The sequence below is a fragment of the Klebsiella sp. MISC125 genome, from assembly GCF_051131775.1.
Lineage (GTDB): Bacteria > Pseudomonadota > Gammaproteobacteria > Enterobacterales > Enterobacteriaceae > Klebsiella.
This window is the reverse complement of record NZ_CP180448.1, coordinates 569,208-684,550: the sequence shown is the minus strand read 5'-3', so window position 1 is coordinate 684,550 and position 115,343 is coordinate 569,208. Positions and strand designations below refer to the sequence as shown.

The 115,343-nt window shown below is 51.2% G+C and carries 111 protein-coding genes, 4 tRNA genes, 4 rRNA genes and 1 pseudogene (2 of these 120 cut by a window edge); 49 read left to right on the top strand and 71 right to left on the bottom strand.

From position 1 onward, the window contains the following. Positions 1–717 carry the 3' portion of an argininosuccinate synthase gene (argG, locus tag ACMYSL_RS03275; RefSeq protein WP_434661349.1) on the top strand. It extends 627 nt beyond the left edge of the window, so only the last 717 of its 1,344 coding nucleotides appear in the window; its start codon lies beyond the left edge, outside the window; it ends in the stop codon at positions 715–717. A 164-nt stretch (positions 718–881) separates the two neighbouring features. Here argG and ACMYSL_RS03270 read toward each other — a convergent pair. The 6 genes from ACMYSL_RS03270 to rlmE all read right to left on the bottom strand — a co-directional run bounded on the left by ACMYSL_RS03270 (position 882) and on the right by rlmE (position 6,480). Then, positions 882–968: transfer RNA gene (locus tag ACMYSL_RS03270), tRNA-Leu, on the bottom strand. Between the two features lie 14 nt (positions 969–982). Continuing rightward, entirely contained in the window at positions 983–1,312 is a 330-nt protein-coding gene (gene secG, locus ACMYSL_RS03265) for a preprotein translocase subunit SecG (RefSeq protein WP_112213566.1), read from the bottom strand. A gap of 228 nt (positions 1,313–1,540) precedes the next feature. Further along, positions 1,541–2,878 carry a phosphoglucosamine mutase gene (glmM, locus tag ACMYSL_RS03260; RefSeq protein ID WP_110272865.1) on the bottom strand — a complete coding sequence of 446 codons (1,338 nt, stop codon included), beginning with the start codon at positions 2,876–2,878 and terminating at the stop codon, positions 1,541–1,543. Further along, on the bottom strand, positions 2,871–3,719 hold the full coding sequence (folP, locus tag ACMYSL_RS03255; protein WP_182235054.1) for a dihydropteroate synthase: 849 nt from the start codon (positions 3,717–3,719) through the stop codon (positions 2,871–2,873). Before folP ends, glmM begins: the two co-directional genes overlap by 8 nt. A gap of 97 nt (positions 3,720–3,816) precedes the next feature. Next, complete coding sequence (ftsH, locus tag ACMYSL_RS03250; RefSeq protein ID WP_110272863.1) at positions 3,817–5,751, bottom strand: ATP-dependent zinc metalloprotease FtsH; 1,935 nt, start codon at positions 5,749–5,751, stop codon at positions 3,817–3,819. Positions 5,752–5,850: 99 nt separating this feature from the next. Continuing rightward, on the bottom strand, positions 5,851–6,480 hold the full coding sequence (gene rlmE, locus ACMYSL_RS03245) for a 23S rRNA (uridine(2552)-2'-O)-methyltransferase RlmE (RefSeq protein WP_004106110.1): 630 nt from the start codon (positions 6,478–6,480) through the stop codon (positions 5,851–5,853). Between the two features lie 124 nt (positions 6,481–6,604). On the opposite strand from rlmE, the gene yhbY reads away from it, so the two are divergent. Next, the gene (gene yhbY / locus ACMYSL_RS03240; RefSeq protein WP_003025016.1) at positions 6,605–6,898 is read left to right on the top strand and encodes a ribosome assembly RNA-binding protein YhbY; all 294 of its coding nucleotides are present in this window, start codon (positions 6,605–6,607) and stop codon (positions 6,896–6,898) included. Between the two features lie 152 nt (positions 6,899–7,050). Here the strand turns inward: yhbY and greA are convergent, their stop codons facing one another. Then, a complete protein-coding gene (gene greA, locus ACMYSL_RS03235; RefSeq protein ID WP_110272862.1) occupies positions 7,051–7,527 on the bottom strand; it encodes a transcription elongation factor GreA in 477 nt (158 codons plus the stop codon). A gap of 235 nt (positions 7,528–7,762) precedes the next feature. On the opposite strand from greA, the gene dacB reads away from it, so the two are divergent. After that, positions 7,763–9,196, top strand: coding sequence for a serine-type D-Ala-D-Ala carboxypeptidase (dacB, locus tag ACMYSL_RS03230; RefSeq protein WP_182235055.1), 1,434 nt, complete (start codon positions 7,763–7,765; stop codon positions 9,194–9,196). A 44-nt stretch (positions 9,197–9,240) separates the two neighbouring features. Here the strand turns inward: dacB and cgtA are convergent, their stop codons facing one another. The 4 genes from cgtA to rplU all read right to left on the bottom strand — a co-directional run bounded on the left by cgtA (position 9,241) and on the right by rplU (position 12,084). Then, complete coding sequence (gene cgtA, locus ACMYSL_RS03225; RefSeq protein ID WP_181484725.1) at positions 9,241–10,419, bottom strand: Obg family GTPase CgtA; 1,179 nt, start codon at positions 10,417–10,419, stop codon at positions 9,241–9,243. Between the two features lie 15 nt (positions 10,420–10,434). Then, the gene (locus tag ACMYSL_RS03220; protein ID WP_304253752.1) at positions 10,435–11,400 is read right to left on the bottom strand and encodes a DMT family transporter; all 966 of its coding nucleotides are present in this window, start codon (positions 11,398–11,400) and stop codon (positions 10,435–10,437) included. 95 nt (positions 11,401–11,495) lie between these two features. Continuing rightward, positions 11,496–11,753 carry a 50S ribosomal protein L27 gene (gene rpmA / locus ACMYSL_RS03215; RefSeq protein WP_003861831.1) on the bottom strand — a complete coding sequence of 86 codons (258 nt, stop codon included), beginning with the start codon at positions 11,751–11,753 and terminating at the stop codon, positions 11,496–11,498. A gap of 19 nt (positions 11,754–11,772) precedes the next feature. After that, positions 11,773–12,084, bottom strand: coding sequence for a 50S ribosomal protein L21 (rplU, locus tag ACMYSL_RS03210; RefSeq protein ID WP_004106123.1), 312 nt, complete (start codon positions 12,082–12,084; stop codon positions 11,773–11,775). A gap of 260 nt (positions 12,085–12,344) precedes the next feature. Here rplU and ispB point away from each other — a divergent pair, with 260 nt between their 5' ends. Beyond that, positions 12,345–13,316, top strand: coding sequence for an octaprenyl diphosphate synthase (ispB, locus tag ACMYSL_RS03205; protein ID WP_110272858.1), 972 nt, complete (start codon positions 12,345–12,347; stop codon positions 13,314–13,316). A gap of 188 nt (positions 13,317–13,504) precedes the next feature. Then, entirely contained in the window at positions 13,505–13,777 is a 273-nt protein-coding gene (gene sfsB / locus ACMYSL_RS03200) for a DNA-binding transcriptional regulator SfsB (RefSeq protein ID WP_110272857.1), read from the top strand. Positions 13,778–13,838: 61 nt separating this feature from the next. On the opposite strand, the gene murA is transcribed toward sfsB, so the two are convergent. The 7 genes from murA to mlaF all read right to left on the bottom strand — a co-directional run bounded on the left by murA (position 13,839) and on the right by mlaF (position 18,642). Then, positions 13,839–15,098 carry a UDP-N-acetylglucosamine 1-carboxyvinyltransferase gene (murA, locus tag ACMYSL_RS03195; RefSeq protein WP_112213559.1) on the bottom strand — a complete coding sequence of 420 codons (1,260 nt, stop codon included), beginning with the start codon at positions 15,096–15,098 and terminating at the stop codon, positions 13,839–13,841. A gap of 54 nt (positions 15,099–15,152) precedes the next feature. Next, the gene (ibaG, locus tag ACMYSL_RS03190) at positions 15,153–15,407 is read right to left on the bottom strand and encodes a BolA family iron metabolism protein IbaG (RefSeq protein WP_110272855.1); all 255 of its coding nucleotides are present in this window, start codon (positions 15,405–15,407) and stop codon (positions 15,153–15,155) included. Positions 15,408–15,541: 134 nt separating this feature from the next. Continuing rightward, entirely contained in the window at positions 15,542–15,832 is a 291-nt protein-coding gene (gene mlaB / locus ACMYSL_RS03185) for a lipid asymmetry maintenance protein MlaB (RefSeq protein ID WP_112213558.1), read from the bottom strand. Further along, positions 15,832–16,467 carry a phospholipid-binding protein MlaC gene (gene mlaC, locus ACMYSL_RS03180; protein WP_110272853.1) on the bottom strand — a complete coding sequence of 212 codons (636 nt, stop codon included), beginning with the start codon at positions 16,465–16,467 and terminating at the stop codon, positions 15,832–15,834. Before mlaC ends, mlaB begins: the two co-directional genes overlap by 1 nt. Before the next feature lie 16 nt (positions 16,468–16,483). After that, positions 16,484–17,035 carry an outer membrane lipid asymmetry maintenance protein MlaD gene (mlaD, locus tag ACMYSL_RS03175; RefSeq protein WP_434661345.1) on the bottom strand — a complete coding sequence of 184 codons (552 nt, stop codon included), beginning with the start codon at positions 17,033–17,035 and terminating at the stop codon, positions 16,484–16,486. 4 nt (positions 17,036–17,039) lie between these two features. Continuing rightward, positions 17,040–17,822: a lipid asymmetry maintenance ABC transporter permease subunit MlaE gene (mlaE, locus tag ACMYSL_RS03170; protein WP_110272851.1), complete on the bottom strand. Its 783-nt coding sequence runs from the start codon at positions 17,820–17,822 to the stop codon at positions 17,040–17,042. 7 nt (positions 17,823–17,829) lie between these two features. Beyond that, positions 17,830–18,642: a phospholipid ABC transporter ATP-binding protein MlaF gene (gene mlaF, locus ACMYSL_RS03165; RefSeq protein WP_110272850.1), complete on the bottom strand. Its 813-nt coding sequence runs from the start codon at positions 18,640–18,642 to the stop codon at positions 17,830–17,832. Positions 18,643–18,851: 209 nt separating this feature from the next. Here mlaF and ACMYSL_RS03160 point away from each other — a divergent pair, with 209 nt between their 5' ends. From ACMYSL_RS03160 to npr, 11 genes are all read left to right on the top strand, one after another. After that, complete coding sequence (locus ACMYSL_RS03160; protein ID WP_434661344.1) at positions 18,852–19,829, top strand: calcium/sodium antiporter; 978 nt, start codon at positions 18,852–18,854, stop codon at positions 19,827–19,829. Further along, positions 19,826–20,830, top strand: coding sequence for an arabinose-5-phosphate isomerase KdsD (kdsD, locus tag ACMYSL_RS03155; protein WP_434661343.1), 1,005 nt, complete (start codon positions 19,826–19,828; stop codon positions 20,828–20,830). The genes ACMYSL_RS03160 and kdsD overlap by 4 nt, the downstream gene beginning before the upstream one ends. Positions 20,831–20,844: 14 nt before the next feature. Then, on the top strand, positions 20,845–21,411 hold the full coding sequence (gene kdsC / locus ACMYSL_RS03150; protein WP_110272848.1) for a 3-deoxy-manno-octulosonate-8-phosphatase KdsC: 567 nt from the start codon (positions 20,845–20,847) through the stop codon (positions 21,409–21,411). Then, a complete protein-coding gene (gene lptC, locus ACMYSL_RS03145; protein ID WP_182235060.1) occupies positions 21,408–21,983 on the top strand; it encodes an LPS export ABC transporter periplasmic protein LptC in 576 nt (191 codons plus the stop codon). The genes kdsC and lptC overlap by 4 nt, the downstream gene beginning before the upstream one ends. Then, on the top strand, positions 21,952–22,497 hold the full coding sequence (gene lptA / locus ACMYSL_RS03140; RefSeq protein ID WP_110272846.1) for a lipopolysaccharide ABC transporter substrate-binding protein LptA: 546 nt from the start codon (positions 21,952–21,954) through the stop codon (positions 22,495–22,497). Before lptC ends, lptA begins: the two co-directional genes overlap by 32 nt. A 6-nt stretch (positions 22,498–22,503) precedes the next feature. Then, entirely contained in the window at positions 22,504–23,229 is a 726-nt protein-coding gene (gene lptB / locus ACMYSL_RS03135; RefSeq protein WP_110272845.1) for an LPS export ABC transporter ATP-binding protein, read from the top strand. A gap of 47 nt (positions 23,230–23,276) precedes the next feature. Beyond that, positions 23,277–24,710: an RNA polymerase factor sigma-54 gene (rpoN, locus tag ACMYSL_RS03130; RefSeq protein WP_112213552.1), complete on the top strand. Its 1,434-nt coding sequence runs from the start codon at positions 23,277–23,279 to the stop codon at positions 24,708–24,710. A 22-nt stretch (positions 24,711–24,732) separates the two neighbouring features. Beyond that, entirely contained in the window at positions 24,733–25,020 is a 288-nt protein-coding gene (gene hpf / locus ACMYSL_RS03125; RefSeq protein WP_112213551.1) for a ribosome hibernation promoting factor, read from the top strand. 65 nt (positions 25,021–25,085) lie between these two features. Then, positions 25,086–25,574 (top strand): PTS IIA-like nitrogen regulatory protein PtsN, encoded by a 489-nt coding sequence (gene ptsN, locus ACMYSL_RS03120; RefSeq protein ID WP_182235062.1) that lies wholly within the window; start codon positions 25,086–25,088, stop codon positions 25,572–25,574. A gap of 45 nt (positions 25,575–25,619) precedes the next feature. Then, positions 25,620–26,474 carry an RNase adapter RapZ gene (gene rapZ, locus ACMYSL_RS03115; RefSeq protein WP_004106169.1) on the top strand — a complete coding sequence of 285 codons (855 nt, stop codon included), beginning with the start codon at positions 25,620–25,622 and terminating at the stop codon, positions 26,472–26,474. Beyond that, positions 26,471–26,743, top strand: a complete 273-nt coding sequence (npr, locus tag ACMYSL_RS03110; RefSeq protein WP_004106170.1) for a PTS phosphocarrier protein NPr — start codon at positions 26,471–26,473, stop codon at positions 26,741–26,743. Before rapZ ends, npr begins: the two co-directional genes overlap by 4 nt. 61 nt (positions 26,744–26,804) lie before the next feature. Here the strand turns inward: npr and mtgA are convergent, their stop codons facing one another. The 5 genes from mtgA to ACMYSL_RS03085 form a co-directional block, all read right to left on the bottom strand. Then, entirely contained in the window at positions 26,805–27,530 is a 726-nt protein-coding gene (gene mtgA, locus ACMYSL_RS03105) for a monofunctional biosynthetic peptidoglycan transglycosylase (protein WP_434661342.1), read from the bottom strand. Further along, positions 27,527–28,180, bottom strand: a complete 654-nt coding sequence (gene elbB / locus ACMYSL_RS03100) for an isoprenoid biosynthesis glyoxalase ElbB (protein WP_434663924.1) — start codon at positions 28,178–28,180, stop codon at positions 27,527–27,529. The genes mtgA and elbB overlap by 4 nt, the downstream gene beginning before the upstream one ends. Positions 28,181–28,414: 234 nt before the next feature. Continuing rightward, positions 28,415–30,754 carry an aerobic respiration two-component sensor histidine kinase ArcB gene (arcB, locus tag ACMYSL_RS03095; protein WP_434661341.1) on the bottom strand — a complete coding sequence of 780 codons (2,340 nt, stop codon included), beginning with the start codon at positions 30,752–30,754 and terminating at the stop codon, positions 28,415–28,417. A 149-nt stretch (positions 30,755–30,903) separates the two neighbouring features. After that, positions 30,904–31,968 carry a mannonate dehydratase gene (gene uxuA, locus ACMYSL_RS03090; RefSeq protein WP_434661340.1) on the bottom strand — a complete coding sequence of 355 codons (1,065 nt, stop codon included), beginning with the start codon at positions 31,966–31,968 and terminating at the stop codon, positions 30,904–30,906. Between the two features lie 143 nt (positions 31,969–32,111). Further along, positions 32,112–33,047, bottom strand: coding sequence for a TIGR01212 family radical SAM protein (locus tag ACMYSL_RS03085; protein WP_304253762.1), 936 nt, complete (start codon positions 33,045–33,047; stop codon positions 32,112–32,114). Between the two features lie 672 nt (positions 33,048–33,719). Here ACMYSL_RS03085 and gltB point away from each other — a divergent pair. The 4 genes and pseudogenes from gltB to ACMYSL_RS03065 form a co-directional block, all read left to right on the top strand. After that, a complete protein-coding gene (gltB, locus tag ACMYSL_RS03080) occupies positions 33,720–38,180 on the top strand; it encodes a glutamate synthase large subunit (RefSeq protein WP_181484713.1) in 4,461 nt (1,486 codons plus the stop codon). 9 nt (positions 38,181–38,189) lie between these two features. Beyond that, complete coding sequence (gene gltD / locus ACMYSL_RS03075) at positions 38,190–39,608, top strand: glutamate synthase subunit GltD (protein WP_182235069.1); 1,419 nt, start codon at positions 38,190–38,192, stop codon at positions 39,606–39,608. Between the two features lie 213 nt (positions 39,609–39,821). Further along, complete coding sequence (locus ACMYSL_RS03070) at positions 39,822–40,892, top strand: PDDEXK nuclease domain-containing protein (RefSeq protein WP_434661339.1); 1,071 nt, start codon at positions 39,822–39,824, stop codon at positions 40,890–40,892. Positions 40,893–40,954: 62 nt separating this feature from the next. Continuing rightward, positions 40,955–41,068, top strand: a pseudogene (locus ACMYSL_RS03065) (hypothetical protein); the annotation flags it as partial. Positions 41,069–41,229: 161 nt separating this feature from the next. On the opposite strand, the gene nanQ reads toward ACMYSL_RS03065, so the two are convergent. The 11 genes from nanQ to zapE form a co-directional block, all read right to left on the bottom strand. Beyond that, on the bottom strand, positions 41,230–41,697 hold the full coding sequence (gene nanQ, locus ACMYSL_RS03060; RefSeq protein ID WP_434661338.1) for an N-acetylneuraminate anomerase: 468 nt from the start codon (positions 41,695–41,697) through the stop codon (positions 41,230–41,232). Beyond that, the gene (nanK, locus tag ACMYSL_RS03055; protein WP_434661337.1) at positions 41,684–42,568 is read right to left on the bottom strand and encodes an N-acetylmannosamine kinase; all 885 of its coding nucleotides are present in this window, start codon (positions 42,566–42,568) and stop codon (positions 41,684–41,686) included. The genes nanQ and nanK overlap by 14 nt, the downstream gene beginning before the upstream one ends. Next, complete coding sequence (locus tag ACMYSL_RS03050; protein ID WP_434661336.1) at positions 42,565–43,254, bottom strand: N-acetylmannosamine-6-phosphate 2-epimerase; 690 nt, start codon at positions 43,252–43,254, stop codon at positions 42,565–42,567. The genes nanK and ACMYSL_RS03050 overlap by 4 nt, the downstream gene beginning before the upstream one ends. A 49-nt stretch (positions 43,255–43,303) precedes the next feature. Next, a complete protein-coding gene (locus ACMYSL_RS03045; protein WP_434661335.1) occupies positions 43,304–44,791 on the bottom strand; it encodes an MFS transporter in 1,488 nt (495 codons plus the stop codon). 109 nt (positions 44,792–44,900) lie between these two features. After that, positions 44,901–45,794 carry an N-acetylneuraminate lyase gene (nanA, locus tag ACMYSL_RS03040; RefSeq protein WP_434661334.1) on the bottom strand — a complete coding sequence of 298 codons (894 nt, stop codon included), beginning with the start codon at positions 45,792–45,794 and terminating at the stop codon, positions 44,901–44,903. A gap of 136 nt (positions 45,795–45,930) precedes the next feature. After that, the gene (gene nanR, locus ACMYSL_RS03035; protein ID WP_304253770.1) at positions 45,931–46,722 is read right to left on the bottom strand and encodes a transcriptional regulator NanR; all 792 of its coding nucleotides are present in this window, start codon (positions 46,720–46,722) and stop codon (positions 45,931–45,933) included. A gap of 111 nt (positions 46,723–46,833) precedes the next feature. Further along, positions 46,834–47,331 (bottom strand): ClpXP protease specificity-enhancing factor, encoded by a 498-nt coding sequence (gene sspB / locus ACMYSL_RS03030; RefSeq protein WP_110272828.1) that lies wholly within the window; start codon positions 47,329–47,331, stop codon positions 46,834–46,836. Positions 47,332–47,334: 3 nt separating this feature from the next. Next, the gene (gene sspA / locus ACMYSL_RS03025) at positions 47,335–47,973 is read right to left on the bottom strand and encodes a stringent starvation protein SspA (RefSeq protein WP_110272827.1); all 639 of its coding nucleotides are present in this window, start codon (positions 47,971–47,973) and stop codon (positions 47,335–47,337) included. Between the two features lie 312 nt (positions 47,974–48,285). After that, positions 48,286–48,678 (bottom strand): 30S ribosomal protein S9, encoded by a 393-nt coding sequence (rpsI, locus tag ACMYSL_RS03020; RefSeq protein WP_110272826.1) that lies wholly within the window; start codon positions 48,676–48,678, stop codon positions 48,286–48,288. Between the two features lie 15 nt (positions 48,679–48,693). Continuing rightward, positions 48,694–49,122 carry a 50S ribosomal protein L13 gene (rplM, locus tag ACMYSL_RS03015; RefSeq protein ID WP_004106200.1) on the bottom strand — a complete coding sequence of 143 codons (429 nt, stop codon included), beginning with the start codon at positions 49,120–49,122 and terminating at the stop codon, positions 48,694–48,696. A 218-nt stretch (positions 49,123–49,340) separates the two neighbouring features. Next, entirely contained in the window at positions 49,341–50,474 is a 1,134-nt protein-coding gene (gene zapE / locus ACMYSL_RS03010) for a cell division protein ZapE (protein WP_434661333.1), read from the bottom strand. Between the two features lie 190 nt (positions 50,475–50,664). Here zapE and zapG point away from each other — a divergent pair, with 190 nt between their 5' ends. The 3 genes from zapG to degS all read left to right on the top strand — a co-directional run bounded on the left by zapG (position 50,665) and on the right by degS (position 53,751). After that, positions 50,665–51,063, top strand: a complete 399-nt coding sequence (gene zapG, locus ACMYSL_RS03005; RefSeq protein WP_110272824.1) for a Z-ring associated protein ZapG — start codon at positions 50,665–50,667, stop codon at positions 51,061–51,063. 172 nt (positions 51,064–51,235) lie between these two features. Further along, complete coding sequence (gene degQ, locus ACMYSL_RS03000; RefSeq protein ID WP_112213529.1) at positions 51,236–52,603, top strand: serine endoprotease DegQ; 1,368 nt, start codon at positions 51,236–51,238, stop codon at positions 52,601–52,603. 86 nt (positions 52,604–52,689) lie between these two features. Then, on the top strand, positions 52,690–53,751 hold the full coding sequence (degS, locus tag ACMYSL_RS02995; RefSeq protein WP_142512728.1) for an outer membrane-stress sensor serine endopeptidase DegS: 1,062 nt from the start codon (positions 52,690–52,692) through the stop codon (positions 53,749–53,751). A gap of 81 nt (positions 53,752–53,832) precedes the next feature. Here degS and mdh read toward each other — a convergent pair whose 3' ends face one another. Next, complete coding sequence (gene mdh, locus ACMYSL_RS02990) at positions 53,833–54,771, bottom strand: malate dehydrogenase (protein WP_304253772.1); 939 nt, start codon at positions 54,769–54,771, stop codon at positions 53,833–53,835. Positions 54,772–55,184: 413 nt separating this feature from the next. Between mdh and argR the strand changes: the two genes are divergently transcribed. From argR to yhcN-B, 3 genes are all read left to right on the top strand, one after another. Then, positions 55,185–55,655 (top strand): transcriptional regulator ArgR, encoded by a 471-nt coding sequence (gene argR / locus ACMYSL_RS02985; RefSeq protein WP_110272821.1) that lies wholly within the window; start codon positions 55,185–55,187, stop codon positions 55,653–55,655. A gap of 354 nt (positions 55,656–56,009) precedes the next feature. Then, complete coding sequence (yhcN, locus tag ACMYSL_RS02980; protein WP_110272820.1) at positions 56,010–56,273, top strand: peroxide/acid stress response protein YhcN; 264 nt, start codon at positions 56,010–56,012, stop codon at positions 56,271–56,273. 105 nt (positions 56,274–56,378) lie between these two features. After that, positions 56,379–56,645, top strand: a complete 267-nt coding sequence (gene yhcN-B, locus ACMYSL_RS02975; protein WP_049114908.1) for a DUF1471 family stress response protein YhcN-B — start codon at positions 56,379–56,381, stop codon at positions 56,643–56,645. Between the two features lie 148 nt (positions 56,646–56,793). On the opposite strand, the gene aaeB is transcribed toward yhcN-B, so the two are convergent. From aaeB to aaeX, 3 genes are read right to left on the bottom strand one after another with little or no spacing between them, the layout of a single operon-like run. Continuing rightward, positions 56,794–58,761, bottom strand: a complete 1,968-nt coding sequence (aaeB, locus tag ACMYSL_RS02970) for a p-hydroxybenzoic acid efflux pump subunit AaeB (protein ID WP_304253775.1) — start codon at positions 58,759–58,761, stop codon at positions 56,794–56,796. Positions 58,762–58,766: 5 nt separating this feature from the next. After that, positions 58,767–59,699, bottom strand: a complete 933-nt coding sequence (gene aaeA / locus ACMYSL_RS02965) for a p-hydroxybenzoic acid efflux pump subunit AaeA (protein ID WP_110272818.1) — start codon at positions 59,697–59,699, stop codon at positions 58,767–58,769. 7 nt (positions 59,700–59,706) lie between these two features. Further along, complete coding sequence (gene aaeX / locus ACMYSL_RS02960; protein ID WP_002918640.1) at positions 59,707–59,910, bottom strand: p-hydroxybenzoic acid efflux pump operon protein AaeX; 204 nt, start codon at positions 59,908–59,910, stop codon at positions 59,707–59,709. A gap of 132 nt (positions 59,911–60,042) precedes the next feature. Here aaeX and aaeR point away from each other — a divergent pair, with 132 nt between their 5' ends. After that, the gene (gene aaeR / locus ACMYSL_RS02955) at positions 60,043–60,972 is read left to right on the top strand and encodes an HTH-type transcriptional activator AaeR (protein WP_182235085.1); all 930 of its coding nucleotides are present in this window, start codon (positions 60,043–60,045) and stop codon (positions 60,970–60,972) included. A gap of 45 nt (positions 60,973–61,017) precedes the next feature. Here the strand turns inward: aaeR and tldD are convergent, their stop codons facing one another. From tldD to csrD, 8 genes are all read right to left on the bottom strand, one after another. Then, on the bottom strand, positions 61,018–62,463 hold the full coding sequence (gene tldD / locus ACMYSL_RS02950) for a metalloprotease TldD (RefSeq protein WP_182235086.1): 1,446 nt from the start codon (positions 62,461–62,463) through the stop codon (positions 61,018–61,020). 213 nt (positions 62,464–62,676) lie between these two features. Continuing rightward, positions 62,677–66,474, bottom strand: coding sequence for an AsmA2 domain-containing protein YhdP (gene yhdP / locus ACMYSL_RS02945; protein ID WP_434661332.1), 3,798 nt, complete (start codon positions 66,472–66,474; stop codon positions 62,677–62,679). Positions 66,475–66,542: 68 nt separating this feature from the next. Beyond that, the gene (rng, locus tag ACMYSL_RS02940) at positions 66,543–68,012 is read right to left on the bottom strand and encodes a ribonuclease G (protein WP_110272814.1); all 1,470 of its coding nucleotides are present in this window, start codon (positions 68,010–68,012) and stop codon (positions 66,543–66,545) included. A gap of 2 nt (positions 68,013–68,014) precedes the next feature. Continuing rightward, complete coding sequence (locus ACMYSL_RS02935; RefSeq protein WP_110272813.1) at positions 68,015–68,596, bottom strand: Maf family protein; 582 nt, start codon at positions 68,594–68,596, stop codon at positions 68,015–68,017. Between the two features lie 7 nt (positions 68,597–68,603). Further along, on the bottom strand, positions 68,604–69,092 hold the full coding sequence (mreD, locus tag ACMYSL_RS02930; protein ID WP_004139709.1) for a rod shape-determining protein MreD: 489 nt from the start codon (positions 69,090–69,092) through the stop codon (positions 68,604–68,606). Further along, complete coding sequence (gene mreC, locus ACMYSL_RS02925) at positions 69,092–70,090, bottom strand: rod shape-determining protein MreC (RefSeq protein WP_181484698.1); 999 nt, start codon at positions 70,088–70,090, stop codon at positions 69,092–69,094. Before mreC ends, mreD begins: the two co-directional genes overlap by 1 nt. 70 nt (positions 70,091–70,160) lie before the next feature. After that, positions 70,161–71,204: a rod shape-determining protein MreB gene (gene mreB / locus ACMYSL_RS02920; protein ID WP_002918653.1), complete on the bottom strand. Its 1,044-nt coding sequence runs from the start codon at positions 71,202–71,204 to the stop codon at positions 70,161–70,163. Positions 71,205–71,509: 305 nt separating this feature from the next. Then, on the bottom strand, positions 71,510–73,450 hold the full coding sequence (gene csrD / locus ACMYSL_RS02915; RefSeq protein ID WP_434661331.1) for an RNase E specificity factor CsrD: 1,941 nt from the start codon (positions 73,448–73,450) through the stop codon (positions 71,510–71,512). A 219-nt stretch (positions 73,451–73,669) separates the two neighbouring features. Between csrD and acuI the strand changes: the two genes are divergently transcribed. From acuI to accC, 5 genes are all read left to right on the top strand, one after another. Then, positions 73,670–74,644 (top strand): acrylyl-CoA reductase (NADPH), encoded by a 975-nt coding sequence (acuI, locus tag ACMYSL_RS02910; protein WP_434661330.1) that lies wholly within the window; start codon positions 73,670–73,672, stop codon positions 74,642–74,644. A 77-nt stretch (positions 74,645–74,721) separates the two neighbouring features. After that, on the top strand, positions 74,722–75,723 hold the full coding sequence (msrP, locus tag ACMYSL_RS02905) for a protein-methionine-sulfoxide reductase catalytic subunit MsrP (protein ID WP_434661329.1): 1,002 nt from the start codon (positions 74,722–74,724) through the stop codon (positions 75,721–75,723). Continuing rightward, positions 75,723–76,322 carry a protein-methionine-sulfoxide reductase heme-binding subunit MsrQ gene (gene msrQ, locus ACMYSL_RS02900; protein WP_181484694.1) on the top strand — a complete coding sequence of 200 codons (600 nt, stop codon included), beginning with the start codon at positions 75,723–75,725 and terminating at the stop codon, positions 76,320–76,322. Before msrP ends, msrQ begins: the two co-directional genes overlap by 1 nt. Positions 76,323–76,716: 394 nt before the next feature. Further along, a complete protein-coding gene (gene accB / locus ACMYSL_RS02895) occupies positions 76,717–77,187 on the top strand; it encodes an acetyl-CoA carboxylase biotin carboxyl carrier protein (RefSeq protein ID WP_110272807.1) in 471 nt (156 codons plus the stop codon). A 10-nt stretch (positions 77,188–77,197) separates the two neighbouring features. After that, positions 77,198–78,547 (top strand): acetyl-CoA carboxylase biotin carboxylase subunit, encoded by a 1,350-nt coding sequence (gene accC / locus ACMYSL_RS02890; RefSeq protein ID WP_110272806.1) that lies wholly within the window; start codon positions 77,198–77,200, stop codon positions 78,545–78,547. Between the two features lie 96 nt (positions 78,548–78,643). Here accC and ACMYSL_RS02885 read toward each other — a convergent pair whose 3' ends face one another. The 6 genes from ACMYSL_RS02885 to ACMYSL_RS02860 all read right to left on the bottom strand — a co-directional run bounded on the left by ACMYSL_RS02885 (position 78,644) and on the right by ACMYSL_RS02860 (position 85,168). Then, positions 78,644–79,696, bottom strand: coding sequence for an aldose 1-epimerase family protein (locus tag ACMYSL_RS02885; protein WP_434661328.1), 1,053 nt, complete (start codon positions 79,694–79,696; stop codon positions 78,644–78,646). Beyond that, positions 79,696–80,655, bottom strand: coding sequence for a sugar kinase (locus ACMYSL_RS02880; RefSeq protein ID WP_304253783.1), 960 nt, complete (start codon positions 80,653–80,655; stop codon positions 79,696–79,698). Before ACMYSL_RS02880 ends, ACMYSL_RS02885 begins: the two co-directional genes overlap by 1 nt. A 21-nt stretch (positions 80,656–80,676) precedes the next feature. Further along, positions 80,677–81,666, bottom strand: coding sequence for an ABC transporter permease (locus ACMYSL_RS02875; RefSeq protein ID WP_434661327.1), 990 nt, complete (start codon positions 81,664–81,666; stop codon positions 80,677–80,679). After that, positions 81,667–83,166: a sugar ABC transporter ATP-binding protein gene (locus ACMYSL_RS02870; RefSeq protein WP_304253785.1), complete on the bottom strand. Its 1,500-nt coding sequence runs from the start codon at positions 83,164–83,166 to the stop codon at positions 81,667–81,669. 219 nt (positions 83,167–83,385) lie between these two features. Then, positions 83,386–84,276, bottom strand: coding sequence for a substrate-binding domain-containing protein (locus ACMYSL_RS02865; protein WP_304253786.1), 891 nt, complete (start codon positions 84,274–84,276; stop codon positions 83,386–83,388). Positions 84,277–84,313: 37 nt separating this feature from the next. Continuing rightward, positions 84,314–85,168, bottom strand: a complete 855-nt coding sequence (locus tag ACMYSL_RS02860) for a tagatose bisphosphate family class II aldolase (protein ID WP_434661326.1) — start codon at positions 85,166–85,168, stop codon at positions 84,314–84,316. 360 nt (positions 85,169–85,528) lie between these two features. Between ACMYSL_RS02860 and ACMYSL_RS02855 the strand changes: the two genes are divergently transcribed. The 8 genes from ACMYSL_RS02855 (at position 85,529) to fis (ending at position 92,484) form a co-directional block, all read left to right on the top strand. Then, complete coding sequence (locus tag ACMYSL_RS02855) at positions 85,529–86,344, top strand: DeoR/GlpR family DNA-binding transcription regulator (RefSeq protein WP_304253788.1); 816 nt, start codon at positions 85,529–85,531, stop codon at positions 86,342–86,344. A 13-nt stretch (positions 86,345–86,357) separates the two neighbouring features. Further along, positions 86,358–87,317, top strand: a complete 960-nt coding sequence (locus tag ACMYSL_RS02850) for a sugar kinase (protein WP_434661325.1) — start codon at positions 86,358–86,360, stop codon at positions 87,315–87,317. Between the two features lie 95 nt (positions 87,318–87,412). Then, positions 87,413–87,655, top strand: coding sequence for a YhdT family protein (locus ACMYSL_RS02845; protein WP_112213515.1), 243 nt, complete (start codon positions 87,413–87,415; stop codon positions 87,653–87,655). Further along, positions 87,645–89,096, top strand: coding sequence for a sodium/pantothenate symporter (gene panF, locus ACMYSL_RS02840; protein WP_434661324.1), 1,452 nt, complete (start codon positions 87,645–87,647; stop codon positions 89,094–89,096). The genes ACMYSL_RS02845 and panF overlap by 11 nt, the downstream gene beginning before the upstream one ends. An 11-nt stretch (positions 89,097–89,107) precedes the next feature. After that, positions 89,108–89,989, top strand: coding sequence for a 50S ribosomal protein L11 methyltransferase (gene prmA, locus ACMYSL_RS02835; RefSeq protein WP_181484690.1), 882 nt, complete (start codon positions 89,108–89,110; stop codon positions 89,987–89,989). Between the two features lie 139 nt (positions 89,990–90,128). Continuing rightward, complete coding sequence (locus tag ACMYSL_RS02830; RefSeq protein ID WP_434661323.1) at positions 90,129–90,869, top strand: carbonic anhydrase; 741 nt, start codon at positions 90,129–90,131, stop codon at positions 90,867–90,869. Between the two features lie 328 nt (positions 90,870–91,197). After that, positions 91,198–92,163, top strand: coding sequence for a tRNA dihydrouridine synthase DusB (dusB, locus tag ACMYSL_RS02825; protein ID WP_112213512.1), 966 nt, complete (start codon positions 91,198–91,200; stop codon positions 92,161–92,163). A gap of 24 nt (positions 92,164–92,187) precedes the next feature. Then, positions 92,188–92,484, top strand: coding sequence for a DNA-binding transcriptional regulator Fis (gene fis / locus ACMYSL_RS02820; protein ID WP_003855228.1), 297 nt, complete (start codon positions 92,188–92,190; stop codon positions 92,482–92,484). Positions 92,485–92,560: 76 nt separating this feature from the next. On the opposite strand, the gene envR is transcribed toward fis, so the two are convergent. After that, a complete protein-coding gene (envR, locus tag ACMYSL_RS02815) occupies positions 92,561–93,208 on the bottom strand; it encodes an acrEF/envCD operon transcriptional regulator (RefSeq protein WP_434661322.1) in 648 nt (215 codons plus the stop codon). A gap of 377 nt (positions 93,209–93,585) precedes the next feature. Between envR and ACMYSL_RS02810 the strand changes: the two genes are divergently transcribed. The 3 genes from ACMYSL_RS02810 (at position 93,586) to ACMYSL_RS02800 (ending at position 98,354) form a co-directional block, all read left to right on the top strand. Beyond that, complete coding sequence (locus ACMYSL_RS02810) at positions 93,586–94,725, top strand: efflux RND transporter periplasmic adaptor subunit (protein WP_434661321.1); 1,140 nt, start codon at positions 93,586–93,588, stop codon at positions 94,723–94,725. Positions 94,726–94,738: 13 nt separating this feature from the next. Further along, positions 94,739–97,849, top strand: coding sequence for an efflux RND transporter permease subunit (locus tag ACMYSL_RS02805; RefSeq protein WP_434661320.1), 3,111 nt, complete (start codon positions 94,739–94,741; stop codon positions 97,847–97,849). Between the two features lie 283 nt (positions 97,850–98,132). Further along, positions 98,133–98,354 (top strand): hypothetical protein, encoded by a 222-nt coding sequence (locus ACMYSL_RS02800; RefSeq protein WP_110272798.1) that lies wholly within the window; start codon positions 98,133–98,135, stop codon positions 98,352–98,354. 238 nt (positions 98,355–98,592) lie between these two features. Here ACMYSL_RS02800 and rrf (ACMYSL_RS02795) read toward each other — a convergent pair. The 7 genes from rrf (ACMYSL_RS02795) to ACMYSL_RS02765 form a co-directional block, all read right to left on the bottom strand. Further along, a 5S ribosomal RNA gene (gene rrf / locus ACMYSL_RS02795) occupies positions 98,593–98,708 on the bottom strand. Positions 98,709–98,746: 38 nt separating this feature from the next. Further along, positions 98,747–98,822: transfer RNA gene (locus ACMYSL_RS02790), tRNA-Thr, on the bottom strand. Between the two features lie 14 nt (positions 98,823–98,836). Continuing rightward, positions 98,837–98,952, bottom strand: a 5S ribosomal RNA gene (rrf, locus tag ACMYSL_RS02785). Between the two features lie 66 nt (positions 98,953–99,018). Continuing rightward, positions 99,019–101,923, bottom strand: a 23S ribosomal RNA gene (locus ACMYSL_RS02780). A gap of 207 nt (positions 101,924–102,130) precedes the next feature. After that, positions 102,131–102,206, bottom strand: a tRNA-Ala gene (locus ACMYSL_RS02775). 109 nt (positions 102,207–102,315) lie between these two features. Further along, positions 102,316–102,392, bottom strand: a tRNA-Ile gene (locus ACMYSL_RS02770). Between the two features lie 70 nt (positions 102,393–102,462). After that, a 16S ribosomal RNA gene (locus ACMYSL_RS02765) occupies positions 102,463–104,002 on the bottom strand. The 16S, 23S and 5S rRNA genes sit together here with 3 tRNA genes alongside, the layout of an rRNA operon. A 471-nt stretch (positions 104,003–104,473) precedes the next feature. Here ACMYSL_RS02765 and ACMYSL_RS02760 point away from each other — a divergent pair. Next, on the top strand, positions 104,474–105,028 hold the full coding sequence (locus ACMYSL_RS02760) for a gamma carbonic anhydrase family protein (RefSeq protein ID WP_182235098.1): 555 nt from the start codon (positions 104,474–104,476) through the stop codon (positions 105,026–105,028). On the opposite strand, the gene ACMYSL_RS02755 is transcribed toward ACMYSL_RS02760, so the two are convergent. Genes ACMYSL_RS02755 through dprA form a run of 6 tightly spaced genes read right to left on the bottom strand, consistent with a single transcriptional unit; the run spans position 105,004 to position 108,795 of the window. Then, positions 105,004–105,261 (bottom strand): DUF1488 domain-containing protein, encoded by a 258-nt coding sequence (locus tag ACMYSL_RS02755; RefSeq protein ID WP_112217281.1) that lies wholly within the window; start codon positions 105,259–105,261, stop codon positions 105,004–105,006. The genes ACMYSL_RS02760 and ACMYSL_RS02755 overlap by 25 nt on opposite strands. Beyond that, the gene (gene aroE, locus ACMYSL_RS02750) at positions 105,258–106,076 is read right to left on the bottom strand and encodes a shikimate dehydrogenase (RefSeq protein ID WP_434661319.1); all 819 of its coding nucleotides are present in this window, start codon (positions 106,074–106,076) and stop codon (positions 105,258–105,260) included. The genes ACMYSL_RS02755 and aroE overlap by 4 nt, the downstream gene beginning before the upstream one ends. A gap of 3 nt (positions 106,077–106,079) precedes the next feature. Then, entirely contained in the window at positions 106,080–106,652 is a 573-nt protein-coding gene (gene tsaC / locus ACMYSL_RS02745) for an L-threonylcarbamoyladenylate synthase type 1 TsaC (protein ID WP_434661318.1), read from the bottom strand. Between the two features lie 3 nt (positions 106,653–106,655). Beyond that, positions 106,656–107,198, bottom strand: coding sequence for a DNA topoisomerase family protein (locus ACMYSL_RS02740; protein ID WP_142513300.1), 543 nt, complete (start codon positions 107,196–107,198; stop codon positions 106,656–106,658). A gap of 27 nt (positions 107,199–107,225) precedes the next feature. Next, complete coding sequence (gene smg / locus ACMYSL_RS02735) at positions 107,226–107,699, bottom strand: DUF494 family protein Smg (protein WP_004125874.1); 474 nt, start codon at positions 107,697–107,699, stop codon at positions 107,226–107,228. After that, positions 107,671–108,795, bottom strand: coding sequence for a DNA-protecting protein DprA (gene dprA, locus ACMYSL_RS02730; protein WP_434661317.1), 1,125 nt, complete (start codon positions 108,793–108,795; stop codon positions 107,671–107,673). The genes smg and dprA overlap by 29 nt, the downstream gene beginning before the upstream one ends. A gap of 131 nt (positions 108,796–108,926) precedes the next feature. Here dprA and def point away from each other — a divergent pair, with 131 nt between their 5' ends. From def to mscL, 5 genes are all read left to right on the top strand, one after another. Beyond that, on the top strand, positions 108,927–109,436 hold the full coding sequence (gene def / locus ACMYSL_RS02725; RefSeq protein WP_112217276.1) for a peptide deformylase: 510 nt from the start codon (positions 108,927–108,929) through the stop codon (positions 109,434–109,436). A 14-nt stretch (positions 109,437–109,450) separates the two neighbouring features. After that, complete coding sequence (gene fmt / locus ACMYSL_RS02720) at positions 109,451–110,398, top strand: methionyl-tRNA formyltransferase (RefSeq protein WP_434661316.1); 948 nt, start codon at positions 109,451–109,453, stop codon at positions 110,396–110,398. Between the two features lie 52 nt (positions 110,399–110,450). Further along, the gene (gene rsmB / locus ACMYSL_RS02715) at positions 110,451–111,746 is read left to right on the top strand and encodes a 16S rRNA (cytosine(967)-C(5))-methyltransferase RsmB (RefSeq protein WP_434661315.1); all 1,296 of its coding nucleotides are present in this window, start codon (positions 110,451–110,453) and stop codon (positions 111,744–111,746) included. 13 nt (positions 111,747–111,759) lie between these two features. Continuing rightward, positions 111,760–113,136: a Trk system potassium transporter TrkA gene (gene trkA / locus ACMYSL_RS02710; protein WP_110275039.1), complete on the top strand. Its 1,377-nt coding sequence runs from the start codon at positions 111,760–111,762 to the stop codon at positions 113,134–113,136. Positions 113,137–113,276: 140 nt separating this feature from the next. Continuing rightward, complete coding sequence (gene mscL / locus ACMYSL_RS02705; RefSeq protein WP_182235105.1) at positions 113,277–113,690, top strand: large-conductance mechanosensitive channel protein MscL; 414 nt, start codon at positions 113,277–113,279, stop codon at positions 113,688–113,690. Here mscL and ACMYSL_RS02700 read toward each other — a convergent pair whose 3' ends face one another. From ACMYSL_RS02700 to ACMYSL_RS02680, 5 genes are all read right to left on the bottom strand, one after another. After that, positions 113,691–113,906 (bottom strand): alternative ribosome-rescue factor A, encoded by a 216-nt coding sequence (locus ACMYSL_RS02700; protein ID WP_110275035.1) that lies wholly within the window; start codon positions 113,904–113,906, stop codon positions 113,691–113,693. A gap of 56 nt (positions 113,907–113,962) precedes the next feature. Next, a complete protein-coding gene (zntR, locus tag ACMYSL_RS02695) occupies positions 113,963–114,388 on the bottom strand; it encodes a Zn(2+)-responsive transcriptional regulator (RefSeq protein WP_112217271.1) in 426 nt (141 codons plus the stop codon). Next, the gene (locus ACMYSL_RS02690) at positions 114,388–114,759 is read right to left on the bottom strand and encodes a DUF1992 domain-containing protein (RefSeq protein WP_434661314.1); all 372 of its coding nucleotides are present in this window, start codon (positions 114,757–114,759) and stop codon (positions 114,388–114,390) included. Before ACMYSL_RS02690 ends, zntR begins: the two co-directional genes overlap by 1 nt. A 107-nt stretch (positions 114,760–114,866) precedes the next feature. Beyond that, positions 114,867–115,253: a 50S ribosomal protein L17 gene (gene rplQ, locus ACMYSL_RS02685; protein ID WP_001216372.1), complete on the bottom strand. Its 387-nt coding sequence runs from the start codon at positions 115,251–115,253 to the stop codon at positions 114,867–114,869. Between the two features lie 40 nt (positions 115,254–115,293). Continuing rightward, a protein-coding gene (locus tag ACMYSL_RS02680) for a DNA-directed RNA polymerase subunit alpha (RefSeq protein ID WP_002919219.1) crosses the window boundary here: on the bottom strand, positions 115,294–115,343 show its end. 940 nt of this gene lie beyond the right edge of the window; the window shows 50 of its 990 coding nt (coding positions 941–990); its start codon lies off the right edge, out of view — the gene reads right to left on this strand; its stop codon occupies positions 115,294–115,296.

Sequence of the window (115,343 nt, the reverse complement as noted above, 5' to 3'; positions counted from 1 at the left end):
CTGAACTCCAGCGTCAAAATTGTCAATCCAATCATGGGTGTTAAGTTCTGGGATGAGAGCGTGAAGATCCCAGCAGAAGAAGTCATCATTCGTTTTGAACAGGGTCATCCAGTGGCGCTGAACGGACAGACCTTCAGTGATGACGTTGAGCTGATGATGGAAGCTAACCGTATCGGCGGTCGTCACGGTTTGGGTATGAGCGACCAGATTGAAAACCGTATTATCGAAGCGAAGAGCCGCGGAATTTATGAAGCACCCGGAATGGCGCTGCTGCATATTGCGTACGAGCGTCTGCTGACCGGTATCCATAACGAAGATACTATTGAGCAATATCACGCACACGGTCGCCAGTTGGGCCGTCTGTTGTATCAAGGTCGCTGGTTCGATTCCCAGGCATTGATGCTGCGTGATGCGTTGCAGCGCTGGGTAGCAAGCCAAATTACTGGCGAAGTTACTCTTGAGCTACGTCGCGGTAACGACTATTCCATCCTTAACACCGTCTCTGACAACCTGACCTACAAAGCAGAGCGACTGACCATGGAAAAAGGTGATTCGATGTTCTCTGCCGAAGACCGTATCGGTCAGTTGACGATGCGTAATCTGGATATTACCGATACCCGTGAGAAGCTGTTTGGTTATGCGCAGTCTGGTTTGCTGACCGCATCTTCCGCCACTGGTTTACCGCAGGTGGAAAATCTGGAAAACAAGAGCAAGTAATCAAACTGATAAAGTACAGAAGGCCGCACCTGCGGCCTTTTTTATGCACGAAATCTAAACATACGGCTAATGATACTTGAGCGGAGAGTATGACCTGGCATGCATCCATTACTCTTTTTCAGGCGAAAAAAAAGACGCTTTTCAGCGTCTTTTCTTCGAAATATTGGTACCGAGGATGGGACTCGAACCCACAAGCCCGTTAGGGCACTACCACCTCAAGGTAGCGTGTCTACCAATTCCACCACCTCGGTACGGATACTATTTATTAGCGCGGGATATCACTGCTCGGCTGGGCCGGAGCTGTCGGCTGAGTTTGCTCAGTTTTTGGAGCACTCAGATTATCCCACTCACTTCCTTTATTGGTCTTGTTGCTGTTGATGTTACCCAGCGCCAGACTGATGATGAAGAACAGCGCAGCAAGAATGCCTGTCATGCGGGTCATGAAGTTACCTGAACCACTAGAACCAAACAACGTGCCGGAAGCGCCTGCTCCGAAGGAGGCTCCCATATCAGCGCCTTTACCTTGCTGCAGCATAATCAGACCAACCAGGCCAATCGCCACAATAAGGAAAACAACTAAAAGAGCTTCGTACATAATCAACCTGTTCCTTGCGGATTCGCCGCATACCAAGTGCTTCGACCAATAAAGCGGGACGTTTTTATGTTTCCCACTGAAGCGGGTGTGAATACTAACCAAAGCGAATGACCTTCGCAAGGGCAATTTCAGCGCATTGTATCAAGTGCGGAAAAAAACAGCAAAAAACGTTTATTTGTCGATTATAAGGCGACAAGCGCCGCCTTTTTAATCACTTAGCCAGATATATCAAACGCTCTTAACTGCATCAGCGATACGATGAGCAAACTCATGTACCTGCTCTTGATGTTCACCTTCTACCATCACACGAATCAGCGGCTCAGTTCCTGATTTACGCAGTAACACACGCCCCCGGTTACCCAGCGCGGTTTCCACTTCTGCAGTTACCGCTTTCACATGTTCATGTTCCAGTGGATTACCGCTGCCTTCAGTAAAGCGGACATTGACCAGAATTTGCGGGAACATTTTCATACCACTGCATAAGTCATGCAGGCTCATGTGGTTACGCGCCATTGCCGCAACCACCTGCAGGCTGGCGACGATACCATCCCCCGTCGTGGTCTTATCCAACAGAATCACGTGACCAGAGTTCTCCGCACCGATACGCCAGCCTTTCTCCTGAAGTTTCTCCAGTACATAGCGGTCCCCTACTTTTGCACGAACAAAAGGAATACCTAGCTGTTTGAGCGCCAGCTCCAGACCCATGTTGCTCATGAGTGTCCCAACGGCACCGCCTCGTAGCTGCCCCTGACGTAACCCTTCACGGGCAATGATGTAGAGAATCTGGTCACCATCAACTTTGTTGCCTTCATGGTCAACCATAATGACGCGGTCGCCATCACCATCATAAGCAATACCCAAGTCAGCTTTTTCTGCCAATACGCGGGCCTGTAGAGCACGAACATCTGTCGCCCCAACTTCTTCATTGATATTGAGGCCATCAGGCTCACAGCCCATTGTAATAACCTGAGCACCCAGCTCACGGAAAACGCTTGGGGCAATATGGTAAGTTGCCCCATGGGCACAATCGACCACAACTTTCAGAGCATTCAGGCTCAGCTCGTTCGGGAAGGTTCCCTTACAAAATTCAATATAGCGACCTGCGGCATCAACAATACGGCTGGCTTTACCCAGTTCTGCAGAATCTACGCAGGTGAGCTCCTTTTCCATCTCGGCTTCAATGGCTTCTTCAACTTCATCCGGTAACTTAGTGCCCTCGATGGAGAAAAATTTAATACCATTGTCATAGAACGGATTATGCGAGGCGGAAATCACAATCCCGGCTTCGGCACGGAACGTACGCGTCAGATAGGCGATTGCCGGAGTTGGCATCGGCCCGGTAAAGGAAGCAGATAGCCCCGCGGCAGCCAAACCGGCCTCCAGCGCAGACTCCAGCATATAGCCAGAAATACGAGTATCTTTACCTATAATAATTTTACGCGATCCATGGCGTGCCAGCACTTTTCCTGCCGCCCAGCCTAGCTTCAATACAAATTCCGGCGTAATCGGCGCGTCGCCTACGCGGCCACGAATACCATCAGTCCCAAAATATTTACGGTTACTCATAACGTTTATTTTCCTTAGCGGCCAGGGTAGCTTCCACCACGCGCAGCGCTTCTACCGTTTCTTTGACATCATGGACGCGGATAATCTGCGCGCCCTGCATTGCTGCAATGACTGCGCAAGCCAGGCTACCATTCAGGCGCTCTGTCGGCCCAACATTAAGTAACTGACCTACCATTGACTTACGCGACATACCTACCAGTAGCGGGAGACCGAAATGATGGAATTCCCCAAGCCGGGCAAGCAGCTCATAATTATGAGAAAGATTTTTACCGAAACCGAATCCCGGGTCGAGCAGCAATTTCTCTTTTGAGATACCAGCCTGCTCGCAACGCACAATATGTTCGACAAAAAAGCGCTCAACATCAGCAAAGACATCGGCATACTTTGGCGCTTCCTGCATTGTTTTCGGCTGTCCCTGCATGTGCATGAGACATACTGGCAACCCGGTTTCGGCTGCCGCTTCCAGCGCACCTGGCTCCGTAAGCGAACGAATATCATTGATGATATGCGCGCCGACCCGCGCTGACTCGCGAATGACTTCCGGCTTCGAGGTATCAACGGAAATCCACACTTCAAAGCGCTGAGCAATCGCTTCCACCGCCGGAATCACTCGTGCCAGCTCCTCCTCAACGCTAACATCCGCAGCCCCCGGACGTGTCGATTCTCCGCCGATATCAATGATAGTTGCCCCTGCATTGATCATCAGATTGGCATGCTTAACCGCTTCCACCAACGTATTGTGGGTTCCGCCGTCGGAGAACGAGTCCGGTGTAACGTTGAGAATCCCCATCACATGTGGATGAGAGAGATCGAGGGTCGAACCCTGGGCTACGAGTTTCATCACAAAATCCCTGAATCAGAGAGAGGTTGAAAAAGAAAAACCCCGGAGCGGATGCCCAGGGGTTTTAGAAAAGTACAGCAGATCAATAGCGGCTAACTTATTTGTCGCCTAGCTGTTCTGACATGGTATTGCCCGGGTTTGGCGTACGCGGTTCATCGACCGGACGCGGCGCACTCGGGGTGCCATTATTGCCAGAATTATTAGATGAACCCGGTTCTTCCCAGCCAGCTGGCGGGCGAACATCGCGGCGAGCCATCAGATCATCAATCTGCGGTGCATCGATGGTCTCATATTTCATGAGCGCATCTTTCATCGAATGCAAAATATCCAGATTGTCGTTCAGCAAATGGCGTGCACGATCGTAGTTACGCTCAATCAGTAATTTCACTTCTTGATCGATAATACGCGCGGTTTCATCAGACATATGTTTCGCTTTCGCGACGCTGCGACCGAGGAACACTTCACCCTCTTCTTCCGCATACAACAACGGACCGAGTTTTTCAGAGAAGCCCCACTGGGTCACCATGTTACGTGCCAGATTAGTCGCAACTTTGATATCGTTTGAAGCCCCGGTAGAAACATGTTCTACGCCGTAAATAATCTCTTCTGCAAGACGACCACCGTACAGAGTTGAGATCTGACTTTCCAGTTTCTGACGGCTGGCGCTTATTGCGTCGCCTTCAGGCAGGAAGAAGGTCACACCCAACGCACGTCCGCGCGGAATAATCGTCACTTTATGCACCGGATCGTGTTCCGGAACCAGACGACCAATAATCGCGTGGCCAGCTTCGTGATAAGCAGTGGATTCCTTCTGCGCTTCGGTCATCACCATGGAGCGACGTTCCGCGCCCATCATGATTTTGTCTTTCGCTTTCTCGAACTCAACCATCGAAACAACACGCTTGTTGCCACGCGCAGCGAACAACGCCGCTTCGTTCACCAGGTTTGCCAGGTCAGCACCGGAGAAACCAGGTGTTCCGCGGGCAATGATTGCCGCATCAATATCCGGAGACAGCGGTACGCGACGCATGTGAACTTTAAGAATCTGTTCACGGCCACGGACATCCGGCAGACCCACCACAACCTGACGGTCAAAACGGCCTGGACGCAGCAGAGCCGGGTCAAGTACGTCAGGACGGTTAGTCGCAGCAATCACGATGATGCCTTCATTACCTTCGAAGCCATCCATCTCAACCAGCATTTGGTTCAGAGTCTGCTCACGTTCATCATGACCGCCGCCAAGACCTGCACCACGCTGGCGACCAACGGCATCGATTTCATCGATAAAGATAATGCATGGAGCCGCTTTCTTAGCCTGTTCGAACATGTCACGCACACGTGATGCACCGACACCCACAAACATTTCAACAAAGTCAGAGCCCGAAATAGTAAAGAACGGTACTTTAGCTTCGCCAGCGATCGCTTTCGCCAACAGCGTTTTACCCGTACCCGGAGGACCAACCATCAGGACGCCTTTCGGGATTTTACCGCCCAGTTTCTGGAAACGGCTTGGCTCGCGCAGGTATTCAACCAGTTCAGCCACTTCCTCTTTTGCTTCGTCACAACCCGCAACGTCGGCAAAAGTGGTTTTGATCTGATCCTCCGTCAACATGCGCGCTTTGCTCTTACCGAACGACATGGCACCTTTGCCACCGCCGCCCTGCATCTGACGCATGAAGAAGATCCAGACACCAATCAACAACAGCATTGGGAACCAGGAAATGAAGATAGAAGCCAGCAGGCTTGGCTCTTCTGGCGGTTCGCCAACCACTTTGACGTTTTTCGTCAACAGGTTATCGAGCAGCTTCGGATCGTTAACCGGAATGTAAGTCGTGTAACGGTTACTATCTTTCTTGGTAACGTTAATCTCACGTCCGTTGATACGCGCTTCGCGAACCTGGTCCTGATTGACCTCTTGCAGGAAGGTTGAATAATCTACCTTTCGGCCATTCGACTCGCTGGGCCCAAAGCTCTGGAATACTGACATCAGCACAACGGCAATGACCAGCCAGAGTATTAGGTTTTTCGCCATGTCACTCAAGGGATTAACCTCTTATTACAACTGTGTTAAAAACAGCGTCAGGATACTCTATATCCAGTTTCTTTCAAACTTTCGTTTGAAATCTACCGGTTATGGTTTACGCCCGGTCGCTACAATGTACACTTCACGCGAACGGGCGCGAGAAGAGTCCGGCTTACGAACTTTGACCTTCGTAAACAGGGAGCGAATCTCTCTTAGATACTCATCGAAGCCTTCGCCCTGGAACACCTTCACTACAAAACTACCACCTGGCGCTAATACATCACGAGCCATTCCAAGCGCCAATTCCACCAGATACATGGCCCGGGGAATATCCACCGCCGGTGTTCCACACATATTTGGTGCCATATCGGACATGACCACTTGTACTTTACTGTCACCTACGCGCTCAAGTAACGCTTTCAGGACTAATTCATCACGAAAGTCACCCTGAAGGAAGTCCACACCAACGATTGGATCCATAGGTAAAAGATCGCAAGCAATGATGCGGCCGCTGTTACCGATCTGCGTAACCGCGTATTGCGACCAGCCACCGGGTGCAGCGCCGAGGTCAACAATCGTCATCCCCGGTTTAAAAATTTTGTCACTTTGCTGTATTTCATCAAGTTTAAACCAGGCACGGGAACGTAACCCCTTTTTCTGTGCCTGTTGAACATATTTATCGCTAAAGTGTTCCTGGAGCCAACGACTTGAGCTGGCAGAACGCTTTTTACCTGTCATTTAACATTCCCATTTCGGGTTCATCATACTTTGCGACGTAAAAATCGACACGGTAGTTTGGCGATATATGGGAGATGGCGGTAGAATGAACCGTTTTCAATCCCAACGTAAGCAAAAAAATACGATGAATCTGAGTACTAAACAAAAACAGCACCTGAAAGGTCTGGCACATCCGCTCAAGCCGGTAGTTATGCTTGGCAACAATGGTTTGACCGAAGGGGTACTGGCCGAGATTGAACAAGCGTTAGAGCACCATGAACTTATCAAGGTGAAGATCGCCTCGGAAGATCGCGACACTAAAACCTTGATCGTGGAAGCCATCGTGCGCGAAACCGGCGCCTGTAACGTACAGGTCATCGGTAAAACGCTGGTCCTGTATCGCCCGACTAAAGAGCGTAAAATCTCGCTGCCACGCTAAGAATATCCTGGTTATCGACACAACTTTGTGTAAATCGAGGGTTTTCTGCGGGTAGACGAGCAAAATGCCATGCTCCGGACGTTGATAAAAGGCCGCTATGCGGCCTTTTTCCTTTCTTTACAATCCATCAACATCGTAGCCGTAAATTCGGATTAAAGGTACTCAACCTTAATAATTTCGAATTCGACCTCACCGCCTGGTGTACGGATTACGACAACATCATCCTGTTCTTTACCGATCAGGCCACGTGCAATCGGCGAGTTTACAGAAATCAGATTTTGCTTAAAATCAGCTTCATCGTCGCCAACGATACGGTAAGTCTGCTCTTCATCGGTATCAAGATTCAAAACACTGACTGTTGAAGCAAAAATCACCCGGCCATTGTTTGGCATTTTGGTGATATCGATAACCTGCGCATTCGACAGTTTCGCTTCGATATCCTTAATGCGACCTTCACAAAAACCCTGCTGTTCACGAGCTGCATGATACTCAGCATTCTCTTTCAGATCGCCGTGTTCACGAGCATCAGCGATAGCAGCAATAATTTCAGGGCGACGCACGGACTTCAGAAAATCCAGTTCTTCGCGCAATTTTTCAGCGCCACGTAAGGTCATCGGAATAGCTTGCATTTGTTATACCTCTTTATCATTCTTTCATGGAACGGACACCGCCGTTCCGCAACCGGTCAAGCCTTAAGCAAGACAGGAGCAAAAAGAAAACCGACCCGGAAAGCAATCCCCAGGCCAGCAGCAATTTTCAATTTGATATGTATTTTACCCTGAAGTTCACTATGGGTCATCGTTTACTTTACAGGGTGTTGCACCGTAGTATGACGGCTCGGTTTCAGGTTGTTAGCGCGAGATTATGCGATTTTCCAGATTTATCATCGGATTGACTGCCGGCATAGCGATTAGCGCTCAAGCGGCGAACATTGACGAGTACATCAACCAGCTTCCTGCGGGTGCGAACCTTGCCTTTATGGCGCAAAAGGTAGGCTCCCCGACGCCGGAGATAGACTTTCACAGCCAACAAATGGCGCTCCCAGCCAGTACCCAGAAAGTGATAACCGCTCTGGCCGCGCTGCTGCAACTGGGTCCGAATTTCCGCTTCACTACGACGCTGGAAACTAAAGGCAATCTTGAAGGTGGCGTACTAAAGGGCGATCTTATTGCGCGTTTCGGCGGCGATCCAACGCTCAAACGCCAGGATATACGTAATATGGTCGCCACGTTGAAAAAAGCGGGTGTCCAGCGTATTGAAGGCAATGTGCTTATCGATACTTCTGTGTTTGCCAGTCATGACAAAGCGCCAGGCTGGCCGTGGAATGATATGACACAATGCTTTAGCGCGCCCCCAGCAGCGGCTATTGTCGATCGCAACTGCTTCTCCATTTCACTCTACAGCGCGCAAAAGCCGGGAGATCTGGCGTTTATCCGTGTGGCATCCTACTACCCGGTGACGATGTTCAGTCAAGTGCGCACCCTGGCGCGAGGCTCTTCTGAGGCGCAATACTGCGAGCTAGACGTGGTCCCAGGCGATCTAAATCGATATACCCTGACCGGATGTCTACCACAGCGCAGCGAACCTTTGCCATTGGCCTTCGCCATCCAGGATGGTGCTGGCTATGCCGGTGCGATTCTGAAGTCTGAACTGACTGATGCCGGTATTACCTGGAGCGGTACACTGCTGCGCCAGACATTGGCTAACGACCCCGGTACCGTGCTCGCAACAACCCAATCTGCACCGCTGCACGACCTGCTGCGGATCATGCTGAAAAAATCAGACAATATGATTGCCGATACCGTATTTCGTACCATTGGACACGCTCGTTTCGGCGTACCGGGTACCTGGCGAGCGGGTTCCGATGCAGTACGGCAAATCCTGCGCCAGCAGGCCAGTGTCGATCTCGGGAATACCATTATTGCGGATGGCTCAGGTCTGTCGCGCCATAACCTCATCGCACCCGCGACGATGATGCAGGTGCTACAGTACATTGCTCAGCACGATACTGAACTCAACTTTATTTCAATGCTGCCTCTAGCAGGGCACGATGGCTCTCTGCAATATCGCGCGGGTCTACATCAGGCTGGCGTTGATGGCAAAGTTTCCGCCAAAACGGGCTCTCTGCAAGGAGTTTACAATCTGGCTGGTTTCATCACCACGGCCAGCGGGCAGAAGATCGCATTTGTGCAATATTTATCAGGCTATGCTGTGCCACCAGCCGATCAACGCAATCGACGTATTCCACTCGTGCGTTTCGAAAGTCGGTTGTACAAGGATTTGTATCAGAATAACTAAGACAAAGGGCCGCATCACATGCGGCCCTTTTAGATTGCTCAGAATTAACGTTTGTAGATGAATTCGACGCCTTCTTCGTCGTCTTCGTCCCAATCATCATCCCAGTCTTCGTCATCTTCCACTTCGACTTCCGCTTCTTCAAGCTGCTGACGATGGTAGTCGTCCCACATAAACTCGACTTTTTCCGCCGACTTCGCTTCTTCAGCGTGAACGATTGGATTTTCGATGATAAAGGTCATCACGTCCCAGCACAGGTCCTTCACCCCCTGCTGGCTGGCGGCAGAAATCAGATAGAACTTGTCTTCCCAGCCCAGCGCTTCAGCGATGGTTTTCGCTTTGGCTTCCGCCTCGGCTTTATCCATCAGGTCGATCTTGTTAAAGACCAGCCAGCGCGGTTTAGAAGCCAGTTTCTCGCTGTATTTCTCCAGCTCACCGATAATGATCCGCGCGTTCTCAACCGGATCGGAGCCGTCAATCGGTTCGATATCAATGAGGTGCAAGAGTACACGGCAGCGTTCAAGGTGCTTCAGGAAGCGAATACCAAGACCGGCCCCCTCTGCAGCGCCTTCAATCAGTCCAGGGATATCCGCAACAACGAAGCTCTTCTCGTTGTCCATACGCACAACACCGAGGCTCGGTACCAGCGTAGTAAACGGATAGTCAGCGACTTTGGGCTTCGCTGCTGAGACTGCACGAATAAAGGTGGATTTACCTGCATTCGGCATCCCCAGCATCCCTACGTCCGCCAGCAGCATCAGCTCCAGTTGCAGATCGCGTTTATCGCCTGGTGTACCCATGGTTTTCTGACGCGGGGTACGGTTGACGGACGATTTGAAGCGGGTGTTACCCAGACCGTGCCAGCCGCCTTTTGCGACCATCAGGCGCTGACCGTGCTTGGTCATATCGCCCATCGTCTCACCGGTCCCCTGGTCAATCACACGGGTCCCTACCGGCACCTTCACCGTCACATCTTTACCGCGCTTACCGGTACAGTCGCGACTCTGACCATTCTGTCCACGCTCAGCGCGGAAGGACTTCTCAAAACGGTAGTCGATCAAGGTATTCAGGTTCTCATCCGCTTCAAGCCAGACATCACCACCATCACCACCATCACCGCCGTCCGGGCCGCCTCTCGGGATATATTTTTCGCGGCGGAAGCTAACGCAACCATTGCCGCCATCACCTGCTACGACCAGGATCGTTGCTTCATCAACAAACTTCATTTTACTCTCCGTAAATCATTCGCCTGAGCGGGGCAGCGGCACAACCGCTCCTCGCTTTCGCCACCGCCCCCAAAGACGATGGCCGACGGCGGAATACATCGCGCCCGCAACCACGACAAACGCACCGAGATAACCCATCAGGTTCAACAGCGGTCTGGCGAAAACGTCTGGCCAGGCCAGTGATAATAAATCTGAAAATAGCAGCGTAAACAGCGGCGTTAAGGTAATCAACGCGCTCACTTGCGCCGCCTGCCAGCGCGCCATAGCTTCCGCCAGCGCACCGTAGCCCACCAGAGTATTCAACCCGCAAAAAACCAGGCAGGCCAATTGCCAGTCGCTTAATGCCAGTACCTGCGATGGCGTCGCCAACGGCAGAAGCGCTATCGTACATAAAGTGTACAGCAAAAACAGGATCTGCTGTGATGCCAGACGGCGTAATAACACCTTTTGCGCGACGCCATAACTCACCCATACCGTCGCGGCCCCAACACCGAAAATTACCCCCCACGTGTAATCAGTCAGGCGGGTAAAAATCTCAATCAGGCTGGTGTTGAAGAACATCACCAGACCGCTAACCAGCATCATCGCCCCCACAATCTGAGTACCGCGCATTCTCTCTTTGAGGATAAACACGCTGGCAACCATCATACCGACAGGGGACAACTGACCAATCACCTGGGAAGCGGTGGGGCTGAGATATTGCAGGGAAGAACTAAACAGAATGAAGTTACCGAACAAACCACCTGTCGCAATGGCCAGTAGTATTAACCAGCGCGGCTTGCGAAAGATGCGCAGCGGAGGTAGCTTCCCTTTGATGACCAGGATGGTCCCAAGACCAAAACTTGCCATCAAAAAGCGATAAAAGACCACCGTCGGCGGCTCCATCACTTCAAGAACCTGCTTCATAGCGATCGGCAAAGCACCCCAGCACATTGCAGTGGTGAGCGCTAAAAGAATGCCGATGCCGGCCTGCTGCTTCATGCCCGTTTTCCCTGCAGAAAATTTTCCGGGTTTTCAATGTAAAAAGCCCCGCAACACGTTGCGGGGCTTTAATCCGTTACCGGACCACGAAAAACTTACTCAGCAACGATGCTGATGTATTTACGGTTGTTCGGGCCTTTAACTTCAAATTTCACTTTGCCGTCTGCTTTAGCAAACAGAGTGTGGTCACGACCGCAACCTACGTTAGTGCCAGCGTGGAATTTGGTACCACGTTGACGAACGATGATGCTACCCGCCAGAACGGATTCGCCACCGAAACGCTTAACGCCAAGGCGTTTAGCTTCTGAATCGCGACCGTTACGAGTTGAGCCGCCAGCCTTTTTATGTGCCATTTAAATCTCTCCTCAGGTCTTAGGCGCTGATGCCAGTAATTTTCACATCAGTGAACCACTGACGATGGCCCTGCTGCTTACGGTAGTGTTTACGACGACGAAACTTAACGATTTTAACTTTCTCGCCACGACCATGAGCAACAACTTCAGCTTTGATTACGCCGCCCTCAACGAAAGGAACGCCGATCTTAATTTCTTCACCGTTTGCGATCATCAGCACTTCAGCGAACTCAACAGCTTCGCCAGTTGCGATGTCCAGCTTTTCCAGGCGAATGGTTTGACCTTCGCTTACTCGGTGTTGTTTACCACCACTTTGGAAAACCGCGTACATATAGAACTCCGCTTCCGCGCACCTCTTCGTATGATTCAGAGTGCGCTATAAATATTCACAATAGGGCGCGAATATTACGCAAAACGCGAGCCTTTGACAAGAGCGATCAGCGATCAACGCAGAAAAAAAACACAACTTTCACTACAACGTTTATCTACGCCAATTTTTCAGTACAATCACATATTCTTTTAATTCTATCTTAATCCTTCTGTGATCCCATTCGGATACGCGGTAACAGGACATTTGGCCCGGCTTTTGCGATGAATTTAGAAAAAATCAATGAGTTAACCGCGCAGGATATGGCGGGCGTCAATGCGACAATCCTTAAGCAACTCGACTCTGATGTTCAGCTTATCAATCAGTTAGGCTATTACATCGTCAGTGGAGGCGGCAAACGTATTCGTCCGATGATCGCCGTGCTGGCCGCACGGGCCGTCGGTTACCAGGGTAACGCGCACGTCACCATCGCCGCTCTGATCGAATTTATCCATACCGCCACCCTCCTGCATGATGACGTCGTCGATGAGTCAGACATGCGCCGAGGAAAAGCCACAGCAAACGCCGCTTTTGGCAACGCAGCAAGCGTACTGGTGGGTGATTTCATCTATACACGCGCCTTTCAGATGATGACCGCTCTTGGTTCATTGAAGGTTCTGGAAGTGATGTCAGAAGCCGTTAACGTCATTGCAGAAGGCGAAGTTCTGCAATTAATGAACGTCAACGATCCCGACATCACTGAAGAAAACTATATGCGGGTTATTTACAGCAAGACCGCCCGCCTGTTTGAAGCCGCTGCCCAGTGTTCCGGGATTCTGGCCGACTGTACTGCAGAACAAGAGAAAGCGTTGCAGGATTACGGACGCTATCTGGGTACTGCTTTCCAGCTAATCGATGATTTACTCGACTACAGTTCCGATGGCGAGCGTCTTGGCAAAAACGTCGGGGATGATCTCAACGAAGGCAAACCCACCCTTCCTCTGCTGCACGCAATGCGTCATGGCACAGTAGAGCAATCCGCTATGATTCGCGGCGCGATTGAGCAGGGTAACGGCCGTCACCTGCTGGAAGCCGTACTGGAAACCATGGCGGCCTGCGGTTCGCTTGAATGGACCCAAAAACGCGCGGAGGAAGAGGCGGATAAAGCAATTGCCGCACTTCAGGTCCTTCCTGACTCCCAGTGGCGCGAAGCGCTAATTGGTCTCGCCCATATTGCGGTACAACGCGACCATTAATCCCCCCCTCACTTTCCCGCGCATTGCGCGGGAAAGTTCCAATAAAATTCAATAACGTCTCCCATAACTTGATATATTCCTAATATTCCATTCCATTAAAAGAACTTGTTAGAACAATACTAGAACTCAAGGTATAGTCATTTCGTCGCTCGTTAAGGACGATCGGATCTTTATTACCAGGAGAATTTATGGATAAGTTCATTGACTGGCATCCGGCGGATATCATTGCCGGATTACGCAAAAAAGGGACGTCGCTGGCGGCTGAATCGCGGCGTAATGGTTTGAGTTCCTCCACGCTTGCCAATGCGTTAACCCGCCCCTGGCCCAAAGGTGAGCTAATTATTGCGAACGCGCTGGAGACAACGCCATGGGTCATTTGGCCATCGCGCTATCACGATCCCAATACCCATCAGTTTATCGACAGGACGCAGATGATGCGTCAAAGGAAGAATAACAAGTAAAGCGAGGTCATACAGACAACAGCCCCCGGACAAGCGTCAGAGGGCTGCTGCCGCTACAGGTTTATTCGCCTTTGACGCGTTCGATATTTGCGCCCAACGCCTGCAGTTTATCTTCAATACGTTCGTACCCACGGTCAATGTGGTAGATACGATCGACAATCGTCGTACCCTCCGCAATGCAGCCCGCCAGCACCAGACTTGCTGACGCACGTAAATCGGTCGCCATCACCTGAGCACCAGAAAGCTGCTCTACGCCGTGACAAATCGCCGTATTGCTCTCGATTTCCGCATGAGCGCCCATACGGATCAGTTCCGGTATGTGCATAAAGCGGTTTTCAAAGATGGTTTCAGTGATCACACCCGTTCCCTCTGCAACCAAATTCAGTAAGGTGAACTGAGCCTGCATATCGGTCGGGAAACCCGGGTGTGGAGCAGTGCGAACGTTGACGGCTTTCGGACGATGACCATGCATATCCAGACTAATCCAGTCCTCACCCGTTTCGATATCTGCCCCGGCATCACGCAACTTCGCCAGAACAGCATCCAGGGTATCAGGCTGGGCATTACGGCACAGGATCTTACCGCCAGAAATGGCGGCAGCCACCAGGAAAGTGCCCGTTTCGATACGGTCTGGTAGAACACGGTATACGCCGCCGCCCAAACGCGCGACGCCTTCGATGGTGATACGATCGGTACCCTGGCCTTTGATCTTCGCACCCAGCGTATTCAGGAAGTTCGCAGTATCGACAATTTCCGGCTCGCGCGCGGCGTTTTCGATAACAGTAGTGCCTTCCGCCAGCGTTGCAGCACTCATGATGGTCACGGTCGCACCAACGCTGACCTTATCCATCACGATATGCGCGCCCTTTAAACGCCCATTGACCGATGCTTTAACATAGCCTTCTTCCAGTTTGATTTCCGCGCCCAGTTGTTCAAGACCGGTGATATGCAAATCAACCGGACGAGCGCCAATGGCGCAGCCACCTGGGAGTGAAACCTGGCCCTGACCAAAACGAGCCACCAGCGGCCCCAGCGCCCAAATAGAGGCGCGCATGGTTTTAACCAAATCGTACGGAGCACAGAAGACGTCAACCGGGCCAGCATCGATCCATACAGAACCATTACGCTTAACGTTCGCGCCCAACTGGCTCAGCAGTTTCATGGTGGTATCGATGTCTTTCAGCTTCGGTACGTTTTGGATCTCAATCGGCTCGTCGGCTAACAGCGCGGCAAAGAGGATTGGCAGGGCGGCGTTTTTCGCACCGGAAATCGTGACTTCGCCCTGAAGACGAGTCGGCCCCTGAACACGGAATTTATCCATTGATTCTGTTCTCTGTTAAGAATTCACATACGCTGTGGGGAACATCCCCACAGCTTATAAGCCATTTAGTTTGCGGTCACGCGCCCACTCCTGCGGGGTAAACGCTTTAATCGACAGAGCATGGATGCGGTTGTCGGCAATAAATTCCATTAACGGGGCGTAGATAGCCTGTTGCTTCTTGACCCGGCTCATGCCGTCGAACATCTCACCCACAGCAATAACCTGAAAGTGGCTGCCATCGCCAGAGACGTGGACTTCCTGAAGGGAGAGTGCGTTCATCAGCACGGTCTGAATTTCATGATTTTCCATGGGCTAGTTTTATCTGATAGTGAAAACAGCCCAACATCTTAGAGGAAAGTGGCGCGGTCTTAAACAAGCAAAAAGCCCCATCGAAAAGTTTGATGGGGCTTTCAGAATAGCTTTAGCAGTAAGACACTGAAAAATTATGGGATCATGTCGTCCGGGAGGTTGTAAAGCCCGATCAGGGTTTGCACGTTTTCACTCTTACCCATTAACCGCGCTGCCCGGCCCTGACGACGAATCAGAGCAATGAAATGCACCAATAGCGCCAGACCAGCTGTGTCCACGCGGGTCACCTCATTCAGATCAATTACCGACACGCCATCCGTCGCCTGCGTGCGAGCTTCCCAGAGCGGGACCAGCAGATCCTGGTCCAGCTCCCCGTGCAGCACCAGCGTCTCACCATCGCGAGTCCAGCTCAGCTGCCCGGTCATTATTTTTTCTGTTCCAGGGTAATCGGCTGTGCGGAGCTTGTCTTCAGCTGCGCCGTCAGACCATCAATACCTTTAGTGCGCAACAGGTCACTCCACTCGTTTTGCTTGGTGGTGATCATGCTCACCCCTTCCGCAATCATATCGTAAGCCTGCCAGTGACCTGTTTGGGTATTTTTACGCCACTGGAAATCCAGACGAACCGGCGGACGGCCATTCGGATCGAGGATAGTCACGCGGATTGGAATAATAGTTGCTTCGCCAAGAGGTTGTTCTGGCGCAATCTGGTAAGTCTGCCCGTGATACATTGCCAGCGCCTGGCCGTAAGCCTGTTTCAGATATTCACGGAAAGCGGCGAAATAAGCATCGCGCTGAGCAGGAGTAGCCTCTTTATAATAACGGCCCAGCACCAGCGCACCAGCGTATTTTACCTGAACATACGGCAGCAGTTCCTGATCGACGATATCGCGCAGGTAGTTCGGGTTAGCCTGGATCTTCGGCTGCTCATTCTTCAGGCGATCGAAGGTTTTCTGCGCCGCTTCATCCATCAGCTTGTACGGATTAGATTGATCCGCAGCGGTCGCGGCAGTCAAGGGGGCAATCACCAGCATGGCGACCATTAGTAAGCGTTTAAACATATCTTATCTCCTGAAATTAATGCGTCGTGCCGGCTGGCTGCGTAGCGTCAGTATGACTTTCTTCCGCAGCTGGTTCATCGCCAGAATTCTTATTGTCGCTGCCTTTACTGCTGTAAAGGAACTGACCTATCAGATCCTCCAGTACCATTGCAGACTTGGTGTCCTGAATGGTGCCACCATCTTTAAGGATAGAAGTTCCCAGCTCAGGGTCTTCAAAACCAATGTTCATCGCCAGATACTGTTCACCCAGCAGGCCGGAAGTTCTGATTGCCAGCGAGCTGGTATCCGGAATGTGGTTGTAACGCTCATCGATATCGAGAGCCACACGCGGCAGATAGGTTTTCGGGTCGAGCGTGATATCCGCCACGCGCCCTACGACAACACCACCAATACGTACCGGGGACCGCGCTTTCAGACCGCCAATATTGTCAAAGGTGGCGTAGAGTCGATAGGTCGGTTCGGTACGCAAAGAGGTCACGTTTGCCGCCTTCAGGCAGACAAACAGCGCGGCCAGCAGCGCGACCAGTAAGAACACCCCTACCCAGATTTCATTTTTTCTCGTTTGCATGAACTCAATTCCCAAACATCAGCGCAGTCAGCACAAAATCCAGCCCCAGAACCGCCAGCGACGCATGTACCACGGTACGCGTTGTCGCCCGGCTAATCCCGGCGGAAGTGGGGATAGCGTCATAACCGTTAAATAACGCGATCCATGTTACCGTAATGGCGAAAACCAGACTCTTAATCAGGCAGTTAACCAGGTCCATCCGCCAGTCGACGGCATTTTGCATCGCGGTCCAGAAGAATCCACCGTCGATACCCTTCCAGCTAACGCCGACCAGCGATCCCCCCCAGACGCCGACTGCCACGAAAATGATCGTCAACAACGGCAGTGAAATCACCCCGGCCCAGAAACGCGGAGAAATCACGCGGCGAAGCGGATCAACCGCCATCATCTCCATACTGGAGAGCTGCTCGGTCGCACGCATCAGGCCGATTTCAGCAGTCAGCGCCGAACCGGCACGCCCGGCGAACAGCAGCGCGGCGACAACCGGCCCCAGTTCACGCAGCAGAGACAGCGCCACCAGCATGCCCAGACTGGTTTCGGCGCTATAGGTGGTTAAGACCAGATACCCCTGCAGCCCCAGAACCATACCAATAAACAGCCCCGAGACGATGATGATCAGCATCGACAGCACGCCGACGTTGTATAGCTGACGCATCAGCAGCGGCGCATGCTTACGAAACTCAGGCTTGCCCACTACGGCGTTGAAGAGCATTAATCCAGCACGCCCAAACGTCGCGATACTTTTAATACCACGATGTCCGAGCGCGGCCAGCGCATTTAACAGCATGAGTCGCTTAACTCCCTTTGCCTAATAAATCATGGTGATAGTCGCCCGCGGGATAGCGGAACGGCACAGGGCCGTCGGCAATACCATCAATGAACTGACGAACCCGAGGATCGGCATTTTCACGCAGCGACTGCGCGCTCCCATGCGCCACAACTTTTTTGTCCGCCACAATATACGCAAAGTCCGCAATGCTGAGCACTTCCGGCACATCATGCGAAACCACGATACAAGTGACACCCAGGGTACTGTTGAGTTCAGAAATCAGCTTCACCAGTACTCCCATGGTAATGGGATCCTGCCCGACAAAAGGCTCATCGAACATGATTAAATCAGGTTCCAGCGCAATGGCCCTCGCCAAAGCGGCGCGGCGCGCCATCCCACCGGAGAGCTCGGAAGGCATCAGCTTCGCGGCACCACGCAGCCCGACAGCTTCCAGCTTCATCATCACCGTGGTGTGCAGGAGCGCTTCCGGCAGGCGGGTATGTTCGCGCAACGGATAAGCCACGTTATCAAACACATTCATATCTGTGAACAGCGCGCCGGACTGAAACAGCATGCTCATTCGCTTGCGCACGGTATACAGGCGCGAACGAGACATCTGCGGCACGTTTTCACCATCAAACAGGATCTCGCCCTTGTCTGGTGGGATCTGGCCGCCGATCAGGCGTAACAGGGTAGTTTTGCCGATCCCTGATGGTCCCATGATCGCAGTGATCTTACCGCGAGGCACCGACAGCGAGATGTCGTCGAAAATCACGCGGTCGCTTCTTGAGAAGCGAATACCGCGAACTTCGACTAAATTCGCCAAAGTTTGGCTCATAAAATCATCCTTACTAGACACCCATTGAGCTAAGCATGGCGCTTTCTGTCACCACGAACCCAACATTTTTACAGAATCTTACCTGCCCAGGTTAGCGAAAGCTGGCATTTGTTTTACTTTTGGCACACATAAAGTCAAAATTAAGAATTCGTTACGCTGCCTACGGACGGCCAGCAAGGCGACGATTATACCTGAAGAAAGGACTTTAGATGCTCTTAGCGACGGCTCTGTTAATTATTGGTTTATTGCTGGTTGTCTATAGCGCCGATCGTCTGGTTTACGCCGCTTCAATACTCTGTCGCATGCTGGGGATCCCGCCGCTCATTATCGGTATGACGGTCGTCAGCATCGGTACCAGCCTGCCGGAGATCATCGTATCCGCCGCCGCTTCTCTGCATGGTCAAACCGATCTGGCAATTGGTACGGCACTGGGATCCAACATCACCAATATTTTACTGATCCTTGGTCTCACCGCGCTATTTCAGCCATTTACCGTGCATTCTGATATCCTGCGCCGCGAATTACCGCTAATGTTGCTGGTCAGTTTACTGGCGGGCTTTGTGCTATATGACGGTCAGCTGACGCGTATGGATGGCCTTTTTTTGCTGGCGCTGGCAATACTGTGGCTACTGTTCACGATTAAAATAGCCCGTCTCGCTGAGCGTCAGGGTAACGACAGCCTGACCCGAGAGCAGCTCGCGGAGCTACCGCGCGAAGGTTCGCTTCCCGTCGCCCTACTGTGGTTGGGCGTCGCGATGATTGTGATGCCCATGGCTACGCGTATGGTGGTCGATAACGCTACGGTGCTGGCGAACTTTTTTGCCATCAGCGAACTGACCGTCGGCTTAACGGTGATTGCTATCGGTACCAGTTTACCAGAGCTGGCAACCGCCATTGCCGGCGCGCGAAAAGGTGAAAACGATATCGCCATCGGCAATATCATCGGCGCTAATATTCTTAATATCGTGCTGGTTCTCGGGCTTCCCGCGCTGATTGCGCCAAGCACCTTCGCCGCCGAGGCGTTTACCCGCGACTATGGCGTCATGCTGCTGGTCAGCCTGATCTTTGCCCTACTGTGCTGGCGGCGTAAACAGCAGCCAGGTCGGCTAGCAGGCCTACTACTGGTGGGCGGATTTATGCTTTGGTTGGCGATGCTGTTCTGGACAGCGCCGCTCTTCGTTGAATGATTCGGGATAACATTATGTCGCAAATAGATTTGCCAGCGGATTTTGACTTTCAACGGGCAGGCCGTGAGGTTCTGGAAATTGAACGTGAAGGTCTGGCCCAACTTGATCAATATATTAATGAAGATTTCACCTGCGCCTGTGAGAGCATTTTTCACTGCAACGGCAAAGTTGTCGTGATGGGGATGGGCAAATCTGGTCATATCGGGCGAAAAATGGCAGCTACCTTTGCCAGCACCGGAACTTCATCATTTTTTGTTCATCCGGGCGAAGCCGCACATGGCGATTTAGGTATGGTCACCCCACGTGATGTGGTTATCGCACTCTCAAATTCGGGTGAGTCAAACGAAATCCTCGCGCTTATCCCCGTTCTTAAACGTCAGCAGGTTTCGCTTATTTGTATCACCAGCCGCCCGGAAAGCAGCATGGCGCGCGCGGCAGACATTCATCTGTGCGTGAAGGTGCCAAAAGAGGCCTGCCCATTAGGGTTGGCGCCAACTTCAAGCACCACTGCCGCGCTGGTGATGGGCGACGCGCTTGCCGTCGCGCTGCTGGAAGCACGCGGTTTTACCGCTGAAGATTTTGCCCTGTCACACCCTGGCGGCGCGCTGGGACGTAAGCTGCTGCTGCGGGTCAATGACATCATGCATACCGGCGATGAAATCCCGAATGTAGGTCTTCAGGCCACGCTGCGCGATGCGCTGCTGGAAATCACGCGCAAAAATTTAGGCATGACCGCTATCTGTGATGATGAAATGAATATCATCGGTATCTTCACCGATGGCGATCTGCGTCGGGTATTTGATACCGGCGTCGATATGCGCAATGCCAGTATTGCCGAGGTGATGACCCGAGGCGGCATCCGTATTCGCCCCGGTATCCTGGCCGTCGATGCGCTGAACCTGATGCAATCCCGTCATATCACCTGCGTGTTGGTTGCTGATGGCGACCGTCTGGTAGGTGTGGTACATATGCACGATCTCTTGCGCGCGGGCGTAGTGTAAGTAAGGAAAAAATAATGAATAATGCTGATGCCCTGATCGCGACCTGTTATGGGCCGGTAAGTCAGGGCTTTATTGATCGCGCAGCGAAGATCCGTTTACTGATCCTCGATGTCGATGGCGTCCTGTCCGATGGGCTTATCTTCATGGGCAACCACGGCGAAGAGCTAAAAGCGTTTAACGTACGTGATGGCTACGGGATCCGTTGCGCCCTGACTTCAGATATTGAAGTGGCGATAATTACCGGACGAAAAGCTAAACTGGTAGAAGACCGTTGCCAAACTCTTGGCATCACGCATCTGTACCAGGGGCAGTCTAATAAACTGCTGGCATTTCATGAATTACTGAACAAACTGGCCGTTCGCGCTGATGAAGTGGCCTATATCGGTGACGATCTGATCGATTGGCCGGTGATGGCTGAGGTTGGTTTAAGCGTAGCGGTGGCAGATGCGCACCCGCTGCTGATCCCGCGCGCAGATTACGTCACTCGCATTAATGGCGGTCGCGGGGCGGTACGGGAAGTTTGCGATTTGCTACTATTGGCGCAGGGCAAGTTGGATGAGGCCAAAGGGCAATCTATATGAGTAAAACCAGACGTTGGGTTATCATTTTACTGTCGCTGGTCGCGCTGATCCTGATCGGCCTGAATCTGGCGAGTACGGACGAGACCACCCAGCAAGCGGTCAATCCTGATGAGCCAACGTATACCAGTGAGCATACCGACACCGTCGTTTATAGTCCGGAAGGGGCGCTTAATTACCGGCTGATAGCTGAACACGTGGAGTATTTTTCCGAACAGCAACTGTCGTGGTTCGCAAAACCGGTAATGACCACCTTCGATACTAACAAAGTACCAACCTGGTCTATCAAAGCGGATAAAGCCAAGTTGACGAATGACCGCATGCTGTATCTTTACGGGCACGTTGAAGTGAATGCGCTGACGGCGGATTCTCAACTGCGCAAAATTACGACGGATAACGCCCAGATAAACCTGGTGACGCAGGATGTTACCTCCGATGACATGGTGACGTTGTACGGAACAACATTTAATTCCAGCGGCCTGAAAATGCGCGGGAACCTGCGCAGCAAAAATGCCGAGCTGATTGAAAAGGTTAGAACCTCATATGAAATTCAGAACAAACAAACTCAGCCTTAAGATTGCGCTCGCCAGCGCCTTACTGGCCGCCAGCCTGCCGGCACTGGCAAAAACCGGTGACACCGATCAGCCAATTCATATTGAATCCGATCAGCAGTCGCTGGATATGCAAGGTAATGTCGTCACGTTTACTGGTAATGTCGTTGTTACCCAGGGAACCATCAAAATCAACGCCGACAAGGTTGTCGTAACTCGCCCGGGCGGAGAGAAAGGCAAAGAGGTTATTGACGGTTATGGTAACCCAGCGACCTTCTTCCAGATGCAGGACAACGGCAAGCCGGTTAAAGGCCGGGCGTCAAAAATGCATTATGAACTGCAAAATGACTTTGTCGTGCTGACCGGCAATGCGCATCTGGAACAGATCGATAGCAATATCCAGGGTGACAAAATCACCTATCTGGTAAAAGAGCAAAAAATGCAGGCGTTCAGCAATAAAGGTGGGCGAGTGACCACGGTTCTGGTTCCTTCGCAGCTGCAGGACAAAGGCACCGACCAGTCAAAGAAGGGTAAGTAATTCGTTATGGCAACATTAACTGCAAAGAATCTCGCCAAAGCTTACAAAGGCCGCCGTGTGGTGGAAGATGTCAGTCTGACCGTGAATTCAGGTGAGATTGTTGGCCTGCTCGGCCCAAACGGTGCGGGTAAAACCACGACCTTCTATATGGTCGTCGGTATCGTTCCGCGCGACGCTGGCAACATCATTATTGACGATGAAGATATCAGCCTGCTGCCACTACATGCTCGCGCGCGTCGCGGTATAGGCTATCTGCCGCAGGAAGCCTCCATATTCCGTCGCCTGAGCGTGTACGATAACCTGATGGCGGTATTGCAGATCCGGGACGACTTAAGCAACGAGCAGCGTGAAGATCGCGCGAAAGAGTTGATGGAAGAGTTTCACATTGAGCACCTGCGCGATAACCTCGGCCAGGCGCTCTCCGGTGGTGAACGTCGCCGCGTCGAAATCGCCCGTGCGCTAGCTGCTAACCCGAAATTTATCCTGCTGGATGAACCTTTTGCTGGCGTCGACCCTATTTCCGTCATCGATATCAAACGTATCATTGAGCATCTGCGCGATAGCGGCTTAGGCGTCCTGATAACCGACCATAACGTCAGGGAAACACTCGCCGTTTGTGAACGTGCCTATATCGTCAGCCAGGGTCATCTGATAGCTCACGGTACACCTCAACAAATCCTTGAAGACGAGCAGGTTAAGCGCGTGTATCTTGGGGAAGACTTCAGACTCTGATAGGGTAGAGGTTACAGACGTTTTAGCCGGAGATATTGGCCCTGAATATGAAGCAAGGTTTGCAATTAAGGCTAAGCCAACAGCTTGCCATGACGCCACAACTGCAGCAGGCGATTCGTTTACTGCAGTTGTCCACGTTAGAACTCCAGCAAGAACTCCAGCAGGCGCTGGATAGCAACCCGTTGCTGGAGCAAACCGATCTTCACGATGAGGTAGAAACCAAAGAGGCCGAGGATCGCGAATCTCTGGATACCGTCGATGCCCTTGAGCAAAAAGACATGCCTGAAGAACTGCCGCTTGATGCCAGCTGGGATGAGATTTATACAGCAGGAACGCCATCAGGTAACGGCGTCGATTATCAGGATGACGAACTGCCCGTCTACCAGGGTGAGACCACTCAAAGCCTGCAAGATTACCTGATGTGGCAGGTTGAACTTACACCGTTCACTGATACCGATCGCGCCATCGCGACCTCCATTGTCGATGCCGTTGATGATACCGGCTATCTCACTATTTCTGTCGAAGACATCGTTGAGAGCATTGGCGATGATGAAATCGGACTTGAAGAAGTTGAAGCCGTCCTCAAGCGCATTCAGCGTTTCGACCCCGTCGGCGTAGCGGCAAAAGATCTGCGCGACTGCCTACTGGTTCAACTTTCGCAGTTTGCCAGAGAAACACCCTGGATTGATGAAGCACGTCAGATCATCAGCGATCACCTTGATCTACTAGCGAATCATGATTTCCGCTCTCTCATGCGCGTAACCCGCCTCAAAGAAGAAGTATTAAAGGAAGCGGTAAGCCTGATCCAATCCCTGGATCCGCGCCCTGGTCAATCCATTCAAACTGGCGAACCAGAATATGTCATTCCTGACGTGCTGGTGCGTAAGGTGAATGACCACTGGGTCGTTGAACTCAATTCAGATAGCCTACCGCGCCTGAAGATCAATCAGCACTATGCTGCCATGGGTAACAGCACACGCAATGATGCCGACGGCCAGTTTATCCGCAGCAATCTGCAAGAGGCTCGCTGGCTGATCAAAAGCCTGGAGAGCCGTAACGATACGCTACTGCGCGTCAGTCGCTGCATTGTTGAGCAGCAGCAGGCCTTTTTCGAGAAAGGTGAAGAGCATATGAAGCCGATGGTACTGGCTGATATTGCTCAGGCCGTCGAAATGCATGAATCGACCATTTCACGCGTTACTACCCAAAAATACCTGCATAGTCCACGCGGTATTTTTGAGCTGAAGTATTTCTTCTCCAGCCATGTAAGCACAGAAGGCGGCGGCGAAGCATCGTCGACGGCCATTCGCGCGCTGGTGAAGAAGTTAATCGCCGCGGAGAACCCCGCGAAGCCGTTGAGCGACAGTAAGCTCACCACCATGTTATCCGATCAGGGTATTATGGTGGCGCGCCGCACCGTCGCTAAGTATCGAGAGTCTTTATCCATTCCGCCGTCGAATCAGCGTAAACAACTGGTTTGACCCAACCGATAAGGAAGACACTATGCAGCTCAACATTACAGGACACAACGTAGAAATAACCCCTGCTCTGCGCGATTTTGTTAATACGAAATTTAGCAAGCTGGAGCAGTTTTTCGATAGGATCAATCAGGTCTACATTGTGTTAAAGGTAGAGAAGGTAACGCAAATTGCGGATGCCAACCTGCATGTCAACGGTGGTGAAATCCATGCCAGTGCGGAAGGGCAGGATATGTATGCCGCTATCGATGGTCTTATTGATAAGCTGGCAAGACAGCTAACAAAACATAAAGATAAACTGAAACAACGCTAATTGTCCGGGCATAACCTACGCCAACCGCCAGCAGGCGGTTGGTCAGGGCGAGCTCAGGTGAAATTATGATAAATAACGATTCGGCTCTACAACTGAGCAATGTCCTTAACCAGGAATGTACCCGTAGCCAGGTTCACTGCCAGAGCAAGAAACGTGCCCTGGAAATCATCAGCGAGCTGGCAGCAAAACAGCTAGGCTTGCCGCCTCAGGTGGTGTTCGAAGCGATCCTCACTCGCGAGAAAATGGGCAGCACCGGGATCGGTAACGGTATCGCGATCCCACACGGAAAACTCGAAGAGGATACGCTGCGGGCCGTTGGCGTTTTTGTCCAACTGGAAACCCCGATCGCTTTTGATGCGATCGATAATCAACCTGTCGATCTCCTGTTTGCGCTTCTCGTTCCCGCCGATCAGACCAAAACTCATCTGCATACGCTTTCACTGGTCGCAAAACGTCTGGCGGATAAAGCAACCTGTCGCCGACTACGCGCCGCCCAAAGCAACGAAGAGTTGTATGAAATTATCACCGAAGCAGGAAGCAACGATGGGGCATAACGGGAGTCGCACCTTACTCTTTATCGTACTGAGGAGAAACGGTACATGGTACTGATGATCGTCAGCGGCCGTTCAGGATCGGGGAAATCCGTCGCCCTGCGAGCGCTGGAAGATATGGGTTTCTACTGTGTGGACAACCTACCGGTGGTTTTGTTACCCGAACTGGCACGCTCGCTTGCAGATAGAAATATCTCAGCTGCCGTCAGCATTGACGTACGTAACATGCCTGAGTCACCGGAAATCTTTGAGCAGGCAATGAAAAATCTGCCCGCAGAATTTTCGCCTCAGTTGCTGTTTCTTGACGCCGATCGCAACACCTTAATTCGCCGCTACAGCGATACGCGCCGCTTACATCCGCTGTCGAGCAAAAATCTGTCGCTCGAAAGCGCTATTGATGAAGAGAGCGACCTGCTGGAACCACTGCGTTCTCGCGCCGATCTGATCGTCGATACTTCCGAGATGTCGGTGCATGAGCTGGCAGAAATGCTGCGTACCCGTTTGCTAGGCAAACGCGAACGTGAGCTGACGATGGTCTTCGAATCTTTCGGCTTCAAGCATGGTATCCCTATCGATGCCGACTACGTTTTCGATGTGCGCTTCCTGCCTAATCCGCACTGGGATCCGAAACTGCGCCCGATGACAGGTCTGGACAAACCTGTCGCCGCCTTCCTCGACCGACACACGGAAGTTCACAATTTTATCTACCAGACTCGTAGCTATCTTGAACTATGGTTACCCATGCTGGAAACCAATAATCGCAGCTATCTGACGGTGGCCATTGGTTGTACTGGCGGTAAACACCGTTCGGTCTACATCGCCGAACAGCTGGCTGACTACTTCCGCTCGCGTGGTAAGAACGTGCAGTCTCGTCATCGGACGCTGGAAAAACGTAAATCATGACCGTTAAGCAAACCGTTGAGATCACCAATAAGCTGGGCATGCATGCCCGCCCGGCAATGAAGTTGTTTGAGTTAATGCAGAACTATGATGCTGAAGTCCTGCTGCGCAATGATGAAGGCACTGAGGCAGAGGCCAATAGCGTAATTGCCCTGCTGATGCTTGACTCAGCCAAAGGACGTCAGATTGAGATTGAAGCGAATGGCCCGCAGGAAGTTGAAGCGCTGGCAGCGGTTATCGCGCTGTTCAACGCCGGTTTTGATGAAGACTAGCACGACCCCCGGTTGCGTCGCGTGATGCTTACCGGGGTTATAAATTTAGCCACTATAAACATCAATGTAGCTTATTTTTCTGCATAAACCCTTCCCCACCCAACTGACGCATCTGGCGTAAAATCCACGCTTGCCGACTACGGACGTATCCTGACGGTGCGTCTGCGCGAAAGCGAATCGGGTTAGGCAAGACCGCAGCTAACAGCGCCGCTTCAGAAGCGGTCAACTTACTGGCCGGTTTATGAAAATAGCGCTGTGATGCGGCTTCCACACCAAACGTCCCTTCACCAAACTCAGCAATATTCAAATAAACCGTGAGGATGCGTTTTTTGCTCCAGACGGTCTCGATACCAACGGTCAGCCCAGCCTCCAGCCCTTTTCTCAGCCAGCTGCGACCATCCCACAAGAACAGATTTTTTGCTGTCTGCTGTGATAGCGTTGAGGCACCGCGAATGCGGCTCTCGTTGCGCTCATTATGTGCCAACGCCTTCTCAATGGCGGAAACATCAAAACCCCAGTGCTCAGGGAATTTCTGATCTTCAGCAGCAATAACCGCAAGCCCCATCCAGGGAGATATCTCATCCATCCCCACCCAATCAGAATGGGCGACGTAATGAAAATTCCCAGAGGCCCAGGCACTGACCTGCCGTTCCAGCATCACGGCCGAAAAAGGAACCGGCACGATGCTAAACAGCACAATGCCACCGCCCCATACCACCAAACATGCCAACAACAACCGCAGCAAAAGACGTTTGATCATTCGCAGCGGGGAAAAACGAGACTTCATGCAGTCAGAACCAGCACGCGAGCGACCAGTTTTTCAATTCCGCTCGCCGCTTCAGCAATATTCTGCGCCAGCATATATGCCGGAGTCGTCACCACTTTGTGGTCTTCATCAACCACTATGTCATCGACCGGGCAAGGCACGTGTTCAGCGCCCATCTCCTCTAATGCATCTGCGGTATCCAGATCGGTGCCAATAGTCACGCGTAGCGGAAATGAGAAAATTTTAGGTAGCAACGCCGGAGCGATACAGATAAAACCCAACGGTTTACCCGCCAGATGCATGGCCAGAGCCAGTTCTTTCAGATCGCTATCCACCGTACATTCACTGCCCTGGGAAGCAAAGCTACTGAGGTTTTTCGCCGCGCCAAATCCGCCGGGCACAATCAGCGCATCCAGCTCATCCGCTCGGGCATCTGCCAGGGGGCGAATTTCCCCGCGCGCAATGCGTGCGGCCTCAACGAGCACATTACGGCTTTCAGCCTGCGCTTCCCCGGTCAAATGATTGATAACATCAGTTTGTACTTTATCAGGTGCAAAACAGATGGCCTGGGCGCCGCTGCGAGCAATCGCCAGCAAGGTAATAACCGCTTCATGAATTTCGCTGCCGTCATAAACACCGCAACCGCTTAGCACCACACCAATTTTCTTCATCACATCAGCCCCTTAGTACAAGTTTATGGAACCAGTCAAAAATTTTGATTTACTCGCTATGCTTCACATATTTTACCGATTCACGTAACAAATTATTTAAGCTTTGCTATCTTAATCAGCGAGCAAGCCAAATCCTCAGGTTGCGCCGTGTAAAAAAATCACTCAAATGATTCTGGCACAACAACCAGTTCCCTGGTGTTGGCGCAGTATTCGCGCACCCCGGTTTATCCGGGGTCATTTTTTATCAGCCGCCGCTACCCACGCTTTCAGTACCGCAACGTCGCTTTGCCACTCGGATTTCATCTCTTCAACCCATTCTGCAACGTTATCTGACCATGCCGGCAAATCTGGTGACTGAATCTGTTGCCCAAGCTGCTGAATGTGACGCAAACCAATTGAGCCAGCCGCCCCCTTAATTTTATGCCCTTCGTCGACAATACCTTTCTGGTCACGCGCGGTTAGGTTCGATTCCAGAACCGCCATATAGCCCGGCATCATTCTCTCGAAAACCGCCAGACCGTCATTGATAAGCTTCGGTCCCACCAGTTCGATATACTGCTCAAGCATCGGAATATCCAGTACAGAAGCCGATTTATTGACATCTACAGATGGCATATCGTTCTCTTCCTCTTCCGGTGAATCCCAGAATTTTTTGATAATTGCGGTTAGCGCCGGGACCGATAACGGTTTACTCAGGACATCGTCCATCCCGGCGTCCAGATACTCGTTTTTGTTCTTCAGTACATTAGCGGTGAGCGCCACCAGCGGCGGGAGTTCATCAGCAGCAAAGCGTTGTTTCAGCTGGCGAGAGATATCCAGTCCCGTCATATCCGGCAGCTGAATATCGAGCAGAACCAGGTCGTATTCGCCGGGCACAAACATCTCCAGCGCGGCCTTACCGGTCATCGCCACATCCACGCTATTGCCTAGTTTCTCCAGCACCGAGCGCGCGACGATCACATTCAGTTCAATATCTTCCACCAACAACACGTTCAGCGCCGGTAATGGCATTTCATCTTCTGCCAAAGTGTCTTCGACTTCTTCAGCAATAGCAGGTGCATGTACGGTGAGCGTAAAGGTCGCCCCTTTGCCCGGCAGGCTGGAAACGCAGATATCACCGCCCATGTTGCGCGCCAGACGACGCGATACCGCAAGGCCAATACCGGTGCCGGTCGCGGGTTTGCCTCCCTGGCTATCTTTAACCTGATAATACATGGCAAAGATTTTGTCCTGTTCCGCTTCAGGAATACCAATACCGGAATCTTCTACTTCAAAATGCAGAATATCGCCTTCGTCATAACGCACGCGGACGTTCACATTCCCGCCCTGCGGAGTAAATTTCACCGCGTTACTAATGAGGTTCCACAGAATCTGGCGTAGCCGCGTACCGTCGGTTATCACTTGATGCGGCAGCGGAAGGGCGGGATCCAGAACAAAGTGCAGACCTTTCTGCTGTGCCTGCAGGCCAGAGAGGTTTTCCAGGTCAGCGAGGAAGCCAGTGAAATCAACCGGCTGATTATCCAGCTGAATTTTACGCCGCTCCATTTTGTCCATCTCAATAATATCGTTGAAGATATTACCCAGCGTCACGGCTGAGACATGGATAGTTTTCAGGTATTTTTCCTGCTCTCCGGTTAGATCGGTATCCAGCAGGATCCTGCTAAGCCCCACGATGCCATTAAGCGGCGTACGCAGCTCGTGGCTAATAGTAGAGATAAAGGTGGTCTTATCACGGCTGGCCCTCTCCAGCGCGTCCTGATAGCGCTTACGCTCGGTAATATCGCGACCGAAGCCCATCAAGCCACGTCGCTTACCTACGCGGTCATAATAAGGTACCTTGCGGATTTCAAAGCAGGCCTTGCGCCCATCCGGATAATCCAGCCACTGCTCATAGGTCAGCGATACGTTATGACGGAAAACTTTCTCATCCGTTTCCAGCACTTTCTCCGCCACTTCTGCGCCATAAACATCCTGTGGCTTCAGATGAATTAGCTGCTTTTCACTTTTACCGGTCAGCAGTTCCATCGCCCGGTTGCAGCCAGAAAACTCTTTATCTTCATTACGATAGAAAACTAAATCCGGAGACGCATCAAGGAAGGAGCGCAGGAAGGAGGATTGCTGCTCAAGCTGAATTTGCGCCTCTTCACGTTCCTTCATCTCAATTTTCAGTTGCTCAAGCGTCGTTTCACGTTCTGCTTCAGCTTTTTCACGTTCGCCGATTTCCTGATTAAGCTGGGCGATGTTGTCCTTAAGCTGCACATTCAACTTGAGATCGCGCTCGCGCATCTCCTCCAGCTTCTCCACTAGCCGCGAGAGACGCTGCCGGGACTCTTCCAGTTGCTCAACAACGACCGAGAGGAAATAGACCGCCCACGGGGTAATCAGCAGGCCAAAGAAGATGGAGCGGATAACATCAATACTTTCTACCTGGCCGTGCAGCACCATGGTCACGGCCATTTGCACCACAATCGCCAGTACCACCAGCGCAAGGGCCAGCAGCATGGAAAAGCGCACCAGACCCAACTTCATCATCAGGTCAACATAATACTGCGCCAGCATACGGATTTGCTTCATAGGAGATTCCTTCGCGACAACTTCGCACAATAATACTCAATTCTGAGCAAGACGCTGTAAGTTGTGCAAAAAATGCGGGAAGGATTGTGTTACGCGGCTGACCCTGGATTACAGTCAGCCGGAATATAGATAGGAAACTGGACTGGTCGTTAGCGCTTACTGAGTGCTTCCCATAACCCTTTGAGGTAGGTTACTCCCAGCGCGCGATCGTACAACCCATAGCCTGGACGCCCTGTTTCTCCCCAAATAAAGCGCCCATGATCCGGACGGATATAGCCGCTAAAACCATTGTCATAGAGCGCCTGCATCACTTTGTACATATCTAAAGAGCCAAATTCTGATGGGTGAGCGCACTCATAAAAATCTTTGTCTTTGATGAGGTTTATATTACGCACATGGGCAAAATGGATTCGCTTACGGCGAGTAAACTCGGCCAGAATCGAGTAGACATCATTAGCCGGGTCTTCCGCGATAGAGCCGGTACAGAGCGTGATGCCATTCGCCTCTGAATCCACCGCCCGACAAATCCAGTCCAGATCGTCACGATTTTTCACCACTCGCGGTAGACCAAAAATTGAGTACGGCGGATCGTCCGGATGAATAGCCATTTTCACCCCCACCTCTTCACAAACGGGGATCACTGCATTCAGGAAATAGACCAGGTTTTCGCGCAGTACTGTGTCATCAACATCTTTATATTGAGCAAAAAGGTCCTGAACTTTTGCCAGCCGCTCTGGTTCCCAGCCCGGCAGCGCAAAACCATTCGAATTTTCCAGAACCTCTTTCACCACCTCTTCAAGACTCTTATCAATGTCTTTCTTCTCAAAAGCCATCGTCAGGGAGCCATCCGGCAGAACATAGTTCATGTCCGTCTTCATCCAGTCAAAAACCGGCATGAAGTTGTAGCAAATGACCTTAACGCCAAACTGAGCAAGATTGCGGATAGTTTGCTGATAATTGGCGATATAACGATCGCGGGAAGGTAAACCGATCTTAATATCATCATGAATGTTGACGCTTTCAATGACTTCCATTGTAAGCCCAGCGGCATGGGCTTGCTTCACCAGATCCTCAATTTTATCAACTGGCCAGACCTCACCAACGGCGACATCATAAAGTGCGCCTACAACACCTTCTACACCCGGAACCTGGCGAATATATTCCAGAGAGACCTTATCTTCATCTGGACCAAACCAACGCATTGTCATCTGCATACGAAACCACCTGAGTCAATGTTATCAATAAACCATAGCCTACTACCATACCAGTTTTCATAACCAGAGATATATTGACGATAGTGACAAAGATCACATTACTTTTTGCAGGCTGTCGTGAAAGGAACTCGTGACATTTTTCATTATTTCGTGGTTACCGGAGACACCCAGCCAGGACCGATGGCTGAGCCCTGGACACCGTGCTGATTAAGGTATTTATCCAGCTCAACCATCCCGGTCCAGCGGTTCTCACACCACAGCGGTGCCAGCAGCGTCGGACGACGGGCACTGGCAGAAATACGGTGATAAATAATCTCAGGTGGGGTATGGCGAATCATCTCTCCTGCAGTGACCGTATAGTCGTCCAGTTCAATACCGTTCAACCTTCCGGCTTCCCACGCTTTTGCCATGATGCTGCCCTTCACAATATGAAGTGGATGCAACTTAATGCCATCAACGCCGGTTTCAACCACCCGATCCAGGGTTTGCAGGCAATGATGCTGCCCCTCTCCCGGTAGCCCGACAATCAGATGTGAACATACTTTCAGGCCACGTTCACGCGCCAGTCGGGTCGTGTGCTGATAGCAGGCAAAATCGTGACCGCGATTTATCCGATGCAGCGTTTTATCATGTGCGGTTTGCAGCCCAAGCTCCAGCCATACTTCATAACCCAACTCCCGATATTCGCTAAGTAAATCCAATACTGCTTCAGGCACACAGTCCGGGCGAGTGCCGACGCACAGCCCAACCATATTGGCCTGGCTCACCGCTTGCTGATACATGGAACGCAGTACCTGAACTTCAGCAAAAGTGCTGGTGTAGGCCTGAAAATAAGCCAGATAGCGCTGAGCGCGATTAACCCGCTGCGCCTGATACGCCAGCTGTTCGGCAATCGAAATATACTGCTGTTGTTCATCAGCGAAAGAAGCCACATTACAAAATGTGCAGCCGCCACGACCAATAGTGCCATCGCGATTTGGACAGCTAAATCCACCATGCAGCGTCAGTTTATGAACCTTTTCGCCATAACGACGCGCAAGATCCCCACCAAACATATTGACTAATTTTTGTAACTGCATAATCTGATAGACCGGCCTTAAGAAAAGGGCCAAGCCTGCCATTTTTAGCTACCGACGGCGATGACCTGGATCAATCGTCAACGCGGCCGCTTACCTCATTGCATAAACACTCAAGATAACCGCAATTTAATTCACATTCATAGTGATGAGTTTTCCTTATACATAGACTCTGGTTTTGCCATTATCTTTGTCAGGACATAAAACAGTATTACTTTCCGCAATTCACATAAAAAGCAGTCAAATAGTCTGAGATAAAAAAACTATTCAGCACAGACCGATAATCTTGTGCCATCGATATAGTGAGACAGATCACACTCAATTATGCCGTCGGTTACGTTTCAGCAGCATTCGAAATGTCATTATTCTCTTAAAAATCATAAAACTAAGTGTTGCATAGCACATTTTTGTATAAATAAGATTGCCATTTGACGTATGTGCGGATTCCCGATAACTTGGGAATCCGCTGGAAGCTTTCTGGATGAGCGCTCTGCTCATCATATTTATGCAGTAATTGAGATTCCCTCTTAACAGCAAGTCCTCAAACTTGTGTACCGATGCGAAAAGGATTTAAAGAGGGCGAATGCGAGGTGCAAACCCCGTCGCCATGCTCTTTCTGTGCCCGTGCGCAACGGTTCGGAGGGTGTCCCGTAGAGCCTGGGGAGGTTCACTGATATGTTGTACGATAAATCCCTTGAGAGGGATAACTGTGGTTTCGGCCTGATCGCCCACATAGAAGGCGAACCTAGCCACAAGGTAGTGCGAACCGCTATACACGCACTGGCCCGAATGCAGCACCGCGGCGCGATCCTCGCCGATGGAAAAACCGGCGACGGTTGTGGCTTGCTGCTACAAAAACCCGATCGTTTCTTCCGAATCGTTGCGGAAGAGCGCGGCTGGCGTTTAGCCAAAAATTACGCCGTTGGGATGTTATTCCTTAATAAAGATCCTGAACTGGCCAAAGCGGCACGCCGCATCGTCGAAGAAGAACTTCAACGCGAAACCTTGTCTATTGTCGGCTGGCGCGAAGTGCCAACCAACGAAGGCGTTCTCGGTGAAATCGCACTCTCCTCGCTGCCCCGTATTGAACAAATCTTTGTTAACGCCCCGGCTGGCTGGCGTCCGCGTGATATGGAGCGCCGTTTATTCATCGCCCGTCGCCGTATCGAAAAGCGCTTGCAAGAAGATAAAGATTTCTACGTTTGCAGCCTGTCTAATCTGGTGAACATTTATAAAGGTCTGTGTATGCCGGCGGATTTGCCGCGCTTCTACCTGGACCTCGCGGACCTGCGTCTGGAATCAGCCATCTGCCTGTTCCACCAGCGCTTTTCCACCAACACCGTGCCGCGCTGGCCGCTGGCGCAGCCGTTCCGCTATCTGGCGCACAACGGCGAAATTAACACCATCACCGGTAACCGCCAGTGGGCCCGCGCCCGTACCTATAAGTTCCAGACGCCGTTGATCCCGGATCTCCACGATGCTGCGCCATTCGTCAATGAAACCGGCTCTGACTCCAGTTCGATGGATAATATGTTGGAACTGCTGCTGGCGGGCGGGATGGACATTATCCGTGCCATGCGCCTGCTGGTGCCGCCAGCCTGGCAGAACAACCCGGATATGGATCCCGACCTGCGTTCATTCTTCGACTTTAACTCCATGCACATGGAGCCGTGGGATGGCCCGGCAGGTATCGTGATGTCCGACGGTCGCTATGCGGCCTGTAACCTCGACCGTAACGGCCTGCGCCCGGCGCGCTACGTTATCACCAAAGATAAGCTGATCACCTGCGCCTCTGAAGTCGGCATCTGGGATTACCAGCCGGATGAAGTGGTCGAAAAAGGCCGCGTTGGCCCAGGCGAGCTGATGGTTATCGATACCCGTGAGGGGCGTATTCTGCATTCAGCGGAAACCGATAACGATCTAAAAAGCCGTCATCCATATAAAGAGTGGATGGAGAAAAACGTCCGCCGTCTGGTCCCGTTTGAAGACCTGCCTGATGAAGATGTTGGCAGCCGTCAGTTTGATGACGACACGCTCGCCAGCTATCAGAAACAGTTTAACTACAGCGCTGAAGAGCTGGATTCCGTCCTGCGCGTGCTGGGCGAAAACGGCCAGGAAGCGGTCGGTTCAATGGGTGATGATACCCCATTCGCCGTGCTCTCCAGCCAACCGCGTATCATTTACGATTACTTCCGCCAGCAGTTCGCGCAGGTGACTAACCCGCCGATCGATCCGCTGCGTGAAGCCCACGTAATGTCGCTGGCCACCAGCATCGGCCGCGAAATGAACGTCTTCTGCGAAGCGGAAGGCCAGGCGCACCGTCTGAGCTTTAAGTCGCCAATTCTGCTGTACTCCGATTTTAAACAGCTGACCACCATGGAAGAGGAGCACTATCGCGCCGACGTCCTGGATATCACGTTTGATGCCACCGAAACCACGCTGGCTGAGACGGTGAAGGCGCTGTGCGATACAGCCGAACAAATGGTGCGTGACGGAACCGTCCTGTTGGTGCTCTCTGACCGCAACATCGCTAAAAACCGTCTGCCGGTACCCGCTCCGATGGCGGTAGGCGCGATCCAGACCCGTCTGGTCGATAAGAGCCTGCGCTGCGATGCCAACATTATTGTCGAAACCGCCAGCGCCCGCGACCCGCACCACTTTGCGGTTCTACTGGGCTTCGGCGCGACGGCCATCTATCCGTACCTCGCCTATGAAACTCTGGCGAAGCTGGTAGATAACAAAGCCATCGACAAAGAGTACCGCGCGGTGATGTTGAACTACCGTAACGGCATCAATAAAGGTCTGTATAAGATCATGTCGAAGATGGGGATTTCAACAATCGCGTCCTATCGCTGCTCGAAACTGTTCGAAGCAGTGGGCCTGCATCGCGAAGTGTCTGACCTGTGCTTCCTGGGCGTTGTCAGCCGTATCGGCGGCGCCGGTTTCGACGACTTCCAGCAGGATCTACTGAACCTGTCAAAACGTGCCTGGCTGGCGCGTAAGCCACTGGATCAGGGCGGTCTGCTGAAATACGTCCACGGCGGCGAATATCACGCCTACAACCCGGACGTGGTGCGTACCCTGCAACAAGCGGTACAAAGCGGCGAATACAGCGATTACCAGCAGTACGCAAAACTGGTTAACGAACGCCCGGCGGCAACGCTACGCGATCTGCTGGCCATTACCCCGGACGGCACTACCGTCAGCCTGGACGACGTTGAACCGGCAAACGAACTGTTTAAACGCTTCGATACGGCAGCAATGTCCATCGGCGCGCTGAGCCCTGAAGCGCACGAAGCGCTGGCGGAAGCGATGAACAGCATCGGCGGCAACTCGAACTCCGGCGAAGGCGGCGAAGACCCGGCGCGCTACGGCACCAATAAGGTGTCGCGCATTAAGCAGGTCGCCTCTGGTCGCTTCGGCGTGACTCCGGCCTACCTGGTCAATGCCGACGTTATCCAGATTAAAGTCGCTCAGGGTGCGAAGCCCGGCGAAGGCGGTCAGCTACCGGGTGATAAAGTCACCCCGTATATCGCCAAACTGCGCTATTCAGTACCGGGCGTGACGCTGATCTCCCCGCCGCCGCACCACGATATCTACTCTATCGAGGATCTGGCGCAGCTGATTTTCGACCTGAAACAGGTCAACCCAAAAGCGATGATCTCCGTGAAGCTGGTTTCCGAACCGGGCGTCGGCACCATCGCCACCGGCGTAGCGAAAGCCTATGCAGACCTGATTACCATCGCAGGTTACGACGGCGGCACCGGCGCAAGCCCGCTCTCGTCGGTGAAATATGCAGGCTGTCCGTGGGAACTGGGCCTGGTGGAAACCCAGCAAGCGCTGGTGGCTAACGGTCTGCGTCACAAGATCCGTCTGCAGGTGGATGGCGGTTTAAAAACCGGCGTCGACATCATTAAAGCCGCGATTCTGGGCGCGGAGAGCTTCGGCTTCGGTACCGGTCCGATGGTGGCGCTGGGCTGTAAATATCTGCGTATTTGCCACCTGAACAACTGCGCAACCGGCGTAGCAACTCAGGATGAAAAACTGCGTAAGAACCACTACCACGGCCTGCCGTTCAAAGTGACCAACTACTTTGAATTTATCGCCCGCGAAACCCGCGAGCTGATGGCTTCGCTGGGTGTAAAACGTCTGGTGGATCTGATTGGCCGTACCGACCTGCTGAAAGAGCTGGATGGTTTTACTGCCAAGCAGCAGAAACTGGATCTGGGCAAGCTGCTGGAGACCGCAGAGCCGCATCCAGGCAAAGCGCTGTACTGCACTGAGAACAACCCGCCGTTTGACAATGGCGTGCTCAATGCGCAGCTGCTCCAGCAGGCAAAACCGTTCGTTGACAGCAAGCAGAGTAAAACGTTCTGGTTCGATATCCGCAACACCGACCGCTCCGTTGGGGCATCGCTGTCAGGTTATATCGCCCAGACCCACGGCGACCAGGGTCTGGCAGCCGATCCTATTACCGCTCACTTCAGCGGTACTGCGGGCCAAAGCTTCGGCGTGTGGAACGCGGGTGGCGTTGAGCTGCATCTGACAGGCGATGCCAACGACTATGTCGGTAAAGGTATGGCTGGCGGCCTGCTGGCGATTCGTCCTCCGGTCGGCTCAGCCTTCCGTAGCCACGAAGCCAGCATCATCGGTAACACCTGCCTGTATGGCGCGACCGGTGGTCGTCTGTATGCTGCGGGCCGTGCGGGCGAACGCTTCGCAGTGCGTAACTCTGGCGCGATCACCGTGGTTGAAGGTATCGGCGACAACGGCTGTGAATATATGACCGGTGGGATTGTTTGCGTGCTGGGTAAAACCGGCGTCAACTTCGGCGCGGGGATGACCGGTGGTTTCGGTTACGTTCTGGATGAAGACGGCGACTTCCGCAAACGCGTGAACCCGGAGCTGGTGGAAGTGCTGGATGTTGACTCTCTGGCTATCCATGAAGAGCATCTGCGCGGTTTGATTACCGAGCACGTGCATCTTACCGGTTCGCAGCGCGGCGAAGAAATTCTGGCCAACTGGCCAGCCTTCTCAGCGAAGTTTGCGCTGGTTAAACCGAAGTCCAGCGATGTTAAAGCACTGTTGGGTCACCGTAGTCGTTCCGCAGCTGAGCTGCGGGTGCAGGCGCAGTAAGGGGTTAAGATGAGTCAGAACGTGTATCAATTTATCGACCTCCAGCGCGTTGATCCGCCAAAGAAACCGCTGAAGATCCGCAAGATAGAGTTTATCGAGATCTACGAGCCGTTTTCCGAAGGCCAGGCCAAAGCACAAGCAGACCGCTGCCTGTCCTGCGGCAACCCGTACTGCGAGTGGAAGTGCCCGGTGCACAACTACATCCCGAACTGGCTGAAGCTGGCTAACGAAGGGCGTATTTTTGAAGCGGCAGAACTGTCGCATCAAACCAATACCCTGCCGGAAGTCTGCGGGCGCGTTTGCCCGCAGGATCGTCTGTGCGAAGGTTCCTGTACCCTGAACGACGAGTTCGGTGCGGTGACCATCGGCAATATTGAGCGCTATATCAACGATAAAGCATTCGAAATGGGCTGGCGTCCTGACCTGACCGGCGTCAAGCAGACGGGTAAAACTGTCGCCATTATCGGCGCAGGTCCGGCGGGCCTTGCCTGCGCAGACGTGTTAACTCGTAACGGCGTCAAGGCGGTGGTCTTTGACCGCCACCCGGAAATCGGCGGTCTGCTGACCTTCGGGATTCCGGCCTTCAAGCTGGAAAAAGAGGTCATGACCCGCCGCCGTGAAATCTTCACCGGCATGGGCATTGAGTTCAAACTCAACGTTGAAGTGGGCCGCGATATTCAGCTGGATGATCTACTGAAAGATTACGATGCGGTATTCCTCGGCGTCGGCACCTATCAGTCAATGCGCGGTGGGCTGGAAAATGAAGACGCCTCCGGTGTATTCGACGCGCTGCCGTTCCTGATCGCCAACACTAAGCAGATCATGGGCTTCGGCGAAACGGCTGATGAACCGTATGTCAGCATGGAAGGCAAGCGAGTTGTCGTTCTTGGCGGTGGTGATACCGCGATGGACTGCGTGCGTACCTCCATCCGTCAGAACGCGTCCCATGTCATTTGTGCTTATCGCCGTGATGAAGAGAACATGCCGGGCTCCAGGCGCGAAGTTAAAAACGCGCGTGAAGAAGGCGTGGAATTCCAGTTCAACGTCCAGCCGCTGGGCGTGGAAGTGAATGCTAACGGTAAGGTTTGCGGCGTGAAAATGGCGCGTACCGAAATGGGTCAGCCGGATGCGAAAGGCCGCCGTCGCGCGGAAATCGTCGCCGGTTCCGAGCATGTGGTACCTGCCGATGCCGTAGTCATGGCGTTTGGTTTCCGTCCGCACAGCATGGAGTGGCTGGCAAAACACAGCGTTGAGCTGGATTCTCAGGGCCGTGTTATTGCTCCTGAAGGCAGCGACAACGCCTTCCAGACCAGCAACCCGAAAATCTTCGCCGGCGGTGATATTGTTCGCGGTTCCGACCTGGTCGTGACGGCGATTGCCGAAGGCCGTAAGGCGGCTGACGGGATTATGAATTACCTGGAAGTGTAAAACCGTTCTGGCTCCCCAGATACAGCTTCGCGCTGATAAATGGGGAGCCAACATTGCTCACCTCAATTCCGCATATTTTATTCTCTGAAAGCCGCTCGCAAATCCTGTTGTAACTGAATGCAAGTAGCCGAATCAGTATTGACCGTATAAGCCCCTGAGCGTATTGATAGCGACATATTTTCAGCTTGCAACTATCACGACAGGGATGAATCCATGACGCTAACCTCAACGCCAAACGCTGATGATTATCAGCAAATCCATGACGAAATTATTAATCTGTTAGACACTGCCCGCACGGAGACAATCCGCAGCATCAATGCCCTGATGACAGCGACCTACTGGGAGATTGGCCGACGTATTGTCGAATTCGAACAAGGCGGTGAAGCGCGGGCGGCTTACGGCACTCAACTTATTGAACGGCTGTCCATAGACTTGAGCCAGCGTTATAAACGTGGGTTTTCCACAAGAAACCTGTGGCAAATTCGTACTTTTTATCTATGTTTTCAACATATTGAAATTCCGCAGACAGTGTCTGCGGAATTCATCACACGTAAGAATCTTGCGGATATTTTCCCACTCCCCTGGTCTGCTTACGTCCGTCTACTCACCGTTAAAAACGCCGAAGCACGCACTTTTTATGAAAAAGAGACGTTACGTAATGGCTGGTCAGTGCGGCAGCTCGACAGGCAAATTGCCACTCAGTTTTACGAACGGACGCTGCTGTCACATGACAAATCCGCTATGTTGCAGCAGGCTACGCCCGCCATGGCCGAAGTTACGCCGGAGCAAGCCATACGCGACCCCTTCATTCTTGAATTCCTCGATCTGAAAGACGAGTATTCTGAATCCGATTTTGAAGTAGCGCTGATAAACCACCTGATGGACTTTATGCTGGAACTCGGCGATGACTTTGCCTTTGTGGGCCGCCAGCGTCGATTACGTATTGACGATAGCTGGTTTCGCATCGACCTGCTGTTCTTCCATCGCCGCTTGCGCTGCCTGCTCGTCGTTGACCTGAAGGTCGGCAAATTTAGCTACGCCGACGCCGGGCAAATGAACATGTACCTGAACTACGCCAAAGAGCACTGGACGATGCCGGGAGAAAACCCACCCGTAGGATTAATTCTGTGTGCAGAGAAAGGCGCTGGTGAAGCACACTATGCCCTTAGCGGCTTGCCAAACACGGTCCTGGCAAGCGAGTACAAAATGCAGCTACCTGATGAAAAATTACTGGCGGACGAACTCGCCCGCACGCAAACAATGCTGGAAGCCCAAAAGCGCTGATTCGCAGGGTGATTGATGCGGTGGCGGCATCGGTAGTCTATTCCAGTATTTTCGGCGCGGTGATGGCCTCTCTTCCGGCGGTGAAAACGCATCTGGTCGTCTTCGATACTGCCGTGGTCGATATGACCGAACAGCTCAACGATCCGGTGGATCTGTTGTTTGGCGTACAGCTTGGCGGTGGTACCGACATCAACCGTGCAGTCGGCTATTGCCAATCGTTAATTCGCGATCCGCAAAGAAGATGTGAACCTGTGGGCGGCGCAGCACGGCATCGTAACCTCACGAGAAAAAAACTGATTGGCCTTACTCTGCCGGAGACAGTGCTCCGGCAGGATTTTTATGCGCCGGACAAATCGGCACGCACTTTAATCACCACTTTTTTAATATCGGCTGGCTCTGTTACCACGCAGCCTGGCTTATGCGGCTCCCCCGGCATAAAGACCGCGAACATGCCGGGCCTCAGGGTGACGGACTGCTCGCTCGCCATTTCACCGCACAGTTGATAATCCTCATCAACGTGTATCTCCTCGCACTGCCGCGCACAGCCGGCCACGCCATAAAAAATACGCTCCTCGCCCGCCAGTAAAATCTGGATATCGATAAACTGCACATGCAGTTCGGCCTTCTTCTCTTCAGGTAAACCTGACGCAAATTGCATCACGTTCATAAAGATATCGTCCCCCTGCAGCTCGTAGCTTCCGGGAGCAATACTTTGCAAGTCGTGCGCCTGCGCGAGAGTTATTGCTTGCTGCAACATGGCCGATATTCCAGCCTGCGACGGATTATTGATATCACCGAAAATCATGATTTCTCTCCCAGCCCCACAGCGCCGCGCCCAGTAGCCCGGCATCATGCCGATAGCGTGCTTCGCATAGCGGGACGTGATAAACCGCTGGTTCCTGCGCCATATATTCACGCACCAGCGGCAAGTATCCATCCGCCAGGCCGATGCTGCCGCCAACCACGACGCACTGACAGTCGGTCAGCGCTTTAAGATCGGCAATCAACCGCGCCAGCGTTTGCGCCGAGCGCTGAACCAGTGAACGCGCCTGCAGATGATGTTGTTCCGCGAGAGCAAAAATAGATTTCGCATCCAGCCCGGTGAGTTCACCTCCAGCCGCATCGGCAATCGCTCTCCCGGCGGCAATGGCTTCCACGCAACCCACTCGACCACAGCCGCAGCGCGGCCCATTTGGGTCAGCCAGCGTATGTCCGCAATGTCCGGCTAATCCCCCGCTTCCGGTCAGCAGCCTGCCGTTAGTGACCATGCCGCCGCCAACGCCCGTCGAAACCGTCAGAAAAACCATATCGCTCACGTTCTCCGTTAACGCACGATATTCTGCCCACGCCGCGGCCTGGGCATCGTTCAGGGCGATACCAGGCAGTCCGCAGAGTTCAGACAAACAATCGATTAAGCGAAAATGCGCCAGACCGCCAAGGTTAGCTGGGTTGAGTGCGGTTAAAATACCGTCCTGAATAATGCCGGTAGAAGCAACCGCAAATCGCTCGGCTTGTGCCAACAGCGGAGCAATCAGCTCTTCTAACGCTAAGGCAAGCCCGGCAGGCCGCTGGCTCGCCGGGGTCGGGATTTCCCGCCGTTCACGAATAGTAAGATCCTTATCGACCAACGCGGCGGCAAGCTTGGTACCGCCAATATCTATCGCCAGCGTGGTCATGGCTTCGCCTCTTTTAACGCCGAGTTATACCACTGGCAAATATGCTCTAGCCGGGTAATCGCTGAACCGACGGTTACCGCCCACGCCCCGTGACGCATAGCTTCTGCCGCCTGAGCGGGGGTGTTATAGCGACCTTCCGCATTCACCCGACAACCCGCCTTCGTCAGCGCTTTCACCAGCGCCAGGTCGGGCTCATCTGGCGTGTGCGACGTGGTATAACCTGAAAGCGTGGTACCAATAATCTCCGCGCCAAGCGCCTGACAGGCCAGGCCATCCTCCAGAGAGGAACAATCGGTCATCGCCAATAGCTTGTGCTGATGAATGCGCGCCAGCAGCGCTGCTACCGGAACCGGGCGTTCACGGTCAGTTCCATCAATGGCGATGATATCGGCCCCGGCCTGCGCCAGCACATCGATATCTTCCAGATAAGGCGTGATCCGCACCGGCGAATCATCCAGATCGCGTTTAATAATGCCAATAATCGGCACCGTAACCAGCGCTCGGGTGGTGCGCAGATTCTCAACTCCTTCAATGCGCAACGCTACTGCGCCCGCCTGCTCCGCCGCCAGCGCCATCGCAGCAACGATCGAAGGGTTGTCCAAAGGGCTGCCGGGCACCGGCTGGCAGGAAACAATAAGCCCGCCGTTAGTGCTGATGCGTAAATCCAATTCTTCCAGCAAAGACATAATAGCTCCCTAATGAATGTTTTCGCCCGGCACCGCTACCGGGCGCTTGTTATCTGGTTTTAATTAATCCGCTTTTACTGCTACCCAACGGCACCGCGCCGCTGAACGGTTTTCCATCAATCGCATCATGGGTCCGTACAGCTTCCGGGCGGATCCAACGCTGTACGCGGGATGGCATATCCAGACCAATCAACAGGATCACCACGAACGTCAGACCGAAAGAGAGCGATCCCAGTGCGGTACCCAGATCCAGACGCTGGGCAATTAAGGCACCAAGAACCGGCGCAATCGCACCGCCCAGCGCCCCCACGTTATAGGTAAACCCAAGCCCCGCCGCACGTTGATCGGTATCGAAGTAGCCGCCGATCAGTTTCGGTAAGATCCCCGAGATCCCCTGTCCTAACATCTGCTGGAAAAACAGTAGCAGGCCAAGGACCCATATGTTTGTGCCGCCGATAGCAAAGACCGGAATAATCAACAACTGTGAAGCCAGCAAGCTGCAAACGTAAGCCTTGCGGGTTCCCAGCCAGTCGCCAAGAAAACCGCCCACGCAGCACCCTACCGCTGCGCCAAAGCCGCTGAAAAACAGAATATTCGCTACCGTGGTATGGTCATAAGCCAATTCGGTTTTCAGATAAGTGGGTAGCAGCGCCTGGATAGGCCACGAATAAAGGAAAGCGAAAAGCACGACGACCATCAGCGTCACGCCAGTGGGCCAGCGCTTACCGCTGCTCTGGACCATAAAGCTGATAAAAATAACCGCGCACATCACGCCCAGTAACAGCACGATACCGGCATTTTGTAAATCGCCTGCAAAGCAAAACCACAGAGCGGTCGCTGCGACAACGGTCATCAGAATATTAATAACCCGATGCTTACCGCGATAAAGCAGATCGACCATCGTCTGCACCGGTTCTTTGCCCTCATGCTTCTCTTTCCAGTCCTCGGCTTCCGGAATATTTTTGCGTAACCAGAGAGCGAAGACGATCGGCACAATGCCAATGAAGAACAGTGCGCGCCAACCCCAGACGGGCACCACCAGGCTGTAAACCTGCGCGGCAATAACGGCCCCGACGGAGAATCCGGAGATCAGAAAACCGCTGGCTTTGTTGCGTAAATGCTTTGGCCAGCTTTCAATAACATAGGTCGCGCTTGAGCCATACTCACCTGCCATTCCCATGCCGATAACCAGACGGGCGATAAACATGGTGGTGTAACCTGGCGCAAAACCGCAAGCCAGGGTACCAAGTGAAAAAAGAATAATGCTGGTGACCATCGCCAGGCGTCGACCATAGCGGTCTCCCATTGCGCCGAGCATCAGGCCGCCAAACCAGCGAGAGATAAAAGCGGCTGAGATCAAGCTGGCCGCCTGAACCGTTGTCAAACCAAAATCCCCCTGGACCTCGGTAAGTACCAGGGCAATCAAGACAAAATCAAAACCATCAAGCAAATATCCCAACCATGCGGCTGAAAAAGCCCGCCACTGAGGGCGACTAAGATGGCGATACCACGGGATATTCTGGGTAGAAGTACTCATTTTACTCTCCCGATAATTTTTTGTTGTTGTGCCGGGTGGCGGCTTCGCCTTACCGGCCTACGGTCGAAATATGTAGGCCGGGCAAGCGTAACCCCCCGGCAACTTGTGGTTACGCCTTCTCTGCCAACAACTGCTGAGCCAGCGCTTTCAGCTCCGGCAGGAATTGTTCGTCAACCGGAGCGAACGGTTTACGGCACAGCGGCTCAGCGACAACATCCATATAGTGCAGCACGGTTTTCAGGCCACGGAATACGCCGGTTTTAATCAGCAGATCGATAACCTTGTTACATTCGCACTGCAAGTGTTGCGCTTTGGCAACATCACCTGCTTTCAGCGCCTGAACGATCCCCTGATAACGCCACCCCATGATGTTGTAGGTGCTGCCAATTCCACCATCGGCACCTGCCAGCAGGCCAGAAGCGAAGATCTCGTCATAGCCGTTGTACAACACCAGGTCCGGATGAGCCCGACGGATTTGCTCCATCTGGTAAAGATCGCCGGAGGTTTGCTTCAGCGCGCCGACGCCCGGCAAGGTCACCAGAGTATTGATCTGATCGAGCGTCAGCTTAACGCCGCTTAGGGCCGGGATGTTGTACACCACCATCGGCAATCCATCAGCCGACTCAATAATGGCCTGATAATGCGCGCAATGTTCTTCAAAGCTAAACGGATAATAGAATGGCGTCACCGCAGAAACGGCATCGTATCCATAGCTTGCCGCGGCCTGTGCCAATTGTTGGCTTTCAAGAGTACTCACGCAGCCGACATGGGCGATCAGCGTCATTTTTCCCTTCGCCTCTTCCGCCACAATCTCCAGTACTTCCTGCCGCTCAGCGCCGCTCTGCACAAAGGCCTCACCAGTGGAGCCTCCCACGTAAAGCCCGTCGATCCCCTGGCTCAGATTGAAACGAACCAGCCGACGCAGACTCTCTTTATCCAGTTTTTGCTGACCATCGAACGGCGTAAGCAGTGCCGCCATGACTCCACGTAAATTGACCGCCATATAAACCTCATAGTGATATTAGAGTGATTAACTATGTACCTTTATACCTGTTATACCAGATCAATTAAGCAGCAGCGTAATAGATAACACTTATAATGCGATCTACTTCACTAAACGATCCCGAGGATCGAGAGGGTTACTTACGTGTCTGTGTTTTCTGGCCGAGGGCGTGCCAGGTGGCGGAGACGCTATTGAGGTGGGTTTGGAGGGCGCGATCGGCTTCATCAGGATCGCGGCGGCGAATAGCATCAACAATAACAATGTGTTGTTGATAGCTCACGCTATTATGTTCATGCAACTCACGTTCTGGCACCGTAGGCCGGGCGGCGATTAGCCAATCCAGCAATGCCACGTGAATAGCCATAAAGATCGGATTACCCGGGATTTCCGCCAGCACACGGTGAAACTCGACGTCAGAGCGGATAAACAGCGCATTGTCATCAAGCGATTGGCTGTTGATCTTCAGCGCCTGCATCAGCTTTTCGATCTGCTCGTCACTGGCATGTTCTGCCGCATAGCGAACCAGGCTGGATTCAAAAAACAGGCGTAGCTGTTCAAAATGCGCGATACCGCCGGGGTGAGACAAAAAGTCTTTCGCCATGCCGGAAAGCTCGCCAATGATGGTATCTGCTGATGGGCGGGAAACGCGGGCCCGCTCGCCGTTGCTAATCTGCACCAGTCCCTTGCGCTTCAGCGCCGCCAGCGCTTCGCGAACCGAAGGACGCCCGACGTTAAAAAACGCCATCAATTCACGCTCTGACGGCAGTTGTTCACCTTCGGTAAATTCCCGACGGCGGATCATCTGCTCCAGCTCTTCTTCCACCATTTCAGACAGTTTTTTGCGCGCCAGAGGACGGCGGCCTAGACTGTTGCCAATGGAGGATGGGTTATCTTCGGCTTGTGAATCAAATGCGCTCATAGGGACCATTGTGTGATTTGTGACAGCACGTGACGGCTGTTCCATCTTAACACAAGAATTTTGCAGAGATCAGAAAACAGGCCCCGAAGGGCCTGATAGAGATTACTTCACGACTAGAGATTACTTCACGACGCGTAGCGCAGGGCGCCCACCGCGTGGCGGAGTTGGCGTATCATCGGGATCGTCATCATGATTATCTGGCTTATCGCCATCAATCACCGACATGACCGTTTCGCTGTCGTTGCCTGGCAATTCTTCGTCATCATTCAGGCTGGTGACGTCTTCATCGTAGGCCGCTTCAGGTTCAAACATGGTGCCCGCACCATTTTCACGTGCGTACACAGCCAGCACTGCAGCCATCGGTACAGAGACATTGCGCGGCACACCGCCGAAACGCGCGTTGAAACGCACTTCGTCGTTAGCCAGTTCCAGATTACCTACAGCACGCGGGGCAATGTTAAGAACGATTTGTCCGTCGCGAGCATACTCCATTGGAACAAGTACGCCCGGCAGCGTCACATCGACGACCAGGTGCGGAGTCAGCTGGTTATCCAGCAGCCACTCATAGAACGCCCGTAACAGATACGGGCGACGCGGCGTCAGCTGTGATACATCCATTGATTAGCCTCGACCCAGGCGCATTTCACGCTCGGCTTCAGTTAAAGAAGCGAGGAAGGAATCACGTTCAAATACGCGAGTCATATAGCCCTTGAGCTCTTTCGCGCCAGTTCCGGTCAGTTCCACACCGAGAACAGGCAAACGCCATAGCAGCGGTGCCAGATAGCAATCGACCAGGCTGAACTCATCGCTCAGGAAGTACGGCTTCTGGGTGAAAACTGGCGCAATCGCCTGCAATTCTTCACGCAGTTGCTTACGTGCATTATCAGCCTGCGCAGCAGTACCGGTCTGGATGGTATTCATCAGCGAATACCAGTCTTTTTCGATACGTTGCATGTACAGACGGCTTTCCCCACGAGCTACCGGATATACCGGCATTAACGGCGGATGCGGGAAACGCTCATCCAGGTATTCCATAATGATGCGAGATTCCCACAGAGTGAGCTCACGATCCACAAGCGTTGGTACGCTTTGATTCGGGTTGAGGTCAATCAGATCCTGAGGTGGGTTATCCTTCTCCACGTGTTCTATCTCAAAACTAACACCTTTCTCGGCCAGCACAATGCGGACCTGATGGCTATAGATGTCAGTAGGACCAGAAAACAGCGTCATTACCGAACGTTTGTTGGCAGCGACAGCCATGAAAACCTCCAGGTATATTCAGAATTATTGTACTGCTGCCGACCACGCATGGTCAGCCAGATGTAAAAACCCCATTCGCGTGACATCATTTCCATTTATCATCTAAACAAAAAATGAACAATCACCTGCATTTGGGCAGAAAATTGGATGATAGTTTACCAGATTTTGAAGGCGTTGTGGTGAGGGTATTCTGGAAATGCTGAAAAAGTGGCAAGAACAGGGCAGATCCGTATGGATAATGACAGATTTATCCATAAAAAAACCCGCCGAAGCGGGTTTTTTCGCAAATTGTTCTGCGTGAGCAGAAAACAATTAACGCTTGGAGAACTGCGGACGACGGCGTGCTTTACGCAGACCGACTTTCTTACGTTCAACCTCACGAGCATCACGAGTAACGAAACCAGCTTTACGCAGTTCGCCACGCAGTGACTCATCATATTCCATCAGTGCACGGGTGATACCGTGACGGATAGCGCCAGCTTGACCGGAAATACCACCACCTTTAACGGTGATGTACAGATCCAGTTTACCAATCATGTCGACCAGTTCCAGCGGCTGACGAACTACCATGCGGGCAGTTTCACGACCGAAGTACTGTTCCAGAGAACGCTGATTGATAACGATTTTGCCGTTGCCCGGTTTGATGAAAACGCGAGCTGCGGAACTTTTGCGGCGACCAGTGCCGTAGTATTGATTTTCAGCCATTGCCTATAATCCCGATTAGATGTCAAGAACTTGCGGTTGCTGTGCCGCGTGGTTGTGCTCGTTACCCGCGTAAACTTTCAGTTTACGGTACATAGCACGACCCAGCGGGCCTTTTGGCAGCATGCCTTTAACCGCGATTTCAATCACGCGCTCAGGACGGCGGGCAATCATCTCTTCAAAGGTCGCTTCTTTGATACCACCGATGTGACCGGTGTGGTGATAATACATTTTGTCTTCACGCTTGTTGCCGGTTACAGCAACTTTTTCTGCGTTCAGAACGATGATGTAATCACCGGTATCTACGTGCGGAGTATATTCCGCTTTATGCTTGCCGCGCAGGCGCAGAGCCAGTTCGGAAGCCAGACGGCCCAGAGTTTTACCGGTCGCGTCAACAACATACCAGTCGCGTTTTACGGTTTCTGGTTTAGCTGTAAAAGTTTTCATTAAAAGCTTACCCAAATAATAAGTTACACGTTGGTGAACACCCAAACGTTTTGTCAGTTGAGGTTCACACGACATTGTCCAGCAAACCTACCCCTTCGAATAGCCTATGCCGGCACATAGAAAGTTTTGGGAAAAAAACCTTCTCGTAACGTGGGGTCGCAAGATTATAGAGAAGTCGGGGTCAAAGATCGACCCCTTTATGTGATTTGTACCCGGTTTTACCCCGGTAAATGCTCTAGCTTCAAATACTCCTCGCTCTGCATCTCCTGCAGGCGGGATAGACAGCGTTGAAACTCGAATTTCAACCGCTCGCCCTGATAAATGTCATACAGGGGCACCGCTGCGCTGACCACCAGTTTAACGTGGCGTTCATAGAACTCATCCACCAACGCGATAAACCGCCGCGCTTCGCTTTCCATCAGCGACGTCATCACCGGCACATCAAACAGCATCACGGTATGAAACAGTCGTGAGAGCGCAATATAATCATGCTGGCTGCGCGCATCCACGCACAGCGTCGTAAACGAAGCCGCCAGGGTCTGATTTTCTACCCCTAATGTCGACAACGGACGATGGTTTATCTCCAGCGTTGGCGTCTGCTCGCGCTTCGCGCCCGCCAGAGCCTGCCAAAGCTTATCCATTTGTTGCTGAGTCTCGGTATTGAGCGGCGACAGCCACAGGTGCGCCTGGGTCAGCGTGCGCAAACGGTAATCAATACCAGCATCAACGTTCATTACATCACAATGCTGTTTAATAGCGTCAATAGCGGGCAGGAAACGGGCGCGCTGGAGGCCGTTACGGTACAGCTCGTCAGGAGGGATGTTCGACGTGGCTACCAGGGTAATGCCGCGAGCGAACAGCGCTTTCATCAAGCCGCCCAGCAGCATCGCATCGGTAATATCAGAAACAAAAAACTCATCGAAACAGAGCACGTCAGTTTCGGCTTTAAAACGGTCGGCAACGATCTCCAGCGGGTCGCTGTGCCCTTGCAGATGGGTTAATTCTTCATGAACACGCAGCATAAAGCGATGAAAATGCAGACGTTGTTTACGTTCACCTGGCAGGCTTTGATAGAACATATCCATCAACCAGGTTTTCCCCCTTCCTACGCCCCCCCACATATAGAGGCCGCGCACAGCCACCGTTTCGGCAACCGGCTCGCGCTTGCCCAACAGCTTGCCGAATTTTGCCCGCAGACCGCCATTGTTTTGCGGCGCGACAGACGGCTTATTCTGCAATTCATGGTAAATGGTATCAAGGCGGCTAACCGCCTCTTGCTGAACGTCGTCGGGCTGATGACTGCCCTCTTTGAGAGCGGAAAGGTAACGCGATGTTGGCGACAGGCTTTGCATGATCTTATTGTTATTCCTTGAAAACCGTAATGCTGTAGCTCACGATTGACGAAAAAAAGGCCGTTCTACACTACGCGATGATACGCCAGGATTCCACTTCTGTGGGATTAGCGGTTATAGTGGCACTATCGGGCGCAGGCGGAGAGCCTAACAGCCACCCTACGGAACCACAAAACAACGGGAGATGTTCATGACCTGGGAATATGCGCTAATTGGGCTAGTCGTCGGTATTATCATTGGTGCCGTGGCAATGCGTTTTGGCAACCGCAAATTACGCCAACAACAGGCGCTGCAATTCGAACTGGAAAAGAATAAAGCAGAGCTGGAAGAGTACCGTGAAGAGCTGGTAAGCCATTTTGCTCACAGCGCTGAGCTACTCGATAACATGGCACATGACTACCGCCAGCTGTATCAGCATATGGCGAAAAGCTCCAGCAACCTGCTGCCAGCGAGCATGGCGGACGCCAATCCATTCCGTAATCGTCTGGAAGAGTCGGAAGCCGGTAACGATCAGGCTCCGGTCCAGATGCCGCGCGACTACTCTGAAGGCGCATCCGGCCTGCTGCGCGGTGGCGCGAAGCGCGACTAATCCTCCAGCGGCAGTAAAAATATTGTCCGGGCGCCCCCTCAGCGCCCGTCTCTATCTCTCATCCCGGCTACAATTTAAACATTGACCACATTGTTACCTGGTCGAAAATTCAATAACATCAGGCCATTCGGGACGTTTCCCATACACCTCAGATTACGAGAGCCAGCATCTAATGAAGAAACAGACTTTGCTGTTGAGTGCGTTAGCGTTAAGCATTGGGTTGTCGTTGTCCGCCTTACCTCCGGCTGCAGCGTCATTACCAACACAGGTACCGGGCCAGGGCGCATTGCCAAGCCTTGCCCCGATGCTGGAAAAAGTGTTGCCAGCGGTGGTGAGCGTACAGGTTGAGGGTACGGCTTCTCCGGCACAGAATATGCCGGAAGAGCTGAAGAAGTATTTTGGCGACAATGCCCCACAAGAGCAGGCGCAGCCGTTTGAAGGTCTGGGTTCTGGCGTCATCATCGATGCAGCGAAAGGCTATGTGTTGACCAATAATCACGTCATCAACCAGGCGCAGAAAATTAGCGTCCAGCTCAACGATGGTCGTGAGTTCGATGCCAAACTGATCGGTAGCGATGAGCAAAGCGACATCGCCCTGCTGCAATTACAAAAGCCCAGCAATCTGACGCAAATCGCTATCGCCGATTCCGATAAACTTCGGGTGGGTGATTTCGCCGTCGCCGTCGGTAACCCCTTCGGCCTCGGGCAGACTGCCACTTCCGGGATTATTTCAGCTCTGGGCCGCAGCGGCCTGAACCTGGAAGGGCTGGAAAACTTTATCCAGACCGATGCGTCCATCAACCGCGGCAACTCCGGCGGCGCGCTGCTAAACCTGAACGGCGAGTTGATTGGTATTAATACCGCTATTCTGGCACCAGGCGGCGGCAGCGTCGGTATTGGTTTCGCCATCCCCAGCAATATGGCACAAACCCTCGCTCAGCAGCTTATTCAATTTGGCGAAATCAAACGCGGCCTGCTGGGTATTAAAGGCATGGAAATGAGCGCGGATATCGCCAAAGCGATGAATCTTGATGTTCAACGCGGTGCCTTCGTCAGCGAGGTTCTACCGAACTCGGGGTCCGCCAAAGCTGGGGTCAAATCTGGCGACGTTATCGTTAGCTTGAATGGCAAATCGCTTAACAGCTTTGCCGAACTCCGTTCGCGTATTGCCACCACCGAACCGGGGACCAAAGTGAAGCTAGGGTTACTGCGCGATGGTAAACCCGTCGAGGTCGAGGTCACGCTGGATAAGAGCACCTCTTCTACCGCCAGCGCTGAACTTATCATTCCTGCCTTGCAGGGAGCGTCGTTAAGCGATGGGCAGATGAAAGATGGGACCAAAGGCGTCGCCATTGATAACGTGGATAAAGGAAGCCCTGCCGCGCAAGCGGGTCTGCATAAAGACGACATTATTATCGGCCTCAACCGCGAGCGAGTACACTCCATCGCTGAACTGCGGAAAGTTCTGGAAAGCAAACCGGCGGTTATTGCGCTGAACGTCATTCGCGGCAACGAAAGTATCTATCTGCTACTGCGCTAAGCCTCTTTCCGGACATCGCGCGCAGTGCGATGTCCGGACAAGTCGTGTTATGCTGCGCCTGTCCATCCATCAACGATATCGGCATCATGTCTGGAAAGCTTTTACGTTCGATACTCATCGGCCTGATCGTCGGGGGTCTGCTGCTGGCCATTATGCCTTCGCTGCGCCAATGGCAGCTTTCGCCGACCACGCAATACGATAGCGCGGATGAATCCCCCGCCAGCTATAATCCTGCGGTACGCCGCGCCGCGCCTGCAGTGGTGAACGTGTATAACCGCGCCCTTAACAACACCAGCCAAAATCAGCTGACTCTTGGTTCCGGCGTGATAATGGATCAACGTGGCTACATTCTGACGAATAAACACGTTATCAACGATGCGGATCAGATAATCGTCGCGTTGCAGGATGGTCGGGTTTTTGAAGCGCTGCTGGTTGGCTCAGATACCCTCACCGATCTGGCGGTATTAAAAATCAACGCCAGTAGCGGCCTGCCGGTCATCCCGATTAACCCAAAACGCGTGCCGCATATCGGTGACGTGGTGCTGGCGATTGGTAACCCTTATAACCTCGGGCAAACCATTACCCAGGGGATTATCAGTGCCACCGGTCGTATCGGCCTGAACCCGACCGGACGCCAGAACTTCCTGCAAACCGATGCTTCAATCAACCACGGTAACTCCGGTGGCGCTCTGGTGAACTCCCTGGGCGAACTGATGGGTATCAACACCCTGTCATTTGATAAAAGTAACGATGGCGAAACGCCTGAAGGGATCGGTTTTGCAATTCCTTTCCAATTGGCAACTAAGATCATGGATAAGCTAATTCGCGATGGTCGCGTCATTCGCGGCTACATTGGCATCAGCGGTCGCGAAATTGCGCCTTTACATGCTCAGGGCGGAGGCGGTATCGATCAGCTTCAGGGGATCGTGGTGAATGATGTTGCGCCGGAAGGCCCTGCCGCCCAGGCAGGGATCCGCGCCAACGACGTGATTATTTCGGTTAACGATAAACCTGCAGTGTCAGCTCTGGAAACGATGGATCAGGTGGCGGAGATTCGCCCGGGTTCGGAAATTCCGGTGGTGATTATGCGTGACGATAAGAAAATCACCCTGCATATCGCCGTACAGGAATATCCAGCGACCAATTAACAGGCTCCCCGAATGGGGAGCATTGTTTTCTATAGACAAAAAAGCCGGAACAGAGGTTCCGGCGTATCTTTTCGTGAAATGTTATTTATTCACAAAATCCTCACCGAGGGCGATATCTTTCTTCAGCGTATCCAACATCCCTTCCAGAGCCAGTTGCTCGAACGCGCTGAGTTTGCCAATCGACCGGCGCTCTTCTACACCATTTTTACCCAACAGCAGCGGCTGTGAGAAGAAGCGGGCATATTGACCATCGCCTTCAACATAAGCGCATTCGACAACCCCTTTCTCACCTTGCATTGCGCGAACCAAAGAGAGGCCGAATCGTGCTGCTGCCTGGCCCATCGACAGCGTCGCTGAACCACCACCGGCTTTTGCTTCAACAACTTCGGTCCCGGCATTTTGAATGCGCTTAGTCAAATCAGCCACTTCCTGTTCGCTAAAGCTCACGCCAGGAATTTGTGATAATAAAGGAAGAATGGTCACGCCAGAGTGGCCGCCAATAACCGGCACTTCAACGTCTGATGAAGATTTGTCTTTCAGCTCAGCGACAAACGTATTTGAACGGATAATATCCAGCGTCGTGACGCCAAACAGCTTGTTCTTATCGTAAACGCCAGCTTTTTTCAGCACCTCGGCCGCAATCGCCACCGTCGTATTCACCGGGTTGGTAATAATCCCAACGCAGGCTTGCGGGCAGGTTTTGGCGATCTGTTGCACCAGATTTTTCACAATCCCGGCGTTAACGTTAAATAAATCGGAGCGATCCATGCCGGGCTTACGCGCGACACCTGCGGATATCAGCACCACATCAGCACCTTCCAGTGCCGGGGTTGCGTCTTCACCGGAAAAACCTTTGATTTTTACATCGGTAGGGATATGGCTAAGATCAACCGCCACGCCCGGGGTTACCGGAGCAATGTCGTACAACGAGAGTTCTGAACCTGAAGGCAGTTGGGTCTTAAGTAGTAGGGCAAGCGCCTGGCCAATTCCACCAGCGGCGCCGAGGACTGCAACTTTCATCCTAAACTCCTTATTATGGTTAAAATAGTCTTTCGTTACTCCGTCGCCTGGACCTTAATTCACAAGATGAACAATTACAATAATTATGGCTGAAGAATGCGTGGTCGTGCGCAGCGATGCAACAGCTTCGCATTTTCCTCCCTGAGACTGACCATCCAGCAAAGCGTAGTACCGGATCGACTGTTGGTTACAATACACCCAGCCCATTGGGCAGAACAACATCATTTAATAACATTTCATTTACTTTTGTAGCAATTTGCGTGCCGTGACACAGGCATGTTCCTTATTAGGGTTATTTGCTAAAATATGCCCCCTTCATAACATTATTTACGCTTCTCCCCTGCGGATTATTTGCATAAAAATGCATGGTTATGCATAATGATGTTGTTTTTACCACCATAATTGGGTGACTTATGCGAAGTTCGGCGAAACAAGAAGAACTGGTTAAAGCGTTTAAGGCGCTGCTTAAAGAAGAAAAATTCAGCTCTCAAGGTGAAATCGTACAGGCGCTACAAGAGGAAGGCTTCGATAATATCAATCAATCGAAAGTCTCGCGTATGCTCACGAAATTTGGCGCAGTGCGTACGCGTAACGCCAAAATGGAGATGGTGTACTGCCTGCCTGCCGAGCTTGGCGTCCCGACAACCTCCAGCCCGCTGAAAAATCTGGTACTGGATATCGACTATAACGATTCGGTCGTCGTCATCCATACCAGCCCTGGCGCAGCACAGCTGATTGCCAGACTGCTGGACTCTTTAGGCAAGGCTGAAGGTATTCTTGGCAGCATTGCGGGTGACGATACTATCTTTACCACCCCAGCCAGAGGTTTTAGCGTTAAAGATTTGCATGACGCCATTCTCGTCCTGTTTGAACAAGAACTCTAAGCTTCTTCCCTCTGGTTAACTCCAGAGGGTTTCCTCTCAAAAAATCAGCATTTTTTTAACATTTAGTGTGTTTTTCCACTTCTATACATTCCTTTACCTAATGAATCCCCCTGAAGCGCACAAAAGATCAAATCATCATATCCATATGATTTTATTAACTATAAAAGTTAGTCATGACCAAAGACTGACATTTCTAATTCTTATACGTTATAAAGAAGACATTTCTTTGTAATTATTTACAAGAACAACAATTAGCACGGTATTAATATTTTCAGTGATTAGTGTATACTTGATTTTGTGATGAGGGTCACGAAACAAAGACCCCCAATAAAAAGATTCGACGAGGTCAACATCATGAAAATCAAAACCGCTGTAGCCGCATTGAGCATGCTTTCCGTTCTGTCTTTCGGCGCTTTTGCCGCTGATTCTATTAACAGCGAGCAAGCTCAAGGCCGTCAGGCAATCGGCACCATTTCCGTCGGCGCGGTAAGTGCTTCCCCGATGGATATGCACGAAATGCTGAATAAGAAAGCTCAAGAAGAAGGCGCTTCCTCCTATCGCATCATTGAAGCGCGTACTGGTGACCACTGGCATGCAACTGCAGAACTTTATAAATAAGATTTAACAATTGTCGGTCATTAGCTGAAATACAGAATATCCCTCAGCGGCCTGAGTGCATTGAAACCTCCCGCCGCTGCAAACAATATGATTGGAGTATAGATTATGAAAAGCGCAATTATCATCGCATCCCTGGGCCTGGCTTCCGTACTCTCTTTTGGCGCGAACGCTGCCGTCAATCAAGTTAACGCTGAGCAGGCACAAAATCTGCAATCTATGGGTACCGTTTCCGTTTCTCAAGTAGGTAGCGCCCCAATGGATATGCGTCAGGAGCTGGCGGCTAAAGCCGAGAAAGAAGGCGCCAGCAGCTACCGTATTATTGAAGCTCGTACTGGTGACAGCTGGCATGCTACGGCTGAGCTGTACAAATAAACCCTCGTCGTCTCATCTGACGACTTGCCCCCGCCTGTTGGGGGCTTTTTTTTGTCTCTGTCGTGCGTTAAAACGCGAGTTCCCTTCCAGCCCTTCTTCCGCTTCATCAAATGCTAAAGCATCTACGCAGCTTATCGCCGGGTGGCGTTTAGCTATTGATCAGTACATGCTGGTATTTATGCAGCATCTCCACCAGTCTGCGCACGGGTTCCGTCACCTGCGGTGATGCTTCCCAGTGCTGTAGCTTTTCCTGATAGATATTGAGTTCATCTAACAGTCTGGCGAAATAATATCGACGTTTATCATCGCTACCGGCAGAAATAACACGATCGGCTGTACGCCGTAGCTGCCGATGAAACGCAGACAGGTCGTCATTTATCGGTACAGGTGCATCACGCAGACGTTGATGGGCAATAATCAAGGTCAGCGCCAGACGAAAACGCGCGATATCGCCAGGAAACTTATTCAGCAGTAAAAAAAGTTGGCGATACAGCGCCGGCAGATGGTTCTCCTTGCGTCGCGCCGTATTAGTCGTCAGCGAAGAAACCGCTGCCGATACAAACTGGTTTAATAGTACGCGTCCGGTACGTGCCTGTGAATTATCGCGAACCAGCAAGATCACCATCAGCGCGAGGAAACACCCCACGATCTGCCCTAAAGCGCTATCAAGGAACTGGCTAAACTCAAACTTCATCGGGTTATCGAGCACCAGAATATTGATTGTACTGGCCAGCGCCCCCAGCGAACCCAGACGCCGCTTTTGCACCTCAATGCCGATAAAGAACGCCATCACGGCAAGGCTAATACACAGCAGCAGCATGCTTTGCTGCGTCGCGGGCATAATCACGAGGAAAAACAGCGCACCCAGCGGTAAAGCTGCCAACGTGCCGTAGAGGAAATCGATAGCCACCATCCGGGGATTAGGCAAACGCATCGCCAGCGCGGTGACCACCGCAATCATGACCATAGCCCCACTACCTGAAGTCCAGCCAGTCCACAGCCAGAACAGCGTCCCGAGAATACAGGAGATAGATGTACGCCAGAAGTTAACCATCGCATGATGGCGCTCGGCAGATTCAGCCTTAACCACCACTTCGCCCTGAAGAACTTCATTTTCAATGCGGCTGATTTTGGTATTGCTGACCACTCCGCGCTTCAATAACAGATAGCGCGTCGCGGCTCCCACCCAACTGTAAATCGTCACCGGGGTATTATGCTCCCCCTTCCAGGTCAGAAAGCGGCGCATCCGTTTTAGTTGCCGGTGAACGTCCTGCACGGTTTCAACTGGTTCAGCAAACAGTTCACGATAGTCATCGGTGACCATTTCAGGGCGCGTATTCTGAATCAGGTAGGTTTCGCAAGCCTGGGTAATCAGGGTCAGAGAAAGAGTATTGATCGCCTTCAGGCGCTGATTCACTTTTGCCCAGCGCGAGGACTCCATAATCAGGTTCCCGCGCATACCTTCCAGCGCGTTAGTACGGCGTACCATCGCGCTCCAAGCTTTATCGACTTCTTCTTTATCGCCATGCGCCACGCAAAGCTGCATCAGGCGATATTGATCAATCAGCAGATTATCCAGCTCAAGATCGATCTCTTTTTTAATCGAACGCGGTGAAAACAGCAGGTCGGCTACGATAGCGCTGACGATACCAACAACAATCTCACTGCATCGTTCGACGGCAAACTGCGGTGCCAGCATCGGCTCTGCGTGAATGGTAATGATGATGATAAGTGCGGTATAGCCCGCCAGTCCCCAGGCATAGGAGTTCTCGACACGCACCAGTGATGAGATCCAGGTACAAAAGCCCGCCCATAGGCAGCAGACTAACATCATCAGCAACGGAGCGCGGATCATCACAATGATGATCGCCAGCGCAGCAATACAACCAATAAAGGTGCCGACAATACGCAGCATCCCGCGATAGCGAATCGCACCAGAATAGGGTTCTCCCCCGGCAGCAAAAGCCGGGCCAGCGGCGACAATAGCCGCAGTGAGCACCGCCCAACGCGGCGTTTCCAGTTGGAAATGAAAACCGACGAATAGCGCCAGCACTACCGCAGATGCTAATTTTACGGCAAAGCGGAGGTGCCGGAGTTCAATGCTAAAGATCCCCATGACGATTAACCGAACTCACGCAGGCGCATAGCCAGTTTCTGGAAGAAGTTTGCCTGGCTGGTATCGCGATCTTCTTTGCCTGTAATAACGACCGTCGCGGTGGTTCCCGCAGGCCAGAGGTTCCCCTGCTGCTGATCAAGATGAATACGTACCGGCACACGTTGCGCCAGGCGTACCCATTCAAGATTGGAATCGATAGATGCCATCCCTTTTGCATCGCTGCTGCTGCTGGCGTTAGTCACCCCGGCAGCAATACTGTCCACGGTACCTTTAATCGTGTGCCCGCTTCCCAGCGGGGTAATTTCAGCACGATAGCCAGGGCGCACGCCCTCAAGTTTGGTCTCTTCAAGATAAGCCATGACATAGAAAGAGTTCTGTTTCACCAGGGCCACCGCGGTAGAACCCCGGGTAATAAACTCACCGCTATAGACGTTCAGGTTAGTCACCCAGCCGTCTGCCGGGGCGCGGATCACCGTGCGATCCAGATCGAGCTTCGCCAGGTCACGGTTCGCCGTCGCTTTCGCCAGCTGATGTTCAACGGTTTGCAGGACGTTATTCGCCTGGTCTATCTCTTCACGAGACATCGCCTGCACGCCAAGGCGGTTACGGCGGCCAGCCTCAACGCGCTTCTCCTGCGCCAAAGTCTGGTAATAGGAGACATCGGCTTCAGCTTCGGCTAATGCTTTCTGGTAACGAGGTTGGTCAATAACGAACAAAACCTGGTCTTTCTTAACCAGTTGGTTATCCTTAATATCCACCTGCGAAATCAGCCCAGAGACATCCGGGGCGATGGCCACGATATCCGCACTAAATCGCGCATCGCGCGTCCAGGGCGAGGCGGTGTAATACACCCATGCGCGAAAAATCGCGATAAATGCGAGGATAACCAGTATCACAGTGATTGCGGTACGGAGGATATTTCTTGTTAGTGTTTTCACATCGACCTCAAACGAACAAACGCGATATCAGATAAAACAGGCAGCAATATAGCGCGGTATTAAACAGCGCCGGGTGCCAGACAAAATCATAAATGCCGGTTGGAACCAGCAGGCGGTGCACCAGCCAGAAGATGGCTAGAGACAATAGCAATTCAAAGAAGATCGGCGGAAACGACAAACCGAAAATCACAATGACAGGAAACAGACTCATGATGACCTTGATAAGAAGCGTACAGGTGGCAAGCTGTGATGAATTTATTATGTAGCTAACAGTATATTAGCGTAATCATTGCAGTCTTATCTATATTGTGTGATCTAAATCACTTTTAAGCCAGAGTGAATAATGGAACGACTAAAACGTATGTCCGTTTTCGCCAGAGTGGTGGAACTAGGTTCATTTACCGCCGCGGCTCGCCAGCTCCAGATGAGCGTTTCTTCCATCAGTCAGACTGTAGCCAAACTGGAAGATGAGCTGCAGGTTAAGCTGCTCAACCGCAGCACTCGCAGCCTTGGTTTAACAGAAGCAGGGAAAATCTACTACCAGGGCTGCCGGCGAATGCTATTCGAAGCCCAGGATGTCCATGAGCAGCTATACGCTTTTAACAACACGCCTATTGGTACGCTGCGCATCGGCTGTTCTTCAACTATGGCACAGAATGTCCTGGCTCGCATTACCGCCGAAATGCTCAAAGAGTATCCCGGGTTGTCGATAAACCTGGTGACCGGCATCCCCGCCCCTGATCTCATTGCTGACGGCCTGGACCTGGTGATTCGCGTAGGCGCCTTGCAGGATTCCGGCCTCTTTTCCCGTCGCCTGGGGTCGATGCCGATGGTGCTCTGCGCCGCGAAAAGCTATCTCCATCAGGCAGGATGTCCGGACAAACCCGCAGACCTTGCCGGCCACTCCTGGCTTGAGTACAGCGTTCGCCCGGATAACGAGTTTGAAATCATCGCCCCGGAAGGGATCTCAACCAAGCTGATCCCGCAGGGACGCTTTGTGACTAACGATCCGATGACGCTGGTGCGCTGGCTTACGGCGGGAGTCGGCGTCGCTTACGTTCCGCTGATGTGGGTGATCGAGGAGATCAATCGTGGCGAACTGGAGATCCTGCTGCCGAGCTACCAGTCCGATCCGCGCCCGGTTTATGCGCTCTATACCGAGAAGGACAAACTCCCTCTGAAGGTGCAGGTGTGTATTAACTCTCTGACGGAATATTTCGTTGAGGTGGCAAAAATTTACCAGGGTATGCACGGGCGCGGAATCACCCGCTAAGTTGATTTGCGCTTTCGCAGGATGCGAAAGCGCATTGGAGAAGTATCAGGCAGTACCGCCAACGGTGAGTTTATCCACTTTGAGGGTTGGCTGGCCGACACCAACCGGCACGCTCTGGCCCTCTTTGCCGCAGACGCCGACGCCGCTGTCCAGCTTCAGATCATTGCCAACCATCGAAATCTGCTGCATCGCTTCAATCCCGGAGCCAATAAGCGTCGCCCCCTTCACTGCTTTCGTCACTTTCCCTTTTTCGATCAGGTAGGCTTCAGAAGTAGAGAAGACAAATTTCCCGGAAGTAATATCTACCTGACCACCGCCGAAATTCGGTGCGAAGATACCGTAATCAACCGATTCGATAATCTCCTGCGGTGTGGATTTTCCCGCCAGCATGTAGGTGTTGGTCATGCGCGGCATCGGCAGATGCGCGTAGGATTCGCGACGACCGTTGCCGGTTGGCGCCACACCCATCAGGCGAGCATTGAGCTTGTCCTGCATATAGCCTTTCAGAATGCCGTTTTCGATCAGCACGTTATACTGACCCGGCGTGCCCTCATCGTCGATAGCGACAGAACCACGACGATCGGCAATCGTACCGTCATCAACTACGGTACACAGTTCTGAGGCCACCAGTTCGCCCATATGGCCGCTGAAGACTGAGGTCCCGCGACGGTTAAAGTCACCTTCCAGACCGTGACCCACCGCTTCATGCAGCAGTACGCCAGGCCAGCCCGCGCCCAGTACCACTGGCAGCATCCCGGCAGGTGCGGCAACGGCTGTCAGATTCACCAGCGCCATACGCACGGCCTCTCTCGCCCAGGCATCGGCGCGCACTTCACCATCCTGAGAGGTAAGGAAATAATCATAGCCGAAGCGACCGCCGCCACCGCTGGCACCACGCTCGCGTTTACCCTCTTCCTCCACCAGCACGCTGACGGAAAGGCGAACCAACGGACGCACATCAGCCGCCAGCGTGCCATCCGTCGCGGCGACCAAAATTAATTCGTAGACACCGGTCAGACTGGCGGAAACTTCCTGCACCCGCTTGTCGGCGGCACGGGCGGTTTTGTCCACCCGACGCAGAATGTCCAGCTTCTCTTCACGGCTCATGCTCTGCAGCGGATCGATACTGGTATAGAGGGAGCTGTATTCTACTGCGCCAAGAGTATGGACTTTGCCATCACCGTGGTCACGCACGATGGTACGGGCCGCCTGCGCACTCTGTTCCAGCGCCAGTCGACTAATTTGGTCGGCATAGGCAAAGCCCGTTTTTTCGCCGCTCACCGCACGCACGCCGACACCCTGGTCAATATTGTACGAACCATCTTTAATGATGCGGTCTTCCAGAACCCAGGACTCGTGATAGCTCGACTGAAAATAGAGATCGCCGTAATCCAGACGGCGCTCGGCCAGTTGGCCAAGAATGGCAAACAGATCCTGATGATTCAGGCCATTTGCCGACAGTAATTGTTCACTTACCAGGTTCAGACTCATCGTTATGCTACTCGTTTGTTGCCGCGTATCAGGCGGAAATAGATACCCTAAATAGTTCAAGTTGCAGGAAGGCGGCAAGCAAGAGAATCCCCAGGAGCATAGATAACTATGTGACAGGGGTGAACGAGCGTAGCCAACGCATCTGCGGCTTGAAATATAACGGGTATAGAACGCTATCTATTGAGAGTGCGATAATTATGCACAATCGTCAAATCATTGCTTTTTGTCGCTCCGCGCCTGGCGCAGGACTTCATTAATTTGCGGCTGATCGATAGGACCGGTGATGCGATAGCGCAAAATCGAGACCTTGTTCCACAACGGCCCCAGCACCTTGCTGGCGGCAAAGACCGCGGCACCGATAATCGGGTTAACGGCAAAGGCCGCCGCAACGCCTACGGTGGCGGAAATTTCCGGCGCGACCACGGCCTGCAGGTCCAGCTGGCGGCGCACGAGATCGACAGAGCCTTTCATTGCGATATCCGCTTCCAGACCATCGACCAGCGTATCATCGGTATTCATCACGCCGTCTTTAATCCACGCCGTGCTATGAATCGAATCAAAGTAGAAACCTTCGCTAAACGTATCGCTAAAGTCGAAACGTAACTTACGCAGCAGCGCATCAACACTCAGCAGACGCAGAAGCTGACCGGCATGGCCGGTGCTCAGGTCGGTAAACTCACCTTTTCCAAGATGGCTTTTTAAGATTCCGTTAAGCGAGGCAACGTCCGGCTGCCACGGCGGCGCGCGCCAGTGCAGGTCATAATCGATATCGAATGCAGAGCCTTTTACCGGAGTTGATACGCCAAAGAAATTCACGAAATCATCGGTTTTATTACCGTGCAGCTTACCTTTTAGCGAGGTCCGTACGCCACTCGGGGCACTAACCCACACGCCATCCGTAGTCAGGCGACCAAAACCGGTATCCACCAGTCCGTTCGCCAACGTCAGAGTATCGCCGCTAATATTGAAATCACCCTCGATACGGCCATATTTTTGCCCCCATAGCCAGCACTCTGCGCAGCGAAGCTGAAGATCCGGCCAGCCGTGGAAATCAATTTTGGTATCAGACAGGGGGCCGCTGGTTTTAGCCGTCTCGCCGCTCTTCGCTGACGTTGGGTTGTAGTAGAGATAACGAATCGCCGCCAGCCACGGGGCATTCTTACGCATCGTCAGCGTTGCATTAATTTCACGCCCCTGAGCTTCAACTTTGGTGCCGCCGGCATCGGGCTGTGAAACAAGGCTGACGTTATTCCAGCTCTGGCCCGCCATCGTTAACGCTGGCGTACGCAGCGTGACCCGCTCCGGGAAGACCATATTACTGCTGACATCGTTTGCCGCTCCCCCCTGGAACAGCGCCAGCCACTGCGCACCGTCCATCGGCGGCATGTTCAGTTCTACACCAGATTGCTCAGGCAACGGTGACACCGCTTTACTGTCAGAGGTCAAAATAGCGCGGTCCAGGGTTAACTTATTCCCCAACAACCAGCGGCTGTTAATATGATTTTTTGCGCCAATAGAACCAGTTAGATTGAAGCTGCTTAACCCGCCATCAACCTTGATCTTTACTGGTAAAGATTCACCGGCTTGCTTATCAACTGGCGCAGGTAAGTGACTGCTTACATTCTTCAGATCGCCGTTGATATCAACTTTATAGTTCGCACTGCCGTGATACGGCAGCTCAATCGCCACTTTACCGTCCCAGGGCACGCTGCCGCTTAAAGCGCTATCAATCGACTTGGGTAATAAGCCGGTACGCGACGGCTGCCAGTTGGCTTTCATCCCGACGTCCACCAGGAACGCCTTTTCACCCTCAGTGGTCGAAAAATCAATATTCAGCGGCTGATTAAACCAGTTGGCGCTCATCGGCTCGCTTTTCAGATCACCGTTTACAAAGCTGAATTTGCCGGTCAGGTTCTGCAATGTGGTGTCGATAGGCTTGATGAACAGGCTGTTGTTCTTCAACTGAACATCGCCTTTCGCGGTGGTCATCTCGCCGTCCAGCGGGATATCAAGATGTAAGCGAGCGCTCACATTCCCATCCAGTTGAAGCTCATCCAGCGCCGCGCCCAGCGTTTTTTTCAGTGGTGTCTCGTTAAAGTAGGGACCAACCTCTTTACCTGGCCCGTTAACGTCAGCATCAATCAGCAGCTTCTCTCGCGAATAGTCGGGGATAACCGCATCCAGGTTGCTGGCAGCGACTTTACCCAGCATCACCTTATCGGCCTTCATCCATAAACCGTCATTGATAAAGTTGAGGTCGATATTCAGCCCGGTTAGTGCTGGCCAATCAGGCTGGAAAGCAAAGGTGGCGTTCTTAAGCGGCACCGAGACCTGGAACTGGCCTTCGTTATGCTTATACGGGAACAGGTGGGGATTACCACCGTAGGCCAGCGTGGCATCGGTGGCCTGACCGCCTTTAATCGCCCCACTGAGGTAATCTACCAGCGCTTTGCCCATGAGATTTTCCGGGAAGTAGCGCCATGCCTGACCGCCGTCATTGGTACTGATACCGGCCAGAATCCCCAGCCAGGGTTCATCGCCCTGCGGTTGCAGATAGCGGAATCCACCGCGAGCGCGAACACCGGTAGCCTGCACATCAATATCGCGACCATCGAGCATAAAGCCTTTATCATTCTTCACCCAGCTCAGGGTCGCATCGCCTTTGGCAATTTCCAGCGGCGCGCGAAAGACCGTCTCATACGGCATTTTCGCCTGTGTCATGCTGACGTGCAGAGCACCGTTCTCCACGCTCCCGGAAACGTTTCCTGAAAAGTGTTCAGCGCCCGGCAACAGCTTCCACTGCTTCCATGACATATCGCTCCAGTCAGCCTGGAAGCGGGTCTTTTCCACCGCTTGCAAAGGAATATCCAGCGCCAGAAGATTGATTTTGCCGCTTGGCTGGGTAGTTCGCCAGATTTCGCCCAGCGAAGGAGCCAGCTTGTCGGCCATCGGCTGCAGCCCGGTCAAACCGTTAAGGTTAAGATTGCTGGCGCGAATGCGCAGCTCGTCGCTGCGTTTGCTATTGTTCCCACCGACATCCTGAGCCGGGATCCACGCCATAGCCAGCGCGCCGCGCGGCCAGGGTTTATCATCAATAGAGATGCGCGTATCCGGAATTCGAAAACCCCAGCTTTGATTGTCGCGATAGATATGCGCCGTCAGGTTATCGACCGAAAGATGATGCTTATCTTTATCGCCTTGCCAGCTGGCCCCGCCTTTCTTCAGCCAGACATCGCCACTGGCAACATCGCCTTTATCGATGGTCATCCAGCCTTCAAGGCTAAACCGTGCGCTCTGCAAGGCAATATTGTCCTGCATCCAGCGCCCAAGCCATGGTTTAACGTCGATATCATCGGCCTGAAGCCAAACCCGCCCTTTATTGAGCAGGCCATCTTCGTCGCGCAGATCCATTCGCACCTGCATCACCCCATGCTGGCCGGTCAGGCTGCTGAGGCTAAGCTGTCCTTCTGCACGATGGCGGTTTTTGCCGTTTAGCCAGGTAAGCTGCGGGATTGCCAACTCGGCCCGCTGGCCGGAAATGGTCAGGAAGCTCAGATGGCTATCGCGGAGTATAAAGTGATCGAACTGGCGGAGGAAAAGATCGCTGATACGGTCGGTTTTCAGCCCCTCACCACCGTCATTGGTTTGAATAGGGGTGTTAGTATGAACCTGTAACTGCCAGAAAGTGAGATCGCGAAACTGCCAGCGCATATGCAGCAGGCTTTGCCACACGTCCAGCGCCAGAGTGACGCGTTTAATGGAGAGTTCACCGCCATCATTCAGGCCGGTCTTAATATCGCGAACATCAAGCGTAGGGCCAAAAGTTTGCCAACTGGCGGTAATTTGCGAGGCATCGACCGGTACGCCAGCGATAGCAGAAATTTTCGCCAGCACCTGGGGACGCCAGGTGTCCAACTGCGGCAACACGAGGCGCAGACCGCTCACCAGCAGTGCGACGACGACAATCAATGTTGCCGCGGTGAGCAGTAATATCCCGGGCAGTCGCCTCACGCATCTCTCCTTGTCAGCCTTTTACACTTCATCCGTCTGCCTCTCCTAAAATAGAGGCAAGCAGATGATTACATCATGACCACATCAAACTGCTCTTGATTATAGAGCGGCTCAATTTGCACTTTGACTTGTTTACCGACAAAGATTTCGACTTCCGCCAGCGCATGGGATTCTTCCCCTTTCAGCGTTTCCGCTACCGCAGGAGAAGCATAGACCAGGAAACGATCTGAATCGTAGGCATGATGCACGCGTACGATCTCACGCATAATTTCATAGCACACCGTTTCCACGGTTTTCACCGTGCCGCGGCCATGACAGGTCGGGCACTCATTGCACAGCACGTGCTCCACGCTTTCGCGGGTGCGTTTGCGGGTCATCTCTACCAGCCCAAGCTGAGAGAAACCGTTGATACTGGTTTTTACCCGATCTTTGCTCAGCGCCTGCTCAAGCGAATGCAGCACCCGGCGGCGGTGATCCTCATTGTTCATATCTATGAAATCAATGATGATAATCCCACCGAGATTACGCAGCCGCAGCTGGCGGGCAATGGCCTGCGTCGCCTCAATGTTGGTGTTAAAGATAGTATCATCGAGATTGCGATGGCCAACGAATGCACCGGTATTGATATCAACGGTGGTCATCGCTTCGGTCTGATCGATAATCAGATAACCGCCGGATTTCAGCTCTACTTTACGTTCGAGCGCACGCTGAATCTCATTTTCGACATCAAAGAGATCGAAGATCGGCTGGCGACCACTATAGTGCTCCAGCTTGTTGGTCATCTCCGGAATATATTCAGCAGTAAACTCGAGCAGCGATTCGTAAGTCAAACGGGAGTCGACGCGAATACGATCGAGCTGTGCATCGGCAAAATCGCGCAGCACACGTTGAGCCAGAGCCAGTTCACCGTACATCTGGTAGCGCGTTTGCTGGCGCTTTTTACGCTCCATGACTTTCGTCCAGACGCGCTTGAGATAGGCAGCATCGGCCGCCATCTCTTGTTCGTGAACGCCTTCCGCCGCCGTACGGATGATAAATCCGCCCTGCTCATCGCAGTAATCGGCCACCACTTTTTTCAGCCGTTCACGTTCAGCTTCGCTTTCAATGCGTTGCGAAACACCAACGTGCGAAGCGCCCGGCATAAAGACCAGATAACGGGAAGGAATGGTGATGTCGGTTGTCAGGCGAGCGCCTTTCGTACCGAGGGGATCTTTCACCACCTGCACCATCAGATCCTGCCCCTGACGCACCAGTTCGGAGATGTCGCGGACGGTAAACTGCTTTTGTTCTTCACCTGCCACACATTCGGTATGCGGCATAATATCGGAAGCGTGCAGAAATGCGGCCTTATCCAGACCAATATCTACAAAAGCCGCCTGCATTCCCGGCAGCACACGGCTGACACGGCCTTTGTAGATATTGCCTACTATCCCACGGCGCGCTTCACGCTCAATATGTATTTCTTGAAGAATACCGCCATCAATATACGCGACACGCGTTTCGGATGGCGTTACGTTAACTAATAATTCAGCTGTCATCTTTATCCCTTTTCTTCACGCAGTGAGTTAAAGTTACTGAGCAACTCATACGTTTCCACCAGCGGTAAGCCGACTACGGCGTGATAGCTGCCATTTATCTTCCTGACGAAACAGCCACCCAGCCCTTGAATACCGTATGCACCTGCTTTGTCTAAAGGTTCGCCACTGGCCACATAGTCGGCAATATCCTGCCCGGAAAGCAGGCGGAAGGTCACCTCTGTTATCACCAGGCAATCCAGCGTCTGCTGCTTATCGGCCAACGCCACGGCCGTCATGACCTGATGAGTTTTCCCGGAAAGCATACGCAGCATTTCTGCAGCGTGTCCGGCATCACGCGGTTTTTCCAGGACTTCGCCGTTAAGAATGACGATGGTATCCGCCCCCAAAACAGGCAGATCCCGCGGCGCTAACGCCACACCGGCCTGCGCTTTTTCCCGCGCCAGGCGCGAGACGTACTGCTGCGCACTCTCCTGCGCACGACGTTGTTCCTCAATACCAGGAACCAGTCGCTCAAAAGAGAGGCCAAGCTGGGTCAGCAGTTCCTGCCGACGCGGAGAACCTGAAGCCAGATACAGAGTCGTCATATCAACCTTATTGCACTGCAAATTGCTGGCGTACTTTACGCATCAGCAGGAAGATCCATGGCCAGAGCACGCCGTTTACTACACTACTCCAGAATACTTCCGGACGGAAAGAGACGTTGATCACTAAAAACTCTGCCCAGAAAACAATGATATCCACGGCGAGGGATAACATCACCACCACCAGCGCCTGCTGCCAGAGCGCCAGATTGCGGAACAACTGATATTTCAGCGCCACCAGATAAGCCACGATACTTAATGATAGTGCGCGAACGCCAAGCGTAGAGCCGCTGATGAGATCGAGGATCGCCCCCATCACAAAACCCGTGCCCACATTCACCCGATGGGGTAACGCGAGGATCCAGTACAGCAGGATAAGGAGTACCCAATTTGGCCGGTAGACGCTGATGTCCGCCGGCCAGGGCATAATCTGCAGCAATAGCGCAATGAGAAACGAGAGCCAGATAACCCAGCGTCCCTGGCTACGATAGCTTGCCACTATTGCCCCCCTGCAGGCAGAGGTTGCTGAGCCGGAGGCTGCGTTATGCCGGTTGCCGGAGCAGGCATTTGCGGCCCCATAGCATCCGGTGCAGGCAGAACCTGCGGCATCATCTGAGTTAGTCGTTCATTCGCGACGCGATGAACTTCTTCCGGCGTCATCGGGTTAGCGCCGTTGCGATCGGCTCCCCACAACAACAGCAGATAACGCAAACGCTGAAGGCCTGCGGTCGGGCGCGCCTGAATTACCGTATACGCGCGCTGCGTATCCAACTTCACGGACGAGACCACACCAACTGGATATCCTTCAGGGAAACGACCACCGAGACCTGAAGTCACCAGGACGTCGCCCACACGAATGTCGGTATTGGCTGGCAGATGCTCCAGTTGAAGATCGTCAGTACAGCCATTACCCGCAGCAATCACGCGAATGTCGTTACGCAGCACCTGAATCGGTAGCGCATGCGTCGCGTCGCAAATCAGCAGTACGCGGCTGGTCATCTTCGCCACGGCGACGACCTGACCAACGACGCCTTTATCGCTAATAACCGGCTGACCTTCATAAACGCCGTTAACGCTGCCTTTATCGATAACAACCTGATCGCTGTATGGATCGTTAACCGTTGAGATGACCTGAGTCACCATTTTTTGCTCGTCCTGGCGCAACGGAGAGCCCAGCAGCTCGCGCAGACGCGCGTTCTCCTGTTTGTACTGACCCAGCATCAGTAAGTCGCTGTTTTTCAGCAACAGTTCCTGGCGCAGCGCGCGGTTTTCCAGTTCGAGCTGGTCACGGGTTGCCAGCGTTTGCGATACGCTGTCGAGTAGTTCCCGGGGACCATTAGAGACAAAGTAGAAAGGGCTGACGGCAGTATCCATGTACGTTCGGATTTGACTGAACGTACCCAGGCGGCTGTCGGCGATTATCACGCCAAGCGCCACCAAAACCGCCAGAATAAGGCGAATCTGTAGCGACGGGCCACGGCTAAAAATTGGCTTCATAGGCTATGCGTATTCTCGTGTCAGTTAAGACCGGGGCAGCCGTATGCCAGCCGCCCGGATCTCAGGCTGACTACTCTTCGCTGAACAAGTCGCCGCCGTGCATATCGATCATTTCCAGTGCCTTACCGCCGCCACGAGCGACGCAGGTCAGTGGATCTTCTGCAACTACGACAGGAATTCCTGTCTCTTCCATTAACAGACGGTCGAGGTTGCGCAGCAAAGCGCCACCGCCGGTCAGAACCATACCGCGTTCGGAGATATCGGAAGCCAGCTCCGGTGGGCACTGTTCCAACGCAACCATCACCGCGCTAACGATGCCGGTCAACGGCTCCTGTAACGCTTCGAGGATTTCGTTAGAATTCAGGGTAAAGCCGCGTGGCACGCCTTCTGCCAGGTTACGCCCGCGAACTTCAATCTCGCGCACTTCATCACCCGGGTAAGCAGAGCCGATTTCATGCTTAATACGTTCTGCGGTGGCTTCACCGATCAGGGAGCCATAGTTACGACGCACATAATTAATCACGGCTTCATCAAAACGGTCACCGCCGATACGTACGGAGGAGGAGTAAACTACGCCATTCAGGGAGATAACCGCCACTTCAGTGGTACCGCCGCCGATATCCACAACCATAGAACCGGTTGCTTCAGAAACCGGTAAGCCAGCACCGATCGCAGCCGCCATCGGCTCTTCAATCAGGAAGACTTCACGGGCGCCTGCGCCCTGCGCGGATTCACGAATAGCACGACGTTCAACCTGGGTCGCGCCAACCGGCACGCAGACCAGTACGCGCGGGCTCGGGCGCATAAAGCTATTGCTGTGCACCTGTTTAATAAAGTGTTGAAGCATTTTTTCGGTGACGAAAAAGTCGGCGATAACGCCGTCTTTCATCGGGCGAATAGCGGCGATATTGCCCGGTGTACGCCCAAGCATCTGCTTCGCTTCATGACCAACAGCGGCGACGCTTTTCGGCGATCCGGCACGATCCTGACGAATGGCCACGACGGAAGGCTCATTCAATACGATGCCTTGTCCTTTTACATAGATAAGGGTATTCGCGGTACCCAGGTCAATGGACAGGTCATTGGAAAACATGCCACGAAATTTTTTTAACATACTAAGGGATAATCCTGAAAGCTGGGGCGGAAAACAAAATCCGCTTACTTTACCAACCACGCGCAGCAGCGACAAGGCGAAAAAATCATCTGCTGCGGTGAAAATTAGTGCAGTTCGTTTCCTTTGTTACAAATTTGACTGAGTCCGTCTGATGCTGAAATCTTCAGCAGCGCTCCGCGCTTGAATCTGTAACCTGTCAAAGGTCATGAACTGGCATTTACATTGCGATAATCCGGCAGGTAGACAAGCACACCCCCTTCACTATAGCGCGCGTTATTCTACGTGAAATCACGCTAAACGGCAGATCAAACAGAGTATCTTTGCGAATATTTTTTCACATTTGTGTCAAGTGGCTGTGAGGCGGCAAAAAATTCCCCCTGACCACCGGTGACACCGCATTGAGACAGCACCTGCCACTCGCTACGGCTGAGCACGCCCGTCGCGAAAACCTGAACCGGCATTCCCTTGCAGGCTTCAACCAGGCTCTGAACCAGCAGCTGATTCTCACTACGTTTTTCTATATTTCGCGATAATCCCGAATGCAGCTTAATAACTTCGACGTCAAGCTGCTTGATCCAACTGGTTCCAACCAGCGTCAGACCCGCCTGAACAACGGCCACCCGAATACCTAAAGCATTAATTAGCCGCATAACCGGCTGCAGACGGGCGATATATTGACAAACATCTGCCTCTGCAAGTTCAAAAATAATACGTCGACGCTGCGATTTTTCGCATTGCATCAAAGTATCGCGCAGCCAACGCTGGAATCGCGGGCGAATTAACGACTCAACCGTAATCTGTAAAGCGAGGTTTTCTTCCGGCCAGAAACCTAAAAATGGCAATATTCGGGTAATCTGCAGGCGGTCATACTCTTCTGCCAGACCGAATTGCAACACCATCGGCATATATTCCGCCGCAATCACTTCTTCTTTACCGTCATAAAGACGGCACATCAGTTCCCGGTGATGAACGCGACCATCGCGAGTTACGGCGGGTTTCTGGTAGAGTCGCGGTCCGCCTCGGCTAAGCATTTGCTCAATCAGCGTTCGCCAGCGAACGTTACCACGGCCTTTCTCCGGCAAAGAATCATCATAGACTGCCCAACTATTACTGCCTTGCAGTACCGCATTGCGTGTTGCCGCTTCCGCGTGTTCCATGACCTGAGCGGCCGTTTGCCCGCTACGGAAAGCGCAGATACCAATATGCATCATATCGTCGCGATCGAGAATTCGCGTCGGCGGCAAGGCATCCATGGCTTTCAATAACAACCCAGCAATGCTGTCCGCCTCTTTTAATGTGCGATGTGGGAGCAAAACGGCAAAATCACTCCGGTGATAGCGCGCCAACAGCGCACCGGGATAGCGCATGATAAAAGTAGAGAGCATATTGATGAGCGTAAAGTAATGCTCTTCGGTCGCCCCACGCCCCCAGTTATCGCGCAGTAGATCGAAATCAGGCAAGCGGATCATCATCACGATGCCATATGACCCGACTTTTTCCTGGTCTTCGAGCAGCGTCGTCAGCTGATTATCAAAGAACAGACGGTTACTCAGCCCAGTTTTTGAGTCCTGCGCGACGTAAGAGCGAATCAGCGTATCCATACGGCTTCGCTGATCGCTGGCAAACTGAAGTTCTGACAGCAGCATATCCAGCGCGCTACTGATGTTAGCCGGCCATTCATGTACCGATCCACGAACCTGCGGCCCACGCTCACCATTAAGAATGCGTGCGGCTCGCAGCTCCAGTAACTCCTGTCCAGCCAGTTGACGGCGGATCCAGCGCACGGAGAAAAAGATGATCAACACCATAAAGCCAATGGCGATAGAGAGCGGCGCGGTGACATGTAGAGAACGGAAATAATTAGCCATCGGATCCAGATAAACCAGATGGATAACCATACCAGGGTGCTTAAGCGATGGCACCGTGATATTGCGGAACTGGTTGCTGCTGCCTAACGGGCGATAATTATCGGTACGTGAATGGCGGTAGACCGATTTGCCATTGAGCTGAAAATCGACACTCACCACTTCGGCCGGCGTCATCAGCTCCTCCATCTGCGGTTCGAGCTGGTCAAAGGACATAGAAACCAGGCGGTTATCCAGCATCGTCGCCACGGCCTGGACCCGGTTGGACATTTTTAGCTGAATACCATTATAAAAACTCAGCGAAGAACCAATAAGCGTGACAAAGATAGTCAGGCTAGTCAGTAGCGTGACAAACGCTGAGAATTTCGTCGTTAATCGCATCCCTGTGTTAACTCCGCATGTGAATGACTACCCGACAAACATTCGGGCTCCTGTACTGGCACTTAGGCTAAAGTAAGCACTAACTTGCTAAAGAGCGACGCATACTACCAAAGCTGGCGCATCTGGCAATTTATTGCGTTACATCGGTGTCATAATGCCGTTAGCGAGTATAGTCTGCAGAAAAAATTTTCCAATCATCCAACCTATGAGGATCGGCGCATGCAGGCTTTAATCTTAGAACAGCAGGATGGCAAAACAATCTCTTCGGTGCAAACCATTGACGCCAGCCAGTTGCCGCAGGGCGATGTGACAGTGGATATCCAATGGTCGAGCCTAAACTATAAAGATGCATTGGCCATCACCGGTAAAGGAAAAATCATCCGTAACTTTCCGATGATTCCTGGCATCGATTTCGCAGGCTCTGTGCACAGCAGCGAAGATCCGCGCTTCCACGCAGGCCAGCAAGTGCTGTTAACCGGGTGGGGTGTCGGTGAAAACCACTGGGGCGGGCTGGCAGAGCGAGCTCGCGTAAAAGGCGACTGGCTGGTGGCAATGCCTCAAGGTCTGGATGGCCGTAAAGCAATGGCCATTGGCACCGCAGGTTTCACCGCCATGCTGTGCGTGATGGCACTGGAAGATGCCGGTATTCGTCCTGAAGATGGTGAAATCGTGGTGACGGGTGCCAGCGGCGGCGTCGGCAGTACCGCGGTGGCTCTGCTGCATCACCTGGGATATCAGGTAGTGGCGGTGTCCGGTCGCGAAAGTACCCATGAATATCTGAAAAGCCTTGGTGCACAGCGCATCCTTAGCCGCGATGAGTTCGCCGAAACCCGCCCGTTGGAAAAACAGCTGTGGGCTGGTGCCGTAGATACCGTCGGCGATAAAGTGCTGGCGAAAGTGCTGGCGCAAATGAACTACGGCGGATGCGTAGCAGCCTGTGGTCTGGCCGGGGGATTCGCCCTGCCGACAACCGTGATGCCGTTTATTCTGCGCAACGTCCGCCTGCAGGGCGTGGACTCCGTCATGACTCCGCCCGCTCGCCGTGCTCAAGCCTGGCAGCGACTGGTTCACGATCTGCCGGAGTCATTCTATGCGCAAAGCGCAACTGAAATTACCCTCGCCGAAGCCCCTGAGTTTGCCGATAAGATTATGGCTAACCAGATTCAGGGCCGCACGCTGGTGAGGATCGCCTAATCTGCAATTTTTCGTGACATATTCGCGATAAGTCTCCGCCTCCGTCATGCTTAGAAAAATGCATGACGGAGGATGCCATGAAACTAAAAAAACTGACGGAAGCCGACGTGACGGCAGAATCCGTTTTTATGCTACAACGTCGCCAGGTCCTGAAAATGTTAGGCATCAGCGCGACCGCCCTTTCACTCTCTCCCACCGCGCAAGCGGATCTGCTGGATTGGTTTAAAGGCAACGACCGCCCACCGGCGCCTGCAGGTAAAGCGCTGACTTTTGATAAACCAGCGCAGTGGCAAAACAATCTGACGCTGACGCCGGAAGATAAAGTATCCGGCTACAACAACTTCTATGAATTCGGGCTCGATAAAGCTGACCCTGCGGCCAATGCTGGCAGCCTGCGCACCGATCCGTGGACGCTGACGATCGGTGGCGAAGTGGCGAAACCGCTGACGCTCGATCATGATGACCTGACCAAGCGATTCCCGCTGGAGGAGCGTATTTACCGGATGCGCTGCGTCGAAGCCTGGTCGATGGTGGTTCCGTGGGTCGGATTCCCGTTACATAAATTACTCTCGCTGGTCGAACCCACCAGCAACGCCCGCTACGTGGCATTTAAAACCCTTTACGCCCCTGAGCAAATGCCAGGCCAGAAAGATCGCTTTATCGGCGGCGGGCTGGCGTACCCATACGTAGAGGGACTGCGGCTCGATGAGGCGATGCATCCTCTGACTCTGCTCAGCGTTGGCGTATATGGCAAAGCGCTGCCGCCGCAGAACGGTGCGCCGGTTCGGTTAACCGTTCCCTGGAAATACGGCTTTAAAGGGATCAAGTCCATCGTCAGTATCGAACTGACTCGCGAGCGCCCACCCACGACCTGGAACCTGGCCGGTCCTGATGAATATGGTTTCTACGCCAACGTCAATCCGCACGTCGATCACCCCCGCTGGTCACAGGCTACCGAGAGATTCATCGGCGCGGGCGGCGTCCTCGATGTCAAACGTCAGCCAACGCTGTTGTTCAACGGCTATGCTGATGAAGTTGCATCGCTGTACCGGGGCCTGAATTTGCGGGAGAACTACTAGTGCGCCTGAACGTAAAACAGATAACCGGGCTGAAAGTGATGCTCCATCTGGCCGGTTTTTTACCCTTGATATGGCTTTTCTGGGCAGGAAATCAGGGGTATTTCAGCGCCGATCCGGCAAAAGATATTCAGCACTTTACCGGTAGGATGGCTCTTAAATTCCTGCTGGCGACCTTGCTTGTCTCTCCGCTGGCGCGCTACGCTAAGCAGCCTTTATTGATACGCACCCGACGCTTATTAGGTTTATGGTGCTTTGCCTGGGCTACGCTGCATTTGACCAGCTACACGCTGCTCGAACTCGGCATTAACAATCTGGCGCTATTGGGCACGGAAGTGCTCACCAGGCCTTACCTGACGTTGGGCTTAATAAGTTGGTTGATCCTGCTGGCCCTTGCGGCGACGTCTACCCAGGCGATGCAGCGAAAACTGGGCCGTCGCTGGCAAACATTACATAACTTCGTCTATTTAGCTGCGATCCTCGCCCCCATCCACTATCTGTGGTCGGTGAAAATTTTATCCCCACAGCCAATGATTTATACGCTACTGGCGATCCTGCTTTTAGCGTGGCGTTACAAGAAGTTCCGCCAGTGGTGGCGCTAATCTCCGGATATGTGCAGTTTCCCGCAGTTCTTTTATCAGCCGCGACTCTTTACACGATAGCGGTTGATAATCTTCCCTGATAAGACCAGTATTTAGCTGCCAAATGCTACGAAATCGTTATAATGTGCGACTTTGGTTTTCCTGACGGGCTTTTATAGCCCTGAAAAGGTGACAATTGCGTATCGAAGGTATATTTTGTTTTTTACCCGAGAATGGCAGAAGATGGCCGCAAGATGGTTGATAAGTTCCGCATTTTGCTTCTAAGCAGTCGGGGCTTACCTGTCGGCTTCAAACGAAGCGCGGCGTCTTGATATCAGCAGTAATTCATATGCTTTACAGACGGCGCTAACACGCCTGTCACAATCACACTAAACAAAGAGTACGGAACCCACTCATGGATATTCGTAAGATTAAAAAACTGATCGAGCTGGTTGAAGAATCAGGCATCTCCGAACTGGAAATTTCTGAAGGCGAAGAGTCTGTACGCATCAGTCGTGCCGCGCCAAACGTAGGTTTCCCGGTGATGCAACAGGCTTACGCTGCACCGATGATGCAGCAGCCAGCTTTGTCTAACGCTGTCGCGCCTGCGGCAACTCCAGCAATGGAAGCCCCTGCAGCAGCGGAAATCAGTGGTCACATCGTACGTTCCCCAATGGTTGGTACTTTCTACCGCACCCCGAGCCCGGATGCGAAAGCGTTCATCGAAATCGGTCAGAAAGTTAACGCGGGCGATACCCTGTGCATCGTTGAAGCCATGAAAATGATGAACCAGATTGAAGCCGATAAATCCGGCGTGGTGAAAGCCATTCTGGTCGAAAGTGGTCAACCGGTAGAATTTGACGAGCCACTGGTCGTCATCGAATAACGAGGCGAACATGCTGGATAAAATTGTTATCGCCAACCGCGGCGAGATTGCATTGCGTATCCTGCGTGCCTGTAAAGAACTGGGCATCAAGACCGTTGCTGTGCACTCAACGGCGGATCGCGATTTAAAACACGTATTGTTGGCGGATGAGACGGTCTGTATCGGCCCGGCTCCGTCCGTAAAAAGCTATCTGAATATCCCGGCAATCATCAGCGCCGCTGAAATCACTGGCGCGGTGGCTATTCATCCGGGTTATGGTTTTCTCTCAGAAAACGCGAATTTCGCCGAACAGGTAGAACGTTCTGGCTTTATCTTTATCGGCCCGAAAGCTGACACCATCCGCCTGATGGGCGACAAAGTGTCTGCTATTACCGCGATGAAGAAAGCGGGCGTGCCGACCGTTCCCGGTTCCGACGGCCCTCTGGGCGACGATATGGATGCTAACCGTGCTCATGCGAAACGCATTGGCTACCCGGTGATTATCAAAGCATCCGGCGGTGGCGGCGGTCGCGGTATGCGCGTTGTTCGCGGTGATGCCGAACTGGCGCAATCCATCTCCATGACTAAAGCTGAAGCGAAAGCTGCTTTCAGCAACGACATGGTTTATATGGAGAAATACCTGGAGAATCCTCGTCATATTGAGATCCAGGTTCTGGCTGACGGCCAGGGTAACGCTATCTATCTGGCGGAACGCGACTGCTCTATGCAGCGTCGTCACCAGAAAGTGGTCGAAGAAGCGCCAGCACCGGGCATTACCCCGGAACTGCGTCGCTATATCGGCGAGCGCTGCTCCAAAGCATGCGTGGATATCGGCTATCGCGGGGCGGGTACTTTCGAGTTCCTGTTTGAAAACGGCGAGTTCTATTTCATCGAAATGAACACCCGTATTCAGGTTGAACACCCGGTAACTGAAATGATCACCGGCGTTGACCTGATCAAAGAGCAGTTGCGTATTGCAGCTGGTCAGCCGCTGTCCATCAAGCAGGATGAAGTCGTGGTTAAAGGCCATGCGGTGGAATGCCGTATCAACGCCGAAGACCCGAACACCTTCCTGCCGAGTCCGGGTAAAATTACTCGCTTCCACGCGCCGGGCGGTTTTGGCGTACGTTGGGAGTCTCATATCTACGCAGGTTACACCGTGCCTCCGTATTATGACTCAATGATCGGTAAGCTTATCTGCTACGGCGAAAACCGTGATGTGGCGATTGCACGTATGAAGAATGCGTTGCAGGAACTGATTATCGATGGCATCAAAACCAACGTTGATCTGCAGATTCGTATCATGAACGACGAGCATTTCCAGAATGGTGGCACCAATATCCACTATCTGGAGAAAAAACTCGGATTACAGGAGAAGTAATAATTCTCCCTGTCGCGAACTCACGGCGGGGCGTTTTCACTTCTGATGTCGTAATCAATAAGGGAGGCCAAAACCTCCCTTATTTACGCCCAGCGTTTAACGATAGCCTGCAATTTCTTCTCTTAGTGCAGCAAGATTTTCTTCGCCTTCAACAATTCCCAGTTCAAAGCAATACCGTTTTGTTTCACCAGGTTGGATAAACGGCAAACGACCCGACGCTCGTTCCGTATCACGCCCATCGGGAAAACTATTACTCACTTCCAGCCCCATAACATACTCACCGGCACCCAAATTTTTCCACTGAATAAAGTTCGGCAGCGCCCTGGTATCGAACTTTTCATACACTCCCCAGCCCAGTTGATGATTAATTAGCGCAACTTTACTCATTCCATCACTATCACTGTTCAGCGTCAGGTAATAAACCTGTTCGGCAAAACCCGGCTCCGGAGCGGTAATCGTCAGATGATCCGCCAGACCTTCTGCAGCACGTGGTGTTCGCGGCGTTACGCTTTTAGCCGACAGAATAATTTCCGCTTCCGGTGAGAGCAGCGGCCAGCCGTAGTTAAAGTGATAAAGAATTTGCAGCGGCTGCGCGGTAAAACCGTTATTCGTCACCTTATCTTCAATAAACAGCGTATTGCTGCCGTAAGTACAGCGAATCGTTCTTTCCAGCGTCAGGTTTTCACCAAACAGTCGGGTTTCGCGGACCTTACCGGTGATTATAAATTCTGTACCGTCATCGCTTTGTTCCGTGCGATAGCCCACCTCTTCCGCTGGTGTAGCAGCAATTCGGCCATGTAAACCTAACGTTTCACCCTCATCTTCACAGGGCGTACCGATATAGCTCAGCCCGCAGGTCGTTAATAACCCGGCGCAAAAACTGCGTAAAAAACCATTGCCCTGAGCATCAAAAAAAGCCGGTGCGACTACCCCATTAGCAGTAATAAAAGAGAGTGATACCCCCTTGTAGCTGGCCCATGCGATATCCAGTGCCCGATCTTTTAGTACCGTAAAATCTAGCCCCGCGCCAGAACGGACATCAAATGCCTCCGTTCCCTTCGCTTTACCGCTGCGTAATTCATAGTGTTTTATGCCCGCGACCTGGGAGATATGGCCAATCCACGGGCGAACATCGTTGATAGGTTTCATCAGCTATTTTCCTGCACTAACACTTGGTGGCGTTCGATAAAAGCAGTAATCTCCGCCAACATCGAGGTTCCCTCCATCGGCCCCCTGCGGGTCACAGCCAGCGCCCCGCAAGCATTAGCGTATTGCAGTGCCTGTCGCGCGTCATAACCCAATTGACGGCAGGCGATATACGCACCGCCAAAACAGTCACCCGCGCCAGTAGGATCGATTTCCTGCACCGGATAACTATCGACATGAAATTGTTCCGTTGCAGACCAGAAGCTCGCCCCCTTACTCCCACGTTTTACAATGACCTCCTTTACGCCATCTTCAAGGAAACCCGCAATGGCACGCTCTGGAGTCAAATGCGATGACAGCAGCAGAACTTCACCTTCACTCGGCATATAAATATCCGTTAGCTCCAACACAAAATGCAGGGCATCACGCATTTCCGGAATATCAAGCATCTCTTTACGAATATTAGGATCAAAAGAAATAACCCCTCCATTCTGCTTAACTAACATCACCGCTTTCTTTACAGCATTAACCATATGAAACGAAAACAGTGATGACCCCATAATATGGAAATGCGTGCAATCTTTCAGTAGAGTTTCATCAACATGGCTGGCTGATAATTTTCCACAGGCAGCATTTTTAATATTGAAAATAAAATCGCGCTCACCAGATTCATGGTAAGTGACAAAAGCACTACCGGTGGTCTCCAGCGGTAACACTGAGATTCCCCGGATATCGACCCCATCAGCCGCCAGGCGATTGATATTGATATCGCCAAAACCATCTTTGCCCACGCAACTAATAATTCCGCACGATACACCAAAGCGGGTAACCTGGTCGATAAAAATGGCTGGCGCTCCGCTAGGATAAGGACCATTCCAGATACCGGATTGATCGAATCGCTGACCTTTCTGGTTCGCCATAATTTCAACCAGAATTTCTCCAATTGTGAATACTTTACTCATACAATTAATCCCTTGAAATATTTAGCCGCGTTTTCTTTTATTTCTAACATCGACATAAACCGCAATAAGAATAACCAGTCCCTTGACTACCATCTGATAAAAATAGGGGACATTCATTAAATTCATCCCATTATTAATCACACCAATGGTTAATGCGCCGATCATAGTACCGACAACAGTGCCATAACCACCATTGAGACTCGTGCCGCCAAGAACTGCTGCCGCAATAGCATCCAGTTCATAGCTTAACGCTGCATTCGGTTGTCCTGAATAAAGACGTGAAGCCAGAATCATACCGCTAATGCCCGCTAGCACAGCGGTAATCATAAAGACTTTTATTTTGAGACGAACAACGTTGATGCCAGAATATACGGCAGCCTCTTTATTACCACCGGTGATGTAAATTTTTCGACCAAATGTGGTTTTTGTCAGAATAAAATGATTAATTAACAACAGAACTAATAAAATCCAGATAGGGATCGGGATATATAAAAACTCACCATTGCCTAATGCCAGGAATGCATTGCTTTTAATCATAATTGGCATACCATCAGTGACGATATAGGCAATACCCCTAAAAATCCCCATTGTAGCAACTGTAACGATGAAGGAAGGAATTCCGGCAATCGCCGTCAGACCACCATTAATCATACCCAAAATCAGCGCTGCAATAATAGAAAGTGGAATTAATAAAATAAAAGGTATGCCCCAGGATGCACCGAGAGCTGCAAAGGTGCCAATCAGTGCTATGGTTGAACCCACGGATAAATCGATATCACCAAGAAGCAGGACATAGGTCATCCCATAGGCAGTAATTGCGATAATCGATACCTGAAGAATAATATTAGAGATATTATTCCCAGTAAAGAAACTATCATTCAGGAAACTGAAGAAAATGATTAAGATAATCATTCCACTCAGAATCCCACCATACTGTTTAAATATTTTCTTAAAATTATTCCTGGCTGAAAGACTCCGTTCACTGGGCATAGAGATTATTTTCTCCGTCATTTACTGTACTCCTGTTGCAGCGGTCATCACCTGTGTCTGTGTCAGGTTTTCACATGGATAGATGTCAGCGATGGCTTTGTTACGCATAACAACCAGGCGGTCGCTCAGCGCCATCACTTCCGGTAATTCTGATGAAACCAGAATAATCGCCGTACCAGCAGCAGCCAGTTGACGAATAACATTATAAATTTCAAATTTCGCCCCAACGTCTACGCCACGAGTAGGCTCATCAAGCAATAGAATACGCGGCGTTTTTTCCAGCCACTTTGACAATACAATTTTTTGTTGGTTACCACCGCTTAATGCGCTCACTGGTTGATGAATCGAGCTAATTTTCGTATTCATTAGCTCTACAGATTTGAGGGTTTTCAGCTCTTCTTGTTGGTGGTTAATCAACCCCAGGCGTGACGCGTTATATTGAAAAGCTACATGATGCGTATTCATGTTCACATCGTGCATCAGAACTAACCCCTCCTCCTTACGGTTTTCAGTCACAAATGCAATGCCATGTTCAATTGCCTGTTTCGGAGAACGGATTTCAACCTTTTCGCCATCAATCAGGATCTCACCCTGCCAGGCAACAATCCCAAATATCGCCTTCATGACATCAGAGCGGCCGGCCCCCACAAGTCCGAAGAAGCCCAGTACTTCACCTGGCCTAACGGCAAAATTGATCTGATGAAAAAGAGTTGAATGAGTCAGCGCTCTGACTTCCAGTCTCGGAGTTACGCTAGCCTCGGGTTTCTCGCCAATACGTGGAGGCCAAATATTTTTCATCTCCCGTCCAACCATCTGCGCAATGAGCTGCTGAATCTGGATATTTTTCTTCTCATGTGTCGCAATATATTCACCGTCGCGAATCACTGAAATATCGTCAGAGATACGCATAATTTCGTCCATGCGATGAGAGATATAAATAACTGCACTACCGCGCTGCGTTAGCCTGGCAATAATATTAAATAAGATTTCAGCTTCGTTATCGCTCAAGGATGATGTTGGTTCATCCATGATGACGACATCAGCGGGATAACTTAACGCCTTAGCAATCTCCACCAGCTGGCGTTGCGCCATCGACATATCACCAACCAGGCCATGAGCATCCAGTGGGATCCCCAACTCCATCAACAACCGCTGACAATCAGCAAGCATTTTCCTGTCGTCAATAATACCCAACCGCATCGGTTCATTATTGGCATAAATATTTTCTGCAACCGTCATATTATTACTCAGGCTTAGCTCCTGAAAAATAATTGCAATACCAAGCTTTCGTGAATGCTGTGGATTATTTATAGCGATCGGCTTACCATGTAGTGTAATCGTCCCTTTTGTCGGAGGATAGACCCCGGCAAGAATCTTCATCAACGTCGATTTTCCGGCTCCATTCTCCCCTAATAAAGTATGAACTCGCCCTTTACGAATTGAAAGTGTGATATCCTTGAGTGCCTGAACGTGGCCGAACATTTTGGCCACGTGAGAAATTCCCAGAATTACATCCGTCATAACCACCTCAACTCCACAGTAAAATAATCATTACTACGTTAATCTAATTAGTAAGACCAAAGCATTAACAAAAGGGTTTATCGGTAACCTTTCTGGCTTTATAAAAATAAAGCTCACAATAGAAATTTATTAGAGTTAAAAATGACCATCAGGCTTAAAAATAGAGTACAACCTGACGGTCACGTAGATAATATTTACTGTAGAATAGTTTATTAAATACTATTTACCCGTATACACCCCAGGCTGAACAGGAATTAGTTTATCCACTGGTTTGCCATTCAGATGATCAACCGCAGCATCAATTGCTTTTGCGCCCATTTGGTCCGGATACTGCCGAATTACTGCTGCAAACGTTTTCTCACTGTCAACCGCATCACGTGCTTCTTTCATTCCATCGAAACCAATAATTTTAATGTTCTCATTATGGGCAGATTTTGCCGCGATAACAGCTGCCAGCGCAGCATCATCGCCAAAACCAAACAACCCATTAAGATTCCGGTTCGCCTGCATGATATTCTGCGCGGCGGTTAATGCTTCGGCACGAGTGATCCCAGGCTGTTCTGCGACAATTTTAATATTAGGAGTCGCCGCCAACCCTTTTTTAAACCCTTCTACACGATCGACAACAGACTGTAATGCCGGGTAGCTAATAATTGCCACGGTGCCTTTACCATCCAACAGCGTACCCATTAATTTACCAGCTTCTACCCCACCGGCGTAGTTATCGGTCGCGACATGTGCCACAACTGGTACACCTTCAGCTGCAACATCAACGGTGATAACAGGAATACCAGCTTTATCTGCTTTGATAATGGCCGCCTGAACGCCTTTTGAATCCACTGGTGAAATAATAATGGCATCTACTTTTTTTGTAATAAAATCTTCAACATCTGAAAGTTGTTTATTTAAGTCCTGATTGGCGATAGAGATACTTAAATCAACATTATCTTTCTTCGCTTCATCTTTCATTGCATTGGCAAGATCAATATAAAATGGGTGCTGTTGCGTCAGTAATGATGCGCCAATTTTATACTCTTTAGCAAAAGTGCTTTGAGAAAAAATAGCCAGTCCAATTAGCATCGCCAGGCCAGGAAATTTGAAGTTTTTCATAAATAATCCTCATTGTTATTTGTAGGGTTGCTTTATATTAGAGTTTACCTGCACTACCACACACGCCAATAATTCGGGTAACAACTTGTTTCATGGCGGCCTTTGCCGGCTGCATATAATGTCGTGGATCGTTAGCCGCTGGGTTATTATGAAAATGACTTTTTAATGCATCAGCAAAGGCTATTTTTAATTCTGTGGCGACGTTAACTTTACAGATGCCAAGTTGAATACATTTTTGTATATCTTGTTCAGCTAACCCGGACGCACCATGCAGAACCAAAGGTACTTCCACCTTATTGCGAATTTGCGCCAGGCGATCAAAATCCAGATGGGGCTCATGGACGTAAAGACCATGCGCCGTACCAATCGCCACAGCCAGTGAATCGATCTGCGTGCGCTGGACAAATTCCGCTGCGGCTTCAGGTGAGGTATAAGCAGAATCTTTTGCATCAACAATCAGATCATCCTCTTGTCCCCCAAGTCGCCCCAACTCCGCTTCAATGCTGACGTCATAAGCGTGACAAAAAGCCGTTACTTCTTTCACCAACGCAATATTCTTTTCAAAAGATAGATGCGAACCATCAATCATCACTGAGCGGATACCGGCTCGCACTTTACTGAAAATATCGTCAGTATTTTCGTGATGATCGAGGTGCAGGACTAACGGGATGTCATATTCTTGCGCCAGCGACGCAGCCAGCGATACCAGATTCCCCACGCCACCGTATTGATATGTCCCCGGAGTTCCTGCCAGCATAACCGGTGAACGAAATTCTGCCGCAGTTTCGACAACGACTTGTAACGTTTCAAGATTGTGGATGTTAAACGCCGGAACGGCATACCCCTGCTGCTGTGCCTTTTTCAACAGATTTTTACTTGAAATAATGTACATCTCAGCTCCTGTTATTGCGCCTAAACCTTACAAAACGAAGATGAATCATTTTTTCATTTTCATTTTGAAAGAAAACTAGCACATCACCAGGGGATAAAAGTGTGAAGTAGCTCTAATGGTGAAAAATAACTTACAAAATGTAATTTAAACATCAAGATTATTTTCCAAATGAAAGTTATTCCATTCCAGCGCAGGAGATCGTTAAAAACTTTTTAATTCAACAAGTTATTCAATTAAACATCGTACTAAACAGGTGCTTTCAACTGTCTTCAAGTTTCATGGTTACGATTAAGGTAACTTTCAAAGAAAAAGGCATAACGCTATAGTGTTAACTATTGCAGGCCAATTACGAGTGTTATCGTGCCCAGAAAATCATCTAATCTGCTGAAACGCAGGCTAAAAATCGCAGAAATCGTTAGTGCTCAGGGCGAAATTAAAGTTGACGATCTTTCGACTCAGCTTGGAGTCTCTGGTGTAACCATTCGCGGCGATCTGAGTTATCTGGAGCAGCAGGGCTATTTGAAACGTTCTTTCGGCGGCGCAATCTCAACACACCAGCTCCCGACAGAAGCTGAAGTTTCGTCACAAACAGCCAAACCATCCCAAGCATTGCAAATGGAGATCGCACGCCACAGTATGCGGTTGATACGCGATCGCGATACGCTGTTTCTCGGCCATGGCCCTCTCTGCCGTAGGGTTATCCCATTGCTTAACGGGCTGAAAAAAATTCGACTGATTACTAACGATCCTGAAAGCGCGATGCTGGCAAATCAGTTCATTGATGGGGAAATCATTCTTGCTGGCAGCGAAATGCTACGCCCTGAAGGAATTTTGGTGGGAAAATCTCTGGAGCAGATTTTTTTACATCACGCCATTACCCACAGCATTCTCGAAATAGATAGCGTTGACGCCGACGGTGCGCTGGGAATCGTGATACCCGAGCTGGTAACAGCCAGCCAACACTGCTTCGATAACTCTCACAGTAAAACTATTTTGCTAGCCACGGTAACAGGTGCAGCAACGGCTCCAATTGGCCATCTCAATCAGGTGGAAAATGTGATCGTCTGCGACAGTATTAGCAAGCAATATCAGCAACAATTACATGATGCGGATTTTGTTACTTTATATACAAATAATGAATGTTTAACTTGGTCTAATCACGAAAAAAATCAGTAATGAGAGGGCATTTGTGGCGCTAACTATCTGTACATTAGGCGAACTTCTGGTGGAGTTTTTATCCCGAAATCCACAGCAAAAATTCACCCGCCCCGGCGAATTTATTGGCCCATTTCCCAGTGGGGCTCCCGCTATTTTCGCCGCACAAGTCGCCAAATTACAACACCGTGCGATTATTTTCGGCTGCGTGGGTAACGATGATTTCGGTCGGCTGAATATTGAACGGCTACGTCACGAGGGCGTCATTGTTGACGGCATTCACATTATGAATAACGCCGTTACAGGTACTGCATTTGTTAGCTACCATAGTCCCCAGGAACGTGATTTTATTTTTAATATTCCCGACAGCGCCTGCGGTCTATTTACAGATAAGCATATTGATAGAGAGTTGCTGCGACAGTGCGGTCATATCCACATCATGGGCTCATCGTTATTTTCGTTCCGTATGATCGATGCCACGCGTAAAGCGATGATGGCGATTAAAGCGTCAGGCGGTACTGTCTCTTTTGACCCCAACATCCGTAAAGAGATGCTTAATATTCCTGAAATGGAACAAGCTTTTGATTATTTAATTGAATATACAGACATTTTCTTACCCAGTGAAAGCGAACTTCCCTTTTTTTCCCGGCATAAAAACCTTAAAGAAGAGCAGATCATTAGTGATTTATTATCCGCCGGGGTAAAGCATGTGGTGGTCAAACGCGCGCAAAACGGGGCGAGCTACAATCGACTCGAAAATGGGAAACTGCAAACTTTGCACCTTCCGGGATATAGCGTGAACAACGTTGACCCTACCGGTGCTGGCGATTGTTTTGGCGCAACCTTCGTCACATTATTTCTTGCCGGAGTCCCTCCCGAAACTGCTCTGGACTATGCCAACGCCAGCGGTGCGCTCGCCGTCATGCAGCAGGGTCCAATGGAAGGGATATCATCTCTTGGCGAAATAGAGGATTTTCTGCGCAGCCAACGCTAACGGTAAATTTTTCCTGTCAGATTATTTTCCCCATCCAGCCTGTTGCCGTAGAATTGCCCGTTTCATGCATCCATACCATAAGGAAGACACCTTCCATGGACAAACGGTTTGTTCAGGCCCATAAAGAAGCGCGCTGGGCGCTGTGGCTGACCCTCCTCTATCTTGCTGCCTGGCTGGCTGGCGCCTATCTGCCAGGCGTGGGTATTGGTATAACCGGCCTGCCGCATTGGTTCGAAATGGCCTGTCTGCTGGTACCTCTGCTGTTTATCCTACTGTGTTGGGGAATGGTGCGTTTCATTTTCCGCGACATCTCTCTGGAGGATAACGATGCAGTTTGAAATCATCGTCGTCCTGCTTGCCTACCTGTGTTTGGTATTTGGGCTGTCGTTTTACGCGATGCGCAAACGCAGTAGCGGCAATTTTCTCAGCGAGTATTTTCTCGGGAGCCGTTCAATGGGTGGTTTCGTCCTCGCGATGACGCTGACGACCACCTATATCAGTGCCAGTTCATTTATTGGTGGACCGGGAGCCGCCTATAAATACGGGCTTGGCTGGGTGCTGCTGGCCATGATTCAGGTTCCGACAATCTGGCTCTCGCTCGGGATTCTCGGCAAGAAATTCGCTATCCTGGCGCGGCGTTACAACGCGATCACCCTGAACGATATGCTACAGGCGCGATACCAAAGTCGCGCGGTCGTATGGATAGCCAGCGTGAGCCTGCTGGTCGCTTTCGTCGGGGCGATTGCCGTGCAGTTTATCGGCGGTGCCCGACTGCTGGAGACAGCCGCCGGAATTAAGTATGAAAATGGACTGCTGATCTTTGGTATTACCATTGCGTTGTATACAGCCTTCGGCGGCTTTCGCGCCAGCGTCCTCAATGACACCATGCAGGGTATGGTAATGCTGATCGGCACAATCGTGCTGCTGGTTGGCGTCGTCCACACGGCTGGCGGTTTACATAATGCTGTAGATACGCTACAGCACATCGACCCGAAGCTGGTATCGCCACACGGTGCGGATGATATTCTCACCCCTGCCTTTATGATGTCCTTTTGGGTGCTGGTATGCTTCGGCGTTATCGGCCTGCCGCATACCGCCGTGCGCTGTATTTCCTATAAGGATAGTAAAGCCGTCCACCGCGGGATCATTATCGGTACCATTGTTGTCGCGATCCTAATGTTTGGTATGCATCTGGCCGGCGCGCTGGGAAGAGCGGTGCTGCCTGACCTGACCGTCCCGGATCAAGTGATCCCGACTCTGATGGTACAGGTCCTGCCGCCATGGGCCGCCGGTCTGTTTCTGGCCGCGCCAATGGCCGCAATCATGTCAAACGTTAACGCCCATTTATTGCAGGCATCGGCTACGATCATTAAAGATCTTTGGCTCAGCGCACAACCGGCAAAAAAACATAGCGAGCAGAAGCTAAAGCGGATCTCAACGATCACTACTCTGGTGCTAGGGATCCTGATGATGCTCGCCGCCTGGCGCCCGCCTGAGATGATCATCTGGCTCAACCTGCTGGCATTCGGTGGGCTTGAGGCAGTGTTCTTATGGCCACTGGTGCTGGGTCTGTACTGGGAACGTGCGAACGCCAAAGGCGCATTGAGCGCTATGATCGTCGGCGGCGTACTGTATGCCATACTCGCTACTTTTAATGTTCAGTATCTGGGGTTCCACCCGATCGTACCCTCGTTACTGCTAAGTTTGTTGGCTTTCCTGGTCGGAAACCGTTTTGGTTCCTCCGCCCCGCAAGCCGCCATATTGACTACTGATAAATAAAGAGTTCTGCCATGCCATGGATCCAACTGAAACTGAACACTACCGGTGCAAACGCGGAAGAACTGAGTGATGCCCTGATGGAAGCGGGCTCCGTTTCTATCACTTTCCAGGACACTCACGACACGCCGGTGTTTGAACCTTTGCCCGGTGAAACCCGCCTGTGGGGCGATACCGATGTTATCGGTCTGTTTGACGCAGAAATGGACATGAAAGAGGTGGTCGCACTTCTGGAACAGCATCCGCTTCTGGGTACCGGTTTCGTACATAAAATCGAACAGCTTGAAGACAAAGACTGGGAACGCGAATGGATGGATAACTTTCATCCCATGTGCTTCGGTAAGCGTCTGTGGATCTGCCCTAGCTGGCGCGATGTGCCGGATAAGAATGCCGTCAACGTAATGCTCGACCCGGGCCTGGCGTTTGGTACTGGTACGCATCCTACAACTGCAATGTGTCTACAGTGGCTGGATGGACTCGATCTCGAAGGCAAAACGATTATCGATTTTGGCTGCGGCTCCGGCATTCTGGCCATCGCTGCATTAAAACTGGGAGCAGCGAAAGCCATCGGTATTGATATTGACCCGCAGGCTATTCAGGCCAGCCGCGATAACGCCGAGCGTAATGGGGTTTCTGAGCGACTTGAACTCTATCTGCCGAAAGATCAGCCAGACGCCATGAAAGCCGATGTCGTGGTCGCAAACATTCTGGCCGGCCCTTTACGCGAGTTAGCTCCTCTTATCAGCGTACTGCCAGTTACAGGCGGTCTGCTGGGCCTTTCCGGTATCCTTGCCAGCCAGGCTGAGAGCGTTTGTGAAGCCTACGCTGAGCTCTTTGACCTCGACCCAGTGGTGGAGAAAGAAGAGTGGTGCCGGATCACCGGTTGTAAAAAATAATCTTCTCTGTGGCCTCTCAGCAGGCCACATTTTTCCGCGTTTTCTGTGCAAAGCTCTCTGCCCTTCTGGGATAAAATCGCAATGTAACTCGCTGTAGTTACGAGATAAAAATAGCCATTTTATTCATTGGAAGAATGATATGAAAACAACGTTAGGCAAGGCGATACTCCTGGCATTAAGCATCATGCCCGTTACGGTTTTTGCTTCCCACTGGAGTTACGAAGGCGAAGGCTCTCCTGAGCACTGGGGTACGCTCAGCGAGGAGAATAAAACCTGTCAGACTGGCATGAATCAATCCCCTATCAACATCGATACAACGCTCACAGCACATCTCTCGCCGCTGGATGTCCACTATACCGATGGCCCGGTCACACTGATCAACAATGGCCATACGATTCAGGCGGGGTTAAAGACCACCACTGCGGATACCATCACGATTGACGGAACCCCATTTACGCTTCAGCAGTTCCATTTCCACGCTCCGAGCGAAAATACCATCCACGGCAAGCACTATGCGATGGAGATGCACCTGGTTCATAAGGACGCCAGGGGTGCCGTTACCGTTGTGGCCGCGATGTTTGATAAGGGTACAGCAAATGCAGAACTGGATAAGCTGTGGGCGGCCATGCCGGAGAAATCCGGGCAGGATACCAAAATCACCACGCAGATGGACCTCAACGCGCTTCTTCCTGCAGACAAGACATACTGGCGCTTCAGTGGTTCTCTGACCACACCGCCTTGTTCCGAAGGCGTCACCTGGATTGTCCTCAAACACCCCCTGACACTTTCTGCCGCACAGTTAGAAAAATTCAGCCATACCATGCATCACGATAACAATCGCCCGACACAGCCGCTAAATGGTCGCGTAATCGTCGAGTAATCTTAAGATACGCTTCACGATCATGTTCTGAAAATGAGAGCATAGTCACATTAAGTTGGGATAATTTGCTGATTTATTCAGCAGATTATCTTGTCAGTCCGTGACCTGATGAAGAAAAAACGAGAAGTTACGCAAAATTATATGTGTAGATAAATTCAACGCAAATTCTTAATCCAATGATTTATATAGTTAATTATTCATAGTCGCTTAATTGTACAGCGATTCTTTGATCCATCTCAGTGGATTGGTTAAAGTTTGGCCTTTCATCTCATGCAAAAAATGCGTAATATACGCCGCCTTGCAGTCACATATGGTCATTTCTTAACTCATGCGTATCGGACAATACCAGCTCAGAAATCGCCTGATCGCAGCGCCAATGGCTGGCATTACTGACAGACCATTCAGGACGCTGTGCTACGAGATGGGAGCAGGATTGACCGTATCCGAGATGATGTCTTCTAACCCTCAGGTTTGGGAAAGTGACAAATCTCGTTTACGGATGGTACATGTTGATGAGCCCGGTATTCGTACCGTGCAAATCGCCGGTAGCGTGCCGGAAGAAATGGCTGCAGCCGCCCGAATTAACGTGGAAAGCGGTGCCCAAATTATTGATATCAATATGGGGTGCCCGGCTAAAAAGGTGAATCGTAAGTTTGCAGGTTCAGCCCTCTTGCAGTACCCCGATCAGGTTAAGTCAATCCTGACGACGGTCGTCAAGGCAGTGGACGTTCCCGTGACTCTCAAGATTCGCACCGGTTGGGAACCGGAACACCGTAACTGTGTAGAGATTGCCCAACTGGCTGAAGAATGTGGCATTCAGGCTCTGACTATTCACGGACGCACACGCGCCTGTTTGTTTAACGGAGATGCTGAGTACGACAGTATTCGGGCAGTTAAGCAGAAAGTTTCCATTCCGATTATCGCGAATGGTGACATTACTGACCCGCTTAAAGCCAGAGCTGTGCTCGACTATACGGGGGCTGATGCCCTTATGATAGGCCGCGCGGCTCAGGGAAGACCCTGGATCTTTCGGGAAATCCAGCACTATCTGGACACTGGAGAGCTGCTGCCCCCGCTGCCTTTGGCAGAGGTTAAGCGCTTGCTTTGTGCGCACGTTCGGGAACTGCATGACTTTTACGGTCAGGCAAAAGGGTACCGAATCGCGCGTAAACACGTATCCTGGTATCTCCAGGAGCACGCTCCAAATGACCAGTTTCGGCGCACATTCAACGCCATAGAAGATTCCAGCGAACAGCTGGCGGCGTTGGAGGCATACTTCGAAAATTTTGCGTAATAGAAATAAAGAGCTGACAGAACTATGTTCGAACAACGCGTAAATTCTGACGTACTGACCGTTTCTACCGTTAACTCTCAGGATCAGGTAACTCAAAAACCCCTGCGTGACTCGGTTAAACAGGCACTGAAGAACTATTTTGCTCAACTGAACGGTCAGGATGTGAGTGACCTGTATGAGCTGGTACTGGCTGAAGTAGAACAGCCCCTGTTGGACATGGTGATGCAATACACCCGTGGTAACCAGACGCGTGCTGCCCTGATGATGGGTATCAACCGTGGTACTCTGCGTAAGAAACTGAAAAAATACGGCATGAACTGATACTAGTCAGTTAACTGTATGATTAAAAAGGCGCTCTTCGGCATGGGGAAGCGCCTTTTTTATTTCCTCTGGTTTATCAATTTACAACCATCCGCAGCCCATTTGCGTGACTATTTACACCGCAAAGTACCGACATAATATTATCTACCAAAGCGGGAGCCTGTTGATGAAGATCGAATTGTTCCGGCTCCATCAACCAGTTTTTGATAATACCAGTAAATACGCTGTGTAATACTATTAATGAAATTTCAATATTTGTTTCAGCCGGTAATAATCTATTACTAAGACAGCGCTGTAAAACCCCACGAATAATAGGATAACTAAAGCCAATTCTTTTACGAATCTCCGCCTCTGACATCATATCACTGGAAAATTCGCATTTATGATACAGAATCTGCATCAACGCGCGCTGTCTGGGATTATCGGCAATATATTGCAAACCCGTAATAAATTTCGCCCGTAAATTGCCTAACGGATCCTGACTGTCTGTCGGAATTTGATGCTGAAGCAGATCTCGTAACGGTTGCTGTTGTTGCCACATCTCATTAAACAGTTCTGCTTTACTGGAGAAGTGCCAATACACCGCTCCCCTCGTCACGCCAGCGGCATCAGCGATGTCAGTTAGCGTGGTGTTGGTGACCCCACGCAGAGCGAATTGCTGAATGGCAGACTCAATCAGGAGCTGCCGCGTCTTTAACGCATCTTCTTTTGTTCTTCTTGGCATACGATGCTCCATTTAACGCCATATCTATAATATAAAAATACCAGGATGCATATAAATCTAGCATCAGATAATCAATATTGTTTAGCAAAAACGCAGATAAGCAAAATCTTAAACAGAAAATAATAAATACATAATTCAAATAATTAATAAGAAAATTATTCATTGGATGAATATCAATGTAAGCAAATTTTAATTTAAGGTCATTCTTAAAATAAAATGATTAACGCTTTGCTTTTGCGTGCCTTGCTGATGGCTAAAAAATAACTATTCCTTACATACCTCGTTTTTTATTTGTAGGATAACAAACCGCTTTTTTATCCATTATTTCTTTCACAGATTGGTTGCCAAACTCGGCCCGCAATCTATAAGGAACAGCAATGACGAGTCACGCCCGGGTTACACTTTTATCCAGCCTAATCATCTCTACCATCTTGCTTAGCGGTTGCGATAATTCAGGTGATCAACAACCGCATGCGCAGATACCTCAGGTTTCAGTCCATATTGTAAGCAGCGCACCGCTGTCAGTGACCACGGAACTTCCGGGTCGAACATCGGCATACCGCGTTGCGGAAGTACGCCCGCAGGTTAGCGGGATTATTCTACAGCGTAATTTTGTCGAAGGTAGCGATGTCAATGCCGGGCAGTCTCTCTATCAAATCGACCCGGCGACTTATCAAGCCGCTTATAACAGCGCAAAAGGTGATGAAGCCAAAGCCGAAGCAGCAGCGGCTATCGCTCATCTGACAGTGAAACGCTACGCACCTCTTCTCGGAACACAATACATCAGCCAGCAGGAATACGATCAGGCTGTAGCGACCGCACGCCAGGCTGATGCCGATGTTATTGCCGCAAAAGCCGCCGTCGAAAGTGCGCGCATTAATCTGGCTTACACCAAAGTGACATCGCCAATCAGCGGCCGCATCGGTAAATCCAGCGTTACTGAAGGCGCCCTCGTGACCAACGGGCAGGCAGATGCAATGGCAACGGTACAGCAACTCGATCCGATTTATGTCGATGTCACCGAATCCAGTAATGATTTCATGCGTCTGAAACAGGAAAGCCTGCAGCACGGCAGCGATACCAAAAGCGTGCAACTGATTATGGAAAACGGTCAACCTTACGTACTAAAAGGCACTCTGCAATTCTCCGACGTCACTGTGGATGAAAGCACTGGCTCAATTACGCTGCGAGCAATCTTTCCGAATCCACAACATTCGCTGCTGCCGGGGATGTTCGTCCGCGCCCGCATTGATGAAGGTGTAGCTCCGAATGCCATCCTGGTTCCTCAGCAGGGAGTTACCCGCACACCACGTGGTGATGCCAGCGTGATGATCGTTAATGACAAAAACCAGGTTGAAAGCCGCCAGGTTGCGACCTCACAGGCAATTGGCGATAAGTGGTTAATTACCAGCGGTCTTAAGTCTGGTGAAAAAGTTATTGTCAGCGGTCTGCAGAAAGTTCGTCCCGGCGTCACAGTGAAGGCCGAAGTGGATACCGCGACATCCGTCGCGCAATAAGGTACGAATAATTATGTCTAAGTTTTTTATCCATCGACCGGTATTCGCCTGGGTGCTGGCCATCATTATGATGATTGCTGGCGGTCTCGCGATTATGCAACTGCCTATCGCACAATACCCGACGATCGCCCCGCCAGCTGTTGCCATCTCCGCGACCTACCCTGGTGCGGATGCGCAGACCGTGCAGGATACTGTGACTCAGGTTATCGAACAGAACATGAATGGTATCGATAACCTGATGTACATGTCCTCAACCAGTGATTCCGCAGGCGGCGTCACCATCACCTTGACCTTCACATCGGGTACAGATCCGGATATTGCGCAAGTCCAGGTACAAAATAAGCTCCAGCTCGCCACACCGCTGCTACCTCAGGAAGTGCAGCAACAGGGGATTAGCGTTGAGAAATCAAGCAGCAGTTTCCTGCTGGTTGCTGGATTCATCTCCGATAACACCAGCACTACTCAGGATGATATTTCTGACTACGTTGCATCAAACGTCAAAGATACTATTAGCCGACTTAACGGCGTTGGCGACGTACAGCTCTTCGGGGCCCAATATGCGATGCGTGTTTGGCTGGATGGCAACCTGCTGAATAAGTACAACCTGACGCCTGTTGATGTGATTAACCAGTTGCAGGTACAGAACGATCAGATTGCAGCAGGCCAACTTGGCGGAACGCCCGCTATTAAAGGCCAACAATTAAACGCGTCAATCATTGCTCAAACACGACTGAAAGACCCTGCAGAGTTTGGCAAGGTGACGCTGCGGGTGAACGCTGACGGCTCAGTGGTTCATCTGAAAGACGTGGCTCGCATTGAGCTGGGCGGTGAAAACTATAACGTCGTCGCCAAAATTAACGGTAAACCAGCATCCGGGCTGGGGATTAAGCTTGCTACCGGCGCCAATGCCCTCGACACCGCTGCAGCGATTAAAGCAAAGCTTGCCGAACTACAACCCTACTTTCCGCAGGGCATGAAAGTCGTTTACCCTTACGACACCACACCATTCGTGAAGATCTCTATTCATGAGGTGGTGAAGACGCTGTTTGAAGCGATTATTCTCGTCTTCCTGGTGATGTATCTGTTCCTCCAGAACATCCGTGCCACATTGATCCCCACCATTGCGGTTCCTGTCGTCTTGCTTGGCACATTCGCCGTGCTGGCTACCTTTGGCTATTCCATCAACACGCTAACGATGTTCGGTATGGTGCTGGCAATAGGATTGCTGGTCGATGATGCCATCGTGGTGGTGGAAAACGTCGAGCGCGTGATGGTAGAAGAGAGGCTATCCCCAAAAGAAGCGACAGAAAAATCAATGTCGCAAATTCAGGGGGCGCTGGTTGGTATAGCCATGGTGCTATCGGCAGTTTTTGTTCCCATGGCCTTCTTTGGCGGTTCTACGGGCGCGATTTATCGCCAATTCTCCATCACTATCGTCTCAGCGATGGCGCTATCCGTGTTGGTTGCACTGATTCTGACACCTGCACTTTGCGCCACTATATTGAAACCCGCCTCCGCCGATCATCATGAGAAGAAAGGTTTTTTTGGCTGGTTTAATGCGAATTTTGACCGTAGTGTCAACCACTACACCAACAGCGTCAGCGGGATACTACGCTGTACCGGGCGCTATCTCATCATCTATCTGCTGATTGTCATTGGCATGGCTGTACTGTTTATGCGTCTGCCAACCTCCTTTTTACCGGATGAGGATCAGGGGGTATTTATGACCATGATTCAACTTCCATCCGGCGCGACGCAAGAACGTACACAGAAGGTCCTCGATACCGTTACCGACTACTATCTGCATAAAGAGAAGGCGAATGTTGAAAGCGTCTTTACCGTTAACGGTTTTAGCTTTAGCGGCCAGGGACAAAACTCCGGTATGGCATTTGTCAGTCTGAAGCCATGGGAGGAGCGCAGTGGTTCGGAGAATGGGGTTGAAGCAATCATCAAGCGAGCCACGGTCGCTTTCAGCCAGATTAAAGACGGCATGGTTTTCCCATTCAATCTCCCCGCAATTATTGAGTTGGGTACTGCCACAGGCTTCGACTTTGAGCTTATCGACCAGGGTAACCTCGGTCATAGCGCGCTGACTCAAGCACGAAATCAGTTGCTTGGTATGGTAAGAGAACATCCGGATCAACTGGTGCGCGTACGACCAAATGGGCTTGAAGATACTCCGCAATTTAAGCTTGATGTTGATCAGGAGAAAGCCCAGGCACTGGGTATTTCACTATCTGATATCAATGAAACCATTTCCGCAGCACTAGGTGGCTATTACGTTAATGATTTTATTGACCATGGTAGAGTTAAAAAAGTCTATGTTCAGGCTGACGCCCATTTCCGTATGTTGCCGAGCGACATCAACAGTATGTACGTCCGTAGTGCTAATGGCGAAATGGTACCATTCTCAGCTTTTGTAACCTCACACTGGGTTTATGGTTCTCCGCGCCTGGAGCGTTATAACGGCTTACCTTCGATGGAAATTCTGGGTGAAGCCGCTCCGGGCAAAAGTACCGGGGATGCAATGATTTTGATGGAACAACTAGCCAACAAACTGCCTACTGGTATTGGCTTCGACTGGACAGGAATGTCTTATCAGGAACGCTTATCCGGTAATCAGGCGCCTGCTTTATATGCAATTTCGCTAATAGTGGTTTTCCTGTGCCTTGCCGCACTCTATGAAAGCTGGTCTATTCCATTCTCAGTGATGTTAGTCGTCCCGTTAGGAGTTGTCGGGGCATTATTAGCAGCCTCATTACGTGGGCTTAATAATGACGTTTATTTTCAGGTAGGTTTATTAACGACGATCGGTCTCTCTGCCAAAAACGCTATTCTTATTGTCGAATTTGCGAAAGACCTTATGGATAAAGAAGGGAAGGGAATCATTGAAGCAACGCTCGAAGCATCTCGTATGCGTTTACGCCCTATCTTAATGACCTCATTGGCCTTTATTCTTGGTGTACTGCCCTTGGTTATTAGCCATGGGGCAGGCAGCGGGGCACAAAACGCCGTGGGTACGGGAGTTATGGGAGGAATGTTGACAGCAACGTTGCTGGCTATCTTCTTCGTACCGGTATTCTTTGTTGTCGTAAGACGCCGCTTTACTAAGCATATCGAGTAAGTCTCTCTTTCCAAAGGCGCCATTCTGGCGCCTTTTTTTATGCCTGAAGTTTTTGATCATCCCGATAAAAATCAACGTGTTTATTATTTTTTAAAAGATCGCACGTTATTCAACTAGCCATATTATGACGACATAATCGCGTAAGTTTCTTCACGATATTTACGTTGCTCATAAATTGAGATTATTTACCCTACCCGTCCTCAGTATTACCGATGATAAAATAGGCTATTCCGTAATGTATGGGTTCCCATTACAGCGAAACGGATTATTTAGAGGTAATATCATGAAAAAATTCGTTTTAGTCACATTGCTGACAACGCTTCTCGCTGGTTGTGCACATGATTCTCCGTGCGTACCTGTCTATGACTCCGAAGGCAGATTAGTACACACTAATACCTGTATGAAAGGAACGACTCAGGACAACTGGGAAACTGCGGGCGCTATTGCCGGAGGCGCGGCTGCAATTGCAGGCTTGACGCTTGGCATTGTCGCACTAACTCGCTAATCACTTACAATCGCCGCTATGCACTGGTACCGGAGCTAATCCCGGTACCGTTTTTCGGCAAGATACACCCAATATACTTAAGTTACTGCACAATGCTCTGTTCTCTGTGATTTGAATAGCGCTGGCCACTAACGACATAAACCGAAGCTGAATTGAGTACACAGCGCGAATTAATATTTTCATGCGATTAGAAACGCAAAAAGCCCATCCTGACGGATGGGCTTTTCACTTATTTGGTGCCTGGCAATGCCCTACTCTCACATGGGGAGACCCCACACTACCATCGGCGCTACGGCGTTTCACTTCTGAGTTCGGCATGGGGTCAGGTGGGACCACCGCGCTATCGTTGCCAGGCAAATTCTTTTCAAATCGCCGAACTTTAACCTAAAAACTGGTGCTGATACCCAGAGTCGAACTGGGGACCTCACCCTTACCAAGGGTGCGCTCTACCAACTGAGCCATATCAGCACACTAAATTTGATGCCTGGCAGTTCCCTACTCTCACATGGGGAGACCCCACACTACCATCGGCGCTACGGCGTTTCACTTCTGAGTTCGGCATGGGGTCAGGTGGGACCACCGCGCTATTGCCGCCAGGCAAATTCTGTTTAATCTGTATCAAGCTGAAATTCTCTCAAATCCGCCAAAACATCTTCGGCGTTGTAAGGTTAAGCCTCACGGTTCATTAGTACCGGTTAGCTCAACGTATCGCTACGCTTACACACCCGGCCTATCAACGTCGTCGTCTTCAACGTTCCTTCAGGACTCTCAAGGAGTCAGGGAGAACTCATCTCGGGGCAAGTTTCGTGCTTAGATGCTTTCAGCACTTATCTCTTCCGCATTTAGCTACCGGGCAATGCCATTGGCATGACAACCCGAACACCAGTGATGCGTCCACTCCGGTCCTCTCGTACTAGGAGCAGCCCCCTCAATTCTCCAGCGCCCACGGCAGATAGGGACCGAACTGTCTCACGACGTTCTAAACCCAGCTCGCGTACCACTTTAAATGGCGAACAGCCATACCCTTGGGACCTACTTCAGCCCCAGGATGTGATGAGCCGACATCGAGGTGCCAAACACCGCCGTCGATATGAACTCTTGGGCGGTATCAGCCTGTTATCCCCGGAGTACCTTTTATCCGTTGAGCGATGGCCCTTCCATTCAGAACCACCGGATCACTATGACCTGCTTTCGCACCTGCTCGCGCCGTCACGCTCGCAGTCAAGCTAGCTTATGCCATTGCACTAACCTCCTGATGTCCGACCAGGATTAGCTAACCTTCGTGCTCCTCCGTTACTCTTTAGGAGGAGACCGCCCCAGTCAAACTACCCACCAGACACTGTCCGCAACCCGGATTACGGGTCCACGTTAGAACACCAGCCATTAAAGGGTGGTATTTCAAGGATGGCTCCATGCAGACTGGCGTCCACACTTCAAAGCCTCCCACCTATCCTACACATCAAGGACCAGTGTTCAGTGTCAAGCTATAGTAAAGGTTCACGGGGTCTTTCCGTCTTGCCGCGGGTACACTGCATCTTCACAGCGAGTTCAATTTCACTGAGTCTCGGGTGGAGACAGCCTGGCCATCATTACGCCATTCGTGCAGGTCGGAACTTACCCGACAAGGAATTTCGCTACCTTAGGACCGTTATAGTTACGGCCGCCGTTTACCGGGGCTTCGATCAAGAGCTTCTCCGCGAGGATAACCCCATCAATTAACCTTCCGGCACCGGGCAGGCGTCACACCGTATACGTCCACTTTCGTGTTTGCACAGTGCTGTGTTTTTAATAAACAGTTGCAGCCAGCTGGTATCTTCGACTGATTTCAGCTCCATGAGCAAGTCACTTCACCTACCATCAGCGTGCCTTCTCCCGAAGTTACGGCACCATTTTGCCTAGTTCCTTCACCCGAGTTCTCTCAAGCGCCTTGGTATTCTCTACCTGACCACCTGTGTCGGTTTGGGGTACGATTTGATGTTACCTGATGCTTAGAGGCTTTTCCTGGAAGCAGGGCATTTGTTACTTCAGCACCGTAGTGCCTCGTCATCACACCTCAGCGTTGAATAACGTTCCGGATTTACCTGGAACATCCGCCTACATGCTTAAACCGGGACAACCGTCGCCCGGCTAACATAGCCTTCTCCGTCCCCCTTCGCAGTAACACCGAGTACAGGAATATTAACCTGTTTCCCATCGACTACGCCTTTCGGCCTCGCCTTAGGGGTCGACTCACCCTGCCCCGATTAACGTTGGACAGGAACCCTTGGTCTTCCGGCGAGCGGGCTTTTCACCCGCTTTATCGTTACTTATGTCAGCATTCGCACTTCTGATACCTCCAGCAACCCTCACAGGCCACCTTCAACGGCTTACAGAACGCTCCCCTACCCAACAACGCATAAGCGTCGCTGCCGCAGCTTCGGTGCATGGTTTAGCCCCGTTACATCTTCCGCGCAGGCCGACTCGACCAGTGAGCTATTACGCTTTCTTTAAATGATGGCTGCTTCTAAGCCAACATCCTGGCTGTCTGTGCCTTCCCACATCGTTTCCCACTTAACCATGACTTTGGGACCTTAGCTGGCGGTCTGGGTTGTTTCCCTCTTCACGACGGACGTTAGCACCCGCCGTGTGTCTCCCGTGATAACATTCTTCGGTATTCGTAGTTTGCATCGGGTTGGTAAGTCGGGATGACCCCCTAGCCGAAACAGTGCTCTACCCCCGAAGATGAGTTCACGAGGCGCTACCTAAATAGCTTTCGGGGAGAACCAGCTATCTCCCGGTTTGATTGGCCTTTCACCCCCAGCCACAAGTCATCCGCTAATTTTTCAACATTAGTCGGTTCGGTCCTCCAGTTAGTGTTACCCAACCTTCAACCTGCCCATGGCTAGATCACCGGGTTTCGGGTCTATACCCTGCAACTTAACGCCCAGTTAAGACTCGGTTTCCCTGCGGCTCCCCTATACGGTTAACCTTGCTACAGAATATAAGTCGCTGACCCATTATACAAAAGGTACGCAGTCACCCAACAAGTGGGCTCCTACTGCTTGTACGTACACGGTTTCAGGTTCTGTTTCACTCCCCTCGCCGGGGTTCTTTTCGCCTTTCCCTCACGGTACTGGTTCACTATCGGTCAGTCAGGAGTATTTAGCCTTGGAGGATGGTCCCCCATATTCAGACAGGATACCACGTGTCCCGCCCTACTCTTCGAGTTCACAGCCTGTGCGTTTTTGTGTACGGGAGTATCACCCTGTACCCTGCGACTTTCCAGACGCTTCCACTAACACACAAACTGATTCAGACTCTGGGCTCCTCCCCGTTCGCTCGCCGCTACTGGGGGAATCTCGGTTGATTTCTTTTCCTCGGGGTACTTAGATGTTTCAGTTCCCCCGGTTCGCTTCGTTAAGCTATGTATTCACTTAACGATAGTGTGTCGAAACACACTGGGTTTCCCCATTCGGAAATCGTCGGTTATAACGGTTCATATCACCTTACCGACGCTTATCGCAGATTAGCACGTCCTTCATCGCCTCTGACTGCCAGGGCATCCACCGTGTACGCTTAGTCGCTTAACCTCACAACCCGAAGATGTTTCGTAAAACACTTCATGATTGCAAAAATTTGAGAGACTCGAACACACCGTCATGCTGTTCTTATTACGGAGAACAGACGCAGCGTGTCGTTTCAATTTTCAGCTTGATCCAGATTTTTAAAGAGCAAAACTTCGCAGTGCACCTTTTCAGGTACACTCTGAAGTTTTCTTGTTTTTTGCAGTAAAAGGATGGTGGAGCTATGCGGGATCGAACCGCAGACCTCCTGCGTGCAAGGCAGGCGCTCTCCCAGCTGAGCTATAACCCCATCGTAAAAACTTATCTCTGTACCGATAATTTGTCCTGAGACAAGGCGTGAAATGACGAAGCATACTGACGTATGCGAGTCGTTTCACAACACAGTATCAGGGCAAATTTGGTAGGCCTGAGTGGACTTGAACCACCGACCTCACCCTTATCAGGGGTGCGCTCTAACCACCTGAGCTACAAGCCTGCAGAGATTTTTACTGCTAATTTTTCATCAGACAATCTGTGTGGACACTACAAAGGCAGGTTCTTTAAGGTAAGGAGGTGATCCAACCGCAGGTTCCCCTACGGTTACCTTGTTACGACTTCACCCCAGTCATGAATCACAAAGTGGTAAGCGCCCTCCCGAAGGTTAAGCTACCTACTTCTTTTGCAACCCACTCCCATGGTGTGACGGGCGGTGTGTACAAGGCCCGGGAACGTATTCACCGTGGCATTCTGATCCACGATTACTAGCGATTCCGACTTCACGGAGTCGAGTTGCAGACTCCGATCCGGACTACGACATACTTTATGAGGTCCGCTTGCTCTCGCGAGGTCGCTTCTCTTTGTATATGCCATTGTAGCACGTGTGTAGCCCTACTCGTAAGGGCCATGATGACTTGACGTCATCCCCACCTTCCTCCAGTTTATCACTGGCAGTCTCCTTTGAGTTCCCGGCCGAACCGCTGGCAACAAAGGATAAGGGTTGCGCTCGTTGCGGGACTTAACCCAACATTTCACAACACGAGCTGACGACAGCCATGCAGCACCTGTCTCAGAGTTCCCGAAGGCACCAAAGCATCTCTGCTAAGTTCTCTGGATGTCAAGAGTAGGTAAGGTTCTTCGCGTTGCATCGAATTAAACCACATGCTCCACCGCTTGTGCGGGCCCCCGTCAATTCATTTGAGTTTTAACCTTGCGGCCGTACTCCCCAGGCGGTCGACTTAACGCGTTAGCTCCGGAAGCCACTCCTCAAGGGAACAACCTCCAAGTCGACATCGTTTACAGCGTGGACTACCAGGGTATCTAATCCTGTTTGCTCCCCACGCTTTCGCACCTGAGCGTCAGTCTTTGTCCAGGGGGCCGCCTTCGCCACCGGTATTCCTCCAGATCTCTACGCATTTCACCGCTACACCTGGAATTCTACCCCCCTCTACAAGACTCTAGCCTGCCAGTTTCGAATGCAGTTCCCAGGTTGAGCCCGGGGATTTCACATCCGACTTGACAGACCGCCTGCGTGCGCTTTACGCCCAGTAATTCCGATTAACGCTTGCACCCTCCGTATTACCGCGGCTGCTGGCACGGAGTTAGCCGGTGCTTCTTCTGCGAGTAACGTCAATCACTAAGGTTATTAACCTCAATGCCTTCCTCCTCGCTGAAAGTACTTTACAACCCGAAGGCCTTCTTCATACACGCGGCATGGCTGCATCAGGCTTGCGCCCATTGTGCAATATTCCCCACTGCTGCCTCCCGTAGGAGTCTGGACCGTGTCTCAGTTCCAGTGTGGCTGGTCATCCTCTCAGACCAGCTAGGGATCGTCGCCTTGGTGAGCCGTTACCTCACCAACAAGCTAATCCCATCTGGGCACATCTGATGGCATGAGGCCCGAAGGTCCCCCACTTTGGTCTTGCGACGTTATGCGGTATTAGCTACCGTTTCCAGTAGTTATCCCCCTCCATCAGGCAGTTTCCCAGACATTACTCACCCGTCCGCCGCTCGTCACCCGAGAGCAAGCTCTCTGTGCTACCGCTCGACTTGCATGTGTTAGGCCTGCCGCCAGCGTTCAATCTGAGCCATGATCAAACTCTTCAATTTAAGTTTGATGCTCGTGAATTAAACTTCGTAATGAATTACGTATGTTCACTCAGAGACTTGGTATTCATTTTTCGTCTTGCGACGTTAAGAATCCATGTCACTTTGAGTGCCCACACAGATTGTCTGATAAATTGTTAAAGAGCAGTGCAACGCGGCTTTTGCTCACCGTTGCGAGGTGGCGTATAATACGCTTTCCTCTTTCAGAGTCAACCTCTTATTTTCAGGTTTTTCTCTTCAACCGACCCGGCTGTTTGTGTGAAGTGATTCACATCTGCCGTGTCAGTGGGAGCGCATTATAGGGATCCCATCTTTTTGCACAAGCCTTTTTTAGATCTTTTTTTCCAAATGATGTTTTTTCACCCTTTTCGCAGGGTTTATACTCAATTCGCCTAATTTTTACCACGCCAAAGGGTTGCAGATGGTCCCAAAAGCTACCAAAGTCTCTTCATCCCCTGGTTTATTGAGGTAAGCATGCCTGTGAATCTACGTCGTTATAAAGATTTATCCCCGAAAATAGGTCAAAACGTGATGATCGACACCAGTAGCGTGGTGATCGGCGATGTCAGAATTGATGATGATGTCAGTATTTGGCCAATGGTCACAATTCGCGGTGATGTGAATTATGTGGAAATAGGCGCGCGCACCAACATTCAGGACGGCAGCGTCTTACATGTCACTCATAAGTCTTCATATAATCCACATGGCAATCCACTGATTATTGGCGATGATGTGACCGTTGGTCATAAAGTTATGCTGCACGGCTGCACTATAGCTAACCGCGTGCTGGTTGGTATGGGGTCGATTGTACTGGATGGTGTCATTGTGGAGGATGACGTCATGATTGGTGCCGGTAGTCTGGTTCCACAAAACAAACGTCTGGAAAGCGGCTACCTTTATTTTGGCAACCCGGTTAAACAAATACGCCCCCTCACGGAGGCGGAAATTGTGGGGCTAAGGTATTCAGCAAACAACTATGTGAAATGGAAAAATGATTATCTGGCTCAGGAAAACCAGACCCATCCTTGAGCGTCTTCTTGCTGGTCGCAGATTAATTCGTGGGCTTCCTCTTCCAGATCCCAACGATGCTCACGAAATGCGGCCAGGCACAGTTCGGGATCTTCGTCACCAAAACGTTGCTGAAGCGTTGTTAGCTTTATGGCACAGATCAGTTGCATACCGTTAACTAATGCTGGAAAAGCGATACACTGACGCTCGTCATCCCATACTTCCCTGTCGGGAAATTGAATAGCCTGGTTCACGTGTTCAATTCCTCATGCAAAGCCAGAATTACAGGGGCAATTTCCGGCAGAACACCGTGCCACAATAGTACTGAGTGTGCGGCCTGTGCCACCAGCATTCCCAGCCCATCTGCACATCTTTTAGTACCATGTTGCTGACACCAACGTAAAAATGGCGTGCAACCTTTCTGATAAAACATGTCATAGCAATAGACATGAGTGTTGATTAGCGAAACGGGGATAGCAGGGACTTCTCCTTCAATACCGCTAGATGTGGCATTAATGATGAGATCAAACACCTGATCATTTAATGCTTCTATATCCAGAGCACGGACGCTGCCAGTATGAGCAAACAGCGTTGCCAGTTCATGCGCACGCGAAAATGTACGATTCACAATAGTGACAGCGCAATCCAGCGATAAAAGAGGCAGCAATACGCCACGTGAAGCACCACCTGCACCAATAAGCAGAACCCGAAAACCAGGTTTAATGAAATCGAGTCGTTCTAAATCACTCAGTAGCCCCACGCCATCGGTGTTGTCCCCCAGCAACCGGCCATCCTCCAGCCGTTTAAAGGTATTAACAGCACCGGCCAGTGCCGCGCGTTCGGTTAACTCATCTGCTCGCGCGAAAGCCTCTTCTTTGAAAGGAACGGTGACGTTAGCTCCCTTGCCACCATCACCAAAAAAAGCGTTAAGAGTATTTACGAAATCATCAAGGGGAGCCAGGACTCGCCCATATGGATGCGTAATCTGCAGCTGCTTCGCAAAGAGCTGATGAATAGATGGTGACTTGCTATGAGCAATCGGGTGTCCAAATACTGCGTAGGTTTCCATAAGTTATCCCTGGCGGAAGAGTTCGCCCGTCAAGGCATCACGTATTTCAGAAGGATTCTGACGCCCACCGGTTACCCCATCAACTACCGGGAAGCTAGCGCCAAACTGCGCATAAACCTCAGCAGTCGTACGGCAAGGTGGCTCACCAGATAAATTGGCGCTAGTAGAAACCAATGGTTTACCGTAAGCCTCACATAACTCAACTACCTGCGGGTGATCCGTTACTCGCACTGCCAGAGAATCGAAACGGCCGGTCAACCAGCGGGGTGTAGAATTGAGAGCAGGGAATACAAAGGTCACCGGCCCAGGCCAGCAGGAAAAAATAGCAGCACGCCGCTCATCGCTAAGTTGTGAATCATCAATATAAGGTTTGAGCTGTTCAAAGTTAGCGGCGATTAGAATCAGTCCTTTATCAACCGGTCGCTGTTTAAGCGCCAACAAATGCATGACAGCTTTTTCGCTATCGGGATCACAGCCGACGCCAAAAACAGCTTCCGTAGGATAGGCGATGACAAGTTCATTGTTCAGGACCGAAACTGCATGTGCGATGGTTTCTGAGAGCAGGTTATTATTCACTGATTATTCCGCCGGTGTCGGCTTTCCACATTGTTTGCTGGCACAAAAACGCTTTACGCCCTGCACCGTTTTCTTTTCGATTAGTAGAGGGTAATGACACTCTGGGCACTCACCCGCCACTGGCTTAAAATTAATGACGAACTGACAATCAGGGTAGCGATCGCAGGAATAAAAGTTTTTTCCGAAACGTGAACGACGTTGGACCAGATGTCCCTGACTACACTGCGGGCAGGCTATTGCAGTCTCATCAGGTTTATCAATGAGTTCAGTATGCTCACATTCTGGATAGTTGCTACAACCAATAAACATACCAAAACGTCCTTGCCGCAGTACCAATATGGCGCCGCAAGACGGACACACCTGACCCTCCAGAACTTTGACAATATGCCCGTCCGCCTGATTCTTCAGGGAACGGACATAATCACAGTCCGGATAATGTGAACAGCCGAGAAAAGGCCCATGTTTCCCAGAACGTATTACAAGTTCAGCCCCACACTGGGGGCAAGGCTCGTTTTTACGCACCGAAAACAGTGCTGATTTGGTCATAACAACTCTAGTGTCGCTGCGAAAAGATTAATGCAGCATACCTTCATTTACTTCGAAGAGTAATTCTTCCATTTGCTGATAGGCGTTTTCGCAGCCCGGAATATTAAACAGCACCATCAGGATGACCCACTTCAGATCCTCCAAATCGAACTCTGCCGTATCCAGCGCCAGTACGCGTTCTATCACCATTTCCCGCGTTTCGAGGTTCAACACCTGAATTTGCTCAAGGAATAATAAGAATCCTCGGCAGCTCGCATCCAAACGCTGACACTCCTCATCGGTATATACTCGTAAGGAGAGTGGGTCAGAAGCAAGCTGCATGGGCGCAACAAGGCCCTCTTGATAGTCAGCCAGTTTCTCGAGCCACATCAGCGCGTTATAGATGTCCTCCCGTTCAAAACCAGCATCGGTAAGATCCCGAGTCAGTTTATCCTGGTCCACTCGCATTTCTGCTTCGTTATGGATGTAAGTCTCAAACAAATACATGAGTACGTCGAACATGGCTTGCCCTCCTTAATCGGACATAGCCGCCGGGTACAGCTGCGATCCAGCCTGCTAACTCCAGTTCAAGTAGCTGAGCTACGGTCACTGGCACAGATTGGCCGGCACGTTCAGCGACAACGTCAACAGGTGTTACCTCATCTCCTACGTTAGCCAGGAGCTCTGGAAATGGCAATGCTACAGGTGGCTGATTGTCGCAATTATTTACGTTATCAGGCTCATCGAAGACCCATAGCAGCTCATGCTGCCAATATTCAACTATATCTTCCGGTGCGGTAACTGGAATGGCTCCTTGCTTGATAAGCCAATGTGGACCTTCGGAACCAGGACTACCAATAGGTCCGGGTAATGCGAAGACTTCCCTTCCCTGTTCCAGAGCACAGCGAACAGTCACTAATGAGCCACTTTTTAATGCTGCCTCGATAACCAATACGCCAACACTTAATCCACTGATAATCCGGTTACGACGGGGAAAGTTGCCCGGTAATGGGGGAGTAAAAAGAGGAAATTCGGAGAGTACAACGCCTCCACTGCTAGTTATCTGTTCTGCTAATGCTTGATGGCGGCGAGGATAAATCTCTCTTAAACCATTTCCTAAAACGGCAACGGTTTTTCCTTGCCCCTCCAGTGCACCACGATGAGCTATACCATCAATACCTAAAGCCAATCCGCTAGTGATCGTAATGCCATAGCGAACTAAAACCTCACAAAACATTTTCCCCCAACGAGCGCCATACCATGAATGCGCGCGACTGCCCACTACGGCTAACTGTCGGCTGCTCAGTAATACCGGATCACCACAAGCTAAAAGTGCGCCAGGATAGTCCACAATTGCTCGTAGCTGGGGAGGATAGAGAGGATCGTCAGCAGTGAGTAGATAACAATTTGGTCGTTCCAGCCATTGCAGTGTTGTATCAATCTCATGTTGATTAATTCCAAGAAAATGTTTCGATTGCACCTTATTCAAACCGCAGGCATTCAAACTCTCATGATCTATTGTTGGGATTGAACATAACTGATGAGCAACCATCACCATTTCGTCGCCATACAGGCTGCTCACTTTCATCAGGCGTAACCAAATTTCTGTAGGCGTCATCCCTATCCCCCTCTGCCATAAGCGGCTTTAGCAATCTTTGCGATTGGACAGCGAGACTGTCAATTGCGGGGGGTTTTGTCTAGAATAGAGCTAATAATCTTATCAACTCCTGAATACAACTCTGGATCTTTATGGCAGTTTTGCAAGTGTTACATATTCCGGACGAGCGCCTTCGCAAAGTCGCTGAGCCGGTCAAAGAAGTGAATGCGGAAATTCAGCGTATCGTCGATGATATGTTCGAGACAATGTACGCTGAGGAAGGCATTGGTCTGGCCGCTACGCAGGTGGACATCCATCAGCGTATTATTGTTATTGATGTGTCAGAGAATCGAGAAGAGCGTCTGGTGTTAATTAATCCAGAATTGTTGGAAAAAGACGGTGAAACTGGGATTGAGGAAGGCTGCCTTTCCATTCCTGAGCAGCGTGCATTGGTACCACGTGCCGAAAAAGTAAGGATTCGGGCACTGGATCGTGAAGGTAAGCCGTTTGAACTGTCAGCCGATGGTTTACTGGCTATTTGTATCCAACATGAAATGGATCATCTAGTAGGCAAACTATTTATTGATTATCTGTCCCCGCTTAAGCAACAGCGTATCCGCCAGAAAGTTGAAAAACTGGATCGCCTGAACGCACGAGCCTGAAGACAAGGACTAACGTGTCACAATCATTACGTATAATTTTTGCGGGAACGCCCGATTTTGCAGCGCGTCATCTTGACGCACTGTTGTCATCTGAGTATGAGATCGTCGGTGTATTCACTCAGCCAGACAGGCCTGCAGGTCGTGGCAAAAAACTCATGCCGAGTCCTGTCAAAATACTGGCGGAAGCAAATGGCCTGCCGGTATTTCAACCCTCTTCACTGCGCCCGCAGGAAAATCAGCAGTTGGTTGCCTCGCTGAACGCCGATGTGATGGTTGTAGTTGCTTATGGATTAATCCTCCCCAAGCAGGTTCTGGACATGCCACGTCTGGGTTGCCTCAACGTTCACGGTTCTTTGTTGCCACGTTGGCGCGGTGCGGCGCCAATCCAGCGTGCATTATGGGCTGGTGATACCGAGACAGGCGTGACCATTATGCAAATGGACGTAGGGCTCGATACTGGTGATATGTTGTATAAACTGTCTTGCCCAATTACTGGAGAAGACACCAGCGGTAGCTTGTACGATAAATTGGCGGTTCTTGGACCACAAGGATTACTGGAAACTCTGGCTCAACTAGTCAGTGGTACAGCAAAACCTGAAGTACAAGACGAAACGTTAGTCAGCTATGCCGAGAAGCTAAGCAAAGAAGAAGCGCGTATTGACTGGTCACTTTCTGCCGTGCAGCTTGAACGTTGCATTCGGGCGTTCAATCCATGGCCAATAAGCTGGCTAGAAATTGATGAACAACCAGTAAAAGTCTGGCGTGCATCGGTTAGCACCGATACAAGCAGTGCTGAACCCGGCACTATCGTGGCGGTCAGCAAATTGGGTATCCAGGTGGCAACTGGTGACGGTATCCTAAATCTGGAATCGCTGCAGCCAGCGGGTAAAAAAGCAATGAGTGCACAGGACTTGCTGAATTCTCGTCGGGAGTGGTTTATCCCCGGTCATCGTCTCGCCTGACGGTTCTCTCTTCTAAAGCCCGGTTTCGCCGGGCATTTTTATTTTTACTCTTATGAAAAAAAATCTTAACTTACGCAGCCTGGCTGCCCAGGCAATTGAGCAAGTCGTTGAACAAGGACAATCGTTAAGTAACGTTTTGCCTCCGTTACAGCAGAAAGTCAGTGAAAAAGATAAAGCCCTGCTGCAAGAGCTGTGTTTTGGCGTTCTGCGCACGCTGAATCAGCTTGAATGGTTAATCAATAAACTGATGGATCGCCCGATGAAGGGCAAGCAGCGCACTATTCATTTTTTAATCATGGTGGGTTTATATCAGTTGCTGTACACCCGCATTCCTGTTCACGCCGCACTGGCAGAAACGGTGGAAGGTGCAGTCGCCGTTAAACGTCCCCAGTTGAAGGGGCTTATTAACGGAGTGTTGCGTCAGTTTCAACGCCAACAGGAAGAACTGCTGGCTGAATTTGCACAAACCGAAAATCGCTTCCTCCACCCCAAATGGCTACTTAAACGCATTCAACAGGCCTGGCCGCAGCAGTGGCAGGAGATTGCAGATTCCAATAATCAACGCCCGCCAATGTGGTTACGCGTTAACCGTACCCATCACTCTCGCGATGAATGGCTCGAGTTACTGAAAGAAGCAGGATTACAAGGCTTTGCACATTCAGGCTACCCGGATGCTGTTCGTCTGGCATCTCCAGCCCCTGTTCATTCCTTACCGGGTTTTGATGAAGGTTGGGTTACAGTCCAGGATGCTTCAGCGCAAGGTTGTATGCATTATTTAACCCCCGAGAACGGAGAAAGGATTCTCGACCTCTGCGCGGCACCTGGCGGCAAAACAACCCATATCCTGGAAGTTGCACCACAGGCTAGCGTAATGGCCGTTGATATTGATGAACAGCGACTTTCCCGCGTCTATGACAATCTTAAACGCCTTGGCCTCAAGGCGCAGGTTAAACAGGGTGATGGATGCTCTCCAGAGCAATGGTGTGGTGATGAAATATTCGATCGCATCCTGCTTGACGCACCTTGCTCCGCAACAGGGGTTATTCGTCGCCATCCGGATATCAAATGGTTGCGGCGCGATAGTGACATTGCCGAGTTAGCACAATTGCAGGCCAAAATTCTTGATGCCATTTGGCCCCATCTAAAGCCCGGCGGAACACTGGTTTACGCCACCTGCTCAATTTTGCCAGAAGAGAACTGTGAGCAAATTGCAGCTTTCCTTACTCGCACATCAGATGCAGAGTTGAGCACAACGGGAACTCTTGAGAAACCAGGATTGCAAAATCTCCCTGGGCCAGAAGAAGGTGATGGATTCTTTTACGCTAAGCTGATTAAAAACCGGAAATAACAGGTCACTGCTGATGAAGATTATTATTCTTGGCGCTGGACAGGTAGGCGGAACTCTCGCGGAAAATCTAGTTGGAGAGAACAACGATATTACACTAGTTGATACTAATGGCGATCGTCTTCGCAGCTTGCAGGATAAATTCGATCTGCGTGTAGTGCAGGGGCATGGCTCGCACCCACGCGTACTACGTGAAGCTGGTGCAGACGATGCAGACATGCTGGTTGCAGTCACCAACTCAGATGAAACCAACATGGTAGCCTGCCAGGTCGCCTATTCGCTATTTAATACTCCAAATCGTATTGCCCGTATCCGTTCTCCAGATTATGTACGCGATGCTGATAAGCTCTTTCACTCAGAAGCTGTCCCTATTGACCACCTGATTGCACCAGAGCAGCTGGTAATTAATAATATATATCGCTTAATTGAGTATCCTGGCGCCCTACAGGTTGTTAATTTTGCGGAAGGGAAAGTCAGCCTGGCTGTGGTTAAGGCCTATTATGGCGGTCCTCTGGTCGGTAATGCACTTTCAACTATGCGCGAACATATGCCACATATTGATACGCGCGTAGCGGCTATTTTCCGCCACGATCGACCAATCAGGCCGCAAGGGTCAACAATCGTTGAAGCTGGTGACGAAGTGTTTTTCATCGCCGCATCTCAGCATATCCGCGCAGTGATGAGCGAACTTCAGCGCCTGGAGAAACCCTACAAGCGCATTATGCTGGTCGGCGGAGGAAACATCGGAGCTGGGCTTGCTCATCGACTGGAGAAAGATTACAGCGTCAAACTTATTGAGCGCAACCAGCAGCGCGCAGCGGAACTCGCAGAGAAACTGCAAAATACCATTGTCTTTTACGGAGACGCCTCAGATCAGGAATTACTGGCTGAGGAGCATATTGATCAAGTTGATCTCTTCATTGCAGTCACCAATGATGATGAAGCCAATATTATGTCTGCGATGTTAGCTAAACGTATGGGGGCCAAAAAAGTCATGGTACTCATCCAACGTCGCGCCTATGTTGATCTTGTTCAGGGTAGCGTGATCGACATTGCGATCTCACCACAGCAGGCAACAATATCTGCACTACTTAGCCACGTTCGTAAGGCGGATATTGTCGGCGTTTCTTCACTACGACGCGGAGTTGCGGAAGCCATTGAGGCTGTGGCTCATGGTGATGAAAGCACTTCACGGGTAGTCGGCCGAGCGATCGATGAGATTAAACTTCCCCCAGGAACCATCATTGGCGCCGTTGTACGCGGTAATGATGTCATGATAGCTAATAACAATCTGCGTATTGAGCAAGGCGATCATGTCATTATGTTCCTGACTGACAAAAAATTTATCTCCGATGTTGAGAGACTCTTCCAACCAAGTCCCTTCTTCCTGTAGTTTTCAGGCGTCATGCTGGCGCCTTTCCTTTATCCCTTATTTATCAATGGATAATATTTCTATGCAATTATTCCCTGGCAATGGAAAATAGGAATACATTTGTTAAACTTATCAGTGTTGGTTGGCCCAAGGAGAATAAAATGAGTTTTTTAAAAGAATTTCGCGAATTCGCGATGCGCGGGAATGTTGTTGACCTGGCTGTCGGTGTCATCATTGGTGCCGCATTCGGTAAGATTGTATCGTCACTAGTCGCCGATATAATCATGCCACCACTAGGTTTGCTTATTGGCGGGATCGATTTTAAACAGTTTGCGGTTACGCTTCGTGATGCACAGGGGGATATCCCCGCAGTCGTCATGCACTATGGTGTATTCATCCAAAACGTTTTTGATTTTGTCATCGTTGCATTTGCCATTTTTATGGCAATCAAACTGATAAATAGACTAAACCGTAAAAAAGAAGAGACTCCAGCTGCGCCGCCGGCCCCAAGCAAAGAAGAAGTCTTGCTTAGTGAAATTCGTGACTTGCTAAAAGAACAAAACAACCGTTCTTAATTAGAATATTAAAAGCAAAAGGCCAGTGGTAAAAAAGTGCTCCACTTTCTTGCCACTGGCCTCCCGCTCATTACGTCCCATATGTTTATCTTTACGCTGGTAACTTCCTTTTCCTTTCTTATTCTTCTCAACTCGCTGCCTGAACAAGGGGTCATGAAGTAGTGCCTCAATGGCGTTATCTTTTATTTTCCCTTTAGTATGTTGATAGTGGCTCATAAACTCTCCTGATTAGTAAAAAATCGATGCAAGTGTAGATCTGCGCGATGTAGAAATCAACGCTCTGCGTTTTGGCTACTGGCTCCTTGCTCAAGCGCCTCAAGGATCGAACAATAAATACTACTGTGTGCGGTCCCACAGCATGCGTCATTAAGCCGCTGCAATGACCGACGCATAGTTTGTAGCTCTTTGATCCGAGATTCAACTTCCCTTAAACGAGCCTTAACGATACCTTTCGACTCCTGGCAAGTATGATGCTCCGGATCTATTCGGATCGAAAGAAGTTCGCGAATCGATTCCAATGTGAAACCCAATTGCCTGGCGTAACGAATAAAACGGAGTCTCTGCAGATCATTGTCAGAATAGAGACGAAATCCTCCTTCAGTACGTACGTTATGCTCCATCATCTGCTGCTTTTCATAATAGCGAATGGTATCGGGAGTAACGTCTGCCAATTTTGCCAGTTCACCGATGCGATACATTATTGCTCCTCATTAATCTTATGCACTAACTTATCTACATAATCGCCACGCAAAAAGTCAGTATTAAGACCTGCTTGCCGTAGTTTTAGTTCAACCAGGGCAAGACGACGACTCCACTCCACATAGCACGGCTCGTTTTCCTGAACGTTCCTGAGTAAGTCAACAAGCATGATTGCTTCTTTTCGATGTTCCAGCTCGGGAGGTAAATAGCCTGCATTTTTAAGCAACCGATAACTGGCGCGTAGCTCTGGTGGAACATGTGAATCATCATCCAACATAAGCGGTTCTCCGCAGCCGGGAAGATTATCGAATTCACCTTTGTTTTGAGCATCGAGGATATGGCGCTCTGCCCACTGATCCAGTAACCACATGATACGGCTCCGGGGATGAACAAAAATAGTACAGATATTGTAGTGAAGCGGAATGATAGAGGATATAAAAAAACCCGCCTGGGCGGGTTTTTTTACGTTACCACAGATTACTCTGCAGCAGCTTCTGCTTTCGATTCAGAGCGATCAACCAGCTCGATGTATGCCATCGGCGCGTTGTCGCCTGCACGGAAGCCACACTTCAGAATGCGAGTGTAACCACCGGCGCGGCTCGCGAAACGCGGGCCCAGCTCGTTAAACAGTTTTGCCACGATCTCGTTATCACGAGTGCGGGCGAATGCCAGACGACGATTAGCTACGCTATCAGTCTTGGCAAGAGTAATCAGCGGCTCAACTACGCGACGCAGTTCTTTCGCTTTCGGCAGGGTCGTCTTGATGATCTCATGACGAACCAGCGAACCAGCCATGTTACGGAACATAGCCTGGCGATGGCTGCTGTTGCGGTTCAGTTGACGACCACTCTTACGATGGCGCATGACCTTATCCTTCTCAGTAAAACCTTAACCTGTGATCCGGTTACTCGTCAGCAATGCTTGCCGGTGGCCAGTTTTCCAGGCGCATGCCCA

What these genes read in the sequence shown, in the direction of transcription:
- lptB (WP_110272845.1), top strand. Translation starts at nt 22,504, where the DNA reads ATGGCAACATTAACTGCAAAGAATCTCGCCAAAGCTTACAAAGGCCGC.
- ACMYSL_RS03085 (WP_304253762.1), bottom strand. Translation starts at nt 33,047, where the DNA reads ATGCAGTTACAAAAATTAGTCAATATGTTTGGTGGGGATCTTGCGCGT.
- rng (WP_110272814.1), bottom strand. Translation starts at nt 68,012, where the DNA reads ATGACAGCTGAATTATTAGTTAACGTAACGCCATCCGAAACGCGTGTC.
- mlaC (WP_110272853.1), bottom strand. Translation starts at nt 16,467, where the DNA reads ATGTTTAAACGCTTACTAATGGTCGCCATGCTGGTGATTGCCCCCTTG.
- rpsI (WP_110272826.1), bottom strand. Translation starts at nt 48,678, where the DNA reads ATGGCTGAAAATCAATACTACGGCACTGGTCGCCGCAAAAGTTCCGCA.
- ACMYSL_RS03160 (WP_434661344.1), top strand. Translation starts at nt 18,852, where the DNA reads ATGCTCTTAGCGACGGCTCTGTTAATTATTGGTTTATTGCTGGTTGTC.
- ACMYSL_RS02700 (WP_110275035.1), bottom strand. Translation starts at nt 113,906, where the DNA reads ATGAGCCACTATCAACATACTAAAGGGAAAATAAAAGATAACGCCATT.
- ptsN (WP_182235062.1), top strand. Translation starts at nt 25,086, where the DNA reads ATGATAAATAACGATTCGGCTCTACAACTGAGCAATGTCCTTAACCAG.
- ACMYSL_RS02760 (WP_182235098.1), top strand. Translation starts at nt 104,474, where the DNA reads ATGCCTGTGAATCTACGTCGTTATAAAGATTTATCCCCGAAAATAGGT.
- ACMYSL_RS02830 (WP_434661323.1), top strand. Translation starts at nt 90,129, where the DNA reads ATGAAAACAACGTTAGGCAAGGCGATACTCCTGGCATTAAGCATCATG.
- fis (WP_003855228.1), top strand. Translation starts at nt 92,188, where the DNA reads ATGTTCGAACAACGCGTAAATTCTGACGTACTGACCGTTTCTACCGTT.
- glmM (WP_110272865.1), bottom strand. Translation starts at nt 2,878, where the DNA reads ATGAGTAACCGTAAATATTTTGGGACTGATGGTATTCGTGGCCGCGTA.
- smg (WP_004125874.1), bottom strand. Translation starts at nt 107,699, where the DNA reads ATGTTCGACGTACTCATGTATTTGTTTGAGACTTACATCCATAACGAA.
- yhbY (WP_003025016.1), top strand. Translation starts at nt 6,605, where the DNA reads ATGAATCTGAGTACTAAACAAAAACAGCACCTGAAAGGTCTGGCACAT.
- mlaF (WP_110272850.1), bottom strand. Translation starts at nt 18,642, where the DNA reads ATGAGCCAAACTTTGGCGAATTTAGTCGAAGTTCGCGGTATTCGCTTC.
- ACMYSL_RS02860 (WP_434661326.1), bottom strand. Translation starts at nt 85,168, where the DNA reads ATGTACATTATTTCAAGTAAAAATCTGTTGAAAAAGGCACAGCAGCAG.
- ACMYSL_RS02800 (WP_110272798.1), top strand. Translation starts at nt 98,133, where the DNA reads ATGAAAAAATTCGTTTTAGTCACATTGCTGACAACGCTTCTCGCTGGT.
- mreC (WP_181484698.1), bottom strand. Translation starts at nt 70,090, where the DNA reads ATGAAGCCAATTTTTAGCCGTGGCCCGTCGCTACAGATTCGCCTTATT.
- tldD (WP_182235086.1), bottom strand. Translation starts at nt 62,463, where the DNA reads ATGAGTCTGAACCTGGTAAGTGAACAATTACTGTCGGCAAATGGCCTG.
- rplU (WP_004106123.1), bottom strand. Translation starts at nt 12,084, where the DNA reads ATGTACGCGGTTTTCCAAAGTGGTGGTAAACAACACCGAGTAAGCGAA.
- aaeB (WP_304253775.1), bottom strand. Translation starts at nt 58,761, where the DNA reads ATGGGGATCTTTAGCATTGAACTCCGGCACCTCCGCTTTGCCGTAAAA.
- uxuA (WP_434661340.1), bottom strand. Translation starts at nt 31,968, where the DNA reads ATGCAGATGACAATGCGTTGGTTTGGTCCAGATGAAGATAAGGTCTCT.
- lptC (WP_182235060.1), top strand. Translation starts at nt 21,408, where the DNA reads ATGAGTAAAACCAGACGTTGGGTTATCATTTTACTGTCGCTGGTCGCG.
- gltD (WP_182235069.1), top strand. Translation starts at nt 38,190, where the DNA reads ATGAGTCAGAACGTGTATCAATTTATCGACCTCCAGCGCGTTGATCCG.
- ibaG (WP_110272855.1), bottom strand. Translation starts at nt 15,407, where the DNA reads ATGGAAAATCATGAAATTCAGACCGTGCTGATGAACGCACTCTCCCTT.
- sspB (WP_110272828.1), bottom strand. Translation starts at nt 47,331, where the DNA reads ATGGATGTATCACAGCTGACGCCGCGTCGCCCGTATCTGTTACGGGCG.
- nanQ (WP_434661338.1), bottom strand. Translation starts at nt 41,697, where the DNA reads ATGATTTTCGGTGATATCAATAATCCGTCGCAGGCTGGAATATCGGCC.
- ACMYSL_RS02805 (WP_434661320.1), top strand. Translation starts at nt 94,739, where the DNA reads ATGTCTAAGTTTTTTATCCATCGACCGGTATTCGCCTGGGTGCTGGCC.
- argR (WP_110272821.1), top strand. Translation starts at nt 55,185, where the DNA reads ATGCGAAGTTCGGCGAAACAAGAAGAACTGGTTAAAGCGTTTAAGGCG.
- csrD (WP_434661331.1), bottom strand. Translation starts at nt 73,450, where the DNA reads ATGCGATTAACGACGAAATTCTCAGCGTTTGTCACGCTACTGACTAGC.
- mlaB (WP_112213558.1), bottom strand. Translation starts at nt 15,832, where the DNA reads ATGACCGGGCAGCTGAGCTGGACTCGCGATGGTGAGACGCTGGTGCTG.
- panF (WP_434661324.1), top strand. Translation starts at nt 87,645, where the DNA reads ATGCAGTTTGAAATCATCGTCGTCCTGCTTGCCTACCTGTGTTTGGTA.
- mscL (WP_182235105.1), top strand. Translation starts at nt 113,277, where the DNA reads ATGAGTTTTTTAAAAGAATTTCGCGAATTCGCGATGCGCGGGAATGTT.
- ACMYSL_RS02935 (WP_110272813.1), bottom strand. Translation starts at nt 68,596, where the DNA reads ATGACGACTCTGTATCTGGCTTCAGGTTCTCCGCGTCGGCAGGAACTG.
- secG (WP_112213566.1), bottom strand. Translation starts at nt 1,312, where the DNA reads ATGTACGAAGCTCTTTTAGTTGTTTTCCTTATTGTGGCGATTGGCCTG.
- envR (WP_434661322.1), bottom strand. Translation starts at nt 93,208, where the DNA reads ATGCCAAGAAGAACAAAAGAAGATGCGTTAAAGACGCGGCAGCTCCTG.
- accC (WP_110272806.1), top strand. Translation starts at nt 77,198, where the DNA reads ATGCTGGATAAAATTGTTATCGCCAACCGCGGCGAGATTGCATTGCGT.
- mreB (WP_002918653.1), bottom strand. Translation starts at nt 71,204, where the DNA reads ATGTTAAAAAAATTTCGTGGCATGTTTTCCAATGACCTGTCCATTGAC.
- degQ (WP_112213529.1), top strand. Translation starts at nt 51,236, where the DNA reads ATGAAGAAACAGACTTTGCTGTTGAGTGCGTTAGCGTTAAGCATTGGG.
- zapG (WP_110272824.1), top strand. Translation starts at nt 50,665, where the DNA reads ATGACCTGGGAATATGCGCTAATTGGGCTAGTCGTCGGTATTATCATT.
- rplM (WP_004106200.1), bottom strand. Translation starts at nt 49,122, where the DNA reads ATGAAAACTTTTACAGCTAAACCAGAAACCGTAAAACGCGACTGGTAT.
- ACMYSL_RS03220 (WP_304253752.1), bottom strand. Translation starts at nt 11,400, where the DNA reads ATGAAGCAGCAGGCCGGCATCGGCATTCTTTTAGCGCTCACCACTGCA.
- zapE (WP_434661333.1), bottom strand. Translation starts at nt 50,474, where the DNA reads ATGCAAAGCCTGTCGCCAACATCGCGTTACCTTTCCGCTCTCAAAGAG.
- murA (WP_112213559.1), bottom strand. Translation starts at nt 15,098, where the DNA reads ATGGATAAATTCCGTGTTCAGGGGCCGACTCGTCTTCAGGGCGAAGTC.
- mtgA (WP_434661342.1), bottom strand. Translation starts at nt 27,530, where the DNA reads ATGAAGTCTCGTTTTTCCCCGCTGCGAATGATCAAACGTCTTTTGCTG.
- npr (WP_004106170.1), top strand. Translation starts at nt 26,471, where the DNA reads ATGACCGTTAAGCAAACCGTTGAGATCACCAATAAGCTGGGCATGCAT.
- ACMYSL_RS02885 (WP_434661328.1), bottom strand. Translation starts at nt 79,696, where the DNA reads ATGAAACCTATCAACGATGTTCGCCCGTGGATTGGCCATATCTCCCAG.
- dacB (WP_182235055.1), top strand. Translation starts at nt 7,763, where the DNA reads ATGCGATTTTCCAGATTTATCATCGGATTGACTGCCGGCATAGCGATT.
- yhcN (WP_110272820.1), top strand. Translation starts at nt 56,010, where the DNA reads ATGAAAATCAAAACCGCTGTAGCCGCATTGAGCATGCTTTCCGTTCTG.
- ACMYSL_RS03050 (WP_434661336.1), bottom strand. Translation starts at nt 43,254, where the DNA reads ATGTCTTTGCTGGAAGAATTGGATTTACGCATCAGCACTAACGGCGGG.
- nanR (WP_304253770.1), bottom strand. Translation starts at nt 46,722, where the DNA reads ATGGTCCCTATGAGCGCATTTGATTCACAAGCCGAAGATAACCCATCC.
- hpf (WP_112213551.1), top strand. Translation starts at nt 24,733, where the DNA reads ATGCAGCTCAACATTACAGGACACAACGTAGAAATAACCCCTGCTCTG.
- accB (WP_110272807.1), top strand. Translation starts at nt 76,717, where the DNA reads ATGGATATTCGTAAGATTAAAAAACTGATCGAGCTGGTTGAAGAATCA.
- gltB (WP_181484713.1), top strand. Translation starts at nt 33,720, where the DNA reads ATGTTGTACGATAAATCCCTTGAGAGGGATAACTGTGGTTTCGGCCTG.
- ACMYSL_RS03070 (WP_434661339.1), top strand. Translation starts at nt 39,822, where the DNA reads ATGACGCTAACCTCAACGCCAAACGCTGATGATTATCAGCAAATCCAT.
- prmA (WP_181484690.1), top strand. Translation starts at nt 89,108, where the DNA reads ATGCCATGGATCCAACTGAAACTGAACACTACCGGTGCAAACGCGGAA.
- acuI (WP_434661330.1), top strand. Translation starts at nt 73,670, where the DNA reads ATGCAGGCTTTAATCTTAGAACAGCAGGATGGCAAAACAATCTCTTCG.
- msrP (WP_434661329.1), top strand. Translation starts at nt 74,722, where the DNA reads ATGAAACTAAAAAAACTGACGGAAGCCGACGTGACGGCAGAATCCGTT.
- rpoN (WP_112213552.1), top strand. Translation starts at nt 23,277, where the DNA reads ATGAAGCAAGGTTTGCAATTAAGGCTAAGCCAACAGCTTGCCATGACG.
- ACMYSL_RS02865 (WP_304253786.1), bottom strand. Translation starts at nt 84,276, where the DNA reads ATGAAAAACTTCAAATTTCCTGGCCTGGCGATGCTAATTGGACTGGCT.
- folP (WP_182235054.1), bottom strand. Translation starts at nt 3,719, where the DNA reads ATGAAACTCGTAGCCCAGGGTTCGACCCTCGATCTCTCTCATCCACAT.
- sfsB (WP_110272857.1), top strand. Translation starts at nt 13,505, where the DNA reads ATGGATAAGTTCATTGACTGGCATCCGGCGGATATCATTGCCGGATTA.
- mlaD (WP_434661345.1), bottom strand. Translation starts at nt 17,035, where the DNA reads ATGCAAACGAGAAAAAATGAAATCTGGGTAGGGGTGTTCTTACTGGTC.
- ACMYSL_RS02845 (WP_112213515.1), top strand. Translation starts at nt 87,413, where the DNA reads ATGGACAAACGGTTTGTTCAGGCCCATAAAGAAGCGCGCTGGGCGCTG.
- ispB (WP_110272858.1), top strand. Translation starts at nt 12,345, where the DNA reads ATGAATTTAGAAAAAATCAATGAGTTAACCGCGCAGGATATGGCGGGC.
- ACMYSL_RS02870 (WP_304253785.1), bottom strand. Translation starts at nt 83,166, where the DNA reads ATGACGGATGTAATTCTGGGAATTTCTCACGTGGCCAAAATGTTCGGC.
- aaeR (WP_182235085.1), top strand. Translation starts at nt 60,043, where the DNA reads ATGGAACGACTAAAACGTATGTCCGTTTTCGCCAGAGTGGTGGAACTA.
- nanA (WP_434661334.1), bottom strand. Translation starts at nt 45,794, where the DNA reads ATGGCGGTCAATTTACGTGGAGTCATGGCGGCACTGCTTACGCCGTTC.
- ftsH (WP_110272863.1), bottom strand. Translation starts at nt 5,751, where the DNA reads ATGGCGAAAAACCTAATACTCTGGCTGGTCATTGCCGTTGTGCTGATG.
- rplQ (WP_001216372.1), bottom strand. Translation starts at nt 115,253, where the DNA reads ATGCGCCATCGTAAGAGTGGTCGTCAACTGAACCGCAACAGCAGCCAT.
- rapZ (WP_004106169.1), top strand. Translation starts at nt 25,620, where the DNA reads ATGGTACTGATGATCGTCAGCGGCCGTTCAGGATCGGGGAAATCCGTC.
- arcB (WP_434661341.1), bottom strand. Translation starts at nt 30,754, where the DNA reads ATGAAGCAAATCCGTATGCTGGCGCAGTATTATGTTGACCTGATGATG.
- dusB (WP_112213512.1), top strand. Translation starts at nt 91,198, where the DNA reads ATGCGTATCGGACAATACCAGCTCAGAAATCGCCTGATCGCAGCGCCA.
- def (WP_112217276.1), top strand. Translation starts at nt 108,927, where the DNA reads ATGGCAGTTTTGCAAGTGTTACATATTCCGGACGAGCGCCTTCGCAAA.
- rlmE (WP_004106110.1), bottom strand. Translation starts at nt 6,480, where the DNA reads ATGACAGGTAAAAAGCGTTCTGCCAGCTCAAGTCGTTGGCTCCAGGAA.
- ACMYSL_RS02740 (WP_142513300.1), bottom strand. Translation starts at nt 107,198, where the DNA reads ATGACCAAATCAGCACTGTTTTCGGTGCGTAAAAACGAGCCTTGCCCC.
- lptA (WP_110272846.1), top strand. Translation starts at nt 21,952, where the DNA reads ATGAAATTCAGAACAAACAAACTCAGCCTTAAGATTGCGCTCGCCAGC.
- sspA (WP_110272827.1), bottom strand. Translation starts at nt 47,973, where the DNA reads ATGGCTGTCGCTGCCAACAAACGTTCGGTAATGACGCTGTTTTCTGGT.
- zntR (WP_112217271.1), bottom strand. Translation starts at nt 114,388, where the DNA reads ATGTATCGCATCGGTGAACTGGCAAAATTGGCAGACGTTACTCCCGAT.
- kdsC (WP_110272848.1), top strand. Translation starts at nt 20,845, where the DNA reads ATGAATAATGCTGATGCCCTGATCGCGACCTGTTATGGGCCGGTAAGT.
- aaeX (WP_002918640.1), bottom strand. Translation starts at nt 59,910, where the DNA reads ATGAGTCTGTTTCCTGTCATTGTGATTTTCGGTTTGTCGTTTCCGCCG.
- greA (WP_110272862.1), bottom strand. Translation starts at nt 7,527, where the DNA reads ATGCAAGCTATTCCGATGACCTTACGTGGCGCTGAAAAATTGCGCGAA.
- ACMYSL_RS02875 (WP_434661327.1), bottom strand. Translation starts at nt 81,666, where the DNA reads ATGACGGAGAAAATAATCTCTATGCCCAGTGAACGGAGTCTTTCAGCC.
- mlaE (WP_110272851.1), bottom strand. Translation starts at nt 17,822, where the DNA reads ATGCTGTTAAATGCGCTGGCCGCGCTCGGACATCGTGGTATTAAAAGT.
- rsmB (WP_434661315.1), top strand. Translation starts at nt 110,451, where the DNA reads ATGAAAAAAAATCTTAACTTACGCAGCCTGGCTGCCCAGGCAATTGAG.
- nanK (WP_434661337.1), bottom strand. Translation starts at nt 42,568, where the DNA reads ATGACCACGCTGGCGATAGATATTGGCGGTACCAAGCTTGCCGCCGCG.
- ACMYSL_RS02810 (WP_434661321.1), top strand. Translation starts at nt 93,586, where the DNA reads ATGACGAGTCACGCCCGGGTTACACTTTTATCCAGCCTAATCATCTCT.
- yhcN-B (WP_049114908.1), top strand. Translation starts at nt 56,379, where the DNA reads ATGAAAAGCGCAATTATCATCGCATCCCTGGGCCTGGCTTCCGTACTC.
- aroE (WP_434661319.1), bottom strand. Translation starts at nt 106,076, where the DNA reads ATGGAAACCTACGCAGTATTTGGACACCCGATTGCTCATAGCAAGTCA.
- kdsD (WP_434661343.1), top strand. Translation starts at nt 19,826, where the DNA reads ATGATTCGGGATAACATTATGTCGCAAATAGATTTGCCAGCGGATTTT.
- mdh (WP_304253772.1), bottom strand. Translation starts at nt 54,771, where the DNA reads ATGAAAGTTGCAGTCCTCGGCGCCGCTGGTGGAATTGGCCAGGCGCTT.
- ACMYSL_RS02690 (WP_434661314.1), bottom strand. Translation starts at nt 114,759, where the DNA reads ATGTGGTTACTGGATCAGTGGGCAGAGCGCCATATCCTCGATGCTCAA.
- ACMYSL_RS03045 (WP_434661335.1), bottom strand. Translation starts at nt 44,791, where the DNA reads ATGAGTACTTCTACCCAGAATATCCCGTGGTATCGCCATCTTAGTCGC.
- cgtA (WP_181484725.1), bottom strand. Translation starts at nt 10,419, where the DNA reads ATGAAGTTTGTTGATGAAGCAACGATCCTGGTCGTAGCAGGTGATGGC.
- degS (WP_142512728.1), top strand. Translation starts at nt 52,690, where the DNA reads ATGTCTGGAAAGCTTTTACGTTCGATACTCATCGGCCTGATCGTCGGG.
- ACMYSL_RS02880 (WP_304253783.1), bottom strand. Translation starts at nt 80,655, where the DNA reads ATGAGTAAAGTATTCACAATTGGAGAAATTCTGGTTGAAATTATGGCG.
- elbB (WP_434663924.1), bottom strand. Translation starts at nt 28,180, where the DNA reads ATGAAGAAAATTGGTGTGGTGCTAAGCGGTTGCGGTGTTTATGACGGC.
- dprA (WP_434661317.1), bottom strand. Translation starts at nt 108,795, where the DNA reads ATGACGCCTACAGAAATTTGGTTACGCCTGATGAAAGTGAGCAGCCTG.
- trkA (WP_110275039.1), top strand. Translation starts at nt 111,760, where the DNA reads ATGAAGATTATTATTCTTGGCGCTGGACAGGTAGGCGGAACTCTCGCG.
- rpmA (WP_003861831.1), bottom strand. Translation starts at nt 11,753, where the DNA reads ATGGCACATAAAAAGGCTGGCGGCTCAACTCGTAACGGTCGCGATTCA.